Here is a 115,343-nt window from a genome sequence, read left to right on the forward strand (position 1 = left end):
GATTGGCTTATGACCTCGAGCCCCTAGGAGCCGCAGCTAGATTGGGCAGTTTGACCCCCACTTATCCTCCTTTGATTTCTCTGAGTCTTGAAGTGGGGGTCTTACTGCCCGATAGACTGCGATAAAGAAAACGGGCTGATTTTTTCAGCCCGTTTTATAATATTGGCGAAAGCAGCCTTGAGATGGATTCTTTCAACTTTATCTTCAAGGGCCTATTTCTGTAATCTCCTGCAGACAGGTTTGCTGAAAGCCGGACATCTTCCTTAAAGCTCTCAGTCAGTTCTTTTGAAACATCCTGATCGTAAATAAAAGCATTTACCTCAAAATTGAGCCTGAAGCTTCTCACGTCTATATTCGCAGTTCCTACCGATGATACTTTTTCATCCACAATCAGGGTTTTTGCATGGATAAAGCCATTTTCGTATATATAGATATTTGCATTTACTTTTAGCATTTCCCCAATATAGGAGTAAGTGGCCCAATAAACAAACATGTGGTCAGGTTTATTCGGAATCATAATGTTTACTTCCACACCTGACAATGCAGCTATTTTCAAGGCATCCAGAAGACTTGCATCAGGAATGAAATATGGGGTTTGGATATATATGGACTTACGTGCAGATGAAATCATTTTTATATAACCATTTTTAATTTGTTCCCATTCAGAATCCGGACCGCTGGTAACAATCTGCATCCCTACGCTATCCTGAGACTCGCACAGCGGAAAAAACTCAGGAGCATAGAAAATATCATGGCGGTGGGAAGCCTGGTTCCAGTCCAGGATAAAGCGGGTCTGCAGAGAATGGACAGCACTTCCTCTGATTCTTAGATGGGTATCACGCCAATACCCGAACTTTGGATTCAGCCCGAGATATTCATCCCCGACATTGAAACCGCCAACATACCCAATCCGTCCGTCAATGATGGCAATTTTCCGGTGGTTCCGGTAATTGATTCTTAGATTGATAAAATGCAGCCGCGAAGGGAAAAAGGCCTCAATTTCTCCTCCTGCAGCAATCAGCTCTTTAAATGCCCTTTTATGCAGGCTCCTTGAGCCAAGTTCATCATAGAGAAGCCTGACTTTAACGCCTTCCCTGGCTTTTTCCGTTAAGAGAGTAATTAAGCTTTTTCCAAGATTGTCTCTCTTGAAGATATAATATTGCAGGTGAATATGATCGGTTGCTCTTTTTATATCCTCTACAAGTGAATTGAATTTTTCTTTCCCGTCTGTAAAAATTCTGACCTCGTTATCCTGGGTCAATACTGCATCATTGTTTACAAGATGCATGTAAATAAGGTCTTTGGATTTTTCAATGATCTCATTGCGAAAATGGAAATCCTTTTCCTTAATTCCTCTGATTTGGTTGTTCAGCAGTTCATCAATTCCAATTTTTTTGCGGTCTTCCCATTGGAACATCTTTCTTCGGGTTAAATTCTGTCCAAAGAAGAGGTACATGAAAAAACCAAGAAGAGGAAGAAAGAATAAAACCATGAGCCATGCCCATGTGGCGCCTGCGTCCCTTCGCTCCAGAAAGATAACAAATACAGCCAGGATAATATTTAATACTAAAAATACTGTAAGCATCATGGAGTATATATCCATCTTAATGTCCTCTCCACATGTATTTTTCCGTCCTTTTAAAAAGAAAACCTCCGGCTGTACGGAGGCTGTTTATATGATAGCGTATGCTTATGAACGGTTTTGGTTATCTTCTTGCTCCTCTTTAGCCTCTTTGTGTTCCTTGTTGCTGTCAGGAAGCGGATCAATCGGGTCTACCGTATGCTTGAATTGGTAAGCCTTTGAAGTAGTTATGACGCTCAGCAGCAGAACCACAATCACGATAATGATCGATATGACTAATACCGTATACATATTTCTCCCCCTTTTCACTCAATATTCTACCATGAAAGCAGCTCAATAATGAAAAATTTCGCCATGGCCTTGTACAGGTTTTAATTCTCTCAATGTGGGTATTCTATTGTTGGGAGGATGATTATTATGAGTAAAGAATTAGTACAAGCTGTTAACCAGCAAGTAGCAAACTGGACAGTTCTATATGTAAAGCTTCACAATTATCATTGGTATATTAAAGGGAAAAACTTTTTTACCCTTCATGCAAAATTTGAAGAGCTGTATAATGAAGCTAACGTACATGTAGATGAATTGGCTGAGAGAATCCTTGCTCTTGAGGCTAAACCGGTTGCAACGATGAAGGAAGTTCTGGAGACCAGTTCCCTTAAAGAAGCGACAGGTAAAGAAAATGAAGAACAAATGGTTCAATCTGTCGTTGACGACTTTGAAAAAATGGTGGACGAGCTTCAGGAAGCAATCGAGCTTGCAGAAGAAGCCAAAGATGAAGGAACAGGCGACATGCTGATTGCTGTAAAGCAAAGCTTGAAAAAACATATCTGGATGCTTAAAGCATACCTTGGATAATAAACAAAGACTGGCTGGACAGCTGGTCTTTTTATTTTTGAAAAATAAGGGCTTTTTTCGCAAAGTTTGATGCTATTTGTATTATATTTACTGAGTTGATTGTAGCGGAAGGTGCGAGATCCTCGAAAATGCTATCGCATTTTCTTCGTGCGGTGTCTACTCAAGGAAGCTTATTCAAAGTCCTGCGGGAGTAGCGGGACAGGTGAGACCCCGCAGACGCACAGCGTCGAAGAGGCTCACCGCTCGCCCCGCGGTTCGCTGAGCAGCCTGGAGCGGAAATCAACGGACAATATTGATAAACGCAAAGCAATAAATTAAACGCAAAGCCAAATAAAAAAGCGGCTTCACGCCGCCTTCGAGTATATGGATCGTTATTCTAAATTCGGATATGTATAGTTTAGTGTATGTTCCTGTGGTGAATGATCGGGCTTCTGCGCTGGCCGTAATTTTCACTGGCAAATTTCCCTTTTAAGCTCTCAATTAAATAAAGCCCCATTAAATCATATAATTCCTGATTATCAAGGTCCTTGATAATATTCAGCAGGTCTTCCCTGTCCATTTCTTCTAAGAAGGCAAAAGCGAGCATATCGATATCTTCTTCATCACCAGTCAGCTTATTCCTGTAAAGTTCATATAGCTCATCAATCAGTTTCATGGTAACACCTCCTTAAAAAAATCTCCGGTTTTCTATAGTATACTTAATTTAATACCCCTGATGCAGAAAAATATTCACCCCATGTAAATTGGAAAAGCTGACTTCCAATTTGTTTAACTTAGTATATGTCAGCTTAACAAGAATGATCGTAATTTTGTATAATTTTATCATAAATGTGGGATACGATAACTACAGAAATGAAAAATATTGTGCTATGTAAAGAAAAATTGACCGGTGTTGAATCTGCGTCACAGGAATGAACAAAAAAGGGGCTGACAGGATTGGAAGGAAATAAAAAGACGTATTATATAACGCTTGGTTCGGGTGAGATTTCTCAAAGTGCTACTGACTCCACCTGGAATTATAAAATTGAGGCAAATGATGATGAAATTATTGCCTTAAGAGAATATTTTGACCAGAACTATTCAACAGAATGGCAAAATTTTTTCAGAGCCCATGTTCCTTATGTTCAATACCACTATGACCGTGAAAATGATGCCTATGATGACACAATGAAAAAAATATATGGGATGATTTATGATCTTGGAGATGATGAAGCAAGAAAGCATATTGAAAGCATGGGAATCCTGACAGAAGAGGAACATAAATAGAAAAGCGGAAGCGCCTTGCTCACGTATGAACGCAGACTAAAAGCGCCACATCCTGTGGAAACGCCTTATGACTCCGAGTCCCTAGGAGCCGCAACAAGACAAACCGAAATGTGGAGGCGACTGCCCTTTTAAGGAATGCAGACTAAGAGCGCCACGTCCTGTGGCAACGTCTGCATGACCCGCATCCTGCGGGCCTCAAGCATAAGACGAGCCCTGCAAGAAGGTGTTCTTTCCTTCTGGAAGGATTGGCTTATGTCTCGAGTCCCTAGGAGCCGCAACAAGACAAGCTTGTGACCTCGAGGGGGTAGGCGCTGAAGCTAGACAGCTCTCGAAGTACTAAAATAAATAATAGTAGAAATAAAAAGCTGAGGCCGCACCTCAGCTTTTCTACATTTCCATTTCCACAGCTGTATCAAGAACTTCCTGTGGAACGGCAATAGCCTCAACTTTATTATAGTTTGAGTATTGGCCGTTCATGTTCTGCTTCATGGAGATTTTTTGGCCCTCAGCCGTGATTTCCATGTCCATAATCATATTCAGCGCGCTTGGGTAAAAAGTTTCTTTATCAATCACAATTTCATATTCCACGCCTTTGATGTTCATGTTATCAAGCATTTCACCATTGGCGGCCAATTCAGGCGGGAGCGTTTCTGCTGCCGTTTCCTTCACGAAATCATTGAATTTTTCTCCATCGGCTTTCAACTTCAGGATATAGCTTTTGGAGTCCTGTTCAAAGGTGAAATCGTCCACAAATTCCTGCAGTTTCTTCAATTCCTCACCAGGATTCGTTTGCTGGCTGGACATTTGTAGCAAATCATCAGACATTTCTTTAGGGAACTTCATCCATTGCTGATCGGCTGCATATAGAAACATGCCTTCTTCCGTAAAATAGCTTTCAATATCATAGGATTCTTCTGCGCCTGCCATTGACATAGTCATTTTCTGATAAAAAGCCATTGGATCTGTTGTGACATCCATGTCAATGACAGAATCGATATTCATATTTTCCCCTTCAGCACCCGAGCTCATTTCCTGGCTCATATCCATTTTTACTGAGAAGCTTTTTAGCTCTTCCGAAGCCTCCGTTGATTTCTTTAAAACTTCCTCCAAGGTCATTTCAGAAGATTCTTCTGTTTTTGCTTCTTTCTTTTCTGTGCCGGCTGCTGATTCATTAACTGGTTTGGCTGTTTCATTACATGCAGTCAACATTAAAATCATGAAGAAGCCGGTAAGGATTGCGAGAGACTTTTTCAAGATATACACTCCTCTATTTATGTTAGTCACCTAATTTTACGGGCAAAAAAGGAGAAAAGTTTCAAAAATATGTAATTTAATACTTTAGCCCCAGAAGTTTTTAAAAACGTGATTAACCTTTATAATGGAAACATCAAAATTTACTTATCGAGTGAGGGAAAAGCATGGAAACCTTTTTGGATGAAAACGGCGGGAAAGTGCGCATGTCTTTTAATAAAAGAGCATTCGAAACAGAGCCTGAACACGTTTTGGTCATTTGCCGCTATGGTGATCAATGGCTGCTGACGAATCATAAAAAAAGGGGCTGGGAATTTCCTGGCGGTAAAAGAGAACAGGGTGAGTCTCTTGAAGAGGCAGCCAGAAGAGAAGTATATGAAGAAACCGGAGCAGACTTAAATAGTCTGCATTTTATTGGTGAATATGAAGTTAACTTGGACAATGAGCGTTTTGTCAAAGCTATTTTTTTCGCAGAAGTGGAGAACCTCAATAATACAAATCAATACTTTGAAACAAACGGTCCCATCCTGACAGGGGAAAACCTGCTTGAAGACAGGTGGAACAGTCAATACAGCTTCATCATGAAGGATAAGGTAGTTGAAAAGAGCCTAAAAAAAATTTTGAAGGAAAAATAAAAAACGGCATGCGGTTTGCCGTTTTTTTTTATGAACCATTCTTAATTAGTTTTCTCTCCAGGAGTTCAACCAGCTGATACATCACTGTTGCAAAAACAGCAATTACAAGCAATGAAAGCATTACAAGGGTGAAGTTGAATACTTGGAAGCCGTAAATAATCATGTATCCAAGACCTTTTGAGGATACAAGGAATTCGCCGACGATCACCCCTACCCAGGATAACCCCACATTCACCTTTAATGTTGAAATGATGGTCGGAAATGAAGCAGGCAAAATGGCTTCCCTGAAGATTTGAAATCGATTTGCCCCAAAGGTCTGAAGCACTTTAATATAATTGGGGTCTACTTCTTTGAAAGATGTATACACGACAATGGTTGTGATGATGATCGAGATAATCGCACCCATGGCAACGATCGAAGTAAAGCTCGGGCCTAGAGCGACAATTAAAATAGGGCCAAGAGCAACTTTTGGCATTGAATTCAGGACAACCAGATAGGGATCCGCTATTTTTGAAAGCATTGGTGACCACCAGAGGATGGCTGCCAGGAATGTGCCTAAAAAAGTGCCCAAAATGAACCCAAATACCGTTTCTGACAAAGTGTAGCCTAAATCCACCATCAAGGTGCCATCCTGTAGTTTGGTTAAAAATAATCCCCATACTTTAGAAGGCGCACTGAAAATCAGCGGGTCAATCCATTGCTTTTGGCTTGCAAGCTCCCAGCCTGAAAAAAACACGATAAATATGACAGCCTGATAGAAGCGGACCCATTTCTTTTCACGGTTTAGCGACCGGATATATTTCTGGTGGAGGAATTTAACATTCTCCTGCGGGCTCAAGGGACTCCAGCTCCTTCCATATAGTTTGAAAAATAGCTGGATATGCTTCATGATTTCTTGCGTTAAAAGGAGTCTCATCTCGTAATTCTTTAGGTATTACAAATGTCTTATGAAGCTGTCCGGGCCTTGCGGAGAAGAGAAAAACACGATCACTCATGCTGATTGCCTCGCCAATATCATGGGTAACCAGTATGGCCGTCTTTCCGAAAGATTTAAGCGTGTCAGAGACCAGATCCTCAAGCTTTAGTTTGGTTTGATAATCCAATGCGGAAAAGGGTTCATCAAGCATAAGCAGCTTTGGCCCGGTTGCAAGTGTTCTTACAAGAGCAACCCGCTGGCGCATTCCCCCTGAAAGCTGTTTCGGAAACTGTGACTCTACACCTTTCAGTCCCATCTCCTGAAGGAGCTTCAGTGCATAAGCTTTTTTGTCAGGAGTGAGGCTATTCCCGATTTTCAGCCCCAGCAGTATATTTTCTTCAATGTTCTTCCAGGGAAAAAGATAATCCTGCTGAAGCATATAGCCAATTTCATTTTCTGCTGTTTCAACCCGCTTTCCTTCAAGTGTGACAGTGCCTTCTGTGGGTTCAAACAGGCCTGCTATGATGGAAAGCAATGTTGTCTTGCCGCATCCGCTTGGACCGAGGAAGGAAACAAATTCTCCTTCCTCCACATCAAGCGAAACATCGGAGAGGGCCGTGACAGCAGAGGTTTTTGTAAAATAAGTGTGGTGGACAGCATCAACTTTCAAAAAATCCATGTCGGCCTCCTCTTTCGTTTAGTTACTTCATTACCCCTTCAGCAATATCTGTGTTGACAAGTGTACCGTGCTCTATGCGCTTAGGGAGCTCTCCTGCTTCTTCCATGATGTTCTGCAGGTTATCCCATTCTTCAGTATCCAGAATAGGATCTGTTGCAAAAGATCCCTGACTCTTATAGCGGTCTACTACCATTTCAATGATTTCAAGCTCAGTGTTGTCAAAATATCCTTGAATGGCTTCTGCCGTTTCTTTCGCGCTGTGCTCCTCAACCCATTTCTGTGCTTTATAAATTGCTTTCGTAAATTTCTCGACTGTTTCCTTATTTTCATCAATATAGCTTTGTTTCGTCATGAATGTGGTATAAGGTATATGTCCGGATTCGGTTCCAAAGGAAGCAACAATATATCCTTTTCCTTCTTTTTCAAATACACTTGCAGTAGGTTCAAAAAGCTGGACAAATTCACCAGTGCCGGAAGCGAAAGCTGGAGCAATATTGGCATAATCAATATTTTGGATTAAATCCAAATCCTGGTGCGGGTCAATGCCATGCTTTTTCAATACAAACTCACCGGCCATCTGCGGCATGCCGCCTTTACGCTGACCTAAAAATGTTTTGCCTTCCAGCATATCCCATGAAAAGTTATCGATTTTATTGCGCGAAACCAGGAATGTTCCATCCGTTTGGGTAAGCTGTGCAAAGTTAATGACCGGATCATTGGAGCCCTGTGCCGAAACGTAAATGGAAGTTTCTGAACCTACTAGCGCAATATCAGCGCTATCCGACAGGAGCGCGGTCATTGTTTTATCTCCGCCGGCTGTTGTTGTAAGGTCTACTTTTAGTCCTTCTTCTTCGAAGAAACCTTTCTCAAGGGCTACATATTGTGGAGCATAGAAGATGGAACGTGTCACTTCAGCAATGCGGACGGTTTGCATTTCATCCTTTCCGCAGGCTGCCAATGGAACGATCAGTATCACTGCAAGCATAAGCAGCATGCTGGTTTTTATCCATTTTTTCATAAGCCATAAGACCTCCCTTATGCTAAAAAGTCAGATTAAAAAGCCTAGGATATCGTATGAAAATCGAAAAAATGTGTGAATGCCCATGGAAATATTTTTAGAGGAAGGTCTAAAAGCTCAAACTAAAAGGAAGCCTCAAGAGGGAGGATGAGAAAATGGAATTCAGGAACGGCCAAATCATCAATAAACAGAGATTCCCTTCGCCAAATCCGGCAATTGAATTATCTGTTGTTACTTATCAGGCAAATGGATTACATATAAAAGGCCTGCTGGCAGAGCCAAAGGGGGAGGAGCTATATGATGGATTCCTTTACCTAAGAGGGGGTATAAAAAATGTCGGGAAAGTACGGCCTTCCCGGATTGTCCAGTTTGCCTGTGAAGGTTTTATTGTATTCGCGCCTTTTTACAGAGGAAATCAAGGAGGAGATGGAAACGAAGACTTTGCAGGGGAGGACAGACAGGACGCGTTTGCTGCGTTTACCCTTCTTCAGGAGCATGCCCGGGTAAAAAGAGTTCATATATTTGGTTTTTCCCGAGGCGGCGTAATGGCATTGCTTACTGCAATCGAGTTTCCGCAAGCCGCCTCCATTGTAACATGGGGAGGGGTCAGTGATATGTTTCTCACCTATGTGGAGCGCAAGGACCTCCGGAGAATGATGAAACGGGTAATAGGCGGAACTCCGACAAAGTTTCCGGAACGGTATAAATACCGCACCCCGCTTTTTCAGCTGGAGCAGCTGCAGGCACCTGTCTTAATCATTCATGGAAAACAGGATCATAATGTCTCGGTGGAGCATTCCTATCGCCTCGAAAAAAGGCTGAAGGCTCTTAACAAAAAAGTGGATAGCTGGTATTTCCCTGACTATACCCACTACTTTCCGCCGGCCGTAAACCGGAAGACGGTAGAGGATTTAGGTGCGTGGATGAAAAGTCATGAATGACAAATGATTTTCGCTTAAAGGCTTTCAGAGCAGAAAAAGGTGGGGTAAAATAGAGGAAAGTATAAAGAATGAAGGAGAGATACCAATGGGTATGCCTTTAGAGCTGAACACAATGATCGTGACAAAGGGAAGGGAAAAAAGACTTGATGAGAATTACTTTTCACTTGTCAAAGAAGGGTACAGATTATATCCGCTCGATATCCCGGTCGAAGTAAAAAGAACAATTGACGGCGACCTGAACGGAATGGGAGTCATCCGAAAAGTGGAATGGGAAAACAGCCAGACACTCATTACTTATCAGCTTGTTTCCTTAAACTCAACAAACTAGAAGAGCGCGCCTGGACAGAGTCCGGCGTTTTTTTGTTCAATGTGTTTCTGCAAACTCAAAAAAAAAAGAATTGCCGCACAAACGGCAATTCTTTCTCTATTATGCGATTGGTCCGCCTTTTTCTTCAATGTCAGAAGAAACGCTTGTAAACTTCTTGAAGTTTTCACGGAATTTAGCAGCAAGCTCTTTTGCTTTCGCTTCATACGCAGCCTGATCTGCCCATGTTTTGTTTGGCTGAAGAACTTCATCAGGCACTCCTGTCACGTGCTGAGGAATTTCCAGACCGAAAATTTCATCCTTGATTGTTTCTACGTTGTTTAGTTCGCCTTCGAGTGCTGCTTCCACCATAGCACGGGTGTAGGCAAGCTTCATGCGTTCGCCGACTCCATACTCTCCGCCAGTCCATCCTGTGTTTACAAGGAAGACTTTTGCGTTATGCTCATCGATTTTCTCGCCAAGCATTTCAGCATAACGATTTGCAGGAAGCGGAAGGAAAGGTGATCCAAAGCATGTAGAGAACGTTGCCTGCGGTGATGTAATGCCGCGCTCAGTTCCTGCAAGCTTGGATGTATAGCCGCTTAAGAAATGGTACATTGCCTGCTCTTTTGACAGTTTAGAGATTGGAGGCAATACGCCAAATGCGTCAGCTGTTAAGAATACGATTGTATTAGGGTGTCCGGCAATGCTTGGGTCAACGATATTATCGATGGCCTGAAGCTGGTATGCCGCACGTGTATTTTCAGTTAAAGTGCTGTCATCGTAATCTGCAACCCGGGTTTCGCTGTTTACCACCACATTTTCCAGCACAGCTCCAAAGCGGATTGCATCAAAAATTTGCGGTTCTTTTTCACGGGATAAGTTGATGCATTTCGCGTAGCATCCGCCCTCAATATTGAAGACTCCATTCGCAGACCAGCCATGCTCGTCATCACCGATCAGCTTGCGGTTCGGATCTGCAGATAAAGTTGTTTTTCCAGTTCCGGATAAGCCAAAGAATAAAGCCACATCACCTTCACGTCCAACGTTTGCTGAACAGTGCATCGGAAGGATTCCGTTTTCAGGAAGCATATAGTTCATAACAGAGAAGATTGACTTTTTCATTTCTCCTGCATATTCTGTTCCGCCAATTAAAACAGTGCGGCGCTCGAATGAAATGATAATGAATGTTTCGGACTTTGTGCCGTCAACAGCAGGGTCTGCTTTGAAATTTGGAGCAGAAATGACTGTGAACTCTGCTTGATGATCCAATAGCTCGTCTTCTGCCGGGCGAATGAATAACTGGTGTGCAAAAAGGTTATGCCAGGCATATTCATTGATCACCTGGATAGGCATGCGGTGTTTTTTATCAGCACCTGCGAAGCCTTTGAAAACAAATACTTCTTCTTTTTCTTTTAAGTAATTGATTACTTTATTATAAAGATTAGAGAATGCTTCTTCAGAGATTGGCTGGTTTACGCTGCCCCAGTCCATTTTATCTTTATTTGATGCTTCTTCAACAATGTATTTATCTTTAGGGGAACGCCCTGTATACTTTCCTGTGGTAGCGCGTACAGCCCCAGTGGAAGTAAGGGACCCTTCATTGCGGTTTAAAACTTTTTCCACAAGCTGAGGAACGGATAATTGCACTTGAATGTTGCTGCCATTTAATAATTCACTCAATTCGTTTGATATGCTTACAGAGTTCATCTGATGAATACCTTCCTTTTTCCCGATTTTTTTATGAAAGTGATTACATCTCGAAATTAGTATAACACATTGAAATGATTAGTCTATACTATTACGAAACTTTTTTGTCTCTGTTATTAAATTGTCACAATTGGACAAGTAATCCACTTTAATCGCCTTATAACCGATATATGCTATTATAGAAGAAAGTGTTAATTTTACCATGGGACTGATCTAAAATGAAGACAATTGCCCTATATGATGGAACATGCTCTTTATGCAAGGAAACAAAGAGAATCCTTAAAAAACTCGATTGGCTGAATAAAGTGGAGTGGATTTCCCTGCAGGAATATGAAAAAGAGCCTGGGTCTATCTCATTTTCCAGACACGATTTGCGGAGGGAGCTTCATATTATTACCCCCTCCGGCAGCGTGATAAAGGGGTACTATGCGGTAAGGAGACTGCTGTTCCTCTTTCCTGCATCCTTTTTCATCAGCATCTTTTTATATGTACCATTCACTGCAATTCTCGGTGATCCGGTATACAAATGGATTGCGAAAAACAGGCAAAAATTTCTAAAGAAAAAGTGTGACGATGGAAGCTGTTCTCTGTAAGGGGGAAGCTTACATTTTTAAGCCGAAATTTAACGGTGAAAAATAATCAAAATCTGTTGACATGGTTCGATAAAATACGGTATGATTCAACCTTGAACGGATACTCTCTTATCCCGAGCTGGTGGAGGGACAGGCCCTATGAAACCCAGCAACCTGCTAAAGGCAATAATCAGCAAAGGTGCTAACCTGACGCAAGGACGTAATTCCTTGAACGATAAGAGTGAAAGGCGCGAATCGATTTGCTTTCAACCTTTTCACTAATGAGAAGGTTTTTTATTTTGCACAGGCAATGGGATGAACGGCTTTTGGAATGTACTATTTATGTGAGTTTTTGGCATGCTTATGAATCATGGATACCTGGCATTCTTGCCGGCGCTGTCTATTTTTCTAATAAAAACTCCATGTTTATTTCATACTACTAAGGGAATGAGTTCCGTATCAAACAGAGATCCATGAAATGACAGGGAAAAATTATTTTTCCGCTTCCCCATTTCTTATTTCTCGCTCAATTTTCTATTTATAAGGAGGAAGCCAGATGTCAACAAAACGTCGTTTGTTTACTTCTGAATCAGTTACTGAAGGTCATCCGGATAAAATCTGTGACCAAATTTCTGATGCAATCTTAGATGCGATTTTAGCTAAAGATGCGAATGCCCGTGTTGCTGCAGAGACTTCTGTAACAACTGGACTTGTATTAGTTGCAGGTGAAATCACAACATCTACATACGTAGATATTCCAAAAATCGTTCGTGAAACGGTAAAAGAAATCGGTTATACCCGTGCTAAATATGGTTTCGATTCAGAAACATGTGCAGTTTTAACTTCCATTGATGAGCAGTCTGCAGATATCGCAATGGGTGTTGACCAGGCACTTGAAGCACGCGAAGGGCAAATGAGCGATCAGGAAATCGAAGCAATCGGTGCAGGAGACCAGGGCTTAATGTTCGGTTTTGCCTGCAACGAAACGAAGGAGCTTATGCCTCTTCCGATTTCTTTGGCACATAAACTTTCCCGCCGCCTGACTGAAGTTCGTAAAGAAGAGATCCTTCCTTACCTTCGTCCGGATGGAAAAACTCAGGTAACGGTTGAGTATGATGAAAATGACAAGCCTGTCCGAATTGACACAATCGTTATTTCTACTCAGCATCACCCTGAAATCAGCCTGGAGCAAATCCAGCGCAACCTGAAGGAACATGTTATTAACCCGGTTGTTCCAAAAGAACTAATCGATGAGAATACAAAGTACTTCATCAACCCGACTGGACGTTTTGTTATCGGCGGACCTCAAGGGGATGCTGGTCTGACTGGACGCAAAATCATTGTTGATACCTACGGCGGATATGCACGCCATGGCGGCGGCGCTTTCTCCGGCAAGGATCCTACGAAGGTTGACCGCTCTGCTGCATATGCCGCACGTTATGTTGCGAAGAACATTGTAGCAGCCGGTTTGGCAGAAAAAGTGGAAGTTCAGCTTGCTTATGCAATCGGTGTGGCACAGCCTGTTTCAATTTCTGTTGATACATTTGGAACCGGTAAAGTGGATGAAGATGTATTAGTTGATTTAGTAAGAAAGCATTTTGATCTTCGCCCTGCAGGAATTATTAACATGCTTGGCCTTCGCCGCCCAATTTACAAGCAGACAGCTGCTTACGGACATTTCGGACGTACAGATGTTGACCTTCCTTGGGAGCGTACTGACAAGGCAGAAATTCTTCGTTCTGAAGCTGAATAATAAATTTAAAAGTGGGAGTTGCATTTACTATGTAACTCCCGCTTATTTTTTTGCGTCTTTATACATATAGGGTGATAATTCACTTTTCGGTCTTTATGCTCTTTAGTCGTTTATAATTATATGTTATCGTTTAAACTTCGGATAATGGCTTAATTTTCCGCACATATTTTTTTTATAATCCACGTGCTAATTATAAATGATTAGTGGTAGTATTATAGGGTATGTTTTCTAAGACAAAGAGCCGTTAAGGCTATATCTAAATATCGAGAATAGAATGGAGTAGGTGACGTACATAATGTGTGGTTTTATTGGTTGTGTACATGAAAAAGCACAAAATTACCGTGACGCAGATAAAGAACAATTTCAAAATATGAATGATATCATTACACACCGGGGTCCGGATGACTCAGGATACTATTTTGATGATCATATTCAATTTGGCTTCCGCCGGCTTAGCATTATCGATATTGAAAGCGGACACCAGCCGCTGACTTACGAGAATGAGCGTTATTGGATTATCTTTAATGGTGAAATCTACAACTATGTGGAACTACGTGAAGAACTTCTCAAAGCTGGCTTAAGGTTTGAAACAAGCTCAGATACAGAAGTCATCATTGCCCTTTACAGCCATATGAAAGAAAAAGCTGTTGAAAAATTGCGCGGTATGTTTGCGTTTGTCATATGGGATAAACAGGAGCAGTCTTTATATGGAGCCAGAGATCCATTTGGGATTAAACCTTTCTTTTATTACGATAAGGGAGACCGCACGTTCTTTGGATCAGAGAAGAAGAGCATTCTATTGGCACTTCAGAATGATGTATTAAACTATGACTCCCTGCAGCATTATCTGACCTATCAGTTTGTGCCTGAGCCAAACACAATGTCAGAGGGAATCCACAAGCTGGAGCCAGGCCATTATTTTACTAAAAAAATCGGTGCTCCGATGGATATTAAGCGCTATTGGAAAGCTGCTTTCCATCCAGTGCAGAAATCAGAAGCTGATTTTACAAAAGAAATCAGAGACGTGTTATTCGACTCGGTCAAAATGCATATGCGTGCCGATGTTCCTGTAGGTTCTTTCCTTTCAGGCGGAATCGATTCTTCCATCATTGCGTCGATTGCGAAGGAATTCCATCCTGCTATTAAAACATTTTCAGTCGGTTTTGAACGCAATGGCTTCAGCGAGGTGGATGTAGCGAAAGAAACAGCAGAGAAGCTGGGAGTCGAAAACATCAGCTATATCATTACTCCTGAGGAATACATGAATGAAATTCCAAGAATCATGTGGCACATGGACGATCCGCTTGCCGACCCGGCATGTGTGCCGCTTTATTTTGTGGCAAGAGAAGCCCGTAAGCACGTAACCGTCGTTCTTTCGGGTGAGGGAGCCGATGAACTGTTTGGCGGCTATAATATTTACCGTGAACCACAATCCCTTGAAGTCTTCAATAAAATTCCTGCCATCGGCAAAAAGCTTCTTCGTTTGATTGCAAGCATGATGCCTGAGGGTATGAAGGGAAAAAGCTTTATTGAACGCGGTGTTACGCCAATGGAAGAGCGCTACATCGGAAACGCAAAAATGTTTACAGAACAAGAGAAGCGCAGTCTGCTTCATGTATATAAAGACAATTTAAATTATACAGATATCACGAAACCTTTATATGAAGAAAGCCGCGGCTATGATCCGGTTGATCGCATGCAGTATATCGACATTCATACATGGATGCGAGGAGATATTTTATTAAAGGCGGACAAAATGACGATGGCTCATTCTCTCGAGCTTCGTGTTCCGTTTCTTGATAAAGAAGTTTTTGAAGTGGCTTCTAAAATACCGACCAGCCTGAAAACGGCAAATGGCACTACGAAGTATATTCTTCGCAAAGCTGCCGAAGGAGTCGTTCCGGATCATGTGCTGAACCGCAAAAAGCTTGGGTTCCCTGTGCCAATCCGCCACTGGCTGAAGGACGAAATGAATGAGTGGGCGAAGAATATCATCCGTGAAAGCAATACAGAGCATCTGATTAATAAAGACTATGTATTGCAGCTGCTTGAAGACCATTGTCAGGATAAAGCGGACAACAGCCGCAAAATCTGGACAGTTCTGATGTTCATGGTTTGGCATCAGGTATATGTGGAGAAAAAATACTCCTTTGAAAAAGAATACTTGTTAGATAAAGATTTGCAGCCTCTTAAAGGCTAATCAAAAGCGTCCATCAGGAATACCCTGGTGGACGCTTTTAGGTATAAGAATGTATAACTTTCTTAATTTAGATAATTGTCTAGCTCCAGCGCCTACCCCCTCGAGGTCACAAGCCACCCCTCCCAAAAAGGCAAAGGACGCCTTTCCGGAAGGTTCGTCTTGTGCTTGTCGGGGGTGGGCAAGGCGCTTCCGCTTTTCTTATGGGACATAGGTAATAGCCTGCTTTCCCATCTGCACCCATGCTTTTTCAAAATCGTGTATGGGTGCTTTTTTATTTTTTTCGCCTGTGAGCGGGTCGTTGAAGTACATGTATTTCTGGTCATAGCCCGTTATCAGGACTGAATGCTCTTTATAGGTAATCTGAATTTTTCCGCTCGGAGTATGCCAGGTCTGAAAAAAGTCATCAGACAGCTGTTTATAGGCTGTGTTGATAATTATCCATACAGGTCTGCCATCTGACAAATGAATCTTTAAGTCTTCAAAATCGGATCCGGTAAGGTCTTCAATGGAGCCAGGCATGTACTTTTCCGCAAGCTCTTTTACGGGTTTATGATAAACACCCAGACCAGGATTATCAAAGGAGTACATATCGCCTATGAAGCCTTCATTCGGGTGTCCGAAATAGATTTTTCCGTTTTCTATACGATAAGGCTCAGGGTTTTTCTTTATTTCTTTAGCAAGTGTCATTTTATCAGCCTTGATCCCTGCATGCTGCAGGAGCATGGATAAGCTCGTGACTTCGCATCCCCTGGGGAGCTCAGGAAACTGATTGATTGCGGGTGCATCAATAATTATTTTTTCCTTGATCTTAATTACTTCCGTGCTGTTTCCAAGAAAAGCAGTGGCTTTCTCAGCTGGTTCAGAAAGCCAGGATTTTATTTTGTTCACGGCAGATGGAGGCTTGCTTCCTGCAAGATTGTCATAAACAAATGCTGCAGAAACAAGGATGAAGACAATTAAAAACATGGGTGCCGTTTTTATTATGGTTTTTCTGAATATCACTATTAATAATAAGAATAGAACAATTGCCCCGATATAAATCTTCAATTCCTTCACCCGCCAATAGCTATTGCCTTATATTTAATATCGGCCTATTTCTCATTCTATTAAGGCTGGAGAGTTATTTCCGCTTTTTCTGCAAAGACTTATAGTATTGGCCTTTTTCAGCGTATTCCCTGCTGATCCGTTCCATATCTTTAATATCTTCCGGTGTCAGCTCACGGATCACTTTTGCAGGCCTGCCGAATGCAAGCGTATTGGGCGGAATTTTCTTTCCCTGCGGAACAAGGCTGCCTGCACCAATAAATGCTCCCTCCCCGATTTCTGCCTGATCTAAGACAATCGAGCCCATTCCAATTAGAGCTTTCTTGCGGATAATGCAGCTATGAAGGATTACCTGATGGCCTACTGTTACTTCGTCTTCCAGTATAAGCGGGTTATTCGGGCTCTGATGCAGGACGGAATTGTCCTGGATATTAACCTTCCTGCCGATGATAGTTGGTGCAACATCCCCGCGTATGACGGAGTTGAACCAGATACTGGAATCCTCCCCAATTTCAACATCTCCGGTAATGGTAGTGAAATCTGCAATAAATGCGGATTCTGCAATTTTAGGTTCTTTATCTTTATATGGATAGATCATCTGTAAACACTCCTGTATTAGTTGGATTATTTTGATTTTATCATATGAGGCATCATAAACGTTATTTTGGTTTTTAAGGGGCTGATTCATGAACAATTTTTGCATCTAGGCTATAATATATTACATAAGATCGTACGTAAAAAGGCAGGGAGGATTGACTATGTGGAAGTGGGAAACTGAAGGAGAGGCAAAAGGCGTTATTGTCATGGTTCATGGGGCAATGGAGCATCACCGCCGTTATGGCTGGCTGATTGAAATGTGGCGCTTGGCCGGTTTCCATGTCATTATGGGAGATCTTCCTGGCCAGGGAATGACTACAAGATCCAGAAGGGGCCATATTGATTCCTTCGATGAATATATCATTGAAGTTAAAGATTGGGTACAGGCTGCCTATGAATTTGAATTGCCGGTTTTTCTTTTGGGACACAGCATGGGCGGACTGATTGCCATTCGCCTGCTGCAGGAAGAAAGAATGAATCTCGCTGGAGTGATTTTGTCATCCCCATGTTTAGGTTTAGTTCAGCAGCCTTCGAAATTACTGAATTTTTTATCGCTTGGACTCAATTCAGTGATGCCCGGCCTGAAAATGGATGCAGGATTGTCAGTGGACATGGCGACGCGGAATCAGGATGTTCTTGATGCTGATATAAATGATTCACTGTATGTGACAAAAGTTTCGGTCAGATGGTACAGAGAACTTATTTATGCCATAAAGATTGCCTTTGAGAATCTTGATAATATCCAGGATGTACCCCTTCTCGTAGTTCAGGGCGGCGATGATAAAATCGTGAATAAAACAACTGTCAGAGAATGGTTTAACCTTGCGCCTTTCTCAGAAAAAAGGTTCAAAGAGTGGCCAAAGTGCTACCACGAAGTCTTCAATGAACCTGAACGTGAAGAGGTATTTGAATATGCGAAAGATTTCGTGAACAGCCAATTAAAGGCGCTGGGTTATGTGGTTTAGTGATTTCCTTAAGTTATTCACCAGACCTTATCAAAAGGAGGTATCTGCTGTCATGAGTGTCCCTTCCATGCCAATTAGCCTGATGTCACATGTCTATCGGAAGGTTCTGCCTGCTGTCCATAAGGAGCTTGCATATTGGAAGGGCCGGGCGGAAGCAATTCCTGATCCGGAGTTAAGAAAGCAGGCTCTTGCCAGCATTGAACATAAAACGTTTCACTGTGAAGGTGGAGCTATTATGTCATTGATGGCAAAGGAAAAATATGAACAAGCGATTAAGTTCATTGTCGCTTATCAGACAATCAGTGATTATTTGGACAATCTTTGCGACCGGAGCACCTCGCTTGATCCCGGAGATTTTGCCGCACTTCATGAGTCAATGGAGGATGCCCTGGATATTGACGCAGAAGGGAAAAATTATTATCGGCTGAGAAGTGAGCAGGATGATGGAAATTATCTTGCAGATTTAGCAGCATCCTGCAGGGAAGTGCTGTCGAGTCTCGATCAATATTCCCATATAAAAAGACATCTGCTTGAATTATGCCGTTACTATTGTGATCTGCAAATACATAAGCATGTCGCAGTCGAAGAACGAGTACCCCGGCTGCAAAACTGGTTCGACCACTATCGTTCAGATATACCCGAGATGGAATGGTATGAGTTTTCTGCCTGCTCGGGTTCGACACTCGGGATTTTCTGCCTTGTTTCCTACGCACTGAGAGATGATTTTAAAGCGGAGCATGCGGTTAATATAAGAAATGGATATTTTCCTTACATCCAGGGCCTCCACATTCTGCTTGATTATCTGATTGATCAGGAAGAGGACAAGGCCGGGGGAGACTTGAATTTCTGCTTTTACTATGAAAGCGAAGAGAGATTGTTTTCGAGATTGAAGCACTTTGTTGCAGAGGCAGACAAGCATACGGAAAAGCTGCCTCATAAACATTTTCATAAACTGATTAATCGCGGCCTGCTGGGGGTCTATCTCTCTGATGATAAGGTTCGGAAGCAGCGGAATGTCAGAAGATTAGCCAAAAGCATGATCAGGACAGGCGGAATGGTGAGCTATTTCTTTTATGTGAACGGAAGAGCTTACCGGACAGTGCAGAAGATGATGCCTTCTGTTTTGCAAAAGTCTTTGTGAAATAAGTAAAAGCCTGCAATTTTTTTGCAGGCTTTTACATCATATTAACGTTTTTCAATTGCAACGATAAACGGCGGGTTATTTTTTTGATTAATAAACTGATACTGCAAAACATGGACGAGGCTTTGATCCAGCTGCTTGACATATCGGAGCAGATAATCGCGCTCTACAGCACCTTCTATATGGCCGTGATAAATCACCAAAAGAATAATCCCTTCCGGAGCCATCAATTCTAAAAGCTGATCGATGGCAGAAATGGTTGTCTGCGGACGGGTGACAATATCTTTATCGCCCCCGGGCAAGTAGCCTAAATTAAATATGGCTGCTGTTATTTTTCCATGGTGGACAGGCGGTACATTCTCAAGAATGTGTTCATGACCTGTTTGGAAAAGGGTAGCCCTGTCTGACAGTTGGTGATCAGCCAGGCGTGTTTTTGTACTCATGACAGCCTCTTCCTGAATATCGAATCCATAAACTCTGCCGTTAGGTCCCACCAGATCAGCCAGAAATACTGTATCATGGCCGTTGCCCAGAGTGGCATCAATAACGATATCTCCAGGTGATATTGCTTTCTCAAGCAGCTGTCTTGCATATGGTAAGATTCTTTCAAGCTTCATGACAATGCCTCCACTTGACTTGGATTGTAAAATTTACCTTGCCAGCTGTTTCTTCGCTTTAATTCTGCATCAATGCCATTAAGGACTTCCCACTTATTAACACTCCACATTGGCCCGATCATCAAGTCGATGGGCCCATCACCGGTGATGCGGTGTACAATCATTTCCGGCGGTAAAATTTCCAGCTGATCACATACTAAATTTATATATTCATCAAGAGAAAGAAACTCAAGCATGCCTTTTTCAAATTGTTTAACCATCGGGGTTCCCTTTAATAAATGAAGGAGATGGATTTTAATTCCCTGTACATCCAGCTTCGCAACCTCCCGGGCGGTTTCCATCATCATTTCAGGTGTTTCAAGCGGAAGCCCATTAATAATGTGGGAACAGATGCGGATTCCATGTTTGCGGAGCTTGCTTACTCCCTCCACATAGCACTGATAATCATGTGCGCGGTTAATTAACAGGGCAGTTCTTTCATGTACAGTCTGCAGCCCGAGCTCTACCCAGAGGTAAGTCCGCTTGTTAAGCTCTGCCAGATAGTCAACTACATCATCAGGCAGGCAGTCAGGGCGGGTTGCAATAGACAGCCCGACAACCCCTTCCTGCTCAAGCACCCGCTCATACATATCACGAAGCACTTCAACAGGGGCATGTGTATTTGTAAAAGCCTGAAAATAGGCCATATATTTTCCGTCTTTCCATTTATGATGCATTTTTGTTTTGATTGCATTAAACTGTGTGTCCAAATCATCAGTGCGGTTCCCGGCAAAGTCTCCAGAACCGGCGGCGCTGCAGAACGTACACCCTCCGTGTGCGACCGTGCCATCACGATTTGGGCAATCAAAGCCGCCATCAAGTGCCACTTTAAAAACCTTATGGCCAAATTCACTGCGCAAATGATAATTCCATGTATGGTACCGTTTATTATCGGATGCATATGGAAAAGGATTTACTTTATCCACAATTATCCCTCCTTAATCAAAGAGTAATCTATATGGTGAAAATCATTATGAGTGCTTTCATAAAATTAATCTTATCATGACGTAAAACCTTATAAAAGGGGAATTGGCAGGAAATACAGTGGTAAGGATTACGGAAAAATGAACAAACTAATTCATGAAGCATGCAAGCTTCTATACCCATTCTTCAAGGAGGGGAACATACCATGGCAACCCGTGAATCAATGGATACACTTCTTCAGCAGTGTGAGGATGCAATCCGTTTTGCGCAGGAGCAGTTTGAATCGGGAAGAACACAGGAGCATTACAATGATTTTGAATACTCCAATGCGCTTCAGTCTTTGGAAGCTGCTTATAATGATATAACCCAGATGGCCCATAGCGCCAACTCCCAGCAGCGGGAACAGCTTCATCGTATGAGGCTCCAGCTGCAGCAGCTCCAAAATCAGATGATAATTCTTCCTCATTAAGGAGTGGTTCACAGATGGTAAAAAAGCGATCAAAACAAAACAATCCGGAACAAAAGACCCGCAATGGCGCCAATAACCAGGATGTTGAATTTGGCCGGAACTTCGACGCGGTAAAGCAGTCGAAAAAGAACTATGAAAAATCAGGCGGACAGCCTGTTAAATCGAAATTTCATCCAGAACCGGAACAATCGTCATAAATAATTATGGCAAAGCCCCGATCCACCGAGGATCGGGGCTTTACTTTTCTGAATCTTTAAGTGAAAAAGAAGAAGTATTCTGTCTATTAAAATCGATTAAAAACCTATTGCAAGGACAGGAAAAACCAACTAAAATTATTTTGGATTTCGAAATAGTGTCCGGGAGATAATGCACCGGCTAAACATAAAAAATACGAAAAAAGGGGCGTTATCTTATGCCACGGACCTTATGGCTTTTAATTATTGGGATGGCAGTGAATGTAACCGGATCTTCTTTTTTGTGGCCTCTTAATACAATCTACATTCATGATCACTTAGGCAAATCCTTATCGGTAGCCGGCCTGGTACTAATGGTGAATGCAGCTGCCAGTGTCGCAGGAAATTTAATAGGGGGGAGCCTTTATGATAAAGTTGGCGGCTATCGTTCGATTCTTCTTGGAATTGTCATCACAGTAATGGCGCTCCTCGGTTTGACCTTTTGGCATGGCTGGCCTGCATATGTGGTATTCCTTACCTTTGTCGGATTTGGATCCGGGATTGTTTTTCCTTCTATGTTTGCGATGGCCGGATCAGTCTGGAAAGAAGGAGGACGCAAAGCCTTCAATGCCATCTATGTAGCCCAGAACGCAGGTGTGGCCATTGGTGCTGCTCTTGGCGGTCTTGTGGCCTCGTACTCTTTTCAGTTAATTTTTCTGGCCAATACTGTTATGTATATCATTTTTTTATTGATCGCTGTTTTTGGCTACAGGGGAATAAGTACAGTTTCCGGTCAGCAGACCTCCATCCTTCAGGAAAATGGCATGGTTAAAAATCATACCAAGCTTTATGCGCTGCTCATATTATGTGCGGGCTATTTATTGTGCTGGGTAGGATATGTTCAATGGCAATCAACTATTGCCGCTTATACACAGGAGCTGAACATTTCGTTAAAGCAATACAGTTTGCTGTGGACTATTAATGGAGCCCTGATTGTCTTGGGGCAGCCGGTTATCAGTGCAATGGTAAAATGGTTTAAAACATTAAAGATTCAGATGGTCGCCGGAATGGTTATATTTATTGGCTCGTTTGCTGTTGCGGCGATCGCAGAACAGTTCTCCGCATTTGTCATCAGCATGGTTATTCTGACAGTAGGCGAAATGCTGATATGGCCAGCTGTTCCGACCATTGCCAACCAGCTTGCTCCTAAAGGGAGGGAAGGGTTTTACCAGGGAATCGTAAACAGCACAGCTACAGGCGGAAGGATGATCGGCCCTTTACTGGGGGGGATTCTGGTTGATCTTTATGGAATCTCCATGCTGTTTGCTGTATTAATGGTTCTATTTGTCTTTGCCATTCTGACGACTCTTGTATATGACCGGAAATTAAAGGAGTCTAAAGAATTGGCGCATGTTTCATAAGTATAAACGAAAGAATGAAACCTGCAGTTTGGAGCTGCAGGTTTTTTGTGACTTGTAATTGATTTAACCTGCGCCTTCAAGAGAGTTCTCTTTTTGGTTAGCGCAAAATACAACCTCATTGAAGAAGCTTTTCAGAATCAGCCATCTCGCCGGATAAGAATGGATAAAGTCTTCAAGGACCTCTTCAGAATAAAGAAGCAGGATATCCAGCTCTGCTTTCTTTTTCTTCAAATCATACAATAGGGCATGTGGAATGGTGTAGTAGTCGTTCAGCTGCCATTGATTTAGCTTCACTGTATAAATATTATGGTTCAAAATATAGGATTCCAGTGCCTGTTTTTGCAGCTGAATACATTCTTCTTTGGGCTTGTTTAAGTATTGCCAGTGGGGATTGATCAAATATATGCCTTTCAGCTGAAACACCTCCCATGTCTGCACGGATTACTAATGGTATGGACAGTAAACGCAAATGGAATACCTATTGAAATGAATTTGTTGTCAGAAAAATATGATAAAATGGTGTTTATAATAGTAGAATGTCCAAAATGAGGGGATCAAAAATGAAAAGTGCATTATTTGATTTGCCTGTTCAAATGGTTGAAACCATTGTAGAAAACGCCTTTGGATGGCTTGTCGTTGTAAATAAAGAAGGAACGATCATTTACATCAATAAAAATTATTGCGATTTCCTTGAGGTGGAGAGGGAACAGGTTCTGGGGAAGCATGTATCGGGGGTTATTGAAAATTCACGAATGCATATAGTGGCAGAATCAGGAAAGGAAGAAATTGCGGACTTGCAATTTATAAGAGGCAACTATATGATAGCAAACCGCATTCCCATTTTTTCTGATGGCGAGGTAATTGGCGCATTCGGGACGGTTTTCTTTAGGGATACAAAGGAATGGATGCAAATGAACAGCCATGTAAAGAGCATGCTCACAAAAATCCAGAGCTATATCCAGGGAATTGATCCAAGTGTAAAATACAGCCTCGATGATATATTAGGAAGCTCAAGCCAGATTCACAGCCTGAAAGAAAAGGTGAAAATGGTGGCAGCCAGTGATATTTCCGTTTTAATCCGCGGGGAAAGCGGGACCGGCAAAGAACTGTTTGCCCACAGCATTCATCAGCTCAGCAACAGGAGCCATCAGCCATTTGTAAAAATTAACTGCGGGGCCATTCCTGAACATCTGCTGGAGTCTGAACTGTTTGGCTATGAAGAGGGAGCTTTTACAGGGGCGAAAAAGGGCGGTAAAAAAGGAAAATTTCAGCTCGCAGATGGAGGGACCTTGTTTTTGGATGAAATCGGGGATATGCCGCTTAATATGCAAGTGAAGCTATTGCGTGCCCTGCAGGAAGGCGAGATTGAAAGTGTTGGGTCAACTTCTCCGGTTAAAGTGGATGTCCGGATTATTGCTGCAACTAACAGACCGCTCGAAAAAATGATGGAGGAAAAGCGTTTTAGGGAGGATTTATTTTATCGAATTAATGTAGTGCCGTTCATGGTTCCTTCTTTGCGCGACAGGATGGAGGACTTACCCCTTCTAATCGACAGCTTTATCAAGAAAATAACGAAAAAATCGGGAAAGAGAATAAGTGCAATTGAAGAGGAAGTCATAGAAAAGTTTCATCAATACAGCTGGCCCGGAAATATCAGGGAGCTTGAAAATGTAATCGAGGCATCCATTCACCTGACAAGCAATGAAACTATCACCACAGAATCATTGCCGGATTATATGAAAGAAACTGCTGTATATCCGGTTGGAAAAAAGAATTTGAAGGATATTCTTGAGGAAACAGAGAAGCGGATTCTGTCACAAAGCTTGAGCAAATATAATAATGACCGAATAGCAGCAGCAAATGCTCTTGGCATCAGTAAATCGTCCATGTACGAAAAGTTAAAGAAATATGGAATTGTATAGGTTTAAAAAGTCCAGAAATCCGGAATATATTCCAGAATTCTGGACTTATTTGATTCTAGGAATCTTTAATACTGATAACCCTTAGTTAGACGGAATTGTCAGAAAACTATTCTATTAAATTGGAGGACTTGCTCCCTGCCCGTTCCAGATTTCCGGAAAAATAATTCATTAAATGTTCACCATTCCCTTTACCAGAAGTATTTTTTTGTTGGCACACTTCTTGCAATAACATTTCACAAGAAGTTATTTTTTTATCTTTTTTTGAAAACGTTTGCAAAAGGAGGGGTGACTAGTTTATTTTCTTATATTTAAAACAAAGGGGGAAATGAAATGCTAAGTATGATTGGGTTAATAGGCGGGCTTGCCCTGCTGATATACCTGACGATGCGGGGAATGAACCTGCTGGTGGTCGGTCCATTATCTGCGCTGTTTGTAGCTCTTTTTAGCGGTATGCCTTTATTTCCGCAGCTGGCAGGAGAAGGAGAGGCCAACTTGGTCGGGAACTATATGTCCGGCTTTTCGGGATTTGTCACATCATGGTATCTGATGTTCCTATTAGGTGCTATTTTTGGAAAGGTAATGGAGGATAGCGGTGCGGCTGACAGTGTATCCAAAATGGTCGTGGATAAGCTTGGAATGAAATATGCCGTTCTTGCCATAGTCGCGTCCTGTGCCATTTTAACTTATGGCGGAGTCAGTTTATTCGTTGTCGCCTTCTCTGTATATCCAATGGCGTTGAGTTTATTTAAGCAGGCAAATCTGCCGAGAAGATTTATCCCTGCAGCACTGGCTTTTGGATCTGTAACATTTACGATGACTTCTGCAGGTTCACCTGAAATTCAAAACTGGATTCCGATTGAATTCCTAGGAACAACTCCATATGCGGGCTGGGAAGTCAGCTTAATTGTGGCTGTGTTCATGATGATCTTCGGCTACTGGTGGCTGAAGCGCATGATTACCAAGGCTGTAAACAAAGGAGAAACGTTTGAATCCCGCAAGCAGGATCCTGTAACAGAAAATAAGGATTTACCGCATCCAATTATGGGTGTTGTACCATTAGTTGTGGTTTTAATTATTTCCTTCGTTTTTCATGATTCACTTGCACAATCTGCACTTATTCTTGCCTTGCTGGGTGGAGTCATTGCCACATATCTATTGAACCGAAAGTATTTCACTAATTTCTGGAATGCTGTGTCTGATGGAACATTAGGTGCATTGATTGCTATAGGCAATACGGCTGCTGTCGTTGGGTTTGGCGGAGTAGCAAAAGCAGTGCCTGCATTTGCCACAGCAGTTGATTGGATGACGAGCATTCCTGGCAGTCCGCTGATTGGTGGTGCCATAGCCGTAAGTGTGATCGCCGGGATGACTGGGTCAGCTTCAGGAGGCCAGGCAATCGCACTGCCAATTCTGGCACCGCATTATATGGACATGGGCGTTAATGCAGAAGCCCTGCACAGGACGGTTGCCATTTCTTCCGGAGCTCTCGACTCTTTGCCGCATAATGGCTATGTTGTTACCACTGTACGGGCAATCTGTGGTGAAACCCACCAGGCAGCATATGGAGCAGTGGCTGCTGTTACGGTAATTGTCCCGCTGATTGGTTTAGCCATAGCGATTGTATTATTCTCATTCGGATTAGGAATTTAATTTCGGCAGGGGCTCATCAAACAGGGCCCCGGCTTTGTTTTTGAAAGGAGCTTATTCATGGTACAAAATAAAGTCGTTTTTATCACTGGTGCAGCGCAGGGAATTGGCTATGAAATTGGCAAGAGGTTTGCCGAACAGGGCTCGAGAATTGTTCTGACGGATATTCAGGAAGCTGCCGTGAAAAAAGCTGCAGAAAACCTGCAGAATGAAGGTTTTGAAGCGCTTGGGCTAAAATGTGATGTCACATCAGAGTCAGATATACAGGCGGCCATTAATGAAACTGTCAGCCGATTCGGTGCTTTGGATGTGCTGATAAATAATGCAGGGCTGCAGCATGTTTCATTTATAGACGAATTTCCAACTGAGAAGTTTGAATTCATGATCAAAGTAATGCTGACTGCTCCATTCGTGGCTATAAAGCACGCGATGCCAATCATGAAAAAACAAAAATCTGGCCGGATACTTAACATGGCTTCCATCAATGGGCTTGTGGGGTTTGCAGGCAAGGCTGCATATAACAGTGCAAAGCATGGTGTTATAGGCTTAACTAAAGTCGCGGCGTTGGAGGCTGCTGAACATGGCATTACGGTTAATGCCATCTGTCCGGGCTATGTAGACACACCACTCGTAAGAAATCAGCTGAATGACCTTGCTAAAACAAGAAATGTTCCTATTGAAAAAGCACTGGAGGAAGTCATTTATCCGTTAGTACCGCAAAAGAGGCTTCTTACGGTGGAAGAGATTGCAGATTATGCGATTTTTTTGGCCGGTGATGCGGCAAAAGGAATTACGGGCCAGGCGGCAGTTATTGATGGAGGCTATACAGTTCAATAAAGTGAAACTTCAATCAGTGGGGTTATCCCCCGCTGATTGTTAGTTGAGGCCCACAGGACAAGGAAGGCTTCGTCAGCATGAGCATCGCACGACCAAATGCGACAGCTTTTGGGAGGAAGTGGGTCACAAAGACGTTGCCACAGGACAAGGAAAGCAACGGCAGCGATACATCGCACGACCGAAAGCGTTAGCTTTTGGGAGGATGTGGCGTTCTTAGTCTTTGTCCTTTTTTCGGGCCTTTACATTATAAAGCGAGGCGACTTGCCCAGGGGTGACAAGCATAAGTCGAGCAGATGGTGGGAAGTGCTTTTCTTCCCAACAGCTGATCGGCTTATGACCTCGAGCCCCTAGGAGCCGCAGCTAGATTGGGCAGTTTGACCCCCGCCTATCCTCCTTTGTGATTCCTCTGAGTCTTGAAGTGGGGGTCTTACTGCCCGTTAGACTGCGATAAGAATGCGCATAGCATTTCTTTAGAGAGGGCAGAGAATGGCCCTCTTTTTCTCTTGTCCAGTAATGCGAATAAAACCTCTGAAACTATGGGTATATTGTTGATACTGAATTGATGGCAGATAATTGGTGGAGATATTGTGTATTTATTATTGGTTGTACTTGTCTATATTTTTTTTGCCTGGAAATTCGTCGATTGGAAAAGATGGAAAGAATACTATCCAACTGTCCAATTTTATATCATTGCCAACTTTCTATATAATTTTTTATTTTATAATCATACCCTATGGGCCTATAGAGCAGTTACGCTGGATTGGCTGAATCACACGTTTATTGAAATCACCTTCACTTTGTTGATTATTCCAGTCGTCGTCATGATTTACCTTCGCTATTTTCCGGAAAAAAATCTAAAGAAAAAGATTTTTTATACTGGCGTGTGGATCGTTTATTTCTCAGTGCTGGAGTATTTGTTTTCTAAAAAGGGATTGTTTGTTTATGATAATGGGTGGAATTTCTGGTGGTCTGTGCTGTTTAATCTCATCATGTTCATCATGCTGCGAATGCATTATAAAAAACCGGGAATTGCTATGGCAGTTTCGCTTCCTATCATTGCGATTCTATTATGGCTCTTTCATCCGCATCTGATCGATTTGAAATAATGATTGAATGGTTTCGTAAACATTTTGCCCTAAAGAAAATGAAACATGGTGCACAATTTTAAAAGCCTTGCATATTCTAAGTATTAAATTCCTGTCAGGATAAGCCTACTTGCATCCTGGCGGGAAATTTATTACAATAGTCATATTCTTATACTAAAATGCTTAGATAAGGAGCAGTAGTGGTGCAGCGCCCGTTTTAAGAGAGTTGACGGCAGGTGCAAGTCAGCCGGGCACATCATGAACTCGCCTTTGAGCAGCAAGTGTGAAATACCAGTAATGCTTGCCGTTTTCCGCGTTAAGGATGAATGAAGCGAGTGACATGTTCACTAATGTGGGTGGTACCGCGGGAGATTTATACATAATCCTCTCGTCCCTTTTTGGGATGAGAGGTTTTTTTATTTTATTTTCATTAATAGGAGGAAACAAAAATGAGTTTCAATCACCAGGAGATTGAAAAAAAGTGGCAGGGCCACTGGGAAGAAAATAAAACATTCAAAACAACTGAAGATAAAGGCAAGCGCAAATTTTATGCGCTTGATATGTTTCCATATCCTTCAGGCGCTGGTCTTCACGTTGGCCACCCGGAAGGATATACGGCAACAGATATCCTTTCCCGCATGAAGCGCATGCAGGGCTATAATGTCCTTCATCCGATGGGCTGGGATGCATTTGGTCTGCCTGCAGAGCAATATGCACTTGATACAGGGAATGACCCAGCAGAATTCACAGAACAGAATATCAACACCTTCCGCCGCCAGATCAAGGCGTTAGGCTTCTCCTATGACTGGGATCGTGAAGTAAACACAACAGATCCTGAATACTATAAATGGACTCAATGGATCTTCTTAAAGCTTTATGAAAAAGGGCTTGCTTATATCGATGAAGTAGCTGTTAACTGGTGTCCTGCACTTGGAACAGTACTTGCAAATGAAGAGGTTATCGACGGAAAAAGCGAGCGCGGAGGCCATCCGGTAGAACGCCGCCCAATGAGACAGTGGATGCTGAAAATTACGGCTTATGCGGATCGCCTGCTTGAAGATCTTGATTTATTGGATTGGCCAGAGAGCCTTAAGGATATGCAGCGCAACTGGATCGGCCGCTCTGAAGGAGCTGAAGTGACATTCAATATTGAAGGAAATGATGGCACATTCACCGTATTCACAACACGTCCTGATACATTATATGGTGCAACATATGCTGTACTTGCTCCAGAGCACGCGCTTGTTGATAAGATCACAACAGAGGAGCAGCAAGAAGCAGTTCAGGCTTACATTGACAAAGTAAAGAGCAAGAGCGATCTTGAGCGGACAGATCTTGCTAAAGAGAAAACGGGTGTCTTCACTGGTGCGTACGCGATCAACCCGGCCAACGGCGAAAAAATGCCAATCTGGATTGCCGATTATGTTTTAGTCAGCTATGGAACAGGTGCCATCATGGCGGTTCCGGCACATGACGAGCGCGACTATGAGTTCGCCAAGCAATTTGATCTGCCTATTAAAGAAGTCGTTGCCGGCGGAGATGTTGATAAAGAAGCATACACTGGCGATGGCGAGCATGTGAACTCAGGTTTCCTTGATGGATTAAACAAAGAGGACGCTATTGAGAAAATGATTGCCTGGCTTGAAGAAAAAGGTATCGGCACCAAGAAGGTTACTTACCGTCTTCGTGACTGGTTATTCAGCCGCCAGCGCTATTGGGGCGAGCCGATTCCAGTCATCCACTGGGAAGATGGCACAATGACTGCCGTGCCAGAAGATCAGCTTCCATTAGTGCTTCCAAAAACAACGGAGATCAAGCCATCCGGTACTGGTGAGTCACCATTAGCCAACATCGATGATTGGGTTAATGTTGTGGATCCGGAAACTGGCAAAAAAGGCCGCAGGGAAACTAACACAATGCCGCAATGGGCAGGCAGCTGCTGGTACTACCTTCGCTATATTGATCCGAAAAATAGTGAAGCTCTTGCAGATCCCGAGAAATTAAAAGAATGGCTTCCGGTTGATATATATATCGGAGGAGCTGAACATGCGGTTCTTCACCTTCTATATGCCCGCTTCTGGCACAAGGTCCTTTACGATGTGGGAGTTGTCCATACGAAGGAACCGTTCCAAAAGCTATTCAACCAGGGTATGATTCTTGGGGAAAACAATGAGAAAATGAGTAAATCAAAAGGCAATGTCGTTAACCCGGATGAAATCGTAGAGAGCCATGGTGCAGATACTCTTCGTTTATACGAAATGTTCATGGGGCCGCTTGAAGCTTCCATCGCCTGGTCTACAAATGGATTGGATGGCTCAAGAAGATTCCTTGACCGCATCTGGCGATTGTTTGTGGAAGAGACTGGTGAATTAAGCCCGAGAATTCAGGACATTGAAGAAGGCAGCAGTCTTGAAAAGGTTTACCACCAAACGGTGAAAAAAGTAACTGAGGACTACGAAGGACTTCGTTTTAACACAGCTATTTCTCAAATGATGGTATTCATCAACGAAGCTTATAAAGCAGATGTACTGCCAAAAACTTTTGCAGAAGGTTTTGTTAAAATGCTTTCACCAATCGCTCCTCATATTTCAGAAGAGCTTTGGTCAAAATTTGGCCATGATGAGTCCATTGCTTATGAAGCCTGGCCAGCATTTGATGAAGCCAAAATGGTAGATGACGAGGTCGAAATCGTTATTCAAATCAACGGCAAAGTAAAAGCAAAGCTAATGGTTCCGGCCGATGCCAAAAAAGACCTGTTGGAGCAAATCGCAATGGGTGATGAAAAAGTAAAAGAGCAAATTGACGGAAAAACTGTCCGTAAGGTCATTGCAGTACCGGGCAAGCTTGTAAACATCGTTGCAAATTAAGTTATATTGAGATGAAACCACCTTTGTTTGATCAAGGGTGGTTTTTTTGTATATGTGTTAAAGAAACTTCTCATTTTTTTTTTTCGTGCCATATAGGGTATTATAGGAGTGGCAGCATTAGTAAATGCAAAGTGCTATTTAAAAAGTTTTCAGGAAAGGGTGTTAGGATTGGACCGTATTGAGGAGATTACCACTGATGAATTGCAGAAAAAGCTGGAGGCTGGAGAGAAGCTTAAGCTTGTAGATGTTAGAGAAGATGAAGAGGTGGCATCCGGAATGATTCCTGGAGCCAGACATATCCGCATGGGCACGATCCCCGAGAACCTGGATAAATTTGATAAAGACACTGAGTATATCATTATCTGCCGCTCTGGCGGCCGCAGCGGAAATGTTTGTCATTACTTGCAGGAACAAGGATATAAGGTTCGCAATATGGCTGGCGGCATGCTGAACTGGCAGGGGAAAACAGAATAAATTACAAACGGGGCCAATTAGGCTTCGTTTTTTTTTAGTTTGTTATTTTAAAAATTCCGAAAATTGTCCAAACTATTAAAAAAACTGGGAGGAACAACTCTATGATTAAGGTAAAGTTATTCGATCATGAGCATGAAAAAGACCTTGAAAAGGATATGAATCATTTTCTGGAGAAAATTGAGGAGAAAAAACTTCTGGATATCAAATATAATGTGGCAGCTGTGCATGAGGATGAAGACGAACAGATTTATTGTTTTACTGCCATGGTAATATATAGAGCCTGATGTCTCTAAAGCATCAGGCTCTATTTTTATTACACTGTATGTGCAGATGCAGCTGCGTTTAATCCGGCTAACCGGCCTGTTACAAGTGCCGAAGTGATATTGTAACCGCCTGTGTAGCCATGGATGTCCAAAATTTCTCCGCAGAAGAAAAGTCCTTCCATCATTTTTGATGCCATTGTCTGTGGTTCAATTTCTTTGACGGAAACTCCTCCGCCGGTAACAAAGGCTTTATCCAGAGGCAGAGTCCCATTTATTTTAAACTGAAAAGATTTGCAGCCTTTAACAAAGCTTCTGATTTTTTCATTGGAAATAGCAGCCCCTTGTGCAGATGGATCAATGTCATTCTGCTCAAGGAGGAAAAGAAGATACCTTTCCGGAAGCATTCCTTTTAAGAGGTTTTTAATAATTTTCTTTGGTTCTTCTTTTATCTTTTTGGAAACTTCCTGAAATAGAGGTTCTTCCTTTGTATCAGGCAAAACATCCAGGTTCATGGTTACTTCTTTTATATTCCATTTCTTCATCGCTTTCACCGCATACTGGCTGCAGCGCAGAACGGCCGGACCGCTAATGCCGAAATGAGTGAAGATCATATCCATCCGATGGGTGATGAGCGCTTTTCCTTTAGGGTTTAACACACTAAGTGCCACACTCCGCAGCGACAAGCCCTGCAGAGTTTTTTCTTTAATAAAGCTTTCAGAAGAAGTAAGCGGCACTTCAGTTGGAAAAAGCTCTGTAATTGTATGGCCTGCTTTTTCTGCCCATGCATAGCCGTCACCGGTTGAGCCGGTGTGGGGAACTGACTTTCCACCGACGGCTATCACAACAGAGTGTGCTTCATAAACAACGCCTGTTTTTAATTCTACCGATTTCACCCTGCCATTTTCATAGTGAACATCCTGGATCGGGCTGTCTGTTTTGATATCGACCTTCAGTTCCTTCAGCCTTGAAATTAAGGCATCAACAACCGATTGCGCTTTGTCGGTAACGGGAAACATTCGCCCATGATCTTCCTCTTTCAGTTCAATTCCCAAATTCTCAAAGAAGCGGATAATATCTTCATTGCTGAAGATGGAAAATGCACTATACAAAAATCTCCCATTGCCGGGGATATGCTTAATGATTTCATCTACTGGGAGCCTGTTTGTGACATTGCACCGGCCTCCACCGGAAATGGCAAGCTTCCTTCCAAGCTTGTTTCCTTTGTCAATGAGAAGGACCTTTGCCTTCTTTTCCGCAGCACCGATTGCTGCCATCAATCCCGAAGGACCTCCGCCTATCACTATTACATCATATTTCATGGTTTCACCAACTTATCTAAATTCGCTAAGTAAACAATAGATTCATTATAAATCAAATATCCTATTTCTAAAAATAATCCCTCATTATACGGTATTGCAAGTGGAATTTCCCCGGCAAGAAGAGTACACTACAAATAGTGTGTCTAAAAAGATAGAAAAATGACGAACTTAGCTTTGGCATTCATATACTTTTATAGTTTGTATGCTGCAGTTTTTTAAGGAAGGGATTATATGTCATCTAAGCTTATAAAGGGAACCTTCATCCTTACGCTTGGCACCATTATCTCGAAGGTTCTTGGTTTGTTTTATGTTATTCCTTTTTATCAAATAGTCGGGAAGGAAGGGACAGCCCTTTATTCCTTTTCGTATACACCTTATACAATCTTTATTAGTATCGCAACTGCAGGGGTTCCGCTGGCAGTTTCAAAGTTTATCTCTAAATATAATGCAATAGAGGAGTATGCTGTCGGCAGAAAGCTGTTCAAGTCAGGTTTGGTGATCATGACGGCAAGCGGAGTCATCTCCTTCCTGATCCTGTTCTTCCTTGCTCCGGCTGTTGCCGAAATGACCCTGGCAGGGAAAGATGTGGAGGTAAGTGTTGAAGATGTAACAACCGTAATCAGAGCGGTATCATTTGCCCTGATTATTATTCCCTTCATGAGTCTGATAAGAGGATTTTTCCAGGGGCATCAGTCAATGGGGCCTACAGCGGTTTCACAGGTGGTGGAGCAGATTGTCCGCATCCTGTTTGTGCTTGCAGGTGCATATGTGGTCTTAAATGTGATGGAAGGCTCGCTCACTGCAGCAATCAGTGTCGCCACTTTCGCAGCTTTTATTGGCGGACTCGGAAGTCTCGGGGTCTTATTCTGGTATTGGTATAAGCGCAAGCCGCATTTGGATAAAATGCTTGAAGAAGATAAAGGAACAGTGGACATCTCTCTCAAGGAGATATATAAAGAAATCATTCTTTATGCTGCACCTTTTGTGTTTGTAGGTCTTGCAAATCCGCTCTTTCAGTTTATTGATCAGATTACATTTACAAGAGCGATGGATGCTATTGGCGAAGCAGGCAATGCTGTAGCAGCATTTTCTGTCCTGAACTTTGAGACCCATAAGCTGGTCATCATTCCTGTCTCACTTGCCACAGCCTTCTCGCTGACGCTTGTGCCGAGTGTGACGAAAGCATTTATGGAAGAAGATCGGGCAGACCTAAACCGCCAGCTGAACCAGACGTTCCAGGTGCTTTTATTTCTGACTCTTCCTGCCGTGGCAGGTTTGTCCCTGCTTGCAGAGCCCGTTTTTACCCTATTCTATGAGCATAAAGATTTGGGTACTGAAGTGTTGAGAACTTATGCACCGGTGGCGATTCTCTTTGCTTATTTTTCGGTAACAGCAGCCATTCTGCAGGGAATCAATGAACAGCGCTTCACAATTTTGAGTTTGCTGACAGGCCTGCTTGTAAAGCTGTCATTGAATATTCCGCTCATAAAACTGTTCGAAACACAGGGAGCCGTTTTTGCAACAGCGCTTGGCTATATTGCGGCGATCTTAATTAACCTTTATGTCATAAAAACATATGCCAAATATCCATTTAAGCTTGTTTTAAGACGCGGTATGCTGATTGTATTATTTACTGCATGCATGTACATTGCTGCAGGCTTGGTTTATCAAATAACCACCAGCTTCTTATCGCCTGCATCCAGTGTCGGGGCAGTAATTATTGTCATCATCTGCGCAGCAGCAGGAGCCGGAGTTTATTTCTACCTAAGCTTCAGAACAAAACTAATCTATCTCCTGTTCGGATCAAGGGTTGATAGAATGCTGAAGAAATTAAGACTGAAAGCATAAAAAATAAAAGGTCTCCATGATGGGGGCCTTTTCTAAAGAATTCCTAGGGTTTATTTTAGTTGCTTTTTACCAAAGCACTGAGTTGATCTTCGCTGTGGGTACTTGATCCTCGAAAATGCTTGCGCATTTTCTTCCTGCGATGTTCAGTCGAGGAAGTTTATTCAATGTCCTGCGGGAGCAGCGGGACAGGTGAGACCCCGCAGGCGCCAAGCGACGAGGCGGCTCACCGCCTGCCCCGCGGAAAGCAAGTGACCCGTGCTGAAATCAACGGGCAGAATATTTAAGGTATTTTACTAATGGACTTAAAACAAAATTGGGGTAAATTTGATTAATATGGAGGGTCATTATGAGAATAGACAAAATGCTCGCCAATCTCGGCTACGGCAGCCGCAAGGATGTTAAAAAGCTATTAAAAGATGGAGCAGTAACCGTTAATGATGAGAAAGTAAAGGATCCAAAACACCATGTGGATCCTGAACAGGATGCCGTTGTCATCAACGGCGAAAAAGTTGAATACAAGGAATTCATTTATTTAATGATGAACAAACCGCCTGGCGTCATTTCCGCAACCGAGGACTCACAATCTGAGACCGTGGTGGACCTGCTCGAAATGGAAGACCTTGTGTTTTCTCCTTTTCCGGTAGGGCGTCTCGATAAGGATACAGAAGGGCTTTTGCTTCTGACGAATGATGGCCAGCTGTCCCATCGCCTGCTTTCACCCAAAAAACATGTCCCCAAAACCTATTTTGCAGTCATAGACAGTGAAGTTACAGCAGAGGATATAGCCGCATTTCAAAAAGGGGTTATATTGGATGATGGCTATGAAACTAAGCCTGGGACATTAAAAATTCTTAAGTCCGGCATCACCTCTGATATAGAATTAACAATAACAGAAGGCAAGTTCCATCAAGTGAAAAGGATGTTCGAAGCTGTAGGAAAAAGAGTCATTTACTTAAAGAGACTTTCCATGGGCCCGCTCGAGCTGGATGAGACATTGGAATTGGGAGAATATCGGGAATTGACGGAAGAAGAGCTTGATAAGCTGATGAATTATGAAGTGGGATAAGACAGAAAAATCGCCCTGAGAGCAGGGCGATTTTTTATTTATTATGCTGTTTTTGCTTTGAGTATTAAGATGACATCTTTACTTTCTTTTGAGTAATAGTCCATTTGCCTCTGCTCGGACTCTTAACCAAGTCATTGTAGGCGAGGACATTTAAATCTCTTTGAATGGTGCGAGGAGTGATGCCAAATTCCTCTACAAGCTCCTGAGTTGTTACAGTTCCGCGCTTACTTATAAACATGTAGACGGATTTTACACGGTTTAACATCCGGTTAGTCGAAGGTTTCAAAAAACCACTCCCTATCCTTTTTTCAAACCCCATGGCAATTTTCTGCAACCGACAGCTACATTGAAGGTTAACCTTCAATCGTATGTAGTTTTCTTTTCCCCAGACAACCCCTTTATACTCTGGTTTTTAGTCAAGATGTCATACCTCTGACTATATTGTAACGCTATTATCTGATTATTTCTACTTCAAGGCTATAATTTTACAAAATATTTATAATGGTGCTTCTTTTTTAGTCTTTGCGTTCCCCCCTTTTTTAATGTATGTTTAATTCCCTAAATTTCTGTAATTAAACTTCGATGCGAAAAGACATTATTACTATACCTTATGGCAGAAGGGGCTTGTAATATGTACAGAAAATTCTAAAATATGCTCTACAATTTCCCTATATCCTAAAATTTGTTTTTTGATTATAATCAATTGGTATATTTATCGCAGTCTAACGGGCAGTAAGACCCCCACTTCAAACTCAGCGGAATTAATGGAGGATAAGTGGGGTTAAACTGCCCGTAAAGGCCCGATTGGTTCAACTAACAATCAGTGGGGGATAAAGCCCCTCCCACTGATTGAAGTTTCACTTTATCGCAGTCTAACGGGCAATAAGACCCCCACTTCAAAATCAGCGGAATTAATGGAGGATAAGTGGGGTCAAACTGCCCGTAAAGGCCCGATTGGTTCAACTAACAATCAGTGGGGGATAAAGCCCCCCACTGATTGAAGTTTCACTTTATCGCAGTCTAACGGGCAGTAAGACCCCCACTTCAAACTCAGCGGAATCAAAGGAGGGTAAGTGGTGGTCAAACTGCCCAATCCAGCTGCGGCTCCTAGGGGCTCGCTTGTCACCCCTGGGCAAGTCGCCTCGCTTTATAATGTAAAGGCCCGAAGAAGGACAAAGACTAAGAACGCCACATCCTCCCAAAAGCTAACGCTTTCGGTCGTGCGAAGTATCGCTGCCGTTGCTCTTGTCCTGTGGCAACGTCTTTGTGACCCACTTCCTATGGGCCCCAACTAACAATCAGTGGGGATAAGGAACCCCCCGCTGATTGAAGTTTCACTTTATCGCAGTCTAACGGGCAGTAAGACCCCCACTTCAGACTCAGCGGAATCAATGGAGGATAAGTGGGGGTCAAACTGCCCGTAAAGGCCCGATTGGTTCAACTAACAATCAGTGGGGGATAAAGCCCCCCACTGATTGAAGTTTCACTTTATAAGATTGAAAGGAAGAAAAGTTATGGAAGCTCACACTCTGAGAGATCGCCTGGTATACCCGAAGGAAAGCATTTATTTTGCATTTGTTGCCTTATTTAGTATTGTGTCTTATATTTTTCTCGCATTTTCTATTATTGGGATTGTTATTATTTCAACTTTGATCCTTGTATCTCTCTTGTTCCATGGGATTATGATGGGCGGCATCAGAAGAAACGGGGTAAGAATAAGTGAGAAACAGTTTCCGGAGATTTATGAAAAAGCAGTAATGACTGCGAAGGAAATGGGTTTACAGGATTTGCCGGATATTTACGTAATTGAGTCTGAAGGGGTTCTAAATGCCTTTGCCACCAGATTTTTCAGAAGAAATATGGTTGTCTTATATTCTGGTATTTTTGAGCTGGTTGAGCGGGGAGCTGAAAAGGAAGTGCTGTTCGTCCTGGCCCATGAGTTCGCTCATTTAAAAAGAAAACATGTTATCATAAGTCTCCTGCTCCTTCCTGCTATGTGGGTTCCATTCCTGGGGAATGCGTACCTGAGAGCATGCGAGTATACATGTGATCGTTATGCTGCCTTTTATATAAAATCTTTTGAAGCATCAAGGGATGCTTTAACCATGCTTGCCATTGGAAAAGACCTTTATCCTAAGGTCAATAAACAGGCATATATGGAGCAGCTTCAAACAGAAACCGGATTTTTTGTCTGGCTGAATGAAAAACTATCCACGCATCCGCACTTGCCAAAAAGAATATATGCCCTATCGAAAATTTTTGCCAATGAAACTACAGTTGAATTAAAAGAACCGAAGGGCAGAGTTTGGATTGGAGCAGCAGTGTCAGTCCTGTCTTTGACGATTTTATCCGGAGGACTCTGGTTTGGTTTTAAAACACTTGAAAAAATGGATTTATGGACTGAAACGGTTATGGGGATTGAAGGTGCCACTGCACTAATGAACGCAGCGAGCGAAAATGATACTGACATGGTTCACACATTATTGACTGATGGCGCGGATATGGAGGAAACGGATGCAGACGGCACTACTGCATTACATTGGGCTGTTTCTTATGGCCAGTATGACAGCGCTGTTCTTCTGCTCGAAAGTGGGGCTAACCCTAATGTGATCGATAACTATCAAACCTCTCCTTTAATGAGTGCGGTGTTCAATGAGGATATTGAAATGGCTGCGCTGCTTCTGGAGTATGGTGCTGATCCCGCTGTGAAAGATGCCGAGGGCTATACAGCCTATGATTACGCAAAGGACTTTGAAAATATAGAATTAATGGAAATCCTCCAGCCATAAAAAAACTGCCTCTTTGAAGGGCAGTTTTTTTATGGCTTAAAATATATTAAATTAGTGCAAACTTTTTCCAGTGATATTCGTATGTATAGTCAGGAGGAGAGAAAATGAAGCTATTAAACGTTGAAATTGCATCAGCAGGCTATGAAAATGAAAAACCGATCATACATAATATTCAATTTGATTTACAGGATGGGGAATTAATCGGCCTTATTGGACCAAACGGTGCTGGAAAAAGTACAACGATAAAAACGATTCTGGGATTAATGGAGCATAAAAAGGGAGCAGTGGAATTTAAGCAGGGAGTGAAATATTCCTATATCCCGGAACGGCCTATTTTTTACGATGAGCTGACACTGTGGGAACACCTGGATTTTACAGCGGCAGTGGAAGGATTGCAGGAATTACATTATAAGAAGAACGCAGAGGAGCTCTTAAAAGAGTATAACCTGTCTGAACATGCTCACAAGTTTCCCGGGACTTATTCAAAAGGAATGCAGCAAAAGGCTATGCTGATTCTTGCGATGATTGCCAATCCGGATGTCTATATCATTGATGAACCGTTTATTGGGCTGGATCCTAATGCAATGAAACTGTTTCTGGAATCAATTGATCGGGAAAGGCAAAGAGGCGCAGGCATTCTCATGTCCACGCATGTTCTGGATACGGCAGAGAAAGTATGCAGCCGCTTCTTAATTGTGCATGAGGGGCAGTTGAAGGCTTCAGGCACATTATCTGATATCAGGCGGCAATGCGGTCTTCCTGCTGGGTCACTTTATGAATGTTTTCATCAGATCGCAGAGGGGAACCGCAATGAAAAGTAACTCTCTCTTTCTCAGAAGGCTAATAAACAGCTGGAGTTATCAGTTTGGTATTTTCCGTTCCATTGCAGATTGGACCATCATGGTCTATCTCATTGTTCCGGGAACTGTCATCTTTGGAATGATCTATCGCTCCTGGTGGCTGGAAACTCCGGAGTGGATGGCTGGCCTGCCATTGTTTCTCCTATTCTTTCTGTTCTATATTTTTTCATGGATGGGAAATTTCCGTCCATTTGTATTAGAGGCAGATAAGGTATTTCTGGTAAAAAATAAGACCCTCTTTATGGGAATGAGAAAATGGGGATTTGTTTACTCACTATTTTTTCAAGCAATGGGTACAGCAGCAATGATTGCTGTTTTTCTTCCCTTTTTAAAGAATAGATATCTTTTGGAATGGAGCCAAATTGCTGTCTTCCTGCTCTTTTTCATCTCACTGAAATGGTCTATTATGATAGTTTCTTATTTTTTGAAAAGGATTGAAGGGAAATTAAAAAGATATGTGATCACCTTTGTGCTGTTTGTACTCTTAAGCTGGTTCTGCCAGCTTGTATATTCACTCTGGTCTATCGGTGCAGAATTTCCGGTTATAATTGCATCAGCATTGCTGCTTTTAGGTGCACTAATAAGAGCTTCCCGGCTGCTGAAAAAAATCTCAGCCTTAGAATTTGAGGTTATGCTTGAACAAGAAGAAAAAACAAAGTATATAAAATGGATATTTATGATGGCTCCTGATCTGGAAAAGCCAGTTGTTTCAATGCGGACAAAACCGCTATTATTCAGAAACTCCAGAAGAATCTTTAATAAGAGAACACCTATAACGGGACTGGCGGAATTATTTTTAAAGATTTTTATTCGAAACCCCTCGTATATTTTCAGTTATTTTCAAATTATTTCCGTGAGCGCTGCCGGCATTCTTCTTATACCGCCTCTATGGATAAAGGTGATTGTATCAGGTGTCTTTCTTTTCCTGATGTATTCCTGGCTCTCCCTTACTTGGGATAAAGCCATTATGACTCACCCCTTTACTAAAAAATACAGTGAAAAGGATTTTTACTTTACTGCGAGAAATAGGACTGTCTTAGCCCTTTTCCTCATCGCCATTTTACTCTTAGGGCTGTTTTTAAGCGCCTCAACGCTCATCTTGGCGAGGTTCAGCTTTCCTGATGCATAATAAATGTATGTTTCATTAAACTATCCCATAAGCAAAAGGCGGACAAAATGGGTTATAATGGGGAAATCATAAATGTTCAAGTTAAGGAGGCAACTGTATGAACGTATTGGATTGGCAAAAAGAGGTTAATAAGAGAAAAGATGAATTAATAAAGGATACTCAAAACCTTTTGAGAATCAGAAGTCTGCTGGACGAAGAGAATGCAACAGATGATGCTCCCCTTGGTGAAGGTGTAAAAGAAGCGCTCGATTTCATGCTTGCACTTGGTGAAAAGGATGGATTCACTGCAAAAAATGTCGGCAGCCTGGCTGGTCATCTGGAATTCGGCGAAGGCGAAGAAATTGTTGGAGTACTTTGTCACGTTGACGTGGTTCCGGAAGGAGATGGATGGACAAGCGACCCGTTTGGTGCAGAGATTCGCGATGGAAAGATCTTTGCCAGAGGGGCGATTGACGACAAAGGCCCAACGATGGCTGCTTATTACGCCATGAAAATTGTGAAGGAATTAGAGCTGCCTTTAAGCAAACGGGTCCGAATGATTATCGGAACAGATGAAGAAAGCGATTGGCGCTGTGTGGAGCATTATTTCAAACACGAAGAAATGCCTTCAATTGGATTTGCTCCGGATGCAGATTTCCCAATTATTTATGCTGAAAAAGGCATCTCTGATTTTGATCTTGTCCAAACTGGATACAACGAAGAAGCAGACAGAGAAGTATTGGCAGAGGTTGTCTATTTCCAGGCAGGAAGAAGATATAACATGGTTCCTGATTTTGCAAAAGCCAGTCTTGTGGTTCACCTTGAACATACTGAAGTGGTGCAAAGGTATATTAATTTCCTGAAAAAGACAGAGCTTGAAGGCAAGTATTACATAGATAATGGCGAGCTGATACTCGAACTCCAGGGAATCTCAGCACATGGGATGGAGCCTGATAATGGGAAAAATGCCGGTATACTGATGGCATCATTCCTGGCTTCTCTTCAGCTGGATGAGAAGGCATGCCAATATTTTCAGTTTGTATCACAATACTTATGTGATGATTCCAGAGGAAGAAAGCTTGGCATCGCCTGCACGGATGATATTACAGGCGACTTAACCATCAATGTAGGCAAACTTTCATATACGAAGGAAAATGGCGGCCGCTTAGGCTTTAATGTACGCTATCCCGTTACAAATGATATGGGAGAAACGAAAAACAAGCTTGAGTCTCTAATCGAAAACGAACATTTCAGATTGGAGAATTTCTCAGATGCCAAGCCTCATCATGTGGAAGAAGATGATGTTTTGATTCAAACACTGAAAAAAGTATATGAACAGCAGACTGGCGAAAAGGCAGAGCTTTTATCCATTGGCGGGGGGACATATGCACGCTCATTGAAATCAGGAGTTGCATTTGGCCCGCTCTTCCCAGGCAGGGAAGATGTCGCACATCAAAAAGATGAATATATGTTTATTGAGGATTTGTTAAAGGCTGCAGCCATTTATGCACAGGCGATTTATGAACTTGCGAAATAACCTTGAAACCTGATAGGATGGCTGAAAGGTTTTAAATACAGCTGACAGATAGACATACAAATCATATACAGGGAGTGTCGGGAAATGGAATATGTCATTTTGAATGGTAATTTGATCGAACGTTCAAAAGCGAAAGTCGATATTGAGGATCGCGGTTATCAATTTGGTGATGGCGTCTATGAAGTAATCCGCGTCTATAACGGAAAAATGTTTACAGCAGATGAGCATCTTGAAAGGCTTCTTGAAAGCGGCAATAAAATAGAGCTGAACATTCCTTATTCCAAGGATCAGCTTAAACAGATGCTTATAGAAATGATTGATAGAAATAATCTTGAACTGGGTATTGTTTATATGCAATTTTCCAGGGGGACGTCTCCTAGAAATCATGCATATCCTGGTGCAGATGTTGCACCGGTGCTTACCGCCTATACCCGTGAAACCACTAGGCCGGTTGAATCAATGAGAAATGGAGTTAAAGCTATTCTGATTGAAGACATCCGCTGGCTGCGATGTGATATAAAGAGCCTGAATTTGCTGGGCAACATCATGGCGAAGCAAAAAGCAGCCCAATCCGGCTGTTTTGAAGCCATTCAGCATCGCGGAGATACGGTGACTGAGGGAAGTTCTTCTAATATAGCCATTGTAAAGGATGGAACACTTTATACACACCCTGCAACAAATTTGATCTTAAATGGCATTACCCGCCGCAAGATCAATGAGATCTGCAGGGAAAATGGAATAGCACTTAAAGAATCAGCTTTTATTAAGGAAGATTTGCTGGCAGCAGATGAAGTCTTTATGTCCAGCACCTCAGCTGAAGTTACTCCGATTATCGAGATTGAAGGAAAGCCGGTTGGTAATGGAAGTCCTGGTCCCATCACAAATAAATTACAGAACTTTTTTGAAGAGGCTATTGAAAAACAGTGCGGCAGCTTGACGGTTAAAATTAGATAATTCTTAAACGAAAGTCCCCAGGAATATTTCCTGGGGTCTTTTACCTTAGCTTATTCAAACTGAAACAGATCGCTTGAAAGGTATCTTTCTCCGGTATCGCAGACGATGAATACGACAACATCATCCGGCTTTAGCCTTTTTGCAACCTGGATGGCGGCATAGCAGGCAGCTCCTGAGGATGGACCGACTAATATCCCTTCTTCTCTTGCCATTCTGCGTGTGGTATCATATGCTTCTTCATCTTTGATTTGATGGATTTCATCATAAACATCCGTATTGAGAATTTCCGGAACAAATCCGGGACTTGTGCCGACAAGCTTGTGCCTGCCAGGCTTTCCGCCTGATAGGACGGGCGAGCCTTTTGGCTCCACTACATGCACTTCCACCCCCGTATAATGCTCTTTCAGAACTTCACCTGTGCCGGTAATCGTGCCGCCCGTACCTGCCGTGGCAACGAAGGCAGACAGTGGTTTGCCGATTTCCTTCATAGCCTCAATAATTTCGATGGCAGTTGAGTGGCGGTGCGCATCAGGGTTAGCGTTATTTTCAAATTGCATTGGCACAAAGCTGTTTGGAATTTCCTTAGCCAGTTCATTTGCTTTATTAATAGCACCGGGCATTTTGTCATCTCCAGGAGTCAGGACAACTTCTGCTCCATATGCTTTTAAAAGGTTGATGCGCTCTGCCGTCATAGTATCAGGCATAACCAGAATGGCCTTATAGCCGCGTGCTGCTGCATTCATTGCCAGCCCGATGCCGGTGTTTCCGCTTGTTGGTTCAATGATGGTTGAACCAGGTTTTAATTTGCCTGCTTTCTCCGCTTCGATAATCATATTATATGCCGCGCGGTCTTTTACACTGCGGCTTGGATTGTAGAATTCAAGCTTTGCATAAATGCTTGCGCCATTTTCAGGTGCCAGCTTATTTAATTTCACAAGTGGTGTATCTCCAATTAAGTCCGAAAGATTGTTGACAACTTTCATCTGACTCTCCCTTTCAAATATGACTTTATTTATGGCTGTTTTCTAAAGGTGTTGCTTTTTGTATCTTATTTACTGAGTTGATTGCAGCGGAAGGTGCGAGACTCCTGCGGGAGTAGCGGGGCAGGTGAGACCCCGCAGACGCGCAGCGTCGAGGAGGCTCACCGCCCGCCCCGCGGAAAGCGAGCAGCCTGGAGCGGAAATCAACGGACAACATTGATAGGCCAAAAACAACAATATATACGAAAAGAGCCTTATTTAATAACAAGGAAGTTTAATATATAGAACTATTATCTTTGTTATTTTATGTCCATTTGTTTATTTTCATCCTGATAAAGGAAATCTAAATCTATCCGTAATATATCCATCATACTAAAACAGACTATTCCAATCAAATCAAAAGGAATTGGATGGATGACAAAAATAAGAGGACAAACAGAAACTATCTGCCAATTTCAACAGATGTTTGTTAAAATAAGTGGAAATATGGAGGAATATCAAGTGTCCAAACAAATGAATGCTCATTTTTTCTTTGCGGTGAAATTGCCTGATGAAACAAAGGAAAAGTTAAAGGAATATATGGAATGTGTAAGTCTCAAACTGCCTTTTAGCCGCTGGGTTCACCATGAAGATTATCATATTACTTTAGCATTCCTTGGATCGGCCCCCGAAGAAAAACTGCAGAAAGCATCCGGGCTTATCGCTGATTCCATCAGAAACGAAAAGACTTTTCCGCTGTACATCAGCAAACTTGGCGTATTCGGAAAACAAGAAGCGCCAAGAATTTTCTGGTGTGGAACACAGCAGGACAAACATCTTCAAGACTTAAGATTGAAAGTATATTCAGCCTGTCAGGAAGCTGGCTTTAAGTTGGAGACAAGACCGTTTAAGCCTCATATAACCATGGCAAGAAAATGGGCCGGTACAGGTCCATTTCAGCAAAGTCTGCTCGATGCTAACAGTCCTTTTAAAGACGGGCACCTCGAGTTTGAAGCTTCAGAAGTTGTTCTATATCAAACTCATCTGGATAAATCGCCGAAATATGAAAGTATTGCCATCTTTCCGCTTTTGGCGGAATAAAATAATTACATACTTAAACAGTAAATGATAGATAGAAAGTTATTTACGAAAGCAGGGCTAGGAGAATGGGACAGTTAATTAAATTGCAGGATTATGTATCACGTTACCAGCAGGACATTTTTGTATATCCTTCCCGTTTTGTCAGGCTGAAAAAACAGCAGTGGGATAAATGGCATAAAACGTGGGAATCAAATGAATCCTTTACCCCTCGACCCGCGCAGCATGATACTTCGGGCACAGCGGACTGGTCCGATGTAGAAAAAGAGCCGCTGATGGAAAAAATAAAGGGGTTATTAAAAAGGGGCAGGAATGAAGAATTTGAGCAATATGATCCTGTCGAAAATAAAGTGAAAAAGGAGGAAGATGTGCTTGAATTTGAAGCCTGGTTTGCTGTACGTCCAGAAACAATAGAGAATCTAAAACACCAGTTTCTGGACCAGCTTTACCGGTTCCAGATGAAATGGGCAACCTCCACACTAACGGAAAAATCCTTTCCCGAGAAGCACTACTATTATGATGAAAAGCTAAAATATTTTCTGCAGAGATATCCGGATACGTATCTTGTCATGTATAATCCGATCTTTTTATTGAAAAGGGCTCCTGTTGAAACAGAAATTATTGTCATAGGACCGACAGAGGTATGGTGCATCAGCTTTTTGGAGCAGGAAGATTCAGCGGTATTCACAGGTTCAAGGGATAGATTCTGGACAAAAAAGGGAAAAGGGGAAGAAAAAAAAGTCCTGAATCCGCTGCTTGCATTAAATAGAACAGAAAAAATTATCCGGAAAATATTTGAAATTCATTCTATTGAATTGCCGGTTAAAAAAGCTGTACTTACGCGAAATGGCTATATTGATTATCCTGCAGCACCGGCAGATGTACAGCTGGTCGAGAAAAGGACCTATGATCAATGGTTTCAGGCAATGAGAAGTCAGCGTTCTCCCCTCAAGCATGCTCAATTAAAAGGAGCACAGGCACTGCTTCAATATTGCCAGACTGCATCAGTCAAAAGACTGGAGTGGGAGAATCGGAATGAATCCTGAAACGTTCCACGGGGATAATCCACTTATGTTCATTATTAATCCGCAGGCGAAAAATGGTTATTGCCTGAAAGTCTGGGGAAAGGTTGAGCAGAAGCTGCAAGAGGAAAATATCTCTTACTCTGCCGTCAGGACAGAATACCGCGGCCATGCCAGGGAATTGGCAAAGATTTATATAGAACAGGCAGGCGGACAAAGGTTGTATCTTGTTGCTGTGGGCGGAGACGGAACGGTTCATGAAGTGATGAATGGCGCGGCGGGTCATCAGAATGTGACTGTCGGGTTTATTCCGGGAGGGTCCGGGAACGACTTCTCGCGGGGCTTTGATATCCCTAAAGACCCGGAGGAATCTTTAACCGCAATACTTAAGGGAATTAGTCATGCTGTGAAGGGCGATATCGGAATGATTAGACACACAGATGGGAAAACAACATATTTTATTAATAATATGGGTGCAGGATTTGATGCACTGATTTCCCGGAAAGTAAACAGTTCAAAGATCAAGGGTATCTTGAATCAGCTTTCTCTGGGCAAATTTGTATACGCTCTCTTTCTTATAAAAGAGCTGTTTTTCTATAAATGCTCTGATCTTGAAATCATCATTGACGGAAAAAAACATCAAATAAGGTCAGCCTGGTTTATCACTATTTCCAATCAGCCATTCTACGGAGGCGGTATGAAGATTTCTCCGGATGCAAACCCCTTTGATGGAATTCTAAATGTTACGGTAGTCCACAATATATCCAGGATTAAACTTTTGTTTGTATTTGCCTCTGTCTTCAAGGGGAGACATATAGGATTTAAAGAAGTCGCAATCCTGCAGGGCAGAAATATCAGCATTCGTTCTTCACATCCCATCCCTGCCCACGCAGATGGCGAGATTCTGGGCAGCACACCGATTTCAACATCTGTTTGCCCGGAATTCATTTCAATAATTAAAGGATATGTTAAAGAAGGGTGATGACTTTTAGGAGAGAGCTGCTCTTAAATTACCGTCCTACTAAGCAAAGGAGCTGAGTTCGGAATGATAACGATTGAACGGACTTTTAATGCATACCTGGATGAAATGCACATCATTACGATTCTACTTCCTTTCAGCTATCATCAGGGACGTTCTTCCGGGTTCTCTCTCCTTTCAGACGTGGAGGAAGAGTTTCCTGTAGACATATTGCAAAGCAACCCGATTGAGGACGCCGTTAAATATACATGCAAAATAGACCATGATGTGGAATTCGGGAAACAATATTGGATAGTGGATGAATATGGCGGAAAAACAGACCTGCAAATCGGAGCGGTCATTCGAACAAGTGATTTTGATAAGAAGTTCTATTATGACGGACCTCTAGGTATATCATACAGCAAAGAAAAGACGTGCTTCAGGCTCTGGGCTCCGACAGCCGCAATGGTAAAGCTGAAGTTAAAAGGAGCATTGGAGGGGGAAGCGGAGCTTTTTCCAATGACAAGAGGCGAGAGGGGAGTCTGGAGCTGTGAAGCAGCCGGTGACCTCGATCGTTTTCTTTATTCTTTCCTGGTATGCATTAACCTGGAGTGGAAAGAAGCTGTAGATCCATATGCTGTGTCCTCGGCTATGAATGGTGAATATGGGGCTGTCGTCAATCTGGAAAGTACAAAAATAAAGAAGCCTGAGCTTCCAACGCTCCATCAGCCGACAGATGCTATCATATATGAAACACATATTAGGGATTTTACCATTCATCCAGGGAGCGGGGCACAACAGAAAGGCCTTTATCTGGGAGCGGGCGAGAAAAACACTGTTGGCAGTGACGGGGAGCCGACATGCCTGTCATATGTCAAACAGCTCGGTGTAACTCACATTGAGTTTCTGCCTGTCCATGACTTTGAAGGTGTAAATGAAAAAAGTCCAAAAGAAGAATACAACTGGGGTTATAATCCGCTCCATTTTAATGTCCCGGAAGGAAGCTATTCTTCCGATCCCCTGGATCCCTATTCACGGATTAGAGAATTGAAAGCTTTGGTTCAGGCTGTTCATTCCCAAGGGCTTAGAGTCATAATGGACGTAGTCTACAACCATGTATATATTCGTGAGCATTCTTCTTTTGAAAAAATCGTACCGGGCTATTTCTTCCGCCATGATCAATATGGAATGCCTTCAAATGGCACCGGAGTTGGAAATGACTTTGCTTCTGAGCGCCTGATGGCCAGGAAATTTATTGCTGATTCCGTATCATACTGGATGAAGGAATATCAAATTGATGGTTTCAGGTTTGATTTGATGGGTATCCTCGATATCGAAACGATGAATGAGGTTCGCAGAATTTCGGAATCAATTGACCCTGCTGTCATTATCATTGGAGAAGGCTGGGATTTGAATACCCCTATACCGGAAGACCGGAAAGCAAGCATCCGCAATCAGGAAAAGCTGCCGGGAATCGGCCAATTCAATGACTGGTTCAGAGATTCCATCAAAGGCAGCACCTTTAATTTATATGATAAAGGATACGCGTTAGGGAATGACCATTACTATGATGCGGCAAAGCAGGTATTGGCCGGAAGCATTGGCCTTGAAAAAAAGGAGAAAGGCATCTTCCTTTCCCCATCGCAATCAGTAAATTACGTGGAATCCCACGATAATCACACTCTATGGGATAAAATCCTGGTTTGTTCTGAAAATGCGGATTCGATTACACAGCAAAAAAAGCACCGATTGGCAACCGTAATGGTACTCCTGTCACAGGGAATTCCATTTCTGCATAGCGGGCAGGAATTTTATCGGACCAAAGGCGGGAATGGAAACAGCTACCGGGCTCCAGACTCCATCAATCAACTGGACTGGGAGAGAAAATCACGTTATTTCAATAATGTTGAATATATTAAAGGGATGATCAGCATTAGAAGGTCAATTCCTCTTTTCAGGCTTGCCGATGCAGAATTAATCCGGAATTCCATGCGGTTCATGGATATTAAAAAACCGCTAATTGGATATGTCTTAACCAGCTCTGATCAAAATGCCGGGTGCAGCCGCGCAGCAGTTATTATCAATCCTTCAGCGACGGAAGAAGAAATTCTGCTTCCGGACGGGGATTGGGACCTAATTGCAGATGAATATACAGCCGGCAATTCCACAATACGCAAGATAAGCACCAGATTGACAATTCCGCCAATAAGTTCATATGTGCTGGTTTGCAGAAAATAGAAATAGGCTGCTGCTTTTTTCTGCAAACATTACCCTCAATTAGAAAATACTGATATAAACACCTGAAAAAACATCATTTTTCCTGATGATATTCCGTAAACCTAAATAGATGCACTTGACGAAAAAAGCCAGTAAGAATAAAATTTATAAAGATGGCTATTGTGAGGAACTTACATCAATAGCTCTTTTTTTTATTTTTAGTTCCGTTACATTAGTGGTTTTATATTTGCTGATTACTTTTGTGCATTATTGGTGCTTTACTTAATTAACCTGATAAACAGCTATATTTGCAAAAATGCATTATAGTCGTATAGAACATAACATTACTAAGCAACGGCCCTTTTATCGGCCATGGCAAAATAAGTCTTGATGCAAAAAACAGGGCTTATTTTTCAACTCAAGCTATTTAACAACCAATGGCTTATTAAATTGCAGGTGAACAATTTTGGAACATTTATTTGGACATGACTGGGAGATTGTTCCCGCCGGAGGGGCGACAGGGGAAGCTTTTTATGCAAAGAACGATGAGCAGAGGCTTTTTCTTAAAAGAAACTCTTCTCCTTTCCTGGCGGTTCTATCTGCGGAAGGAATCGTCCCGAAACTTATCTGGACAAAAAGAATGGAAAATGGAGACGTTATAACTGCCCAGCAATGGCTTAATGGACGGGAGCTGAAAGCTTCTGACATGAACCGGGAAAGCGTGGCAAAGCTTTTGAGGAAGATCCACTCTTCAAAGCCGCTGCTTGGTATGCTGACAAGAATGGGGAAGTCTCCGCTGCAGCCTGAAACTCTTCTGCATTTGATAGAGGAAGAGCTGGACTGTGATTTGAAGGAGCAGGCTGCTGTTATTCAGTCGGTCGATTTCCTTAAAAAAGAAGTTTCGCATATCCGCTGTGAAGAAAATACGGTGTGCCACTGCGATGTGAATCATAACAACTGGCTGCTTGCGGAAAACAACCAGCTGTACTTGATTGATTGGGATGGAGCCATGATAGCAGATCCCGCCATCGACCTGGGCATGCTGCTATATTGGTACATTCCTAAAGAAGAATGGCCGAATTGGCTTGAGCGGTATGGCATTCAATTGACAGAGGATTTGCTGCTCCGCATGAAATGGTATGTGATTGCACAGACTTTGACATCTATCCAATGGCATAAAAATAAATTCAGATTCCAGGAAATGGACAAGTGGCTTTCTTACCTGGATGAGCTTCTATGAGATTTACGAAAATTGATCAATATCCTGTACCCATTGTGATAAATCATTCTGATGGGATTCAATGTGGGTATCCAATTGGGAAGAATTGATTCCATGCTGACTGTATTCATAAATTTCTTCTAATACTGTTTTTACGTTTTGATTAATGTTTCCGTTGATCATTAATGATTTAACCAGGCGTTCCAATTGTTCACATTCTGAAATAGAGCCACAGCAATCTGTCTGATGATTGCTTAAAATATCTTTTAATAAATTTAATTGATCCTGGTGTCCAAGCGGCATGAAAAACACCCTTTCTTTTGAATCTGAAAATAAGTGCAAAAGGAATTCACTTTTAGGTTGTGGATTCCTTTTTTATTTATTCATGCGGGGATGTAATTTAAGTGTTTAAATGCCATTAGGTTAAACTGCAGGCAAGGGATAAACCAAATTAAAAAATAAAGTTGCATCACAGTGATGGGCATGATATTGTTTGAACGATATTAATTTTTAGGAGTGTCAATATGCGACAGCGAAATAAACCCTGGGCAAAGGATAAATTAGCCGAATATCCTCAATACGTAATTTCAGAACCTGAAAAATATAAAGGAAAGTGGAAGGAAGCATTCGATAAAGATCAGCCCCTTCATATAGAAATTGGAACAGGAAAAGGCCGCTTCATAACTGGTATGGCAAAAGCAAACCCGGATATTAACTATATTGGAATTGAGCTGGCTGAAAGCGTAATTGTCACCGCACTGGATCGTATCATTGAGGAAGAGCTTCCAAATATAAAGCTTTTGAATGTAAACGCAAATGATCTTCGGGACTACTTTGAAAAAGGCGAAGTCAATCGTGTCTACCTCAATTTTTCAGATCCATGGCCGAAGAAGCGTCATGCAAAACGCAGGCTGACTTATAGAAGCTTCCTGGATATTTATGAAGATATTCTTGTGGATAAGGGAGAAATTCACTTCAAGACCGATAACCAGGGACTGTTTGAATCTTCTCTTATGAGTTTTTCCGATTATGGCATGCTGCTGACATTTGTCAGCCTCGATCTTCACAATAGTGACTTTGAAGGAAACATCATGACCGAATATGAAGAAAAGTTCTCATCAAGGGGAAGCCGTATATTCCGGTGTGAAGTGCAATACAGATAATTGAGTCTATCCATATGGATAGACTTTTTATTTTTTGTATTTGCGCATAAATAGTTTAAATATTTCTATAAGTAAGCGCTTAAATGTTATGATGTGGTAAAGGGAAAGTGAGCGCTTGCTCAGAAATCATAACTGGAGGGGATTTTCATGGAAACATTGAAGTTAAATAACTTAAAGCTGTCCTGGCTTCGCGGCGGTGTCACATATCTTGACGGCGGAGCCATGTTTGGAGTAGTTCCGAAGCCTTTGTGGTCAAAAAGATATCCATGCAATGAAAGAAATCAGATCGAGCTGAGAACAGATCCCATTCTTATTCAATTTGAAGGTAAGAATATTTTAGTCGAATCTGGTCTGGGAAATGGGAAACTGAATGAAAAACAGAAGAGGAATTTCGGAGCGCTTGAAGAGTCGTTTGTTGAACAGGATTTAGCGAAGCACGGTTTGTCTCCAAGGGATATCGATTATATCCTTATGACGCATCTTCATTTTGATCATGCCTGCGGACTGACGAAACCGGAAGAAGGAAAGTTCTCTTCAGTATATCCTAACGCCAGAATCATCGCATCACGGGTGGAATGGGAGGAAATGAGAAATCCTAATATTCGCTCAAGAAATACATATTGGAAGGAAAACTGGGAGTCCATTCAGGATCAGGTGGAAGTTTTTGATGGGGAGTGGACACTCGGCCCTATTAAAATGGTGCATACAGGCGGCCATAGTGACGGACATTCCATCCTGATTATAGAAGATGAAGACGATACCGTCATTCATATGGCTGATATCATGCCTACACATGCCCATGCAAATGTTTTATGGGTCCTCGCTTATGATGACTACCCGATGGATTCCATCAGCGCCAAGGAAAAATGGATGGAATACGGGATGAAGAAAAATGCATGGTTCACTTTTTACCACGATGCTTTCTACAGGGCAGTCAAGTGGGATGAAGCAGGAAATATTGCTGAAAAAGTGGAAAAGCAAAAAAGCTAAAAAATCCCCATCCGGGGATTTTTTAATACAACTCGGCTGCTGGCGATTAATGCAGCGGGAAGACGTCCAAAATGGTTCCAGTCTCTGCATCAGCAATGAACTCATACTGCTCGGCTTCCTCACCGGAAAATCTTGAAATGCCGCCCTTATAGACCTGATATTTTAAATGTCCCTTTTCATAAGGTTCAGCTTTCATTTGAATCCATGAACCACTAATCGGACCTTCCTGCTTAAAGGCATCCTTTGCATTAGCTAAAGCTTTTTCCGGGGAAACAGAAGTTTTCTGCGAAAGCAATTCCCTTGCTGCGTATCCGCTTGCCAAACCAACTCCTACACCTAACATAAAAGATTTCCAATTCATAATTGCACCTCCCCAGGCTGATGATATAAGCAATTCATTATTAAAATTTTCTGTTTTCCAAATCTATCTTACCAAAAATAGGCTGGAACTAAAATAAATATTGCATTTCGTCAGTCGAAATTTCCTGGCTGAAATGGTGGAAAGACGTATGAAAGTTCTGTAAAATAAGATCATCGCAGTCTAACGGGCAGTAAGACCCCCGCTTCAAATCTAAGATGAATTAAAGGAGGATAAGTGAGGGGCAAACTGCCCGTAAAGGCCCGAAAAACGAACAAAGACTAAGAACGCCACGTCCTGTGGCAACGTCTTTGTGACCCACTTCCTGTGGGCCGCAACTAACAATCAGCAGGGAGAAAAGCACTCCCCACTGATTGAAGTTTCACTTTATACATATCTGCATAGACAATCTATTGATTGAAAAAGGAGAAGAATAAATGAACGAAAAAACTTTGCAGCTTTTTAAAACATTGACAGAGTTGCCCGGGGCACCTGGAAACGAGCATTTAGTCCGGAAATTCATGCGCGAACAAATCAGCCAATATACAGATGAAGTTGTTCAGGATAAGCTGGGGGGCATCTTCGGAGTTAAAAGAGGGGATGAAAGCGGCCCGACTGTAATGGTAGCAGGACATATGGATGAAGTGGGATTCATGGTCACAAGCATTACAGATAATGGCATGATCCGTTTTCAGACACTTGGAGGCTGGTGGAGCCAGGTCTTACTGGCACAAAGAGTACAAATTATTACAGATCAGGGACCTGTGACAGGAGTTATCGGTTCCATTCCTCCGCATCTTTTAGACGAAGCAAAGCGCTCAAAGCCGATGGAAATAAAGAATATGCTGATTGACATTGGGGCGGATGACCGTGAAGATGCCAAAAGAATAGGCATTAAGCCAGGACAGCAAATTCTGCCTATCTGTCCATTCACACCAATGGCGAATGAAAAGAAAATACTGGCGAAAGCTTGGGATAACCGTTACGGATGCGGCTTGGCTGTGGAGCTTTTAGAGGAAGTCCAGAATGAAGCTCTTCCCAATATCCTTTATTCAGGAGCAACAGTTCAGGAAGAGGTTGGCTTAAGAGGTGCACAGACAGCAGCGAATATGATCACTCCTGATATTTTCTTTGCGCTGGATGCAAGCCCTGCCAACGATATGACAGGGGATAAAAACGAGTTCGGGCACTTAGGCAAGGGAGCTCTGCTGCGAATACTTGATCGTTCAATGGTAACGCACCGGGGCATGAGGGAGTTTGTACTGGATACAGCCGAAACGAATAACATCCCATATCAGTATTTCGTCTCACAGGGCGGAACAGACGCCGGAAAAGTTCATGTATCCAACGAAGGTGTTCCCAGTGCAGTAATCGGCATTTGCTCCCGCTATATCCACACACATGCATCCATCGTGCATGTCGACGATTATGCAGCGGCAAAAGAATTGCTTGTTAAACTTGTAAAGTCTTGTGACCGTTCAACAGTAGAGACAATTCGTCAAAACAGTTAATCAGATGAGACAGCAGGTGCTGTCTCTTTTTCCTGTCAAAAGAAAGGAGCATTTATGAAAATCATCATTGGTTCAAAAAATCCTGCAAAGATTTCGGCAGTACAGGCGGCCTTTAGTGATTATGAAGCAGACATTATGTCCGAAGATGTGCCCTCGGGAGTGAATGATCAGCCATTTTCTGATGAAGAAACCATTAAAGGGGCCATTAACAGAGCTTTTGGAGCACTTGAAATATCCGGAGGTCAAATCGGCATTGGGTTAGAGGGAGGTGTGCAAAAAACAGAATATGGGCTTTTTCTCTGTAACTGGGGGGCTCTGGCGGAAAAAGAAAAGCCTCCGATTATTGCAGGCGGAGCAAGGATTCCTCTTCCTGATGCTGTTGCAGAAAGGCTATCAGCTGGCGAAGAACTGGGTCCTGTCATGGATGATTATGCACAAATAGAAAACGTCCGTAAAAATGAAGGAGCAGTTGGAATTTTTACAAATGGGCAGATTGACCGTGCTGCCATGTTCTCGCATGTCATGAAGCTTCTTATCGGGCAATATGAATATAGAAAAAGGGGATAGCATAGCGCTACCCCCTTTTTTTATTCGGTTTCAAAGATGTACGACAAAACTTTCAATGCCTGGCTGACAGTTTCAACAGTAACATTTGCTTTGCTTGAAAGCTCTTTTAGAGGGTGGTGAAGTTCCTTTGGACGGATAAGGATCAGCGGCTTTCCAAGTGCGGCAGCTGCGCTTGCATCCATGGCGGTGTTCCATTGCTTGTACTTCTCACCAAATAATGCAATCACCAGATCTGATTTTTGCATTAGAAGCTGTGTTCTTAAGTTATTAATGCCTGAAGCAGCTTCATCTCGAAGTATTGCATCTGGCTGCGTCCCGAGAATTTCCTCTCCAATCATGTCAGAACGGTCATGATTTTCCATTGGACCTGTAAAATGAACAGGCAGCTGTAATAATTTTGCTTTTTCCTTTATTTCATTGCGCCAATTGGAATGTATTTCACCTGCTAAATAGACGGTTATTTCCATTCTTTTTCCTCCTTTATGCAATATTCTTATATTTTAACATTTCTTCTAGGAAGTAACGCAGTGAAAAGGCTGCCAATCCTGATATGAAGGGTTGTCAGACTATTGAGAAGAAATGTATGATAGGGAAGGATATGAGAATCCATGCAAGGAGGGGACAATAGAATGAGTAAAAGATTCACCGCAGCCTTGCTCTTATTTATTTCATTTATAATGCTCAGTGCCTGTTCAGCATCGTTGGAAGAAGAGCAAACCGCCGCAAAGAATGCTGCAGAGGAAGCATTTAACCAATCACCTGAAAAGACCAATCATAAGTTTGAAGATATAGAATATTATTTGCCTTTCGGCTATGAAGTAGAAGAGGCAAGCCCAAATAACATCATCTTAAAAAATGGTTCGAAACGATACATCCTTTTTTACAACCAGCATGAAGATTCGGACAGCAAGATTGTTTATGATGCTACCTTAAAGCAGAAAGATGAATTTGAAGTTAAAGAGACGTTTACAAAAGAGGGACATAATGGCTTCCTATTAATTAACAGCGGAAAGAAAGACGAACATGAATTGGTCGTTGGGATTGGAGGCGTAAAATTATCAACGCAGGCTAAAACCAGAAATTTATCCTCTGACGCCGCTGCGATGATGGAAATAGCCAATTCTGTTCAAATGAATAACTAAAACGAGGGGCGCTGCCCTTCGTTTTTTTGTTTTGTCTTAATAAGCAGCTGAATCTTTAATTTATATAATAGAAAGCCCCTGACAAAAGAACAATAAAAATACAGAAGATTTTATATTACAAGTGTCTTTACATATGTTATCTTATAAAGTGAAACTTCAATCAGTGGGGAATGCTTCTCTCCCCACTGATTGTTAGTTGAACCAATCGGGCCTTTACGGGCAGTTTGCCCCCACTTAACCTCCTTTGATTCCTCTGAGTCTTGAAGTGGGGGTCTTACTGCCCGTTAGACTGCGATAAATGCAGAACTTTTACATAGGGGGAAAATTATGAGAGCTTTTCTGAATCGAAAAGGGGTTACCCTTTCAGCTAAAGTTTATTTTATAGATGCACTGAGCAGCATGGCGCTGGGCTTGTTTGCTTCGCTGATCATCGGGCTGATTATTAAGACAATTGGGGAACAGACTGATATCAAATATTTGCAGGAAATGGGCCTTCTGGCAATGGGGCTGATGGGGCCTGCCATTGGAGTGGCAGTTGCATACGGACTGAATGCACCGCCGCTGGTTGTCTTTTCAGCCATCGCAAGCGGGGCTGCAGGCGCGGCTCTCGGGGGGCCGGCAGGGAGCTTCGCTGCAGCCCTTATTTCCACGGAACTTGGTAAATTGGTCAGTAAGGAAACAAAAGTGGATATCATTGTAACACCGCTTGTAACCATTGCATCGGGTTATGTCGTATCTACTCTTATTGGACCCGGAATTGACTTTGGGATGAAAAGCTTTGGCAGCCTGATCATGTGGGGAACCGAACAAAGGCCGATCCTCATGGGTATCATCGTCGCGGTATTAATGGGACTTGCCTTGACGGCTCCCATCTCTTCAGCTGCCATTGCACTTATGCTTGATTTGCACGGAGTTGCAGCAGGAGCTGCCACAATTGGCTGTGCAGCACAAATGGTCGGCTTCGCTGTGAGCAGCTACAGGGAAAATAAAATGGGCGGTTTAATTGCGATAGGAATTGGAACATCCATGCTTCAGGTTCCTAATATTATTAGGAACCCTCGCATCCTTATTCCGCCAACAATCGCAGGTGCGATCCTCGCACCGTTTGGCACGACCATCTGGCTGATGGAAAACAATGCTGCAGGGGCAGGGATGGGTACAAGCGGGCTTGTTGGCCAGATTATGACTTTTACCACGATGGGCTTTGGCCCGGACGTTTGGATGAAGGTCATCATCTTGCATATTATTGGACCCGCTCTCATCAGCCTGATATTATCTGAATATATGAGGAAAAAAGGCTGGATCCAATATGGAGACCTACATATCAGCACAGGGGGCGGAAGGAAATGAAAAAATTGGAATCAATAGAGCAATTTAACGAGATGCGCAGCAGCGGGAAACACATTTTCATGTTTTCAGCAGACTGGTGTCCTGATTGCCGGGTGATTGAACCGGTATTGCCTGAAATTGAAGCAAAATATAGGGACTATAATTTCGTTTATGTAGACCGCGATCAATTCATTGATCTTTGCATTGAGCTTGATGTCTTTGGCATTCCGAGCTTCATTGGATTCAGGGATGGTCAGGAGCTCGGCCGCTTTGTCAGCAAAGACCGCAAAACTCAGGAAGAAATCGAGAACTTTATTCAAACTCTGGAAAACTAGGCCTGGCAATTATTTGATAAAACAGCTTCAGCGCCTGCCCCCTCGATTTCAGTGGCGGGCAAGTCACTTCCGCTTTTATGCCCTCCTGCATCTTTTTTGAGCAGGAGGGTTTATTAGTGTAAAATGATAGTCGGAAATCAATCCCCAAAGGAGGGGCTTATATATGAAAATGGATAGCAGGAAAATGAAAAATGAATTGGAGCAGCGCTTAGCAAAAGAGAACCGAACTTTCTCTTTTGACAGGGAAAAAGATCAGCTTAGAATAGAAAATAAGAACACGGGAAAGGGGATTACCATCTCTCTGCCGGGCATTATAGCTAAATGGCAGGAGCAAAAGGAAAAAGCGATTGACGAAGTCGTTTATTATGTGGAAGAAGGTCTGGAAGCAATGGTGGAGGATGCTCATTTATCCGGACATGAAAAAAACATTTTTCCGGTCATTCGATCAACCTCTTTTCCGGGTGAATCACAGGAAGGCGTTCCTTTTATGACAGATGAACACACGGCTGAAACCCGGATCTATTATGCCCTTGACCTCGGTAAAACGTATCGACTTATTGATGCACAGCTAATGGAAAAAGAGGGCTGGAATCCGGAAAGAATTAAAGAAACGGCTCTATTTAATGTAAGATCTCTCTCGACAGATATGAAATCGGATACTGTAGCAGGCAACACTTTCTATTTCTTAAATAAAAATGATGGATATGATGCAAGCAGGATACTGAATGATTCGTTCATTAAAGAAATGAGCAGGAAAGCAGAAGGAACCATGGCAGTGGCAATTCCGCATCAGGATGTATTAATCATTGCTGATATTAAAAATGAAACAGGCTATGACGTTCTCGCCCAGATGACTATGAGTTTCTTTGCGAGCGGAAGAGTGCCCATTACTTCCCTATCATTTTTATACGAAAATGGAGAGTTTGAACCCATATTTATTTTGGGTAAGAATAAAAAGAAATAGCTTTTAAAGGCCACATCAATGTGGTCTTTTTTATTGGCTGTTTTCGCAAGGTTTGTTGCTAATTGTATATTATTTACTGAGTTGATTGTAGCGGAAGGGGCGAGATCCTCGAAAATGCCTTCGTATTTTCTTCGTGCGGTGTTTTACTCAAGAAAGTATATTCAAAGTCCTGAGGGAGTAGCGGGACAGGTGAGACCCCGCAGACGCGCAGCGTCGAGGATGCTCAGCGCCTGCCCACGGTTCGCTGAGCATCCTGGAGCGGAAATAAACGGGCAGCATTGATGGGTGAAAATACAACAATTCATACGAAAAGAGTCTTTTTGTTAACCGTGCTGATCCATTCTGAAAAAAGGGAAATAAACCCCCAGGAGTGATTATTTGTTTTCGAATTATATAACAATCAATTATTTCTATTAAAAAGTAAAACAGAATTGTGAAAAAAGTCAGATGTCTGTACAAATAAATCTTTTAACTGCTCTGAGTCGAAAGTATGTCTGCAGCTCTTCGTTTGTTTGTAAATTTACCCATTCTGCCTTTAAAAGGACTCATTCTCGGATTTCTTATTCAAAATCTGTGAATAACTGCTAAAATAATAGAGATAGTCTAACAAAGTTTTTGATAGAAAGAGTTGATATAAATGAGCTGGATTAAGAAGCTGTTCCATATGTTTAAAGATAATGATGAAGACTATGAGGAATTTGAAGACCATGCGGATGAGCAAAACCAAGAGAAAAAGCCTGCTTCTCAAAGTACAAAAGAAAGTTCAAGAGATGTAGACGCTAAAGTAGTTTATCAATATCCTAAAGGCCAATTCCGTTTTCCGGTCATACCTGACCATGAAGCAGCCCGGGATAATAAGAGGCAGCAAAAGCAGGAGTATACACGCGGGCAGACGGTTAAAGAAACACCTGAAAAACGGCAGCCAAGGATAAGGGAAACGGAGCGGCAGAGAAAACCGGCGGATTCTCCATTTCATGAAAAAAGGGTGCCCCGTTCCGCAGAAAGGGAGCGGCAAAAAAAGACTGCGCCATCACCTGCAAGTGAAGAAAAAATCCTGACCCGCAACGAAAGAGAGGCTGCCAATAAGAAAAGGCCTTTCCAGCCAACAGAAATTCCATCCCCGATATATGGTTTTAAGAGACCAGGTTCAAACACTCCTAAGGATCAATCAGGGAACGGGGAACAGGAAAATAACCGCAGGGAAATTACATACGATGAGGTTATGCGCAAAATTCAGCAGAAGCCTCAAAATAGGCCGAAGATGGCTGCTGCTGATTCGCCAAAAGAAAGAAAAACCGTCATTACTGATAAGCTGGAAGCTTTCCAGGGACAGGCTGCTGCATTGGAAAAAGAGGAACCGGTAGCAAAAAAATATAAAATAGGTGAAGCATCTGAATTAATGTTTGAAGTTCCAGAGGAAAACCAAGAAAAAGAACCCTGTGAAGTGGAAACACATGCAGCATTGGACGATGAGCTGGAACCTGTCATCCATCCTGATTCTTCCAAACCAGCAGGCAATGAGTTTTCAAACCATGAAGAGAGCATTGATCATGAAAAAAAATCTGAAGTCAGCAGATCGCTCGCAAATATGATTGAAGAGGCTCTTCATGAAGAAGAAACAGAAGAATACACAGAAGACACAGCAGAACTTTCCGGACAGGATGATTTAAATTCTAATGCGATCCCTGAACCAGAGGCTGAAGAGGTTCTAGAGGAAGGTCAATTAATCCAGGATATAAACATAGAATCAGAGAATGAAGATATGCCGAATCCAGTGCAGGAAAAAAATGTTCAAGAGGAAAAGCCTTCTTCCAGAGGGTCAATCCCATTCAACGTCATTATGCTGAACAATGACAGAAAAAAAATGAACCAGCAGGGGAAAATATCAAAGCCTGCAGATGAAAAAAAAAATAATATCACGGTGTTTCCATCTGAAAGCATCCAGCAGACTGCTGCTTCAGCGGAAAGAATGGAGGATTACCCGACTTCACCGGAATCGGACAGGATGAAGGAACAGCAGATATATCGGGCGGAAGATGACATTTCGTATTACCAATTCCCTTCGCGGACATTACTGACACCGCCGGTAATCATGGATGAAACATCTGATTGGCTTTACGAACAGGAACAGATGTTAAACTCCACCCTGCAGAATTTCAATGTCAGGGCCAGGGTAGTCAATGTTACGCAAGGACCTTCTGTAACAAGATTTGAAGTGCAGCCTGAACCGGGGGTCAAGGTGAATAAAATCACGAACCTCTCAGATGATATCAAGCTTAGTCTGGCAGCAAGGGATATTAGGATTGAGGCACCAATTCCAGGAAAGCATACAATCGGCATTGAGGTTCCAAACCAGAGCAGCCGTCCGGTATTTATCAGTGAGATCATAAACACCCCTGAGTTCCAGAATGGCAGCTCCCCATTGACTGCTGTGCTTGGCCTCGATATCTCAGGAAAGCCGATTGTGACGGATTTAAGGAAAATGCCCCACGGTTTAATTGCCGGTGCAACGGGATCAGGGAAAAGCGTCTGTATCAACACGATCCTTGTAAGCCTTTTGTATAAGGCAAGTCCGGATGAATTAAAGCTTCTCCTGATTGACCCGAAAATGGTCGAACTTGCACCATATAATCGAATCCCCCATTTAGTCAGCCCGGTTATTACCGATGTAAAAGCAGCAACAGCTGCCCTGAAGTGGGCTGTAGAGGAAATGGAGCGGAGATATGAATTATTTGCCCATGCCGGTGTGCGGGATATAAACCGTTTTAATGAGCTGGCTGAAGAGCATCAGCAATATTCAGAGAAGCTTCCATTTATGGTCATTGTGATTGATGAGCTGGCAGACCTGATGATGATGGCGCCGGCCGATGTGGAAGAAGCCATTTGCCGGATTGCACAGAAAGCCCGTGCATGCGGAATGCATCTGATTATCGCAACCCAGCGGCCTTCCGTAGATGTTATTACCGGCTTAATCAAAGCGAATGTCCCAACAAGGATTGCATTCTCTGTGTCATCTCAAATTGATTCAAGAACAATCATTGATATAAGCGGAGCGGAAAAGCTGCTGGGCCGGGGAGATATGCTTTTCCTTGAAAATGGATCCTCAAAGCCGGTCAGGCTCCAAGGGACATTTGTTTCAGACAAAGAAATTGATGATGTCGTAGCCCATGTACGCAGGGAACAAGAACCTGATTACTTATTTGAGCAGGAAGAGCTTCTGAAAAAAGCCCAAGCCATTGAAGAAGAGGATGAACTGTTTTTTGAAGCATGCGAGTTTGTTGTTGATCAGGGCTCTGCTTCCACTTCAAGTCTGCAAAGAAGATTTAAAATAGGCTATAATAGGGCAGCCAGGCTGATTGATATGATGGAAAAACAAGGATTCATTTCAGAAAATAGAGGCAGCAAACCAAGGGATGTCCTTATTACTGCGGCTGATCTTGAATCCATACAAGACACTAGTACATTAAATTAATCCATGGTATTCTTTACTTGCATGTTTAAAATAATATGAATAACTACTACGATAACGAAGAAAGCATTCATAAGCCGGCGTCCTGCCGGCTTAGGGGCCTGCTCCTTGCAACGCCAAGTCTGCAGGCAAGCCTGCTTTCTTTCATGTTTGTAAGGAGCTTGGGATGAAAGAGATTGAAATGAAGGTTAAGGGAGAAATAAAGCGTCTGACAAACCAGACTTTTAAATTTGATGAACGTGTAAGAGATGGCTGGTTTTCAGCGGTTTATTTCCTAAAGACCAGAGAAATTGTGAAGAAATATCACGTTGATAAAATTGTAACTATGCAGTTTTTTCAAAAGAGTCATGCCGTTCTATGCGGGACAGATGAAGTTATTGCGTTATTAAAAACATTTGCGGACCGTCCGGATGATCTGGAAATCCATTCATTAAAAGATGGTGACAAGATTTCACCCTTTGAAACAATAATGACCATAACAGGTAGATATCAGGATTTCGGCTATCTCGAAGGAATCATTGACGGCATATTGGCCAGAAGAACTTCGGTTGCCACAAATGTCTATAATGTGGTAAAAGCAGCAGGAGTTTCCGGTGTTCAAAAACAGGTCATATTCATGGGAGACCGGGATGATCATTACACCACCCAGGCTGGTGATGGATATGCAGCTTATATTGGGGGTGCAACAGCCCAGGCAACACATGCCATGAACGAATGGTGGGGCAAAAAGGGCATGGGAACAATGCCGCATGCGCTGATTCAAATGTTTAAGGGAGATATCGTTGCGGCTGCTGAAGCTTATCAGGAGACGTTTCCTGAAGACGATTTAGTTGCTCTTGTAGATTATAACAATGATGCAATCACTGACTCACTGAAAGTCGCAAGGGCTTTTGGCGATGAACTTAAAGGTGTCCGGGTTGACACCTCCAGAACGATGATTGATCAATATTTCTTAAGAAATCAGCATGTCCTGGGAACATTTGACCCGCGTGGAGTCAATGCTGAACTGATTTTTGCTCTAAGAAAAGCGCTGGATGACGAAGGCTTCGGCCATGTGAAGATTGTGGTGAGCGGAGGCTTCACCGAATCCCGAATCCGTGATTTTGAAGAAAAGGGTGTTCCAGTTGATACTTATGGTGTGGGAAGCAGCCTTCTTAAGATCACCATTGGGTTCACGGGAGATAATGTAATGATAGACGGCAAGCACGCTGCCAAGGCAGGACGCCGTTACCGCCCCAACCCCCGCCTTGAAAGAGTTGAATAACAGAGCAATACTTTTAAATGGATATGGTAGGCTCACTTCGGTTTTGCATTCTTCTCGTAAAGCTGAACAGCTCCAGGGCGGGAATAGAGAGCCTTCCTGATATCCAATGGTTTATATGTAATGTTTAGGGAATAAATAGCTGGCAATACGTTACATAGTTTTTAAAATCGATTAATGATATAATGTTTCAATACATTAAAGTGTAAGTTTATCGCAGTCTAACGGGCAGTAAGACCCCCACTTCAAGACTCAGAGGAATCAAAGGAGGATAAGTGGGGATCAAACTGCCCGTAAAGGCCCGATTGGTTCAACTAACAATCAGTGGGGGATAAGGAAAACCCCCACTGATTGAAGTTTCACTTTATATAAATAACATCGAAACAGCATAGCAGCACAGTCACGGAAGCATGTCTTCTCAAGGGATATGCGCAAAACTAGATATATGTCATATACTGTTTTACAGATATACGATGGTTGGAGGTTCTTTATATGACTATTTACCATTTCGTAGGTATTAAGGGGTCCGGAATGAGTGCATTGGCACAAGTTCTGCATGATATGAACTATCAGGTTCAAGGCTCCGATTTTGAGAAACACTTTTTTACACAGGTGGCACTTGAAAAATCTGGAATAAAGATCCTTCCCTTTCAAAAGGAAAATATACAGCCGGGCATGACGGTAATCGCCGGGAATGCATATCCGGACACGCATGAAGAGATTGAGGAAGCAATGAAGCTTGGCTTGCCTGTTGTGCGATATCACCGCTTCTTAGGTGATTTCATGAAGAATTTCACAAGCATTGCTGTTACAGGAGCACATGGAAAAACATCCACTACAGGCTTGCTTGCACATGTTATGAGAGGTGCAAAACCAACTTCATTCCTTATTGGAGACGGTACGGGAAAAGGGGACGAAGAAGCTGAGTATTTTGTTTTTGAAGCTTGTGAATACAGAAGACACTTCCTTTCTTACTACCCGGATTATGCGATAATGACGAACATCGATTTCGACCACCCTGACTACTTTGCCAATGTTGAAGATGTTTTCTCTGCTTTTCAGGAGATGTCTTGGCAAGTCAATAAGGGCATTTTTGCATGTGGTGATGACGAACAGCTGCAAAAAATACAGGCTAAGGTGCCTGTCGTATTTTACGGTTTCGGAGAAGAAAATGATTTCCAGGCACGCAATGTTGTTAAGACGACTGAAGGAACAACATTTGACGTTTTTGTCCGCAATACCTTCTATGAGACGTTTTCAATTGCCGCCTATGGAGATCATAACGTCCTGAACTCTTTAGCTGTCATCGCTTTATGTCATTATGAAGAGATTGATGCGAAGATTGTTCAGGAACAGCTTCTTTCCTTTGAAGGGGTGAAAAGAAGATTTTCCGAGAAGAAAGTGGGCTCTCAAGTAATTATTGATGATTATGCCCATCATCCGACAGAAATTAAGGCAACTGTAGAAGCTGCCAGACAAAAGTATCCTGAAAAGGAAGTTGTCGCCGTTTTCCAGCCTCATACTTTTACTAGGACTCAGGCATTTCTTGAGGATTTCGCATCAAGCCTCAATTTGGCTGACAAGGTTTATCTATGTGAAATCTTTGGCTCTGCCCGGGAAAACCATGGAAAGCTCACGATCAATGATCTAAAGGATAAAATTCCTAATGCACAAATTTTAAATGAGGAAGAAACAGCTATCCTAAGAAATCATGAGGAAAGTGTAATTATGTTTATGGGTGCCGGAGATATCCAAAAATTCCAGCAGGCATACGAAAACCAAATATAATTTATAAAAAGGATGCTCCTCTCAGGAAGCATCCTTTTTTACATAGACTCGTGACCCTACTTTAAGTTCTCTGGATTTAACGCTTCCAGTTCAGCAATGACGAATCGCCCGTCTTTACGGATTAATACATCATCAAAGTAGATCTCACCGCCGCCATAGTCAGGGCGCTGGATGTTGACCATATCCCAGTGGATATTTGATTTATTGCCATTATACGCTTCGTCATAGCACTGTCCGGGTGTAAAGTGGAAGCTTCCGTCGATTTTTTCATCGAACAGAATATCCTGCATCGGATGAAGAATGTATGGATTAACTCCGATGGCGAATTCACCAATATAGCGTGCACCTTCATCCGTATCAAAGATTTTATTGATGCGTTCACTGTCATTGGCTTCCGCTTCAACAATTTTACCGTCTTTAAATGTCAGTTTGACATTTTCGAATGTAAAACCATGGTATGGAGATGGTGTGTTGTAAGTGATAACGCCGTTCACAGACTCACGTACAGGGGCAGTATAAACCTCTCCATCAGGAATATTCATCTGACCGGAACATTTGATTGCAGGAATATCCTTAATCGAGAAGGACAGATCTGTACCAGGGCCGGTGATCCGGACTTTATCGGTCTTATTCATTAATTCTACAAGGCTGTCCATCGCTTTATCCATCTTGCCGTAATCCAAATTGCAGACATCAAAGTAGAAATCTTCAAATGCCTCTGTGCTCATTTTAGCAAGCTGAGCCATGGAAGCATTTGGATAGCGCAGGACTACCCACTTCGTTTTTGGCACGCGAATTTCTCTATGTACTTTTTGTCCAATTGTTGAACCATGGATTTTCATTTTATCATCCGGCACATCAGCCTGCTCGTTGATGTTATCTCCGGAGCGAAGTCCTATGTATGCATCCATTTTGCTCATAACATTTGCTTCAAATTCAGCCATCATATTGAATTGCTCTTCTTGTGCTCCTAAAAGCAGGGAACGATCCACCTGATGATCTTTTAAGGAAACAAATGGGTATCCTCCAGCATCGTATGTTTCCTTAACCAGAGCCGTCACCAATTCCTTCTGCAGTCCAAAATTTTCAATAAGGATTTTCTCGCCTTTCTGGAGACGGACTGAATAGTTAATCAAATTTTTGGCGAGCTTTTCAATACGGGGATCTTTCATGCATATATACCTCCATCAAAATTTATTTCTCCGACAACTCTTATTGTAACCGAAATGAATGGTTTTGTTTAACGTTTTCCAATTATGCTAATATTTACTTTAACTGATGAAAATACCCGAATGAGAAGGAATTTGGACTTTATAAGTTGAATCTATTAATGTACTCCTGGTTTAGAGGCAGTGCATCTGGGTAAAAAGTTAGTATACAGACAACCGGAGGTGTAGGAATTGGAAATAATTTTATACTTAAGTGTAGCAGTCATTGCTATTGCATTCCTTGTTTTGGTCATTTATTTGGCAAAAACATTAAAATCCTTGCAAGGTACATTAGATAACGTTTCACACACATTAGCAGGCCTTGAAAGGCAATTAGACGGTGTTACGAAGGAAACTACAGTCCTTCTGCACAAAACAAATTCACTGGCAACAGATATTCAGCAGAAGTCTGAGAATCTGAACAGTGTCGTAACTGCGGTAAAAGAAGTTGGTGACTCTGTCCGCAAATTTAATGGATCCATTCAGAAAATCACATCTTCTGTTAACACACAGCTTGAACAGAATAAAGATAAAATCTCACAGGTGGTTCAGTGGAGCAATGTTCTCCTTGAAATCAAGGATAAGTGGAAAATGAGAAAAGAAGACCCTTATCAGTACAATGTCGGCGAGAAACAAATGCTTCCGCCCGAACGCCAGAGAGAAAGAGCACGATACTAGAATAAGAGGAGGAAAAAGGAGAATGAATAGCCAAGACCGTACTCAATTTGATTCAAACCAGGTAAAAACTGAGGAAAATATCAATACGAAGGATTTTATGATTGGTGCTCTTATAGGAGGAATGGTTGGCGCAGCTACAGCTTTGTTCCTGGCTCCAAAATCAGGAAAAGAGCTTCAAAGTGATTTAAGCGAAAAAGCGGCCATCTTAAAAGAAAAATCAGGACAGTACCGCGAAACAGCTATGACAAAAGGAACTGAACTGGCTAATGCTGCTAAAGAGAAAACAAATGTGTTAACTCAAACAGTGACCAAGCAATCCAATGAGCTTGTAAATAAAGTGAAAAACTTAAAAGACTATCAAAATGGACAAGCTCCTTCAAACGGAACAGCTGAAGGAGAGGGAGCAGCTATCATTGACGAAACATTCCAGGCTGAAGGAAACGCGCCAGTCAATGATGCGGAAATCCAAATGAAGCTGGAAGAAACGAAAAAAGCTTTTGACGAAACCGAGCAAAAGTATAACTAAACTATTTGTTTAAACAACGGTGAAGTGGTACGATAACTTCACCGTTGTTTAATTTTAGGAGGAGAGAAAAATGAAAAAATTTGATAGTCATGAAGCATTCGATCAAGCGGCAGAGTCAGGAGAGCAGCTGCTGGTTTTAAAACATAGTTCCACATGCCCTGTGAGCGGTGCAGCTTATGAAGAATATGAAAGCTTTGTAAAAGAGCATAAAGATGTAAATGCTTATTACCTGGTTGTTCAGGATGATCGCCCTTTGTCCAATCACATTGCAGAAGCTTTTCATATTAAACATGAGTCGCCACAGGCAATTCTGTTTAATAATGGAGATGTTGTATGGCATGCATCACATTGGAAGATTACATATGACTCCCTTTTGAATGCTGTAAAGGAAAACAGATAAAACCCATCCAATCGGATGGGTTTTTAATTTCTAGCTATATTTAATAGTTGAATGCTGTTTATTATTTATGGAAGGCCACACAATTTTAAGGTGATCACCAGGCTCTACAGATTCATGAAAGGATGTTTTTTTCCCATTTTTCAAAAGGATGAAGCCTCCGGAAGAGGAAGCAGGCATATCGACATTAACATGGCTGAATATATCCTGAAAAATAAAGGGGGATCTTGGTTTTTTCATAATTGTTATGGCATCTCCAGCAGAAATTACGTCATCTTCGGTGAGTACAGCTCCTTCTCTCTGAAATTCGAGTATTCCCCTGGACAGCTCTATTTTCTTGCTGTTAAAAATGACAGGGATACTCTCCTGAAGTGCCAGCTGCTTAATATCTGCTAATTCCTTTACGGTCAGAGTGTTTCCTTTTTCAATGCGAAGATTGTCACCATCCTCTACTATGCTGTGACAATTAACCTCCAGGCCGTTTTTATAAAGCTTTCCGGAATGGCGCGGCAGAAAAGTCTCTTTTTCGTTAATGCTGATTCGAAAAGGCTTAAGCTCGTTTAATAAATTATTTAGCCTTAAAATTGTTAAGATTTCTTCAGCTGTTTCCGATACCCTGCACTCCACTTTATCCCGATCAGCAAGAGTCTGCTCTAGCGGGACAACTTTTTCATTACAGGTAATGGCAGGGTGAATTGTATACTGTTTTCCGTTAATAGTGATAGACTTTTCCGGGACTTCATCTATTAAATCCTTTATGCAGACTTCAGCAGGCAATCCGTCACGCCCTTTAGAAACGGTTATGATATCCCCTGATTTGATTTCTTCATCTAAAGCACTTGGAAGGCTGTTGCGTGTAATGACAGGAGCTTCTCCATGGCTTCCCGGGATCGTAATGTTTTGCCCATTTAAATTGATAATCATAGCAAGTCCGGGCTTCCCGTAAAGCTTATTCATTTTAATGCCTGCTGCCAGCAGACAATCCCCGACTGTCAGGTTTTTAACCTCAAATAGCCGGATAGGCTGATCGTTGACGTAAACAGTACAATATTGGACCGGGGCTTTTTTAGCGGCAATTGCGATTCCTATTGGGGTGACTAACTCGGGGCCTCGGTCTGTGTTATCCGGTAAATTCAGGCCGCCGATAGCATCAATCCCCCTAATGGCAACTCTGTTTGCCGGAAGGCCTAATCTGTTCGCTATCCTTTTAGGAAGTCCGGGTGTTAAGCTCCCGCCGCCTGCCAGCATGACGGCTTTTGGCGGCCTGTTGTTCAGCCGCAATATTTCCTCGCAGATGGAATTTGTCAAACGTTCAAGTGCTGGAGAGATTTTTTCAATTGTCTCCTCCCTGCTGATTTCTGATTGGAAGCCGAGAATATCCGTGACAGTAATCGTATCGGATACGTGCAAGTCTCTTTTTGCCTTTTCGGCTAGAGGGAAGTCCAGCAGAAGCTGGTCACTGATGGCTTCGGTGATCTCGTCGCCTGCTACAGGCACCATTCCAAAAGCAGTAACTGTGCCCAGATCTGTTATGGCAATATCGGATGTTCCGGCACCAATATCAACAAGTGCCACATTCAGCCTTCTCATTGAAGGCGGGATAAGGACATTAATAGCTGCGATTGGCTCCAGTGTTAAAGCTTCCATTTCCAGGCCAGCTCTTTGAAGAGCTGAGATAAGTGACTCTACTACAACTTTGGGCAGGAAGGTAGCAATGATTTCGACAGATGCCTCATCCCCCTGCTGATCAATCAGGCTTCCGATTTCTTCACCATCAAGACGGTAGTATAAAACCGAATATCCAACACAATAGTAATAATAGCTTTTTTCAGCTGCCTGCTTTTCTGCAGCGATTGCCTGCGCCTGCTGAACCGCACTTAATTCAAGGTGAAGTATATCCTGCTTTTTCATCATGGGTTTTCCTTTAATGGTGATGGAGGTTTTAGATCTTTCCGTTTTTAAAGCCCTGCCTGCCGCTGCTACACAAACTTTATTTAATGGGCCGTGTTTCACTTCAAGATCATCCCTGATTTCTGCTATAATTTTTGAAACAGCCGGAACATCATGGATCTGGCCGTCGAGCATGGCCCTCTCTGCATGCTCCCTAATCATGATGTCTTTCACATGGTATTGGCCGCCTTCTTCTTCCAGAATAATTCCGACAACCGTGCGAGTGCCGATATCCAGTGCAAAAAGCTTTTTTTGTTCGTCCAAAGCAATACACCTTCTTTTTAATTGTCTTAGAATGCTTATTTATGCCTTTAGATCGCTTTACTACTTAAAAGCGTTTAATTAATAAAGAAATTTTTCGTGACATGTCTGAATAATTCATATATAATAACCCTAATTATAAAAAATGTATCACATATCCATGGGCCGTAAAAGAAAAAGATGGAAATGCTTAACTCGTTGCGCATTTAGTTGCGGGCTATGTACATGCATCCTGAAACCAGCACGGCTTAAATTGAGATTCGAAAGGAAGGGACAGGAAATGAGCAATAATGAACTAGATAAACTTCGTAATCGAGTGGATGAGCTGAATCTTCAGCTTTTATCTTTGATCAATGAAAGAGCTGAACTTGTTCAAGAAATCGGAAGAGTAAAGGAAACACAAGGGGTTTATCGTTATGATCCTGTCCGGGAACGCAAAATGCTGGATTTGATAAAAGAGCATAATGACGGTCCTTTTGAAAATTCAACAATTGAGCATATGTTCAAGGAAATATTTAAAGCAGGTCTTGAACTTCAAAAAGATGATCATAGAAAAGCGCTTCTTGTTTCACGCAAAAAGAAGCCTGAAAACACTATTGTGGACTTGAAAGGTGAAAAAGTAGGAGATGGCAATCCTCATCTTGTTTTTGGCCCATGTGCAGTTGAATCATATGAGCAGGTAGCAACTGTTGCTGAAGCTGTAAAAGCGAAAGGGCTTAAACTTCTTCGCGGAGGAGCATATAAACCAAGAACTTCGCCATATGATTTTCAGGGTCTTGGCCTTGAAGGCCTGAAAATTTTAAAAAGAGTGGCAGATGAATACGATCTGGCAGTTATTTCTGAAATTGTAAGCCCTAATGATATTGAAACAGCTGTAAATTATATTGATGTCATTCAAATCGGTGCAAGAAACATGCAAAACTTCGAGCTATTAAAAGCAGCGGGTGCTGTAAATAAGCCAGTTCTTTTAAAGCGCGGAATTGCAGCTACAATTGAAGAATTCATTAATGCTGCGGAATACATCATGTCCCAGGGAAATGGACAGATCATCCTGTGTGAGCGGGGAATCCGCACCTACGAACGGGCAACACGCAATACACTGGATATTTCAGCAGTGCCAATCCTTAAGCAGGAAACACATTTGCCTGTACTAGTTGACGTTACACATTCAACAGGCCGCAGAGATTTGCTTCTTCCGGCAGCAAAAGCAGCGCTGGCAATCGGCGCAGATGGCGTAATGGCAGAAGTTCATCCTGACCCGGCTGTTGCCCTTTCAGATTCAGCACAGCAAATGGACTTAAATCAATTTGACCATTTTATGTCTGAACTGCAATCTTCAGCATTGCTGAAAGTGTGATCATCGAATAAGAGCCGTTCGCGCATTCTGATTCGGCATCAACGGAACTATTCAATATACGGAGAGCCTTCTGCTCATTGCAGAGGGCTCTTTTTTTCGCTTGTAAAGTGAAGTTTTAAGTTTTTTTCAGAAATATAAGCCTTGACATTGCGGCAATTCCTGGACTGTCGTATGATTAAATACATAATTGTTCATGTGTAACTGCTCACAAATTAGGATAAAAAATGAGTAGGTTATGTCGTGTTGCTGTAAAATATAAAGTAATAGAAGTGACCGCTATTCAAAAAAGGAGTGTCAGTAATGAATGTAACAATATATGATGTGGCGAGAGAAGCGAATGTGTCAATGGCAACGGTTTCTCGTGTTGTAAATGGCAACCCGAATGTTAAACCCGCAACAAGAAAAAAAGTAATGGAAGTAATTGACCGGCTTGGATACCGCCCGAACGCGGTTGCAAGAGGATTGGCAAGCAAAAAAACCACTACAGTCGGTGTGATCATTCCCGACATTTCCAGCACCTTTTTTGCAGAACTGGCAAGGGGCATAGAAGATATTGCGACAATGTATAAATACAACATCATTCTCAGCAACTCCGACCAGAATATCGAAAAAGAACTGCATTTGCTTAATACTATGCTCGGGAAACAAGTGGATGGAATAGTCTTCATGGGCGGCAACATTACGTCCGAGCTTGTTGAAGAGTTTGAAAAGTCACCGGTTCCGATCGTGCTGGCCGGCTCTATTGAAGAAACGGGCAAAATTCCATCTGTGAATATTAACTATGAACAGGCAGCATTTGATGTCACAAAGTCATTTATTGAAAAAGGACATAAAGATGTTGCTCTTGTGGTAGGACCCCTCCGCGAGCCGATTAATCAGGAAAAGAAGCTTGCTGGCTATAAGCGTGCACTGGAAGAATCTGAAGTTTCCTTCCGCGAGGAATTGGTGGTTGAAGGAGATTATACGTATGATTCAGGTATAGAAGCCTTTGAGAGACTGCTTGATGCCGACCCTCGCCCAACTGCTATTTTTGCGGGATCTGATGAGATGGCTTTGGGTATCGTCCATGGGGCCGAGGATAAAGGCTATGATGTCCCGAAAGACTTTGAGGTCATCAGCTCAGACAATACCAGATTGACCTTAATGGTTCGTCCCCAGCTGACGTCAGTTGTACAGCCATTGTATGATATCGGTGCAGTTGCCATGAGATTGCTTACGAAACTTATGAATAAAGAATCTGTCGATGAGCAAATTGTTGTACTCCCACATCGAATTGAAGAACGAAGCTCAACAAAATAAGAAACATGCCGATATAAAAGAAAAGCGGAAGCGCCTCGACCAGCCCCGACAAGCGCTGGAGGGCCAGAAGTTGAAGTCGTTCTTTGCCTTCAGCAGCTGGACAAGGGAAGAAAGAGAAACGCCTTAATATGAAAGGCGTTTCTTTCTGTCAAAATTTATCGCAGTCTAACGGGCAGTAAGATCCCCCTTTCAAGACTCAGTGGATTTAAAGGAGATAAGTGGCGATTAAACTGCCCAATCTAGCTGCGGCTCCTAGGGGCTCGCTTGTCACCCCTGGGCAAGTCGCCTCGCTTTATAATGTAAAGGCCCGAAAAGAGGAACAAAGACTAAAAACGCCACATCCTCCCAAAAGCTGCCGCTTTCGGTCGTGCGATGTATCGCTGCCGTTGCCTTCCTTGTCCTGTGGCAACGTCTTTGTGACCCGCTTCCTGTGGGCCTCAACTAACAACCAGCGGGGAGAAAAGCACCCCGACTGATTGAGTTTCACTTTATACTAAAACTTTTAGATAATGCAGTGGATCAGGGAGAGAGAGTATGAGAAAGTTCGATATGTTAACACCTGCTGGGTTACTGGCGGGCCTGGCTATGCTCATTTTTGGGATTATGTGGAATGGTGGAGCAGATGGGTTTTTATCATTTATTGATCCTTCATCAATCCTTATTGTTTTAGGCGGATTAATAGCCGGGCTGCTTGTTAGTTTTCCATTAAAAGATATCAGGCATATGCCCACAGTTTTTAAGCAGGTTTTTTCCAGTGAAGAACAAAGCGTTGGCGACCTGATTGGGATTTTTGTCAAACTCTCTGAGCGTGCCCGGCGTGAAGGGCTATTGTCGCTTGAGGCTGAAGTCGGGGAAGTTGAAGATTCTTTTATTAGGAAAGGCATTTATCTGGCTGTGGATGGCATAGAGCCGGATGTCATTACTGACATTATGAATGCCGAAATAATGGCGATGGAAGAGAGGCACAGAAAAGGCAGAAGTATTCTTGAAAGAGCGGGTGAGTACGCTCCGGCATGGGGGATGATAGGAACTCTGATCGGCCTGGTTCTGATGCTGAAAAATTTAAATGATCCCTCCACTCTTGGGCCAAATATGGCCATTGCCTTATTGACTACATTATATGGCTCACTTCTGGCCAATCTTATTTTTCTGCCGATGGCAGCAAAGCTGGCTTTGAAGACAGAGAAGGAAGTATTTTTAAAGGAGATCATTATTGAAGGGGTCATCGGTGTTCAATCCGGTCAAAACCCAAAAATTCTGGAGGAGAAGCTGAGCGCCTTTTTATCCTCTGAGGAACGGAGAGAGCTTGAGAGGGCAGTAAACGCGAGGGAGGCTTTGAATCATGAGGCGTAGGCGAAGATCTCCTGAGCCTCCTAAAGGTGCCCCAATCTGGATGGTAACTTTCTCAGATCTCGTTACATTAATATTGGTTTTCTTTATCCTGCTATTTTCAATGTCACAGATTGATTTAATGAAATTTCAGGCGATTTCTGACTCTTTCCGGGACAAACAGGTGCTTGATTTCCAGCCGTCCATCATTCCAGCGGAGAATCAGGGAGAAATGGAAGAAAATACGGAAAAAGAAGGCAGCGGTCAATTTGATTCGCTTGATGAGCTCCAGATGGAAATACAGTCCTTTCTGGATGTGAATGGTTTAGAAGAGGTTATAGTGGCAAACAGAACGGAGCGTGGTGTCGTTCTCGTCCTGCAGGAACAGGTTTTATTCGAATCCGGGGATGCCAGTCTTATAGAGAGCTCCTACCCTTTCCTGGATAAAGTAGGAACCCTGTTAGCAAACATGCCTAACCTGGTGAAGGTGGAAGGACATACTGATGACCGGCCCATAACTACATATAGATATCCGTCCAATTGGGAGTTATCTGCTGCCAGGGCCAGTACAGTAATCAGATATTTAACAGAAGGGCATAACCTTGAGAGCCACAGATTTATGGCTATCGGCTACGGGGAAACCCGTCCCATCGTTCCCAATTCCGGACCGGAAAATTGGGAGAAAAACAGGCGTGTTGAAATCATTATTTCTGATCCGAAATTTAATGAAGAAAACAATCAATAAACAGGTCTGGCTAAAGCCAGGCCTGTTTATTTGACTGTGAAGAAATGGCAGCCGGATGTTTCCGGCCAGTCACTTTCTTATTTAGACTCTGTCATTGATTTGTTCCGGATGGGATATAGAACCTTGTCCAATGTCCGGGCATTTTTTTCAGTTATTTCACTTTTACGGGGGATAGGGTAATATAAATCAGCCGGATCTTCCCATTCAGAGGGAAGAGGCACAGGTGCGTGTTCTTTCCACTTATTTATCCATTCCTCCGGGATATTGCCGTAACAATTAGAGTTTTCAGTCATTTCGAGCCAAATCATGGCCCATGCCCGGGGAACAACTCTCCAAATATCATAGCCGCCGCCGCCGACTGCAATCCATTTCCCTCCGCAATATTCATGGGCAATTTCATGAGCCAGTTTCGGAATTTCCCTATAGATTTTTATAGTAGATGATAAATGGGTAAGAGGGTCAAGGTAATGTGCATCAGCCCCATTTTGCGTCAAAATTACATCAGGCTTGAAAAATTCCGCAACCTCCCGAAAAGCTGTACGGTATGCATGCAGCCAGGAGTCGTCTTCAGTAAAAGCGTCCACGGGAATATTAAAAGAGAAACCATATCCTTTCCCTTGTCCCCGTTCATTGATATTTCCGGTACCGGGAAAAAGGTATCGGCCTGTTTCATGAATTGATAGGGTGCATACATCCGGGTCATCATAAAATGACCATTGGACACCGTCACCATGATGAGCATCAGTATCTACATACAAAACACGGGCTTTATACTTTTCCTGCATGTACTTTATGGCTACTGAGCTATCGTTGTAAATGCAAAATCCGGAGGCTTTTCCCCTAAAACCGTGGTGAAGGCCTCCGCCAAGGTGCAGTGCATGCTTAGCACGTCCGCTCATAACGGCATCAACGGCTGCCAGGGTGCCTCCTACCAAAAGAGAGCTCGCTTCGTGCATATTGGAAAATATAGGTGTGTCCTCTGTTCCAAGACCATAGTTTTCACATGATTCCTCAGGAAGCTGTCCACGGCTGGCAAGCTTGACAGCATTCACATAATTTGGATCATGAATCAGGTGAAGCTCTTCATCCGAAGCCTGGCGCGGCGGGATAATATGACAGTCATCGATGGCATTTATATTTTTGAGCAAATCGAGTGTCAGCTTCAGCCTTATCTGATTAAAAGGATGATTTTTGCCGAATTTGTAATTCAGCAGGTCTTCCGAATAAACAAATACTGAATCATGTGTCATAGTGAAATCCCCGGCATATTTGGCCATAAAACGTGGTGGCCTGCTTTTTTCAAGTCTTCTACTACAAGTGTAGGATTCATTGTCTGTACCCTTATCACCAATATTTTAAATTTATCATCTGTTTTGTCGGGGTACACAAGGACACTCTGGATATTTGCCTTCCTTTTGCAAATGACTTCAGCGATTTCAAACAGCATGCCCGCCTTGTTCGGCACCTTCACTTCAATCTGCGAGCCTGGCTGATGAGCTCCCGTCAATTGAACTAATGTATGAAGCAAATCGGTTTCTGTGACAATCCCAACCAGCTTATTATCGTTTAATATGGGAAGGCAGCCAATCCGCTGCTCATAAAAAACCGCAGCAATTTCTTCAGCAAAATCAAGCGGATGACCAGTAATGATATCTGTCTTCATAATCATTTTTAACGGTCTCTGCAGATCTTCCTTAAACAGTTCTGTATGAAAAATAGAAGGTGTGGCGTCCCGGATATCCCTATCTGTTACAAGTCCCTGGAGTCTGCCACCTGCATCTGTTATTGGCAAATGCCGGATTCTTTTTTCACTCATAATTCTTATGGCATCGGCAATAGTGTCTTCTTTTGACAAAGCCGTGACATCCGTTTTCATAATTTCTTCTACAATCACTTTAAATGCCTCCTTATAAAATATATGGAGATACACTCATGCAGGAAATAGTCATAGCATGAACTATGTATTTACACTTCTATTAATACATAAAGCGATTCATAAAGCGCAAGCGGTCAAATTGCTGGACAGAATCCTGGTCTACTCTTTTTCCGATTCGGGCCATCAGGCAGTTTGCAGGGTGAGAACTGATTTCCGGGTCATCTGTGGCGTACCATTCAAGACCGCCTGCATTCATCATCTTTTCCATGATTTTTCGATATTCCCATACATTCAGGCCAGTTCCTTTTAAATCCCAATGCCAATAATACTCTGTCGTTATAACAATATAATCCTCCATAGCATCATCCATCATAGATACTTTCAGCAGGTTCTTGCCTGTTCCAGAACCCCGGAAAGCAGGAATCACTTCTATGGCACCCAATTCAATTAAATTATCCATCTTACCTTCAGACCAGCGTTCAAGAGGATCCGGATACAAGTAAGTAACATAGCCGACAATGGTATGTCTGTCACGGGCAACTATAATTCTGCCCTCAGGCAATCCCGCAATCTCAACCAGGGCTTTATGCTGCTGAGCCGGCGGCCTGAAAGCGACAAGATCTTTATGAAACTCATAATCTGCCAATTTTTCGGGTGTAATTGGCCCCTCAATGATTAATTTTCCATTGGCTGTTTTTAATTCCTTTGCATTATACGTTTTGTTATGTTCCATGTATTCACCACCCAGGTAGCATGATCAATGTATCTTCTATTATACATAAAAACGCGGATGATAAAGCGCTTTCACATAATTTTCTGTGTAATTTAAAAAGTTTTGTGACAATTTACGAGTCTGGTCATAACTACTTTTTTCACCTTTAAAATTTTAAAAATTGAGAAAATATAATGTTTATACTATAATAATATCAAATCTAAATAAGGGGGAGAAGGATTTATGAAAGTGGAAGCGCTGCCAGTAACACAAGGGGACTTCAATTTAAAAAATTATGATGAACTTTATGCAAATTTCAACTGGGCTGATGTAGAAAAAGAATTTTCCTGGAAAGAGACCGGCCGCATGAATATGGCCTATGAGGCTATTGACCGACATGCGGAATCTTTCAGAAAAAATAAGGTTGCCCTTTATTATCGCGATGGGGAGAGAAATGAGAAGTATACTTTTAAAGAAATGAAGGAACTATCCAATAAAGCGGGAAATGCATTAAAAGCATATGGCGATGTTGAAAAAGGCGACCGGGTGTTCATCTTTATGCCGCGTTCTCCTGAGCTCTATTTTGCCGTATTGGGGGCTGTTAAACTGGGGGCTATAGTGGGTCCTCTATTTGAAGCTTTCATGGAAGGTGCGGTCCGTGACAGACTTGCTGATAGTGAAGCAAAAGTCCTGATTACAACACCTGAGCTTTTGGAACGGGTGCCTGTTGACCAGCTGCCTGCTTTAAAGCATGTATTCCTTGTTGGGGAAAATATAGAGGAAACCGGGCCATATGTTAATTTTAATAAAAGAATGGCTGAAGCCAGCAGGAAGCTCCCAATTGAATGGGTTGACGGAAACGATGGGCTTATTTTGCATTATACATCCGGTTCAACAGGAAAGCCAAAAGGGGTGCTGCATGTACATAATGCAATGATTCAGCATTACCAGACAGCTAAATGGGTGCTGGACTTAAAAGAAGAAGATGTATATTGGTGCACTGCTGATCCAGGATGGGTAACCGGTACTTCATATGGTATTTTCGGCCCGTGGCTGACAGGGACTTCAAACCTTGTGGTCGGGGGCAGGTTCAATCCGGAGACTTGGTATAAAATGATTGAGGAGTATGCCGTTACAGTTTGGTATAGTGCTCCGACTGCATTCCGCATGCTGATGGGAGCGGGCGATGAAGTGGTGAAAAAATTTGATTTAAGCTCCCTTCGCCATGTCCTCAGTGTGGGTGAACCGCTAAATCCTGAAGTTGTCAGATGGGGTACAAAAGTCTTTAACATGCGCATTCATGATACATGGTGGATGACTGAAACAGGTGCACAGCTCATCTGCAATTATCCTTGCATGGAAATAAAGCCGGGATCCATGGGTAAGCCGATTCCGGGTGTAAAAGCAGCCATTGTCGATGATCAGGGAAATGAACTGCCGCCTAACCGTATGGGCAACCTTGCGATTAAAAAGGGCTGGCCTTCCATGATGCATGCCATCTGGAATAACGAGCAAAAATATGAATCTTATTTTATGCCTGGTGATTGGTATGTTTCCGGAGATTCCGCTTATATGGATGAAGATGGATACTTCTGGTTCCAGGGCCGTGTAGATGATGTTATCATGACATCTGGCGAACGTGTAGGGCCGTTTGAAGTAGAGAGTAAACTGATCGAACATCCTGCGGTTGCAGAAGCTGGGGTTATCGGCAAGCCGGATCCTGTCCGCGGAGAAATTATTAAAGCGTTTGTTGCTTTACGGGATGGGCATGAACCAACTGAGGAATTAGTGGAAGAAATTCGCCAATTCGTTAAGAAGGGCCTTGCTGCCCACGCTGCTCCGCGTGAAATCGAATTCCGCGACAAGCTTCCAAAAACCCGCAGCGGCAAAATCATGCGCCGTGTGCTTAAGGCATGGGAACTGGATCTCCCAACCGGTGATCTGTCTACAATGGAGGATTAAGAAAGTTCAAGGCCGCTGTTCAAAAACAGCGGCCTTCACGTGCTTTTAAAAGTATAAAACGAGAAAAGCAGAAATCCAATCAATGGATTTCTGCTTTTCATTTTAACCATTTTCAGCTGATGTCTCTCCATCTTCACCGGATTCTGATGGTTTTTCTTCCTTGGGCTTTTCTTCGGCTGGCGGATCTTTCGGTTTATCTTCCTTAGGCTTATCTTCCTTAGGCTTTTCTTCTTTAGGTTTCACTTCTTTCGGCTTTTTGCCGATTTCCACTGCATTGGATGGAGCGGACTCTCTGCCGGCAATGTCAACGGCTGTTACATGGATTGAGCCGCTTCCAGCTTTAAAGCTAAGGGAGGAGCCGGCTTTTATGGTACCGACTTTTTTGCCTCCGTTATAAACACGGTAACCTATCACATCTTTTTCAGGGTGTGCGCCCCATGTAATGGTTTCACCCGAGGCCTTTATGCCTGGAGCTGCCGGGGCTTTACCGTTGTCTTTGAGCTGGTCAGCGCTAGTCAGTATGCTCTTCCAGCGTTCTTTATTCGGAATAAGAGTACTTAGATTTGATTTAATGCCGAATAGCTTTTGAATATATTCCGGATTGACTACCATTCCAGGTTCAGTAAACTCTTCTGGTGTTGAATCAAGTGCCATATATTTTTTATCGCCAATTCTTACAAGTTTTCCATTGCCGAGGCTGTCATCCACTTTTGTAGGAACAAATTTGGCATTGAATAAATCAGTCTCGACCAGGCCAGCCTTTGAACATGCCTCTGAAGGGAGCAGGCCGGAAATAGCACAGAATGAACGTCTTACGATTCCGCCCGGCATTTTAAAGCTTTCGCTCGGGTCCACAAGGTCAGGGGCAACATCATATGCTGCATTCATCAGGTCAGCCCACAGATAATTATTTCGCAGGCTATAGCTTAATGGGCCAGGAGCCTTCAATGATTTAGGCGTATCATAACCAGACCAGATGCCGAAGGTGACATTCGGGTTGGTTGCCACAAACCAGGCATCTATGAATTCAGTACCAGTACCTGTTTTCCCCGCCCAATCAGAACCGAACTTCAATCTGCTCTTAATCGATGTGGCAGTTCCGCTGTTAATAACGTCTCTCATCATATCGATTGTAAGGTACGCTGTCTGCGGGCTAAATACATCAACAGGCTCGGACTTATGCTGGAATATGACGTTCCCGTCTTTATCTGTAATTTTTTCAATCATATAGGCGTCAATAAATTTCCCGCCATTAGCAAATGTAGTAAATGCGTTTGTATTTTCTTCTACAGTTACACCGTATTCCAGTGATCCGATGGATGTAGACAAGTTTGTATAGTCAGGGCCGATAAGAGAAGTAAAGCCCATTTTTTCCAGGTAAGAAGCAGGCCGCTGTCCGACTATATCTTTATAGAGCTTTACAGCAGGGACATTGTATGAATGCTTAAGTGCATGTCTGGCCGAAACGAGCCCGCTATAGGTATTTGTATAGTTCTTTGGCCAAGGTCTGTTTAGTCCCGGAGCAAGGTGCAGCGGCACATCAGGAAGAATAGTGCCCGGCGCTGCCTTTCCCAGTTCTATTGCCGGAGCATAGACTAAAAGTGGCTTCATGGTTGAACCATTTTGCCTTAGAGCGCTTGTAGCATGGTTCAGCTGCTCTCGTTTGTGATCGCGTCCGCCGACAAAGCTGATAATTTTCCCGGTTTTATTTTCAATTAAGATCGCACCAACTTCTACGGGCTCCATGATTTGCTTGTTTTCTCCAGTTTCCGGATCCTTCACTGTCTCAGGTTTATCAGGGCCGTAATAAGGGTAGTTATCTTTGACCTGCTGCATCTTATCATAAATATCCTTGTTAATGGTCGTATGAATTTGGAAGCCATTCTGGCGGATTGTCCGGTCTGCAAGGGTTCTGTATTCCTCGCGGAGCTCGTCATCTTCTTTTAAGTCCTGTTCTTCATATCCGTCATTTTTTGCGAGAATTTTAGTCATGATTTTTACTGCACGTTCTTCTATTTCATACGTTAAATATGGATACTTTTCCAAAGGGCTCTCAGAAGCTGTAGTGAAATCCTTTGTCAAGTCATATGCCAAAGCTTCCTCGTATTGCTTCTGGTCAATCTTTCCGTCATCATACATTCTTTTCAGAACGGTTTTCATCCTTGAGAAACCCGGTTCCAGATTCTCTTTGACCGTTCCCTCCCTTGTAAAGGGAGTGTAGCCGAATGGACTCTGAGGAAGCCCTGCTATGAAAGCGGCCTGAGGCAATGTTAATTCTTTTGCACTCACCCCAAATATACCTTTGGCAGCTGCTTCAACTCCGGCAATATTACGTCCGGTTGCATTTCTTCCAAAAGTGGAAACATTGAGGTAGGCTTCCAATATTTCTTTTTTATCAAAGAATTTTTCCAGCCGCAAAGCAAGCAGAATTTCTTTTGCTTTCCGCTCGAAAGAAACTTCATTCGTTAAGATTTGGTTCTTTATCAGCTGCTGTGTCAGTGTACTTCCGCCGGATTGAACAGATGAATTTGTTACTTCCTGGAACAGTGCGCGCATTATCGCTTTTGGCACCACACCGTCATGTTCGTAGAAATACTCATCTTCAGTAGCTACTACTGCGTTAATTAAGTGTTCCGAAACATCATCAAGCTTAACTTCCTCACGTTCAAGGTCTGTTCTGAGCTTTCCGAGATACACATTATTTGCAAAGTATAGTTCTGATGTTTCTTCATAGTCATAAATATCCTTTTTCATGCTGGCATAGGATCTGATGGGCTCATCCTTTACAAGCGAAGCGAAATAACCAGCTCCGAGTCCCCCAGCGAATGCACCGCCAATCACAGCCAGGATGATAAAAAGCAAAGTAAGATTCCAGATGACCTGGTATGTTATACTTGCGCCTTTAGCGGCTTTCTTATTACCAAAAAGGCCCGGAGTCTGCCTCAATTTATCCATTAACATTTGAAACTTTTCTTTCATCGTATCAATCCCCCTAAAATCACATATATTATAGCACAATGTGACAGCCCAATATGACATGGTTCGCCATTTATCTGAAATTTCCTTTTTTGCACAGGAATTTGACATTTGGTTCAATTTTATGATAAAAATATTCTATCTTAGACTTTTAATATTTTACAGGCATTGATGGGAATCCAGTAATGCTTCTATCCCTGTTTCAGAAAGCCGGCGTTTGCTGCGAGCCGGTACAAATAGAAGGATGAATTACCTCCCTGAGCTTTCACTGTCAACCTGCACAGCAGTTATAGCAGTGGACGGATTATCCGTTATTCTGAAAGAGTGGAGGACATTTGTCCTCAATCTGGGTGGTACCGCGCAAAATGATCATGCGTCCCTGCATAATTGCAGGGGCGCTTTTTGTATGGTTAAAACCGTAAATGCCTTGAAAATAACCGTTGATAAGGAGGATATAAGATGAGCTTAATTGAAGATCTGCAATGGAGAGGAATTGTTTATCAGCAGACAGATGAAGAGGGTATTCAAAATACTCTCGGGAAAGAGAAGATTTCTTTGTACTGCGGTGTTGACCCTACTGCTGACAGCATGCATATCGGACACCTGCTTCCATTTTTAACGTTAAGACGTTTTCAAAAAGAAGGCCACCGTCCAATTGTTCTTGTTGGCGGAGCTACTGGACTTATTGGTGATCCAAGCGGCAAAAGCGAGGAAAGGAAGCTGCAGACTCTTGAAACAGTACAGCATAATGTGGACTGCATAAAGGGCCAGCTGAAAAGAATTTTTGATTTTGAAAGTGAAAACGGTGCAATTATGGTTAACAATTACGATTGGGCAGGCTCCATGGATATCGTTACGTTCCTGCGTGATTTTGGAAAACATGTCGGAGTCAATTACATGCTCGCTAAAGACACCATTTCTTCCAGGCTGGAAACAGGGATATCCTTTACGGAATTCACTTATACCATCCTGCAGGCAATGGATTTCCTTCATTTATTTGAAAACCATAATTGTAAGATGCAAATTGGCGGAAGCGATCAGTGGGGAAATATTACAACCGGGCTTGAGCTTATCCGCAAAATGGCGCCTGAAGGTTCCAAGGCTTACGGCCTGACAATTCCTCTTGTAACGAAAGCGGATGGAACAAAGTTCGGCAAAACGGAAAGTGGCGCAATCTGGCTTGATCCTGAGAAAACATCTCCTTATGAGTTTTACCAATTCTGGATTAACACAGCAGATGCGGATGTAATCAAATACCTTAAATTCTTTACCTTCTTATCCCGTGAAGAAATTGAAAATCTTGAAAAAGCTGTTCAGGAAGAACCGCATCTCCGCAAAGCCCAAAAAGCACTTGCTGAAGAAATGACGCGTCTGATTCATGGAAATGAAGCATTAGAACAGGCTATCAAAATTACAGCTGCCCTATTTAGCGGAGATATAAAAAATCTTTCGGCTTCAGAGATTAAACAAGGCTTTAAAGATGTTCCATCTTATGAGCATTCTGAAGGAGAGGAATTGGGCATAGTTGACTTGCTTGTGGCTGCCAAAATCTCTCCATCCAAACGCCAGGCGCGTGAAGATGTGACGAATGGCGCTGTTTCTGTAAACGGAGAACGCGTAACAGAGCTTGATTACACTCTAACTGATAAAGACAAGATCGAAGGTCAATTTACTGTCATTCGCCGCGGAAAGAAGAAATATTTCCTGATTAAATACTAATAAGCGAAAGCCCTCCTGTGACGGAGGGCTTTATTTATATATAATTGAATCAAAAATGGGTGGACAGATAGCTGATCCTGTTGATTAACGACGAAAGTAGGAGTCGAGGTTGTAAAGTGGGAGTTAATCCAGTAGATATAACAAAAAAACTGCCGAAATGCTTCGGCAGTTTAAATATTATTAACGAGAGTAGAATTCAACGATTAGAGATTCGTTGATTTCAGCTGGAAGTTCAGAACGCTCAGGCATACGAGTGAAAGTTCCTTCTAGCTTGTCTGCATCGAAAGATACGAAGTCAGGTACGAAGTTGTTAACTTCGATTGCTTCTTTAACGATGTCAAGGTTGCGAGATTTTTCGCGAAGTGTAATTGTTTGACCAGGTGCTACGCGGTATGATGGGATATCAACACGAGATCCATCAACCATGATGTGACCGTGGTTAACAAGCTGGCGAGCTTGACGGCGAGTGCGTGCAAGACCTAAACGGTAAACAACGTTGTCAAGGCGTGATTCAAGAAGAATCATGAAGTTTTCACCGTGCTTACCAGGCATTTTGCCGGCTTTATCGAATAAATTGCGGAATTGACGCTCATTTACTCCGTACATGTGACGAAGCTTTTGCTTCTCCTGCAATTGTAATCCGTATTCAGAGATTTTCTTGCGCTGGTTTGGACCATGTTGTCCAGGAGCGTAAGGACGCTTTTCTAATTCTTTTCCAGTACCGCTTAGAGAGATTCCAAGACGACGGGATAATTTCCAGCTTGGACCAGTATAACGAGCCATTTAAGACTCCTCCTTTTGTGTTTTTATTTGGGTAAAATAAAAACAGAAACAGATGCGCACAACAATCATGTTCATTTTGTTTTCATGTACCTTCGCCCTAGCAGCAGAGGGTTACACAGTACCCCATCCCCAGAAACATATAAGTCGCCAAAGGCGGCTGAAGCTGGTTGAGGAACAAAATGAGTACATCAAGGTGCTCACATAGGCTGCAATATTTTACACAAGGAGTATTATATAATTTTCAGAGGGTAAAAGTCAAGGTGATCTTTATTTTTTACTTCTTTTGATTTAAAGCATGTATTCATTATAAGGCAAAGTTTTTTTCTAAACCATATTTCACAGTAAATTAGAAAACTAGCAGGAGTCTCTTTGAAACTGTGATATAATAAAGAAAAATTTGGCAGAAGACTATCCTGCTGAAAACCGGAATTGAAACGAAATAGCCACATCTTTACCGGGATTATTAATTTTTGTCCGTTATAATATACCTTATTGGTTAAAAGATTCATGATCTGAGACATTTGATGGGTGATAAGAAGATGGATACACTTGAACACCAAATCATACTTAATTTAAAAAGCCGATTTTTTGATATTATCGATACGGAGAACGGTTTCTTTCATTATGAAAAATTACTGAATGAAATGCTTTCTGCCATTCAAGCCCTTACCGAAGCGGATGAAATAACTCTCTGCGTTTTTAATGAATGGAAGCAGGAGTTTTTTGCAGAAGCTTCCACAAATCCGGAGGCTTTAGATTCACGTGTTTTTTCGGGTGACTTAAATAGATGGGCTAAAACAACCAGAGAGTTCCAGAGGTTAGGCACGGAGATTACGGAAAAACAAATCATGATTCCTCTTTTAAAAGGAAACCAGCTGCTGGGCTGCATGATTCTAACAGGGGCATCTGGCTGTTTTCACACTTATCCAGAAAAAGTTTTTCAGGAACTTAGCGAAGAATGCGGGCAATTTCTTGATAAAGCTCAGGGTATGGCCAAAATTGCTTCTGAAGAGAAACGCTACAAACAGCTGTACCGCGTTACTGAGAAATTCCATTCTTCAATGGATATGGACATGGTACTGGGGGAAATTATCTTTACTCTCCAGGAAATGTACCCCACTTTTACCTATTATCTTCTGCTGTCGCAGGATAATAATAATCATGGTGATCTGCCTATTAGAGATCTTGAATATGACAGCGAAAACATCGCGGCCATGCAGGCTTATGTCACGGGGGCTGTTCAATTTGAAGATTCCCTGCAGGAAGTTCGCTCTATTCTGTATGCTCCCTTAAAAGGGAAACAGGGGGTTTATGGCGTGCTTCAGGTTATTGCACCTAATACCATCATATTCCCTAAAAATGAAATTGAATTTATAACGCTTCTGGCCAATACTGCAGGCAGTGCCCTGGAGAATGCACAGCTTTACCAGCAATCCAAGCGGCTTATAGCGGATCTTCAATTAATTAATGAAACATCCCATCGCCTGAACTCGAATTTGCGCCTTACAGAAACGATGAACTTTATGTCAGATCAGATTCTGCAGTCCTTTGATGCTGAAGAAGCCGGTTTCATCCTGATATCTGCTGATGCTTCTGATGTGAATATAATTCAGGGCAGTACTGAATTTTTTCATACCAAAGAGGCAGAAAGCTATATCCAGTATATGAAGGAAAAGATCATCAGGGAGAAAGAGTCTCTTTTTATTGGGGATTTTTCTTTACAGTCCAAGGGAGCGGCGGACTGCTATAAATCCATTATGGCGGTTCCGATGACCCAGTCTGGAGTATTAAAGGGATTTGCGCTTGTCTTGCACAGTTCTCCTTATCATTTTTCATTTGAAACATTCAAGCTGCTGCAATCATTGATTCATCATTCCACCCTTGCCTTTACCAATTCAATGCTGAGAGAAGAGCTCGAAAAGATGGTTGTAACGGATCACTTAACAAAGCTTTATTCACGAAGCTATCTGGATGATCGCATACATCAGTCCATGAATGAAGATCATGAAGGAACCTTTATGCTGGTTGATATAGATGATTTTAAATTGATCAATGATACATACGGACATCAGGTAGGCGATGAAATCATTATTCAAGTCGCCAATTTAATTAACAGCAATATTCGCGGCACTGATATAGGAGCAAGATGGGGCGGTGAGGAGCTGGCTCTTTACCTGCCCGGTGTATCATTGTCAGTGGGTGCTCTTATTGCTGAGCGGCTTGTCAGAAAGGTATGCCAGATTACAGATCCCAAAGTAACCATTTCTTGCGGAGTTTCGCATTGGAGCAGGGGAAATATAGATTCATATGCTGCGCTTTTTAAGCGGGCTGACAGGGCTTTATATACTGCCAAGAATACAGGTAAAAATAAAGTGGTACTTGAGTCGGCAGCAGATACATTTATATAGGGGACTGCCTTATAAAGAGGCAGTCTTTATTAATATTTTTCCAAAACAAATTACTTTCAAAAAATATGCTATTATCATATGCTGAAAGAGGAGCTTATTATAGTAAATAATGTAAGCGTTTTCAACGAAGGGGAGAGTTATAATGGATAGAAATCATCGGTTTAACTTCGAGACGCAGGTCATCCATGAAGGATACGATGCAGAAAGCTTCAAGGGAAGCCTGGCGCCGCCTATTTTCCAGACGTCAACTTTTACTTTTGAGACTGCACAGCAGGGGGAAAAGCGTTTTGCCGGTGAAGAAGAAGGCTATATTTATTCCCGTCTGGGCAATCCAACAGTAAAGATGCTGGAAGAAAGAATGGCCGCCCTTGAAAAGGGAGAAGCTGCCCTTGCTTTTGGTTCGGGCATGGCCGCGGTTTCAGCTGTTCTGTTTGCTTTAACCAAAACAGGTGATCATATCTTATGTTCACAGGGAGTGTATGGTTGTACATTTGGACTCCTGGAGATGATGGAGGAAAAATATAAAATCAGCCATGATTATTCAGCTATGGAATCAAAGCAGCAGCTGCTTGATCAAATAAAGCCTGAGACTGTCTGTATATATGTTGAAACTCCAATAAATCCAACAATGAAATTGGTGGATTTGAAGATGGTTGCAGAAGTAGGGAGGGAGAAAGGAATTCCAGTTGTGGTTGATAATACTTTCTGTTCTCCATATTTACAGAACCCGATTGAGCTGGGATGCGATATTGTCATTCATAGTGCGACAAAATACATCGGGGGTCATGGTGACGTAATTGCCGGCCTTGTTGTAGGCAGCAAAGAATTTTTGGATGAAGTAAGGATGACTACTCAAAAAGACATTGGGGGTATTATTTCACCTTTTGATGCCTGGCTGCTGCTGCGCGGCTTGAAAACACTTGCAGTCAGACTTGACAGGCACTGTGATAATGCTGAACAGCTTGCATCATACTTATTGGCGCATCCAAAAGTGGAAAAAGTTTATTTTCCCGGAGACAGCAGTAATACAGATTTTGATATTGCGCAAAAACAAATGAGAAAGCCGGGCGGGTTGATTTCCTTTACTCTAAAAGGAGATAAAGAGACTGCTCAGGAATTTATGAACAGGCTTAATCTAATAAAAATTGCCGTGAGTCTTGGAGATGCGGAGACATTAATTCAGCACCCTGCAACTATGACTCATGCAGTGGTTCCAAAGGAATACCGTGAAAAAATGGGCATTGAAGATACATTGCTGAGGCTTTCAGTCGGCCTTGAATCATGGGAAGATGTCAGGGAGGATCTTTCCCGGGCTCTTGAAGAAGTCTGATAAAAAAGAGATGGCCGTTTTTAAATGGCCATCTCTTTTTTGAAATCATTTACAGGAAGGATACAAGCACCTCTGAGAAGTCTTCCAGGTATTTCTGGTCAAGTGCATCAAACCGGTTTTTTTCTGGAGAATCAATATCCAGCACACCAAGAAGCTTGCCCTCTTTGACAAGCGGAATGACGATTTCGGACTGTGAAGCAGCGTCACAGGCGATATGTCCTGGGAATTGATGGACATCCTCAACACGGACAGTTTCCATTTGCTCTGCAGCTGTTCCGCACACGCCCTTGCCAAGGGGAATTCTTACACATGCAGGCAGGCCCTGAAATGGCCCGAGAACAAGCTCGCCTTCTTCCATCAGGTAAAACCCTACCCAGTTGGTACGTTCCAGGAATTGATTAAGAAGTGCCGATGCATTGCTTAAATTGGCAATGCTGTTCGTTTCTCCTTCAAGAAGAGCAGAGAGCTGTTTAATCAATAATTGATAATTTTCTTCACGGGTTCCCTTGTATGATTCGACACTAAACATCACAAATCACCTAGCTTTCTCAAAGATATATAAATTTCCTGGCAGATGAACAGGAAATTAGAAGGACATTGTCGAGAACTTTATAAAGGATAAGACGATTTTAGCAAGAATGTTTAATTATCACAACAAATCCGTTTATGAATTCGCGTGTTTGGACAGAAACTTTACAAAAGAAAGTGAGGCGGGAACTTTGAAGAAAAATTCAAAAGAGGCAATTGTGTCTGCCGCTATCTCCTTATTTAATACGAAGGGTTTTTCTGGGACTTCCATCCGTGATATTGCAGGCAAAGCTCATACGAATCCAGCGAATATCGCATACTATTTCGATAACAAACACGGGCTGCTTGAATATTGCTTTACTGCTTTTTTCGAAGGGTATATTCAGGAGATAGAGAAGGGGTTTTCATTTCTTGAGCAGGGGGCGGCTCTGAGCCTGAAAAAAATGGCGCAAAACATCATGGTTTATCAATTTGAGCATAGCCATTTAACAAGATTGATACTCAGGGAAATTTCAATAGATTCACAGGTGGTAAGAGAAATCATGTCCACTTATTTAGCAAAAGAAAAGTTTTATTTTGGCAGGGTGCTCGAAAGGGGCATGAAAACAAAAGAGTTCCGTAACCATTCAGCCAATTATATGATTATCCAACTGAAGGGACTCCTGTCCATGCCATTTCTGAACACGCATTATATGTCTGAAGTTCTGCATGTATTTCCTCATGAAAAATATTTCGCGGACAAATATACGAAAGAGATCTTCAACTGGGTTGATGGAGTCCTGTGCAATCATGCCGGAAAATCATATGCTGCTGTACTCTAAAGGTGTTTCATTCTATCAAGGCCCTGACCCATTTCCTTTGCCTGATGAGAATCGGATCCATATACCAGTGTAATGCCTTTTTGGGCCGCTGCTGCAGCAGCCCAGTCCGGAGGATAGGAATCCTTGCATAAAGGCTTGGCGAAACCGGCTCCATTATAGTCGAGTTCATAGCCATGAGTATGAACCTCATCAAGTATTTGGTTTATTTCCTCTCTAAATTCCCGATCAGCGGGATATTTTTTTTGGAATTTTTTTACCAGGGTGATATGCCCAATTCTTTTTGGTTTAAACGGTCCCAAATCTGCTTTTATAGATAAAAGCAGGGTGCGGAAATAATTCATATAAACTGCATCAATAGAACCATATTCTTCGATCATCTTTGCAAAAACATCCGGGCTGTAGTCCACGCATTCGTAGCGGCTGCCATGTTTTAGAAAATGTACAGATAAAATAGAATCATCCATGTATTTTCCATTTTTATCGAGGAATTCTGTAATCTCCCGTTCAAAGCCTTCAATGTAATCCACTTCAAGCCCCGCATTAATCCTGATTTTTCCGTGATAATCTGCTTTTATTCTTGAAATATCAGTAAAATAATTTTCAAGATTCTCCTTGCGCATCGCACTGTCCCGGGCAGGTGCCGGGTCCTCAAAGCCATCAGGGAGCGGAGCATGTTCGGTAAAAGAAATCTCCTTAAAACCCAGACTTATTGCTTTTTCAACATAATCTTCCAATGAATCTTTTGTCCCGTGCGGGCAATAGGGTGTGTGGATATGGCCGTCTTTTAACATATAAAGACCTTCCTTTCTGCAATGGTTTAATTGATGCAGTACTCAAGTCTCTTTTTTATATATCTCCTAAATAAAGAAGGAAATCATTTATAAAAAGCGAATTGTTTGTATTTGAACAGTTCATATAGTTCAATTAAAAAGGCGGTTTTCTGTTGCATATTATATATTAATTACTGAGTTGATTGCAGCGGAAGGTGCGAGATCCTCGAAAATGCATTCGCATTTTCTTCGTGCGGTGTTTACTCAAGGAAGCTTATTCAATGTCCTGCGGGAGTAGCGGGACAGGTGAGACCCCGCAGACGCGGAGCGTTGAGGAGGCTCACCGCCCGCCCCGCTGTTCGCTGAGCAGCCTGGAGCGGAAATCAACGGATAACATTGAAAGGCAAAAATAACAATTTATACGAAAAGAGCCTTGAAAGAAACATTAAAAAATTATAGATGCTATAGTTATTTTTCGAAAATAACATTTTAGAAGAGATATAAAAGAAGAAATTCATAAAAAAATGAAATAAATAGTCAAAAAATGTCGTTTACATGGTATCATAAAAGCATTGAAAATAACATGTGAAATAAAGAAACGCCTCACACTATTAAATAAAAACTTTATATATACATGCTGGCTCGGGAACAGAACAGGGGGCTTTAAAATGGAATACATAATTGGAGCTATAGCCATTCTTTTATGCCTATATCTCACCGGATATTTTTTTAAGAAAAAACATTACAAAGAAATTGACAGGCTGGAAACATGGAAGATGGACATAACGGACCGCCCAGTTTTAGATGAAATGTCTAGAGTGAAAAAGCTGAATATGACGGGGCAGACAGAGGAATTATTCGAACGCTGGAGAAATGAATGGGATGAAATAGTTACATCTCAGCTTCCAGATGTGGAAGAATTGTTATTTGATGCTGAAGAGAGCATAGATAAATACCGTTTTAAAAATTCCAAGGAAATTCAGCAGAGAATAGAAAAAAGGTTAACTGAGATAGAAGAAAACATCAAAAACCTGCTTGCTGAATTGAATGAACTGGTAGGCAGTGAAGAGAAAAATAGAGCGGAAATTGAAGAATTGAAAGAAATGTACCGCCAATGCAAAAAGTCTCTCCTTGCACACCGCCATACATTCGGCAAATCTGAAAAAATTCTTGAAGAACAGCTGGATGAAGCATTGGCCAAATTTGAAGAATTCGATGACAAAACCGAAAAGGGCAATTACCTTGAAGCACGTGAAATCCTTCTTATAATCAAAGCGCTGATTGAGGATTCTCAAGCCAAAATGGAAGCTATACCAAGTTTGATGGTTGACTGTCAATCCAAGATCCCTTCCGAGCTGGAAGAGCTGAGAGACGGATACAAGGAAATGCTGGAGCAGGGATATCTGCTTGATCACCTGCAAATAGATAAAGAAATTGAAAGGCTTGAAGAACAAGTAAATGTATATGCAGGCTCCATTGATCAGGCACAAATTGAAGAAGTTCAAACAGGAGTCGAAGAGATTAAAGATAATATTGAACATCTGTACGATCTGCTCGAAAAGGAAGTACATGCCAGACATTACTTAAGCCAGCAGGATGAGGCAACAAGAACCATGCTTTATAATAACCGTGATATGAACAATAAGCTAAAGACAGAGATAGCGGCTGTCCGGAATAGCTATCATGTTCCAGAAAAGGATCTTGAAATTCAAATCCACCTGGAGAAAAAAATAAGCCAGCTGTTCAAAAAATTCGAAGTGCTGGAGCATAAGATTAACAGCCAAAATACTCCCCATACACTTCTGAGAGAAGAGCTGGCGGAAGTCAAGGAACACATTGAGGAGATTTCAGATGAGCAGACAGCCTTTGCCGAAAAGCTTCAGGCCTTACGAAAAGACGAAATGTCTGCAAGGGAAAAAGTAAAAGAATTAAGCAAGAAAGTGGCAGAAACAATAAGGCTTATCTCTAAAAACAACGTGCCTGGAGTTTCACAGGAATATAAATATTTGATCCAGGATGCGAAAGAAAGCATAGATAATGTGCTGGCTAAGCTCGATGAAAAACCATTGAATATTCCTTCGGTCCAGCAATATCTTGAAGTTGCGGTGCTGACTGTTGATAAGGCTGCTGATTCTGTGGGTGATATGATTGAGACGATTCTTCTAGCTGAGAAAGTCATCCAATATGGCAACCGATACAGAAGCAGATATCCATCTATTGATAATGGATTAAGGGAAGCAGAGGCTTCATTCAGAAGTTATGAATATAAAAAAGCATTGGAGCAGGCTGCCTCTTCAATTGAAGAAGTCGAGCCGGGTGCGATCAAGAGAATTGAAGAATTAATAACTGAACAATAAAAAAACAGATCCGATTATCGGATCTGTTTTTTTAAAAAGGAATCTATCCGGCTCCATGCGCCGATAAGCGTGCGCATGGAGCTTCTTGATCGCAGTCTAACGGGCAGTAAGGCCCCCACTTCAAGAGTCAGCGGAATCAATCGAGAATAAGTGGGGATCAAACTGCCCGTAAAGGCCCGAAATAAGGTCAAAGACTAAGAACGCCACGTCCTGTGGCAACGTCTTTGTGACCCACCTCCTGTGGGCCTCAACTAACAATCAGCAGGGAGAGAAGCGCTCCCTGCTGATTGAAGTTTCACTTTATCGCAGTCTAACGGGCAGTAAGACCCCCCACTTCGAGACTCAGCGGAATCAGAGGAGGAAAAGTGGTGTCAAACTGCCCGTAAAGGCCCGATTGGTTCAACTAACAATCAGCAGGGAGAAAAGCGCCTGCTGATTGAAGTTTCACTTTATTATTCGTTCCCAGCAATTGTTTTTTTCGACTCCCCAACAGCAATTGCCAGGAAGTAGCCTATAACAGCTCCAGCAATGGCAGGCACAATCCAGCCGATACCCTCAGCAAAGAATGGGAGGAATTGAAGTGAGTCTGTGATAAAGGATACGTCCATTCCAGCTGTTTTCAAGCCATCCACAAAACTGATTAATCCTGTTGGAATTAATGCCCCGATATATACCACTGAGTAGCCATTAAAGGCATTGTGCATAAACGATAGAAGTATCAGCACGATGGCCAGAGGATAAATGATGATCAAAATTGGCAATGAAAGCTGAATCAACTGAGTTAAACCAATATTTGCAACCACCATACTGAACAGTGAAAGGATGATTACAATGGTTTTATATGATATTTTGGGGAGCAGTTTATGAAAGTATTGCGCACAAGCGGAAACGAGTCCGATTGAGGTTGTCAGGCATGCTACCGTTATGGCGAGCCCAAGGATCACTGCTCCCGCTGATCCAAATAGAAAATGAGAAGCGGCAGATAGGATAGCGCCGCCATTATCGAATTCACCTATAGCTTCCGCACTTGTTGCCCCGATATATGCAAGAGATAAATATACTGCCGCAAGACCGGCAGCCGCTATCAGTCCGGCAGTAATGCAAATTTTCATAAGTGAATGTTTATTTGTCACACCCATACCCTGTATTGAACTGATAACGATAATACCGAATACCAGAGCTGCAATTGTATCCATCGTCAAGTAGCCTTCAATGAAGCCTTTAAAGAACGGCCCCTCTGCATATGCTCCCACTGGAGCCTGCAATTCGCCCATAGGAGTAATGATGCTTTTTATAACCAGAACAGCAAGGATAATGAGCAAGGCAGGTGTGAAAATATTGCCAATTCTATCCACTAATTTCGATGGATTGAGAGAAAGCCATGCTGTGATGCCAAAAAAGGCTATGGTATAAACCAATAACGGGAAAGCACTATTGGAAGCGGTTTCAGGCAAGAACGGAGTAACCCCAATTTCATAAGCAACTGTCCCTGTACGCGGGATTCCGAAAAATGGTCCAATGGCTAAGTACATAATAATAGTAAAAATCATTCCGTATAAAGGGTGTACACGGCTTGCAATTGTCTGTAAATCACCATTTTTGGCAATGGCGATAATACCTAGCAACGGCAATCCAACCCCTGTGATTAGAAATCCAATAATAGCAGTCCATACACTTGTGCCGGCAGCTTGTCCCAGGAAGGGAGGAAAAATCATATTTCCTGCCCCAAAGAATAGGGCAAATAACATGAGTCCGACGGCGAGAATTTGTTTTGGTGCTAATGTTTTATTCTCCATATATATCCTCCTGAAATAGTTCCATATCATAATGTTTAGAACATTTTCATATTAGCACAGGAACTAAAAAAAATGTCGAAAAAATTCGAAGTCTTAATATTTAGTATTTTATAATAATGAAGTTGAAATGTACGGTGCTCAAATTACAATAATATCAGCTTTCCACGTGAAAATTAATCCATTCATTTGGTTAAACTGTTCAAATTTGCTTAATTTAAATAGTAAAGAATTTATTTGGTTCAAAGGCTTCAATTACATTTCCAATCTTCGCTAGTTATGATATGATTTAAAGTTGGCTAAAGGGTTATCGGAACGGAAAGGAGAAGACCGTGATTTATTTAGATAACAGTGCAACAACTAAACCATATAAAGAAGTGCTTGATTCTTTTATAAAGGTTTCTGCAGAATATTTTGGGAATCCCTCTTCCCTGCACGAATTTGGAGGTAAGGCAGAGAGGCTGCTGATGCAAGCGCGTGAGCAAATTGCCCAATTGCTGAATGTTAAGAACAACGAAGTGTATTTCACATCCGGAGGAACAGAAAGCAATAACCTTGCTATAAAAGGAACTGCATTAATGCATAGAAAAAGAGGCAGCCATATTATCACCACCGGACTGGAACATGCTTCTGTAAGGGAGACTGCAGATCAGCTGAAGGAATTGGGCTATCGAATTAGCGTAATTGAACCGGACAGTAAAGGTATTGTCCATGCTGAAGACATTGAAAACGAAATTACACAGGAAACTGTCTTAGTCTCTGTTATGCACGTAAATAATGAAATTGGTTCCATTCAGCCTATAAATGAAATAGGTGAGATGCTGAAGAAACATGCGAGGGTCATATTCCATGTAGACCATGTCCAGGGAATCGGCAAGGTGCCCCTTGACCTTTATCAGGCCCACGTGGATCTGTGTACGATTTCGGCTCATAAATTCCACGGTTTGAAGGGGAATGGGGTTTTGTACATTCGTGATGGACTTCGTCTTTCGCCGCTGCTCTCCGGGGGCAATCAGGAATGGAAAATGAGAAGCGGCACAGAAAATGTAGCTGGCATTGTAGCAATGGCAAAGGCCCTAAGGCTTACGATGAATAATATGGAAAGTCACTTAAGCCGGCTTACATCCATTAAAACCTATATTATGGAGGAGGTGGGAAGTATTGAGGGTGTTACAGTTCATACCCCTGAAAATAATTCTGCTCCCCACATCGTCAATTTCTCCATAAAAGGATTCAAAGCGGAGGTATTTGTCCACGCTTTAGAAGAGCGCGGAATTTTTATTTCAACTACAAGTGCCTGCTCTTCGAAGAAATCTGCTGCCAGCAGTACCCTGATGGCTATGGGAATTCCTGAAAAGGATGCGAAAAGTGCAGTCAGGGTCAGTTTGTCTTATGATAATACGAAGGAAGAGGCAGAGACTTTTATACAGGCGGTAAAAGAGACCGTTATTAGGCTAAGAGAGGTTATGAAATCATGATAAATTATGACCGTATACTTATACGATATGGAGAAATCTCCACAAAAGGCAGAAACCGTAATAAATTTGTCGATAAACTAAGAAAAAGTATATACGATGTGCTGAATGAATTTCCCGGCATCAAGATAGAATCTACAAGAGACCGAATGTACGTTGTGTTGAATGGTGCTGATGGCAGGGAGGTTGCTGATCGCCTTAAAGGCATCTTTGGCATTCAGTCATTTAGTCCTGCTGTGAAAATCAATAAAGATATCGAAGAAATGAAAGCAGCAGCATTGGCATTGTTTTTAAAACACTTTGATGAAGGAAAGACCTTCAAGATTACAGCTAAAAGAGCCGATAAAAGCTTCCCTTTAAATACTGACGAACTTAATCATGAATTTGGCGGACACCTCCTGAAGAATGTGCCGGGTCTAAAAGTGAACGTAAAAAAACCGGATATTAATCTGCAGATTGAAGTTCGCGAAGAAGCGGCTTACTTATCATGCGAAACCATTGAGGGGGCTGGCGGACTTCCTGCAGGTTCGAGCGGTAAAGCCATGCTTATGCTCTCGGGAGGAATTGACAGCCCGGTAGCAGGTTACTTATCCATGAAGAGAGGATTGGAAATTGAAGCTGTCCATTTTCACAGCCCGCCTTTCACCAGTGAGCGTGCAAAGCAAAAAGTAATTGATTTGACAGAAAAACTTTCGAATATTGCTGGAACCGTTGTTCTCCATATTGTCCCATTTACAGAAATCCAGCAGTTGATCCATCAGCAGGTTCCGTCGAATTATACTATGACAGCAACAAGACGATTAATGCTCCGAATCACTGATGAAATCCGCGATAAAAACGATGGCCTGGCCATTATAACCGGGGAAAGCCTTGGACAGGTAGCAAGCCAGACACTAGAGAGCATGTTTGCCATTAACGATGTTACGACAACACCTATCCTGCGGCCGCTGATCACAACGGATAAATCAGAAATCATCGACATTGCCCAAACCATCGATACACACGATATATCGATCAGGCCTTTTGAAGATTGCTGTACCGTTTTTGTTCCTTCATCACCCAAAACAAAACCAAAACGCGACAAAGTCCGCCGCTTTGAAAGCTTTGTTGATTTTGAACCTCTAATCGCAAAAGCAGTCGAAGGGACCGAAAAGCTGGTTATTAAACCTCAATCGCGCAATGAAGAATCTTTTGGGGAATTATTTTAATTTTACATTCGGGATAATGTTTAAAGTGCTATATGGAACAGGTTTTATTTTGATGAGTTGATTGTAGCGGAGAGCGCTTGATCCTCGAAAATGCTGAAGCATTTTCTTCGTGCGGTGTTCATTCGGGGAAGCATATTCAATGTCCTGCGGGAGGCTCCCGTTCCTCCCCGCGAAAAGCAAGTGGCCCATGCTGAAATCAACGGGCCTCATCTAAATGCTAAAACAGCAATTGTTAATTTAACTTCAAAAAAATAATACAACAATTACCAATTAATTAGTGTATATGGCCATGTGATTCTACACATTCTATACTCACAAGGAGGTGAAAATCACATGGCAAACAACAACAGCTCAAACCAACTTCTAGTTCCTGGAGTACAACAAGCTCTTGACCAAATGAAGTACGAAATCGCTACTGAATTCGGTGTAAACCTTGGTGCTGAAACTACTTCTCGCGCTAACGGTTCTGTAGGTGGAGAAATCACTAAGCGTTTAGTTCAAATGGCTGAACAGCAATTAGGCGGTTTCCAAAGATAATTAAATAATATGGCTACAAGGAGCAGGAATTATTCCTGCTCCTTATTTTTGTGCAAAAATTATTTTTCAAAAAATAAATAATTTTAAATTTTATAATAATTTAGTATAATAATTTCTATAGATTACGCATCAGGATCAGACACCAGCAAATGAAATTGTCAGGGGGAGATTTGATGAAACGGGAAGACTTAATTGCACCGGAGAAATACAATCTCGTATCAGAAATGGAGCGGTTTGCCGGAAATAAGGACAAACTTGCAATAAAGTGGGAAAATGAGCAGGGAGAAAAGAAAGAGATTACATACAGTGAACTGATCCTTAATGCAAATAAAATTGGAAACGTTTTCTTGGAAAATGGTCTTAATAAAGGAGATGTTATTCTGATCATTGTTCCAAGACTGATTGAAGCATATCAGGTTTACATTGCATCATTGAAAGCAGGAATTGTCGTCATACCAAGTTCAGAAATGCTTCGATCGAAAGATCTGCAATACCGCATTAATCATGGCGATGTTAAAGCGATCGTAAGTTATTATCCATATGTTGACCAATTTAAAGATATTAAGGAAGCAGAAGTCCTGCCGAAATTTGTGATAGGCGGAAATTCAGATGGCTGGATCAGTCTGGACGAGGAAATGAAACAGTCTTCACCGGAACTTTCATTGGCTGACACGTCCCGGGATGACATGGCATTTCTTTCATATACATCTGGAACAACCGGAAACCCTAAAGGTGTCGTACATACACATGGCTGGGCATTTGCACACCTAAAAACAGCAGCACCGAACTGGTTATGTATTAATGAAGGTGATACAGTATGGGCAACTGCTGGCCCTGGCTGGCAAAAGTGGATCTGGAGCCCGTTCCTTTCCGTTCTTGGTTCTGGTGCCACCGGAGTTGTCTACAATGGAAAGTTTGAGCCGAAAAAATACTTGCAGCTATTAGAAGATTATCAGGTAAATGTCCTTTGCTGCACACCGACTGAATACAGGCTGATGGCAAAGGCTGACAATATACATGAATACAAGCTGCCAACCCTTCATAGTGCTGTTTCGGCGGGTGAACCGCTCAACAGGGAAGTGATTGATACATTTAAGAAGCATTTTAACGTGAATGTCCGTGATGGGTATGGACAGACTGAAAATACCCTGCTTGTCGGCATTACAAAGGATATGGAGCTAAAAGCTGGATCAATGGGCAAACCGACTCCTGGCAACAGAGTCGACATTATAAATGAAGACGGTGAAATATGTGCTGTGGGTGAGACAGGAGATATCGCTGTCCATATAGAAACTCCTGCACTCTTTAAAAATTATTATAAAGACCCGGAAAGAACTGCTATGCAATTCCGCGGTGATTACTATATTACCGGAGATAAAGCTAAGAAAGATGAAGATGGCTATTTCTGGTTTGAAGGACGCGGTGATGATATTATTATCAGCTCAGGCTATACGATCGGACCATTCGAGGTGGAAGACGCACTTGTAAAGCATCCGTATGTAGCAGAATGTGCAGTTGTAGGAAGTCCTGATGAAGTGCGCGGATCGATCGTTAAAGCATTTGTTGTATTAAGGGAGGGTGTCGACCAAAAAGATCCTAACCTTGTTTCCCAGCTCCAGGAGCATGTAAAAGAGCTGACAGCTCCTTATAAATATCCTCGGAAAATTGAGTTTTTATCTGAGCTGCCAAAAACGACTTCTGGAAAAATCATGCGTGTGGAATTGCGTAAAAAAGAAGCGGAAACTGCTTCAGCGCAAAACTGAATGCTTTGAAAAATACAGGCGGAATTCCGCCTGTATTTTTGTTATACTATGGTAAATGTGAACTTTTATCGCAGTCTAACGGGCAGTAAGACCCCCACTTCAAGACTCAGCGTAATCAAAGGAAGAATAAGTGGGGGTCAAACTGCCCGTAAAGGCCCGATTGGTTCAACTAACAATCAGTTGGGATAAAGAACCCCCCACTGATTGAAGTTTCACTTTACTTATTAAAGGAGAAAAGATTATATGGGAACGCTATGGCACGGGGGGCCGATATATACCCTTCAGCAGGAAGGCCATCAAATAGAGGCCGTTTTTACAGAAGGCAGCCAAATTATTGAAATTGGCGCTTTAGGAGATTTAAGGGGTAAGTATAAAGAAGAGATTCAAAAGGAAATCGATCTGCAGGGAAGCACCATGCTGCCGGGATTTGTGGATAGCCATATGCATCTCATCGGGCATGGCGAAAGGCTGATAAGGCTCGACTTATCTGAGCACACATCAAAGCAGGAAGTTCTTCAGGCTGTTAAGCAATTTTCTGAGACAATAGAAGAAGGAGAGTGGGTCATTGGGGAAGGCTGGAATGAAAATTTATGGGATCAGCCGGAGCCTATATATGCTTCAGAGCTGGACCAATATGTTCCCAATCACCCTGTTATGCTGAAACGTGTGTGCAGACATGCTCTTGCAGTCAATTCTCTTGGATTATCCAAAGCAAATATTACTGAAAATACTGAATGTCCTCCAGGAGGAGTAATTGAAAAAGATGAACTTGGAAAACTCAATGGACTTTTGAAGGATCAGGCCCAAGATCTTTTATACAATGTGATGCCTTCTGTCTCAGAAGGCTATTTAAGGAAGGCGCTTCACGCTGCCATTCATGATGCCTATAAGCTTGGATTGACAGGAGGACATACTGAGGATCTCAATTATTACGGAGGGTTCTCCCAGACCTATCAGGCCTTCAGGCAGGTAATTGAGGAGGAAGGTCTTTCTTTCCGGGCACATCTGCTGGTTCATCATGAAGTTGCTGATGAAATGAAGGAATCAGGCGGAGGATTTTTAGCGGGAAGTAAACATATAGAGTTTGGTGCTATGAAGATATTTGCCGATGGGGCTTTAGGGGGAAGGACGGCTTTACTAAGTCATCCCTATGCAGATGATCCATCCACTTCGGGAGTTGCTATTTTTTCACAGGAGCAGCTTGATGCCTTAGTGGAGAAAGCCCGCAACCATGAAATGCCGGTTGCCATCCATACGATTGGAGATTTGGCATTTGAAATGGCATTAAATGCAATAGAAAAGCATCCATTGGAAGGTCTGGGGCGAGACAGACTGATTCATGCACAAATATTGCGCAAGGAGCTTATTGAAAGGGCTAAAAAACTGCCTTTAATCCTTGATATCCAGCCGAGATTTACAGCCTCCGACTTTCCTTGGGTGATCGACCGAATTGGTGAAGAAAATATGGAGTATTGCTACGCATGGAAGACACTGCTGAAAGAAGGAGTACATTGTGCAGGAGGCTCTGACGCACCAATTGAGCCAGCCAATCCATTTCTTGGTATTCATGCAGCTGTAACGAGAACAAACATAGATGATCCGCATAACACAGTCTATTATCCAAGTGAGGCATTATCTGTGTATGAAGCAGTATGCTTATTCACAAAAGGCAGTGCATATGCTGCCTCCCATGAAAATGATAGAGGCGTCATACAAGAAGGGTATCTGGCAGATTTCACTATTTTAAATGAAGATATTTTTAAAATGCCAATAGGGCAAATTGCAGCCGTTACCGTTAACAAAACCGTTATTGATGGAAAAATAGTATACGAAAGATAAATGAAAATGTCAGGTGCCTATCCAATAGGTGCCTGACATTCTTTTTGGCAGGAAAAAATGATTGCAAACATTTTCAAGGCGGGCTTATAATATAAATATTTCGATACTAGAAAGAATTGAGGAAATGCAATGAAAAATAATGAAGTGCAAATGGGAGCTCTATACGCAGGGTTTGCGTACTTTTTATGGGGCATTTTACCTATTTATTGGAAGTTAGTGGACCACGTGCAGGCAGATGAAATTTTGGCTAACCGGATTTTTTGGTCATTCTTCTTTATGCTGATTATTCTGCTGGCCTCAAAAAAGTGGAATGCTTTTGCTGCAACACTTAAAGGATTTAAAACAAACAAAAAGCAGCTTTTCGCCCTTGTGATTGCCTCCATTCTAATCAGCACTAACTGGTTTTTATATATTTGGGCGGTCAATACCGATCAGATGATTGAGGCCAGTCTCGGCTATTATATTAATCCTCTCGTAAGTGTGATTCTGGGCATGCTGGTTTTTAAAGAGAAACTATCACCTGCGCAATATGTATCTTTTGGGTTTGCGTTTGCCGGAGTTATGATTTTGACTGTCAGCTATGGGCGGTTCCCCTGGATAGCCATTGTTCTCGCATTATCCTTTGGCCTTTACGGGCTGGCCAAAAAGCTTATAAAAGTGGATTCGGCTATTGGCTTAACGCTGGAAACGTTAGTAGTGACTCCGCTCGCATTTATTTATATGGTGATGCTTTTTATGAATGATAAGCAGGCTTTTCTGCATGTTTCGATAAGCACAGACTTCCTTCTTATTGGGGCAGGCGCAGCCACAGCAGTGCCGCTCTTGTACTTTGCCAAAGGTGCTCAAAAGATACCGATGTCCATGCTTGGCTTTCTGCAGTATATTGCGCCGACAATTACGCTGATTCTGGGAATTTTCGTTTATCATGAGCACTTTACAAAACTTCACATGCTTTCCTTTATGTTTATCTGGCTGGCTTTAACGATTTACTCTGTTTCGAGGACAAAGCTTTTTGCCCATCGGGAAACAAAACTAAAGCGCGGAAAAGGTATTGGCATATAGAAAAAAGAGTTTCGCACGGACATGCTGGTATTATCCCCTTCAGGTAGACTGTAAAAAAAGAGAACATGATATGATGTTCTTACTAGTCTACTTGGAGGGGTTTTTTTCTATGGCCAAAAAAGGACAAACCTTTAAAACCTATACAGAGGGGCTTAAGCGAGAAGTTGTTCGTTTGAAGTTGGAGGAGAACTGGTCTTATAAACAGATTCGTGAACATTTTGGAATTAAAAGTGATGCCCAAATTGCAAATTGGGTTCAAAAAGTACGAAACGGAGAATCATTTGATGACCAGCGTGGGCATTGGAATAAAAAAAACTTTAATAGCCTGGAAGAAGAGAATGCCTTTCTGAAAGCGCAGGTGGAATACTTAAAAAAGCGCAATCCAAATCTACATGGGAAGGACTGGTCCTAAAAGCAGATCGATTTCAAATTATTGATAACTTAAGGGAAAAGTATCCCCTTACGTGGCTACTGAAAATTGGGGAGGTTTCAAAAGCAGGATATTACAAGTGGCGCAGCACAAATCCTATACGAAGAATCCGTTTTGAGGAGAATATGTTATTAAAAGAGCATATCCTAGCCATCCACAAAATGCATCCTTACTATGGATATAAACGAATGACAAGGGCTCTTTCCCGGGAGGGAATTGTAGCTAATCATAAACGCGTCAGAAGATTGATGAGGGAATTAGGTATTCGTTCTGTCATTCGCAAGAAACGTCCATTCTATGGACGGAAAGGATCCGTTTTATTTCCCAATGTCTTAAATCGGGAGTTCTTTGCTGAAAAACCGTATGAAAAACTCGTCACAGATATTACTTACATTCGAGTTGGGGATGGGTCTGTCTATCTGTCAGCTGTTTTAGACTTATATAACAACGAAATCGTTTCATGGCAGTTATCTGAAAGGAACGATCTTAAGTTAGTCCTAGACACTATAAAACAGCTAGGAGGCAAGCAGTTCGAAAAAAATGCTTTACTCCACTCGGATCAGGGGTTTCAATATACAACCAAAGCATACGAAAAACAAGTGAAGGAAGACCTTCAAATTATAGGCAGCCATTCAAGAAGAGGAAACTGTCATGATAATGCTTGTATAGAGTGTTTCTTTTCTCATTTAAAGACGGAGAAAGTTTATTTAGTACGCCCTAAAACAATGGAAGAAGCTTATGTAGCAATCCAGGAATATATACATTATTACAATCAAGACCGTTTTCAAAGTAAATTAAACGACCTTTCCCCGATTGAATATCGTGAAAAGGCCGCAGCTTAGTATACTCTTTTTTCAATGTCTACTTGACAGGGTTATGTGCATGCGAAACTCTTTTTTTATAAGGCTCTTTTTGTATAAATTGTTGTTTTTCACCTATTAATGTTGCCCGTTGATTTCCGCTACAGGATGCTCGCTTTCCGCGGGGCAGGCGGTGAGCCTCCTCGACGCTGCGCGTCTGCGGGGTCTCACCTGTCCCGCTACTCCCGCAGGACGTTGAATAAGCTTCCTTGAGTAAACACCGCACGAAGAAAATGCATAGCATTTTCGAGGATCTCGCACCTTCCGCTCCAATCAACTCAGTAAATAATATACAAATAGCAACAAACCTTGCTAAAGCAGCCTTTTATAAAAATGTCCTCTTCACTTTTTGCCAGAAGGAGTTGTCCTTCAGTTTAACAGTCTTAATGATATTGCTGCTTAGTTTTATATCAATCTTTTCAACATGCTGAATGCTTAGGGCTTCATTGTCCATTCCCATTGTCGGATGGTCATTGCCATCTTGAACCACTTTGAGGGTCAGCTGCCGGTCTCCGCTCAGAATAAAGGACGATCCAAGTGTACGATAGCGGTTGTTATTCAGTGAAGCTAGTTCGCTCACCTGCATGCATGGCAGCAGCGGGTCAACAACTGCTCCATTTACTGATTTATTATAAGCTGTGCTTCCGGTTGGAGTGGCAACAATCATTCCGTCCCCGCGGAAAGTTTCAAAATGAAAGTCATCGATAAAGACATCGATTACAAATGTTTTAATTATGGCAGAACGGATGCTGAATTCATTCAAGCACTGAAAGGATGTCTGGTCATCAACTGTAACATCGATAGTGGGATAGCGCCTTACCTCTACTTGTTCATTTGTCATTGCCTCCACCATCTTGTCTGTATCATCAAGATGGAAATCACAATACAGGCTAAGGCTTCCGGTCGTCGAAATTCCGGCATACAAACAGTCATCTCTATAGCCGGTTTTCCGGACAGCCTGCAAAAACGTACCGTCTCCCCCTATGCTTACAATGATATTGGCTTTTCTGAAGTCATTGACGATCGTAAAGGCATGCTCCTCAGCCAGGCTGTAAAGAGGAGCTACTTTTTCCATCGTTGCTTCATCTTTTTTGTGATAGAAGTATATATTGCGTCTTTCAGGCATATTCATTCCTCCAAGCAGTAAGAAAGTCTTTCCCAAATAATTCAAATTTTGCTATGATTATGGTTGTTGAATTCAGTTTACCTTTTTTTGAAACATTTTTAAAGTTTTATACGTATGAAGAATATGTGGCGAATAGGTTTTCTGGGAATCATAATCTGTCTAACAAGGCGGCTGATTTTGTTAGGAGAGGGCATTTTAAAAGGAGGATTTCTTAATGAATGGAAAACGTTGGGCTGCACTGGGAATAGCAGCAGGTTTGTTTGTATTTTCCGTTGTGCTGAATTTCGTGACTGCATTTGCATTTACAGATTTTGAAAGCTCGGTAAATGAACTCTTTGCAGGAGGCAATGAAGCATTTTTGGAAGAAGTCATTGAAGAGGGAAATGCACAGAAAAAGATTGCTGTGCTGGACGTGAATGGAGTGATCCAGGATACGGGTGATGCAGCTTCTTTATTTGCAAGTCCGGGATATAATCACAAAGGGTTTATGGATAATCTTGACTATGTAAAAGAAGACAGTGCAGTAAAGGCGATAGTCATTAAGGTTAATTCCCCAGGCGGAGGGGTAGTGGAAAGCGCCGAAATACATGATAAGATTATTGAAATCCAAAAAGAAACAAAGAAGCCGGTATACATATCAATGGGATCAATGGCTGCATCAGGAGGCTATTATATTTCTGCTCCAGCTGACAAGATTTTTGCCAGCCCCGAGACATTGACCGGTTCTCTTGGTGTTATCATGCAGGGCTATAATTATGCGGGGCTTGCTGAAAAATATGGTGTCGAGTTCGTTACGATTAAGAGCGGTCCATATAAAGATATTATGAGCCCTACCAGGGAGATGACGGATGAGGAAAGAAAAATTCTTCAATCCATGATTAATAATTCCTATGAGGGATTTGTTAAAGTTATTTCGGAAGGCCGCGGATTAACTGAGGCACAGGTGAAGGAAGTTGCGGACGGCCGAATTTATGACGGGCGGCAGGCGAAAGAACTGAATCTGATTGATGGTTTTGGCTATGACGATGATGTTATTGAACAATTAAAGAAAGATCATAAATTAAATGGTGCGCAGGTAGTAAAGTATTCTGAGAATTTCGGGTTCGGCTCCATGTTCAGCATGGGTGCGCGAAAAATTATGGGTGATGACCTGGAAATGGCAGGAGTGATGAAGTTATTATCACAGCCAAACTCACCGCGTTTAATGTATCTTTATGCTGAATAGGAAGGGGGAGAAAAGATGACTTCAAATGATCCGAATGAAAGAGAGCTTGCCCATCCTGAGTTAAACCAGGATGAAGGCGGGATCGAGTCAGCCTTTGATGAAGCAGATCCGGCTCGTAAGGAAACGGCCATACAGGCAGAAACCCTCCCCATTCAAAAAGCTTCGGCACCCATCAGGTTTGCTGGTTTCTGGATGAGATTTTGGGCTTATCTTCTAGATTTGGCTGTGGTTGGCAGTGTGGACCGGATATTGATCAATCCAATTTTTAGAGCATTGGATATTCCTTTGCATGAAAGCAATTTGTTTGCACCGATTTCCATAGCAACTGCCATTACGTTCTACGCTTATTTTGTGCTGATGACAAAGTTTTTTGGCCAGACGCTCGGGAAAATGGTATTTGGTTTAAAAGTAGTAGATCTTAAAGGGGAAAAGCTGACATGGGGCACAATTTTGTTCCGTGAATGGATCGGCCGTTTTATATCAGTGAGCATTTTTATCGGCTATGTCATTGTAGCCTTCCTGCCTAAGAAACAGGGACTGCATGATCTTTTTGCAGATACCTCTGTTGTTCATGAAAGGCAAAATGAACAAGTTATTTAAATGAGAAATGGAAGCCTGTCACCGCCTGGTGGCAGGTTTATTTTTGTTCAGTTGGGCATAATACAAAGCTGAAAGGGTGTGTAAAAAAGTGAAGTGGCTCCTGATTGCCGTAATTGCCCTCATACTTCTTTTAATTCTAGTTATGATAACAAAACTAAAAATATATTTTCATTTTTACCATGGAAACGATAATGATCATTTGAAAATCCAAATGAAAGCCTGGTTCGGGCTGATCAGGTACAAAATTGAAGTCCCGCTGATAAAGGTTGATGATAACTCGCCAACGATTGTCGTAAAGGAACAGACGGCTGCAGGGCCACAGGAAAATACTTCTGATAAAGATACTAAGCAATTCTCCGCGACGGATCTTATTAATAGTTTGCATGACACGAAAGCAATGCTTAATCATATCGTGTCTCTCCACAAAATTATACGGAAATTTCTAAAGCATGTAACCATCCGGAATCTTGAATGGCATACTTTTGCAGGCCTTGGGGATGCAGCCCATACGGGGATGATCACCGGGGCTCTCTGGGCAATAAAAGGGAGCATTTTAGGAATAATAAGTCATTATATGAAACTGAAAACGCCTCCCAGAATCACAGTTACTCCCCATTTTCAATTTTCCGTTTCACAAACTGCCATTTCATGTATGATTCATTTTCGGGTCGGGCATGCTATGTTTGCAGGAATTAAACTGATCAAATATTGGAAAGGCGGCCGGGCGGACTTCAGGACAAAGCCGCTTTCTGCCTTATCTGATGATGGGACTAAAACTGTCTAGAAAGAGGAGGAGCAATGAATGTCTGACCATCCTATTCAAGGGCTTATGACAACTGCCATGGAAAATCTGAAAGAGATGATTGATGTTAACACGATTATTGGGGATCCAGTGGAAACCCCCGATGGCAGTGTAATTTTAACCGTTTCAAAAGTTGGCTTTGGGTTTGCAGCAGGAGGAAGCGAATTTATGCTTGATGGACAATCAGGCGAGGAAAAGGGCCACCCGTTTGGCGGGGGGAGCGGAGGCGGTGTCTCCATCACACCAATCGCCTTTTTGATTGTAAATTCTCACGGGGTAAAAATGGTTCATCTTGATGAAAGCACTCATTTGTATGAGAAAATTCTTGACCTTGCCCCGCAGGCAGTCGATAAAATTCAGCAGATGTTTAATAAGAAAGAAACCGGCTCCGGCAGCCAGCAAGGCCAGAACCAGCAGGAAAACAGTGATGAGTACAACGGACCTAAACAGGATCTTGATATCTAAGAGGCGAAGGAAGTTAACTTTCCTATGGAGAGTTAACTTTTTTCTTGGAATTTATCCTTAATAATTGCAAAAAAGATTCTGAAAAGATATGATTTACACTGTACATAAGTGATTAAGGAGGACGATTTAAATGGCATCTATTACGTTCAAAGGAAATCCTGTAACATTGCTGGGCAATGAAGTAAAAGTAGGAGATAAAGCTCCTGAATTCAAGGTTCTGGCAAATGACCTTTCTGAAGTTACACTTGCTGATTCAAAAGGACAGGTACGTCTTATCAGTGTAGTTCCTTCTATTGACACGGGCGTTTGTGATGCACAGACACGCCGTTTTAACGAAGAAGCTTCCAAGCTTGATAATGTTAAAATTCTTACTGTAAGCGTAGATCTTCCGTTTGCTCAAAAGCGCTGGTGTGCAGCAGCAGGAATTGAAAATGTTCAAACTGTTTCCGATCACCGCGACCTGTCTTTCGGAGAAGCTTTTGGGGTAGCCATCCAGGAACTTCGTCTATTGGCCCGTGCGGTTTTTGTTGTTGATTCGAACGACACTGTGACATATGCGGAATATGTCAGTGAGGCAACAGATCATCCAAACTATGAAGCAGCAGTGGAAGCAGCTAAACAAGCGAAATAATATAGATAATTGGAAGCTCCGGATTCGTTCCGGGGCTTTAATTTTTTTTTGTTCCTCAGCACGAAACTTGTGAATGAACCAAAAGCCCGTTAAAATAGGAAAAAGAATAAGGACGGGAGGAATATGCTGTGAAAATAACTCCGGTTGAGGATTTATTTACGATTTTAAACGAAACGGCTGTAATTATGCAGGAAGAACTGCATTGTACATACTTAGAAGCTCTTGCTGAAACAGGAGAGAATTTATTTCATGAAAGTATTCTTCAGGATGAGCTCAGTGAATTAACAGTTAAAAGGCTCAGGAAGAGTTATGAAGCCATTGACTTAAGCAGCTGCACAAAAGAAGAAATCAGAAAGTCCTTTCAGCTTGCTATATTAAAAGGCATGAAAGAAAATGTGCAGCCCAATCATCAAATGACTCCTGATGCAGTGGGAATGCTGATGGGGTATCTTGTGGAAAAGTTCATTCAGGATAAAAGCTTCCGCCTGCTTGATCCTGCGGTAGGAACAGGAAATTTATTGACCACTGTTATGAATCACCAAAGCGGTAAAGTAATTGAGGCAAACGGGATTGAAATTGATGACTTATTGATTAAGCTTGCTTATATCAATGCCAATTTACAGGAGCACCCCATTCAATTCTTCAATCAGGATAGTCTTGAACCGCTGTTTATCGAATCTGCTGATGCCGTAGTAAGTGATCTTCCTGTCGGGTATTATCCGAATGATGTCCGTTCGGCCGAGTATAAGCTAAAAGCGGATGAGGGGCATTCCTATTCTCATCACTTATTTATTGAGCAGAGTATGAATCATGTTAGATCTGGCGGCTATTTATTTTTTATCATTCCAAATGGGATGTTCGAAAGTGATCAGGCTCCCAAGCTTCATGAATTCATCAAGGAAAATGCCTACATTCAAGGATTGATACAGCTGCCGCTCACTATGTTCAAAAATGAAAAAGCGGCCAAAAGCATATTCATCCTTCAGAAGAAAGGGGAAGGAGTCACTCCCCCAAAGCAGGCGCTCCTAGTCAACTTGCCAAGCTTATCTAAAACAGCAGAAGCAGAAAAAATTCTCAAGAAAATTGATGTCTGGTTTAAAGAAAGTAAATAAAGTAAACGAAAAGAAGCTGTGCATTTGCCGGCTTCTTTTTAAATGAAAAAATATAAGGAAGTATCAGAAAATATTTAATTTAACATGAAAACGATATCATTGCAAGGTGATTCTTGAAATGTTTTGCATACAGTGTTTAAATGGAAAATTGAGAGATATTAATTGTGGCCGATGCACAAAATAAAGTTGTATTACTTTATATCGCCGTATCACACATTGTTATATAAAAGTATGGGTTTAAAGTGACAGATCAGTCTCTTTGAACATTCTAAAGGAGCGGTAGCTTTATGGCAAAAATCATTGCAATTAACGCCGGCAGTTCTTCATTAAAATTTCAATTATTTGACATGCCGAGTGAAGATGTTATTACGAAGGGCTTAATCGAGCGTATTGGGCTGGATAACGCAGTCTTCAATATTTCTGTAAATGGCGAAAAAATCAAGGAAGTAACAGATATTCCAGATCATGCAGTAGCAGTTAAAATCCTTCTGGACAAATTAACTAATCTGGGGATCATTAAATCGCTTGATGAAATCGAAGGCATTGGCCATCGTGTTGTTCACGGCGGTGAAGCTTTCAATGATTCTGTAGTTATTACGGATGATGTGCTTGCAAAAATAGATGAACTATCTGAGCTTGCACCTCTTCACAACCCGGCTAATATTACAGGAATCAAGGCGTTCCAGCAGGTACTTCCAAATGTCCCTGCAGTGGCAGTATTCGATACTGCGTTCCATCAGACGATGCCTGAAAGCTCTTTCCTATATAGCTTGCCATATGAGTATTATGAGAAATATGGCATTCGCAAGTATGGCTTCCATGGAACCTCACATAAATATGTTTCAGAGCGTGCAGCAGAAATGCTGGGCCGTCCGCTTGACCAGCTTCGCCTCATCTCCTGTCACTTAGGAAATGGAGCAAGCATTACAGCTATTGAAGGCGGAAAGTCAATCGATACATCAATGGGATTCACTCCTTTAGCGGGTGTTACAATGGGTACACGATCAGGCAACCTTGACCCTGCTCTTATTCCATTCATTATGGAAAAGACAGGCTTGAACGCTGATGAAGTACTTGATGTTCTTAATAAAAAGAGCGGTATGCTTGGTGTTTCCGGCTTCTCCAGTGATCTTCGCGACATTGAAATTCAAGCAGTTGAAGGAAATGAAAGAGCAGAATTGGCTCTTGAAGTATTCGCAAACAGAATCCATAAATACATCGGATCCTATGCTTCCCGCATGTATGGCGTAGATGCTATCATTTTCACAGCCGGAATCGGTGAAAACAGTGATGTCATCCGTGAACGCGTTCTTCAGGGACTGGAATTCATGGGCGTTTACTGGGATCCTGCATTAAACAAAGTGCGCGGTGAAGAAGCATTTATCAACTATCCTCATTCACCAGTTAAAGTCATGATTATCCCGACAAATGAGGAAGTTATGATAGCGCGTGATGTTGTGAGATTGGCAAAATAGAATTCATAACAAGGCAAGGGCTTAACGCTCTTGTCTTTTTTTATCGCAGTCTAACGGGCAGTAAGACCCCACTTCTAGACTCAGAGGAATCAAAGGAGGCTAAGCGGGGGTCTAACTGCCCGTAAAGGCCCGATTGGTGAGATACAGTGAAACTTGCCGACGCGCAGGCAGAGGCTTAGTTGAACCAATCGGGTTCGTAGTGTCGATTGATCGAAGCGCTAGCGGAGATCTTAGCGACACTAGAACGCGACTAACAATCAGTGGGGGATAAGGAAAACCCCCACTGATTGAAGTTTCACTTTATCGGATTTATTGCCCATCAGCCGGGAGGAGAATTCCCCATCTTACTTATGCTATACTGAGTCCAAGAAAAAATGTTTTGGGAGGAATTGCGATGCCATTGAACGAACGGGAAGAAAGCGTTTTGGCAGGTATTCAGGAGTGGGAAAACAAGCTGTTGAGTTATGAGCCCAATGATTTGGAAATGGTTTATGATAAATCATTGGAGGGGTCTTTTTCACTGTTGCCAGAAGAAGTTCAGCAGCAATTTTTTTCGGCAATGGATAGCTGGCTGTTTCATCTTCATGCGCTTATTCAGGGTTCACAGCTTCAAATGGATGCGAAAGAGCGAATTTTGACGGCAGGACGTGTATTTCACTCTGATATCGAGACGATCGAAGATCTAAAGCAATTAAATATCGACCAGCTTCAATACATAGCTCAGCAGCAAATTGCCCGGCATCGTCTTTATTCTTTTGCACAGGGCGGCATTGCAGGGTCAGGCAGCTCTCTCATGCTGGGGGCAGATATTCCCGCAATGGCGGTTATTAATCTTCGTGCCGTACAGCTGATTGCCATGACCTATGGTTTTGAGGTTAATACTCCATTCGAAATGATGAGCTCTCTTAAGGTTTTTCACGCAGCCACACTGCCGCCGCGCATGCAGGGCAGTGCTTGGGAAGAATTAATGAACGAGCTGAAGAATCAGGAAGAATTCTATTTTTATGAAGGAAAAGAAGAGTTGACTGATATCACCTGGATTGAGCAGCCAATGAAGCAGCTTTTTAAAGGAATGGCTATTTTCTTTTTCCGCAGAAAATCGATTCAGGGTATTCCTTTTATCAGCATGGCTATTGGAGCAGGGACCAATTACCAGCTGACAAGAAAAGTAACAGAATTTGCCCATAAATATTACCAGATGAGATATCTGCATAGAAAGAATGATCAGCAGTGAAATCAAGGATAGATAGGATCTTTAAGTAAAGGTGGTGCCAAGTGAGTACAGTAGAGCATAAAAAAGAAGCGCCAAAAGAAGTTAGATGCAAAGTGATCACCGTGAGTGATACGAGAGATGAAGAAACGGATAAAAGCGGAAAGCTGATGATTCAGCTGCTTGAAGAGGCAGGGCATATCATAGCTGACTATGAAATCGTCAAGGATGAAAAAACTCTAATTCGACAGGCCGTATTAAAAGGCTGTGAAAACCCCTGGGTTGACGCTGTGCTAACGAATGGAGGCACAGGTATAGCCCTCAGGGACGTAACGATCGAGACGGTTAGAGAATTATTTGATAAAGAAATTGACGGATTCGGCGAATTGTTCAGGATGCTGAGCTACACTGAAGATATCGGGTCTGCGGCCATTCTTTCACGGGCTGCTGCAGGCACAGTGCAAAATAAAGCAGTTTTCTCAACACCAGGGTCATCAGGGGCAGTCCGCCTTGCAATGAATAAGCTGATCCTGCCTGAACTCGGGCATATCGTCAGGGAACTAAGAAAAGATTTATAAGAGGCCAAAAACCTTTCCGCTGCGGAAAGGTTTTTTTATGAATGCATCTTCCCTGAAATATCCTGATTCGTTCGATACCATAGCCACAAATCATTTATAACGGATGCCAGTTCTGAAATTTCACTGTTGAGTCTGCATGATCTTTCAAAATTGCCCTCATCTGACAGCTCAGCCTGTTTCCTGTTAATATCCGCTTCAAGCTCGGCAATGCGGTCAGGAATCCTGCCTCTTATTTTTTCCCATTGAAACAAAATCATCTGCTGTGTTTTTGGTGAATATTCATCCCATTCCCGGTCAAAAGCGGGTATAGGAATGCCAAGACGGCCATTATGTGAAAAATGCTCCTCCATTATGAATCCCCCAAACAATAATCTTGTTTTTATTTTACTATAAAGATGTTTTCGGTGCATGGTTGTTTTAGTATTCAAACGTTTTCTGCAGATACTACTATGGAACCAATTTGCAGATAGATGAACTTGGTTCACAAGTACTGATTTAATAGAAAGGCTAAGGTATTGGTTTACACCTTTAATAGATATCGATAGTATATTGACTATTAAGAATATTAAAACAAATAATTGGGGGAGAATATGAAAAGATTTATAGCGCACTTAACAGTATTAGGCCTGGTGGTGGGTTTGCTTTTGCCTTATCCTGCTGCAGCCCTGGGAGAAGAATTGGGCAGAACAGGAAACAGCCCAATAGAGCAAGTATTTAAGCATAAAAAAGCTTTAGAATATCCAACTTTGTCAGTATCAAAGCGCCCCGAGGATGCAGGCTTTTCTTCCAAAAAGCTCAAAGAGGTTGATAAGCTGGTCGAGGAGGAAATCGAAAATGGTTTTCCAGGAGCGGCTTTAGTCGTTATTAAAGATGGCAAGATTGTTAAAAATTCTGCATATGGTTCAGCCAAAGTCTATGATGAATCTGATCCTTTAAATCACCCGCAGAAAATGAAAACAAAAACCATGTTTGATTTAGCATCAAATACGAAAATGTATGCCGTTAATTTTTCACTGCAGCATCTTCTCAGTGAAGGAAAGATCAATCTTGAAGAAAAAATTCAGCATTATTTACCTGAATTTAAAGATTCAGCTGCCGATGAGATAAAAGGGAAAGGTGAACTCCGGATCATCGATTTGCTTCATCATACAGCCGGATTTCC

104 protein-coding genes, 1 riboswitch and 2 other annotated features (1 of these 107 running past the window's edge) are annotated in these 115,343 nt (G+C 42.2%); of the genes, 73 read left to right on the forward strand and 31 right to left on the reverse strand.

Going from position 1 to position 115,343, the window contains the following annotated elements:
* Window positions 1-154: 154 nt before the first annotated feature.
* Together cls and ytzI are read right to left on the reverse strand one after the other, a co-directional pair.
* On the reverse strand, window positions 155-1,603 hold the full coding sequence (cls, locus tag AC3WTL_RS10520) for a cardiolipin synthase (protein WP_492369393.1): 1,449 nt from the start codon (window positions 1,601-1,603) through the stop codon (window positions 155-157).
* An 87-nt stretch (window positions 1,604-1,690) separates the two neighbouring features.
* On the reverse strand, window positions 1,691-1,873 hold the full coding sequence (gene ytzI / locus AC3WTL_RS10525; protein ID WP_492369394.1) for a YtzI protein: 183 nt from the start codon (window positions 1,871-1,873) through the stop codon (window positions 1,691-1,693).
* Between the two features lie 126 nt (window positions 1,874-1,999).
* Here ytzI and AC3WTL_RS10530 point away from each other — a divergent pair, with 126 nt between their 5' ends.
* Window positions 2,000-2,437: a Dps family protein gene (locus tag AC3WTL_RS10530; RefSeq protein ID WP_048007838.1), complete on the forward strand. Its 438-nt coding sequence runs from the start codon at window positions 2,000-2,002 to the stop codon at window positions 2,435-2,437.
* A 397-nt stretch (window positions 2,438-2,834) separates the two neighbouring features.
* Here the strand turns inward: AC3WTL_RS10530 and AC3WTL_RS10535 are convergent, their stop codons facing one another.
* Window positions 2,835-3,092, reverse strand: a complete 258-nt coding sequence (locus AC3WTL_RS10535; protein WP_035330414.1) for a DUF6154 family protein — start codon at window positions 3,090-3,092, stop codon at window positions 2,835-2,837.
* A 281-nt stretch (window positions 3,093-3,373) separates the two neighbouring features.
* Here AC3WTL_RS10535 and AC3WTL_RS10540 point away from each other — a divergent pair, with 281 nt between their 5' ends.
* Complete coding sequence (locus AC3WTL_RS10540) at window positions 3,374-3,703, forward strand: hydrolase (RefSeq protein WP_492369395.1); 330 nt, start codon at window positions 3,374-3,376, stop codon at window positions 3,701-3,703.
* A gap of 387 nt (window positions 3,704-4,090) precedes the next feature.
* Here AC3WTL_RS10540 and AC3WTL_RS10545 read toward each other — a convergent pair whose 3' ends face one another.
* Window positions 4,091-4,957, reverse strand: coding sequence for a DUF6612 family protein (locus tag AC3WTL_RS10545; protein ID WP_492369396.1), 867 nt, complete (start codon window positions 4,955-4,957; stop codon window positions 4,091-4,093).
* Between the two features lie 164 nt (window positions 4,958-5,121).
* Between AC3WTL_RS10545 and ytkD the strand changes: the two genes are divergently transcribed.
* Window positions 5,122-5,589, forward strand: a complete 468-nt coding sequence (ytkD, locus tag AC3WTL_RS10550; RefSeq protein WP_492369397.1) for an RNA deprotection pyrophosphohydrolase — start codon at window positions 5,122-5,124, stop codon at window positions 5,587-5,589.
* A gap of 28 nt (window positions 5,590-5,617) precedes the next feature.
* Here ytkD and AC3WTL_RS10555 read toward each other — a convergent pair whose 3' ends face one another.
* The 3 genes from AC3WTL_RS10555 to AC3WTL_RS10565 are packed head-to-tail and all read right to left on the reverse strand — an operon-like array spanning window position 5,618 to window position 8,202.
* Window positions 5,618-6,427: an ABC transporter permease gene (locus tag AC3WTL_RS10555; protein WP_135147777.1), complete on the reverse strand. Its 810-nt coding sequence runs from the start codon at window positions 6,425-6,427 to the stop codon at window positions 5,618-5,620.
* A complete protein-coding gene (locus AC3WTL_RS10560; protein ID WP_492369398.1) occupies window positions 6,405-7,184 on the reverse strand; it encodes an ABC transporter ATP-binding protein in 780 nt (259 codons plus the stop codon). Before AC3WTL_RS10560 ends, AC3WTL_RS10555 begins: the two co-directional genes overlap by 23 nt.
* A 22-nt stretch (window positions 7,185-7,206) precedes the next feature.
* The gene (locus AC3WTL_RS10565; RefSeq protein ID WP_492369399.1) at window positions 7,207-8,202 is read right to left on the reverse strand and encodes an ABC transporter substrate-binding protein; all 996 of its coding nucleotides are present in this window, start codon (window positions 8,200-8,202) and stop codon (window positions 7,207-7,209) included.
* A gap of 155 nt (window positions 8,203-8,357) precedes the next feature.
* Here AC3WTL_RS10565 and AC3WTL_RS10570 point away from each other — a divergent pair, with 155 nt between their 5' ends.
* A complete protein-coding gene (locus AC3WTL_RS10570) occupies window positions 8,358-9,143 on the forward strand; it encodes an alpha/beta hydrolase family protein (protein ID WP_048007831.1) in 786 nt (261 codons plus the stop codon).
* Window positions 9,144-9,228: 85 nt separating this feature from the next.
* Window positions 9,229-9,471, forward strand: coding sequence for a DUF2584 domain-containing protein (locus tag AC3WTL_RS10575; protein ID WP_048007830.1), 243 nt, complete (start codon window positions 9,229-9,231; stop codon window positions 9,469-9,471).
* 99 nt (window positions 9,472-9,570) lie between these two features.
* On the opposite strand, the gene pckA is transcribed toward AC3WTL_RS10575, so the two are convergent.
* Window positions 9,571-11,157, reverse strand: coding sequence for a phosphoenolpyruvate carboxykinase (ATP) (gene pckA, locus AC3WTL_RS10580; protein ID WP_076261850.1), 1,587 nt, complete (start codon window positions 11,155-11,157; stop codon window positions 9,571-9,573).
* 218 nt (window positions 11,158-11,375) lie between these two features.
* Between pckA and AC3WTL_RS10585 the strand changes: the two genes are divergently transcribed.
* From AC3WTL_RS10585 to asnB, 3 genes are all read left to right on the forward strand, one after another.
* On the forward strand, window positions 11,376-11,750 hold the full coding sequence (locus AC3WTL_RS10585) for a thiol-disulfide oxidoreductase DCC family protein (protein ID WP_492369400.1): 375 nt from the start codon (window positions 11,376-11,378) through the stop codon (window positions 11,748-11,750).
* A 105-nt stretch (window positions 11,751-11,855) separates the two neighbouring features.
* Window positions 11,856-11,971: riboswitch (SAM riboswitch) on the forward strand.
* 314 nt (window positions 11,972-12,285) lie between these two features.
* Window positions 12,286-13,482 carry a methionine adenosyltransferase gene (metK, locus tag AC3WTL_RS10590; protein ID WP_048007827.1) on the forward strand — a complete coding sequence of 399 codons (1,197 nt, stop codon included), beginning with the start codon at window positions 12,286-12,288 and terminating at the stop codon, window positions 13,480-13,482.
* A 295-nt stretch (window positions 13,483-13,777) separates the two neighbouring features.
* A complete protein-coding gene (gene asnB / locus AC3WTL_RS10595) occupies window positions 13,778-15,682 on the forward strand; it encodes an asparagine synthase (glutamine-hydrolyzing) (protein WP_492369401.1) in 1,905 nt (634 codons plus the stop codon).
* Between the two features lie 198 nt (window positions 15,683-15,880).
* Here asnB and AC3WTL_RS10600 read toward each other — a convergent pair whose 3' ends face one another.
* Both AC3WTL_RS10600 and AC3WTL_RS10605 read right to left on the reverse strand, forming a co-directional pair.
* Window positions 15,881-16,729: a C39 family peptidase gene (locus AC3WTL_RS10600; RefSeq protein ID WP_492369402.1), complete on the reverse strand. Its 849-nt coding sequence runs from the start codon at window positions 16,727-16,729 to the stop codon at window positions 15,881-15,883.
* 73 nt (window positions 16,730-16,802) lie between these two features.
* The gene (locus tag AC3WTL_RS10605; RefSeq protein WP_048007824.1) at window positions 16,803-17,324 is read right to left on the reverse strand and encodes a gamma carbonic anhydrase; all 522 of its coding nucleotides are present in this window, start codon (window positions 17,322-17,324) and stop codon (window positions 16,803-16,805) included.
* Window positions 17,325-17,484: 160 nt separating this feature from the next.
* On the opposite strand from AC3WTL_RS10605, the gene AC3WTL_RS10610 reads away from it, so the two are divergent.
* Complete coding sequence (locus AC3WTL_RS10610) at window positions 17,485-18,288, forward strand: alpha/beta hydrolase (protein ID WP_492369403.1); 804 nt, start codon at window positions 17,485-17,487, stop codon at window positions 18,286-18,288.
* 52 nt (window positions 18,289-18,340) lie between these two features.
* Window positions 18,341-19,429 (forward strand): tetraprenyl-beta-curcumene synthase family protein, encoded by a 1,089-nt coding sequence (locus AC3WTL_RS10615; protein ID WP_492369404.1) that lies wholly within the window; start codon window positions 18,341-18,343, stop codon window positions 19,427-19,429.
* 44 nt (window positions 19,430-19,473) lie between these two features.
* Here AC3WTL_RS10615 and mnmM read toward each other — a convergent pair whose 3' ends face one another.
* Both mnmM and mnmL read right to left on the reverse strand, forming a co-directional pair.
* A complete protein-coding gene (gene mnmM / locus AC3WTL_RS10620) occupies window positions 19,474-20,046 on the reverse strand; it encodes a tRNA 5-(aminomethyl)-2-thiouridylate-methyltransferase MnmM (RefSeq protein WP_492369405.1) in 573 nt (190 codons plus the stop codon).
* Window positions 20,043-21,011, reverse strand: coding sequence for a tRNA modification radical SAM protein MnmL/YtqA (gene mnmL, locus AC3WTL_RS10625; protein ID WP_197213006.1), 969 nt, complete (start codon window positions 21,009-21,011; stop codon window positions 20,043-20,045). Before mnmL ends, mnmM begins: the two co-directional genes overlap by 4 nt.
* A 203-nt stretch (window positions 21,012-21,214) precedes the next feature.
* On the opposite strand from mnmL, the gene AC3WTL_RS10630 reads away from it, so the two are divergent.
* The 3 genes from AC3WTL_RS10630 (at window position 21,215) to AC3WTL_RS10640 (ending at window position 23,072) form a co-directional block, all read left to right on the forward strand.
* A complete protein-coding gene (locus AC3WTL_RS10630) occupies window positions 21,215-21,478 on the forward strand; it encodes a YtzC family protein (RefSeq protein ID WP_048007820.1) in 264 nt (87 codons plus the stop codon).
* Window positions 21,479-21,492: 14 nt separating this feature from the next.
* Complete coding sequence (locus tag AC3WTL_RS10635; protein ID WP_492369406.1) at window positions 21,493-21,675, forward strand: glycogen biosynthesis protein GlgD; 183 nt, start codon at window positions 21,493-21,495, stop codon at window positions 21,673-21,675.
* Window positions 21,676-21,890: 215 nt separating this feature from the next.
* Complete coding sequence (locus AC3WTL_RS10640) at window positions 21,891-23,072, forward strand: MDR family MFS transporter (RefSeq protein ID WP_492369407.1); 1,182 nt, start codon at window positions 21,891-21,893, stop codon at window positions 23,070-23,072.
* A 63-nt stretch (window positions 23,073-23,135) separates the two neighbouring features.
* On the opposite strand, the gene AC3WTL_RS10645 is transcribed toward AC3WTL_RS10640, so the two are convergent.
* Window positions 23,136-23,495 carry a hypothetical protein gene (locus tag AC3WTL_RS10645; RefSeq protein WP_227888101.1) on the reverse strand — a complete coding sequence of 120 codons (360 nt, stop codon included), beginning with the start codon at window positions 23,493-23,495 and terminating at the stop codon, window positions 23,136-23,138.
* A 137-nt stretch (window positions 23,496-23,632) separates the two neighbouring features.
* Here AC3WTL_RS10645 and AC3WTL_RS10650 point away from each other — a divergent pair, with 137 nt between their 5' ends.
* The 7 genes from AC3WTL_RS10650 (at window position 23,633) to AC3WTL_RS10680 (ending at window position 32,188) form a co-directional block, all read left to right on the forward strand.
* Window positions 23,633-24,994 (forward strand): sigma-54 interaction domain-containing protein, encoded by a 1,362-nt coding sequence (locus AC3WTL_RS10650; protein WP_048007817.1) that lies wholly within the window; start codon window positions 23,633-23,635, stop codon window positions 24,992-24,994.
* A gap of 330 nt (window positions 24,995-25,324) precedes the next feature.
* Window positions 25,325-26,644, forward strand: coding sequence for a GntP family permease (locus AC3WTL_RS10655; RefSeq protein ID WP_048007816.1), 1,320 nt, complete (start codon window positions 25,325-25,327; stop codon window positions 26,642-26,644).
* A gap of 57 nt (window positions 26,645-26,701) precedes the next feature.
* Window positions 26,702-27,478, forward strand: coding sequence for a 3-hydroxybutyrate dehydrogenase (locus AC3WTL_RS10660; RefSeq protein WP_048007815.1), 777 nt, complete (start codon window positions 26,702-26,704; stop codon window positions 27,476-27,478).
* Between the two features lie 587 nt (window positions 27,479-28,065).
* Window positions 28,066-28,584, forward strand: coding sequence for a CBO0543 family protein (locus tag AC3WTL_RS10665; protein ID WP_048007809.1), 519 nt, complete (start codon window positions 28,066-28,068; stop codon window positions 28,582-28,584).
* Between the two features lie 154 nt (window positions 28,585-28,738).
* Window positions 28,739-28,962: a binding site (T-box leader), on the forward strand.
* Window positions 28,963-29,012: 50 nt separating this feature from the next.
* On the forward strand, window positions 29,013-31,430 hold the full coding sequence (gene leuS / locus AC3WTL_RS10670) for a leucine--tRNA ligase (RefSeq protein ID WP_252219601.1): 2,418 nt from the start codon (window positions 29,013-29,015) through the stop codon (window positions 31,428-31,430).
* A 168-nt stretch (window positions 31,431-31,598) separates the two neighbouring features.
* Window positions 31,599-31,904: a rhodanese-like domain-containing protein gene (locus AC3WTL_RS10675; RefSeq protein ID WP_248348683.1), complete on the forward strand. Its 306-nt coding sequence runs from the start codon at window positions 31,599-31,601 to the stop codon at window positions 31,902-31,904.
* A gap of 101 nt (window positions 31,905-32,005) precedes the next feature.
* The gene (locus AC3WTL_RS10680) at window positions 32,006-32,188 is read left to right on the forward strand and encodes a sporulation protein Cse60 (protein WP_076261883.1); all 183 of its coding nucleotides are present in this window, start codon (window positions 32,006-32,008) and stop codon (window positions 32,186-32,188) included.
* A gap of 29 nt (window positions 32,189-32,217) precedes the next feature.
* Here AC3WTL_RS10680 and AC3WTL_RS10685 read toward each other — a convergent pair whose 3' ends face one another.
* Complete coding sequence (locus AC3WTL_RS10685; protein WP_252219599.1) at window positions 32,218-33,486, reverse strand: BaiN/RdsA family NAD(P)/FAD-dependent oxidoreductase; 1,269 nt, start codon at window positions 33,484-33,486, stop codon at window positions 32,218-32,220.
* A gap of 231 nt (window positions 33,487-33,717) precedes the next feature.
* Here AC3WTL_RS10685 and AC3WTL_RS10690 point away from each other — a divergent pair, with 231 nt between their 5' ends.
* Together AC3WTL_RS10690 and AC3WTL_RS10695 are read left to right on the forward strand one after the other, a co-directional pair.
* The gene (locus AC3WTL_RS10690) at window positions 33,718-35,334 is read left to right on the forward strand and encodes a putative polysaccharide biosynthesis protein (protein ID WP_197213034.1); all 1,617 of its coding nucleotides are present in this window, start codon (window positions 33,718-33,720) and stop codon (window positions 35,332-35,334) included.
* Between the two features lie 346 nt (window positions 35,335-35,680).
* Window positions 35,681-36,400: a pseudouridine synthase gene (locus AC3WTL_RS10695; protein ID WP_076261890.1), complete on the forward strand. Its 720-nt coding sequence runs from the start codon at window positions 35,681-35,683 to the stop codon at window positions 36,398-36,400.
* 64 nt (window positions 36,401-36,464) lie between these two features.
* Here the strand turns inward: AC3WTL_RS10695 and AC3WTL_RS10700 are convergent, their stop codons facing one another.
* The gene (locus AC3WTL_RS10700; protein WP_026041817.1) at window positions 36,465-36,686 is read right to left on the reverse strand and encodes a DeoR family transcriptional regulator; all 222 of its coding nucleotides are present in this window, start codon (window positions 36,684-36,686) and stop codon (window positions 36,465-36,467) included.
* Between the two features lie 1,228 nt (window positions 36,687-37,914).
* Here AC3WTL_RS10700 and AC3WTL_RS10705 point away from each other — a divergent pair.
* From AC3WTL_RS10705 to dat, 5 genes are all read left to right on the forward strand, one after another.
* Window positions 37,915-39,189 (forward strand): M48 family metallopeptidase, encoded by a 1,275-nt coding sequence (locus AC3WTL_RS10705; protein WP_492369408.1) that lies wholly within the window; start codon window positions 37,915-37,917, stop codon window positions 39,187-39,189.
* Between the two features lie 104 nt (window positions 39,190-39,293).
* Window positions 39,294-40,010 carry an ABC transporter ATP-binding protein gene (locus tag AC3WTL_RS10710; protein ID WP_492369409.1) on the forward strand — a complete coding sequence of 239 codons (717 nt, stop codon included), beginning with the start codon at window positions 39,294-39,296 and terminating at the stop codon, window positions 40,008-40,010.
* On the forward strand, window positions 40,000-41,178 hold the full coding sequence (locus tag AC3WTL_RS10715) for an ABC transporter permease (protein ID WP_492369410.1): 1,179 nt from the start codon (window positions 40,000-40,002) through the stop codon (window positions 41,176-41,178). Before AC3WTL_RS10710 ends, AC3WTL_RS10715 begins: the two co-directional genes overlap by 11 nt.
* Window positions 41,179-41,275: 97 nt before the next feature.
* The gene (pepV, locus tag AC3WTL_RS10720) at window positions 41,276-42,694 is read left to right on the forward strand and encodes a dipeptidase PepV (protein ID WP_163142304.1); all 1,419 of its coding nucleotides are present in this window, start codon (window positions 41,276-41,278) and stop codon (window positions 42,692-42,694) included.
* Window positions 42,695-42,778: 84 nt separating this feature from the next.
* Entirely contained in the window at window positions 42,779-43,648 is an 870-nt protein-coding gene (gene dat / locus AC3WTL_RS10725) for a D-amino-acid transaminase (RefSeq protein ID WP_492369411.1), read from the forward strand.
* A 50-nt stretch (window positions 43,649-43,698) separates the two neighbouring features.
* On the opposite strand, the gene cysK is transcribed toward dat, so the two are convergent.
* Entirely contained in the window at window positions 43,699-44,631 is a 933-nt protein-coding gene (gene cysK, locus AC3WTL_RS10730; protein WP_222500174.1) for a cysteine synthase A, read from the reverse strand.
* Window positions 44,632-45,129: 498 nt separating this feature from the next.
* Between cysK and thpR the strand changes: the two genes are divergently transcribed.
* The 5 genes from thpR (at window position 45,130) to AC3WTL_RS10755 (ending at window position 51,142) form a co-directional block, all read left to right on the forward strand.
* Window positions 45,130-45,708, forward strand: coding sequence for an RNA 2',3'-cyclic phosphodiesterase (gene thpR, locus AC3WTL_RS10735; RefSeq protein WP_222500176.1), 579 nt, complete (start codon window positions 45,130-45,132; stop codon window positions 45,706-45,708).
* Window positions 45,709-45,773: 65 nt separating this feature from the next.
* Window positions 45,774-46,751: a nuclease-related domain-containing protein gene (locus tag AC3WTL_RS10740; RefSeq protein ID WP_222500178.1), complete on the forward strand. Its 978-nt coding sequence runs from the start codon at window positions 45,774-45,776 to the stop codon at window positions 46,749-46,751.
* Complete coding sequence (locus tag AC3WTL_RS10745) at window positions 46,741-47,709, forward strand: diacylglycerol/lipid kinase family protein (RefSeq protein WP_252219588.1); 969 nt, start codon at window positions 46,741-46,743, stop codon at window positions 47,707-47,709. The genes AC3WTL_RS10740 and AC3WTL_RS10745 overlap by 11 nt, the downstream gene beginning before the upstream one ends.
* A 63-nt stretch (window positions 47,710-47,772) precedes the next feature.
* Entirely contained in the window at window positions 47,773-49,923 is a 2,151-nt protein-coding gene (gene pulA, locus AC3WTL_RS10750) for a type I pullulanase (protein ID WP_252219586.1), read from the forward strand.
* A gap of 445 nt (window positions 49,924-50,368) precedes the next feature.
* Window positions 50,369-51,142 (forward strand): phosphotransferase family protein, encoded by a 774-nt coding sequence (locus AC3WTL_RS10755; RefSeq protein WP_197213056.1) that lies wholly within the window; start codon window positions 50,369-50,371, stop codon window positions 51,140-51,142.
* A gap of 3 nt (window positions 51,143-51,145) precedes the next feature.
* On the opposite strand, the gene AC3WTL_RS10760 is transcribed toward AC3WTL_RS10755, so the two are convergent.
* Window positions 51,146-51,424, reverse strand: coding sequence for a YtzH-like family protein (locus AC3WTL_RS10760; RefSeq protein WP_035330369.1), 279 nt, complete (start codon window positions 51,422-51,424; stop codon window positions 51,146-51,148).
* A gap of 221 nt (window positions 51,425-51,645) precedes the next feature.
* Between AC3WTL_RS10760 and trmB the strand changes: the two genes are divergently transcribed.
* Both trmB and AC3WTL_RS10770 read left to right on the forward strand, forming a co-directional pair.
* Window positions 51,646-52,284: a tRNA (guanosine(46)-N7)-methyltransferase TrmB gene (gene trmB / locus AC3WTL_RS10765; protein ID WP_197213058.1), complete on the forward strand. Its 639-nt coding sequence runs from the start codon at window positions 51,646-51,648 to the stop codon at window positions 52,282-52,284.
* A 147-nt stretch (window positions 52,285-52,431) separates the two neighbouring features.
* On the forward strand, window positions 52,432-53,274 hold the full coding sequence (locus AC3WTL_RS10770; protein WP_222500185.1) for a YtnP family quorum-quenching lactonase: 843 nt from the start codon (window positions 52,432-52,434) through the stop codon (window positions 53,272-53,274).
* Window positions 53,275-53,320: 46 nt separating this feature from the next.
* Here the strand turns inward: AC3WTL_RS10770 and AC3WTL_RS10775 are convergent, their stop codons facing one another.
* Window positions 53,321-53,635, reverse strand: coding sequence for a PepSY domain-containing protein (locus AC3WTL_RS10775; RefSeq protein ID WP_048010824.1), 315 nt, complete (start codon window positions 53,633-53,635; stop codon window positions 53,321-53,323).
* Window positions 53,636-54,069: 434 nt separating this feature from the next.
* Here AC3WTL_RS10775 and AC3WTL_RS10780 point away from each other — a divergent pair, with 434 nt between their 5' ends.
* Window positions 54,070-55,143: a M42 family metallopeptidase gene (locus tag AC3WTL_RS10780; RefSeq protein WP_197213060.1), complete on the forward strand. Its 1,074-nt coding sequence runs from the start codon at window positions 54,070-54,072 to the stop codon at window positions 55,141-55,143.
* Between the two features lie 54 nt (window positions 55,144-55,197).
* Entirely contained in the window at window positions 55,198-55,710 is a 513-nt protein-coding gene (locus tag AC3WTL_RS10785) for a DUF84 family protein (RefSeq protein WP_048010826.1), read from the forward strand.
* Between the two features lie 20 nt (window positions 55,711-55,730).
* Here the strand turns inward: AC3WTL_RS10785 and AC3WTL_RS10790 are convergent, their stop codons facing one another.
* Window positions 55,731-56,177, reverse strand: a complete 447-nt coding sequence (locus AC3WTL_RS10790) for a YtoQ family protein (protein ID WP_163142289.1) — start codon at window positions 56,175-56,177, stop codon at window positions 55,731-55,733.
* Between the two features lie 162 nt (window positions 56,178-56,339).
* On the opposite strand from AC3WTL_RS10790, the gene AC3WTL_RS10795 reads away from it, so the two are divergent.
* The 7 genes from AC3WTL_RS10795 (at window position 56,340) to murC (ending at window position 65,998) form a co-directional block, all read left to right on the forward strand.
* Window positions 56,340-56,852: an outer membrane protein assembly factor BamD gene (locus AC3WTL_RS10795; protein ID WP_248348241.1), complete on the forward strand. Its 513-nt coding sequence runs from the start codon at window positions 56,340-56,342 to the stop codon at window positions 56,850-56,852.
* A gap of 327 nt (window positions 56,853-57,179) precedes the next feature.
* The gene (locus tag AC3WTL_RS10800) at window positions 57,180-58,202 is read left to right on the forward strand and encodes a PTS sugar transporter subunit IIC (RefSeq protein ID WP_197213067.1); all 1,023 of its coding nucleotides are present in this window, start codon (window positions 57,180-57,182) and stop codon (window positions 58,200-58,202) included.
* A complete protein-coding gene (locus AC3WTL_RS10805; protein WP_197213069.1) occupies window positions 58,199-58,516 on the forward strand; it encodes a thioredoxin family protein in 318 nt (105 codons plus the stop codon). The genes AC3WTL_RS10800 and AC3WTL_RS10805 overlap by 4 nt, the downstream gene beginning before the upstream one ends.
* Window positions 58,517-58,679: 163 nt before the next feature.
* Window positions 58,680-59,480 carry a DUF1444 domain-containing protein gene (locus AC3WTL_RS10810; RefSeq protein ID WP_492369412.1) on the forward strand — a complete coding sequence of 267 codons (801 nt, stop codon included), beginning with the start codon at window positions 58,680-58,682 and terminating at the stop codon, window positions 59,478-59,480.
* Window positions 59,481-60,117: 637 nt separating this feature from the next.
* A complete protein-coding gene (locus AC3WTL_RS10815; RefSeq protein ID WP_252219575.1) occupies window positions 60,118-62,952 on the forward strand; it encodes a DNA translocase FtsK in 2,835 nt (944 codons plus the stop codon).
* A 163-nt stretch (window positions 62,953-63,115) separates the two neighbouring features.
* Complete coding sequence (locus AC3WTL_RS10820; protein WP_197213075.1) at window positions 63,116-64,213, forward strand: nicotinate phosphoribosyltransferase; 1,098 nt, start codon at window positions 63,116-63,118, stop codon at window positions 64,211-64,213.
* A gap of 489 nt (window positions 64,214-64,702) precedes the next feature.
* Window positions 64,703-65,998, forward strand: coding sequence for a UDP-N-acetylmuramate--L-alanine ligase (gene murC / locus AC3WTL_RS10825; protein ID WP_048010834.1), 1,296 nt, complete (start codon window positions 64,703-64,705; stop codon window positions 65,996-65,998).
* 56 nt (window positions 65,999-66,054) lie between these two features.
* On the opposite strand, the gene AC3WTL_RS10830 is transcribed toward murC, so the two are convergent.
* A complete protein-coding gene (locus AC3WTL_RS10830; RefSeq protein WP_048010835.1) occupies window positions 66,055-67,170 on the reverse strand; it encodes an aminopeptidase in 1,116 nt (371 codons plus the stop codon).
* Window positions 67,171-67,398: 228 nt separating this feature from the next.
* On the opposite strand from AC3WTL_RS10830, the gene AC3WTL_RS10835 reads away from it, so the two are divergent.
* From AC3WTL_RS10835 to ytxJ, 3 genes are all read left to right on the forward strand, one after another.
* The gene (locus AC3WTL_RS10835; RefSeq protein ID WP_035330351.1) at window positions 67,399-67,884 is read left to right on the forward strand and encodes a DUF948 domain-containing protein; all 486 of its coding nucleotides are present in this window, start codon (window positions 67,399-67,401) and stop codon (window positions 67,882-67,884) included.
* Between the two features lie 22 nt (window positions 67,885-67,906).
* Entirely contained in the window at window positions 67,907-68,410 is a 504-nt protein-coding gene (locus tag AC3WTL_RS10840) for a YtxH domain-containing protein (protein ID WP_492369413.1), read from the forward strand.
* 70 nt (window positions 68,411-68,480) lie between these two features.
* The gene (gene ytxJ, locus AC3WTL_RS10845) at window positions 68,481-68,810 is read left to right on the forward strand and encodes a bacillithiol system redox-active protein YtxJ (protein ID WP_492369414.1); all 330 of its coding nucleotides are present in this window, start codon (window positions 68,481-68,483) and stop codon (window positions 68,808-68,810) included.
* A gap of 30 nt (window positions 68,811-68,840) precedes the next feature.
* Here the strand turns inward: ytxJ and pilM are convergent, their stop codons facing one another.
* Window positions 68,841-71,021 (reverse strand): pilus assembly protein PilM, encoded by a 2,181-nt coding sequence (pilM, locus tag AC3WTL_RS10850; RefSeq protein WP_492369415.1) that lies wholly within the window; start codon window positions 71,019-71,021, stop codon window positions 68,841-68,843.
* Window positions 71,022-71,298: 277 nt separating this feature from the next.
* On the opposite strand from pilM, the gene AC3WTL_RS10855 reads away from it, so the two are divergent.
* The 4 genes from AC3WTL_RS10855 to motS all read left to right on the forward strand — a co-directional run bounded on the left by AC3WTL_RS10855 (window position 71,299) and on the right by motS (window position 75,748).
* Window positions 71,299-72,375: a bifunctional 3-deoxy-7-phosphoheptulonate synthase/chorismate mutase gene (locus AC3WTL_RS10855; protein ID WP_048010839.1), complete on the forward strand. Its 1,077-nt coding sequence runs from the start codon at window positions 71,299-71,301 to the stop codon at window positions 72,373-72,375.
* A 300-nt stretch (window positions 72,376-72,675) separates the two neighbouring features.
* A complete protein-coding gene (gene ccpA, locus AC3WTL_RS10860) occupies window positions 72,676-73,674 on the forward strand; it encodes a catabolite control protein A (protein ID WP_048010840.1) in 999 nt (332 codons plus the stop codon).
* Window positions 73,675-74,208: 534 nt separating this feature from the next.
* Window positions 74,209-75,027, forward strand: a complete 819-nt coding sequence (gene motP, locus AC3WTL_RS10865; RefSeq protein ID WP_492369416.1) for a flagellar motor protein MotP — start codon at window positions 74,209-74,211, stop codon at window positions 75,025-75,027.
* Window positions 75,017-75,748, forward strand: a complete 732-nt coding sequence (gene motS / locus AC3WTL_RS10870) for a flagellar motor protein MotS (RefSeq protein WP_227888112.1) — start codon at window positions 75,017-75,019, stop codon at window positions 75,746-75,748. Before motP ends, motS begins: the two co-directional genes overlap by 11 nt.
* A gap of 77 nt (window positions 75,749-75,825) precedes the next feature.
* Here motS and AC3WTL_RS10875 read toward each other — a convergent pair whose 3' ends face one another.
* The 3 genes from AC3WTL_RS10875 to AC3WTL_RS10885 all read right to left on the reverse strand — a co-directional run bounded on the left by AC3WTL_RS10875 (window position 75,826) and on the right by AC3WTL_RS10885 (window position 78,357).
* On the reverse strand, window positions 75,826-76,998 hold the full coding sequence (locus AC3WTL_RS10875; protein ID WP_492369417.1) for an acetoin utilization protein AcuC: 1,173 nt from the start codon (window positions 76,996-76,998) through the stop codon (window positions 75,826-75,828).
* Entirely contained in the window at window positions 76,995-77,642 is a 648-nt protein-coding gene (locus tag AC3WTL_RS10880) for an acetoin utilization AcuB family protein (RefSeq protein WP_197248388.1), read from the reverse strand. The genes AC3WTL_RS10875 and AC3WTL_RS10880 overlap by 4 nt, the downstream gene beginning before the upstream one ends.
* An 82-nt stretch (window positions 77,643-77,724) precedes the next feature.
* Window positions 77,725-78,357, reverse strand: coding sequence for a GNAT family N-acetyltransferase (locus tag AC3WTL_RS10885; RefSeq protein WP_048010845.1), 633 nt, complete (start codon window positions 78,355-78,357; stop codon window positions 77,725-77,727).
* Between the two features lie 222 nt (window positions 78,358-78,579).
* Between AC3WTL_RS10885 and acsA the strand changes: the two genes are divergently transcribed.
* The gene (gene acsA, locus AC3WTL_RS10890; protein WP_492369418.1) at window positions 78,580-80,298 is read left to right on the forward strand and encodes an acetate--CoA ligase; all 1,719 of its coding nucleotides are present in this window, start codon (window positions 78,580-78,582) and stop codon (window positions 80,296-80,298) included.
* A 102-nt stretch (window positions 80,299-80,400) separates the two neighbouring features.
* Here acsA and AC3WTL_RS10895 read toward each other — a convergent pair whose 3' ends face one another.
* Complete coding sequence (locus AC3WTL_RS10895) at window positions 80,401-83,277, reverse strand: transglycosylase domain-containing protein (RefSeq protein WP_492369419.1); 2,877 nt, start codon at window positions 83,275-83,277, stop codon at window positions 80,401-80,403.
* Window positions 83,278-83,433: 156 nt separating this feature from the next.
* Window positions 83,434-83,658, forward strand: a binding site (T-box leader).
* A gap of 75 nt (window positions 83,659-83,733) precedes the next feature.
* Between AC3WTL_RS10895 and tyrS the strand changes: the two genes are divergently transcribed.
* Window positions 83,734-84,993 (forward strand): tyrosine--tRNA ligase, encoded by a 1,260-nt coding sequence (tyrS, locus tag AC3WTL_RS10900; RefSeq protein ID WP_197208004.1) that lies wholly within the window; start codon window positions 83,734-83,736, stop codon window positions 84,991-84,993.
* A gap of 180 nt (window positions 84,994-85,173) precedes the next feature.
* On the opposite strand, the gene rpsD is transcribed toward tyrS, so the two are convergent.
* A complete protein-coding gene (gene rpsD / locus AC3WTL_RS10905; protein WP_048010849.1) occupies window positions 85,174-85,776 on the reverse strand; it encodes a 30S ribosomal protein S4 in 603 nt (200 codons plus the stop codon).
* 539 nt (window positions 85,777-86,315) lie between these two features.
* On the opposite strand from rpsD, the gene AC3WTL_RS10910 reads away from it, so the two are divergent.
* Both AC3WTL_RS10910 and megL read left to right on the forward strand, forming a co-directional pair.
* On the forward strand, window positions 86,316-88,184 hold the full coding sequence (locus AC3WTL_RS10910; protein WP_492369420.1) for a sensor domain-containing diguanylate cyclase: 1,869 nt from the start codon (window positions 86,316-86,318) through the stop codon (window positions 88,182-88,184).
* A gap of 142 nt (window positions 88,185-88,326) precedes the next feature.
* The gene (gene megL / locus AC3WTL_RS10915) at window positions 88,327-89,514 is read left to right on the forward strand and encodes a methionine gamma-lyase (RefSeq protein ID WP_492369421.1); all 1,188 of its coding nucleotides are present in this window, start codon (window positions 88,327-88,329) and stop codon (window positions 89,512-89,514) included.
* Between the two features lie 49 nt (window positions 89,515-89,563).
* On the opposite strand, the gene AC3WTL_RS10920 is transcribed toward megL, so the two are convergent.
* Window positions 89,564-90,043, reverse strand: coding sequence for a GAF domain-containing protein (locus AC3WTL_RS10920; RefSeq protein ID WP_048010852.1), 480 nt, complete (start codon window positions 90,041-90,043; stop codon window positions 89,564-89,566).
* A gap of 190 nt (window positions 90,044-90,233) precedes the next feature.
* Between AC3WTL_RS10920 and refZ the strand changes: the two genes are divergently transcribed.
* The gene (gene refZ, locus AC3WTL_RS10925) at window positions 90,234-90,863 is read left to right on the forward strand and encodes a forespore capture DNA-binding protein RefZ (RefSeq protein WP_492369422.1); all 630 of its coding nucleotides are present in this window, start codon (window positions 90,234-90,236) and stop codon (window positions 90,861-90,863) included.
* On the opposite strand, the gene hisJ is transcribed toward refZ, so the two are convergent.
* A complete protein-coding gene (gene hisJ, locus AC3WTL_RS10930) occupies window positions 90,860-91,654 on the reverse strand; it encodes a histidinol-phosphatase HisJ (RefSeq protein WP_226618236.1) in 795 nt (264 codons plus the stop codon). The two genes, refZ and hisJ, sit on opposite strands and share 4 nt — an antisense overlap.
* A 647-nt stretch (window positions 91,655-92,301) precedes the next feature.
* Here hisJ and ezrA point away from each other — a divergent pair.
* Window positions 92,302-93,990 carry a septation ring formation regulator EzrA gene (gene ezrA, locus AC3WTL_RS10935; RefSeq protein WP_163142262.1) on the forward strand — a complete coding sequence of 563 codons (1,689 nt, stop codon included), beginning with the start codon at window positions 92,302-92,304 and terminating at the stop codon, window positions 93,988-93,990.
* Between the two features lie 452 nt (window positions 93,991-94,442).
* Here ezrA and brnQ read toward each other — a convergent pair whose 3' ends face one another.
* The gene (brnQ, locus tag AC3WTL_RS10940) at window positions 94,443-95,786 is read right to left on the reverse strand and encodes a branched-chain amino acid transport system II carrier protein (protein ID WP_492369423.1); all 1,344 of its coding nucleotides are present in this window, start codon (window positions 95,784-95,786) and stop codon (window positions 94,443-94,445) included.
* A 329-nt stretch (window positions 95,787-96,115) separates the two neighbouring features.
* On the opposite strand from brnQ, the gene AC3WTL_RS10945 reads away from it, so the two are divergent.
* The 7 genes from AC3WTL_RS10945 to AC3WTL_RS10975 all read left to right on the forward strand — a co-directional run bounded on the left by AC3WTL_RS10945 (window position 96,116) and on the right by AC3WTL_RS10975 (window position 104,939).
* On the forward strand, window positions 96,116-97,261 hold the full coding sequence (locus AC3WTL_RS10945) for a cysteine desulfurase family protein (protein WP_492369424.1): 1,146 nt from the start codon (window positions 96,116-96,118) through the stop codon (window positions 97,259-97,261).
* Complete coding sequence (gene thiI, locus AC3WTL_RS10950) at window positions 97,258-98,466, forward strand: tRNA uracil 4-sulfurtransferase ThiI (RefSeq protein WP_492369425.1); 1,209 nt, start codon at window positions 97,258-97,260, stop codon at window positions 98,464-98,466. Before AC3WTL_RS10945 ends, thiI begins: the two co-directional genes overlap by 4 nt.
* Before the next feature lie 333 nt (window positions 98,467-98,799).
* Window positions 98,800-99,003, forward strand: coding sequence for an alpha/beta-type small acid-soluble spore protein (locus AC3WTL_RS10955; protein WP_035330326.1), 204 nt, complete (start codon window positions 98,800-98,802; stop codon window positions 99,001-99,003).
* 173 nt (window positions 99,004-99,176) lie between these two features.
* Window positions 99,177-100,766 carry an acyl-CoA synthetase MbcS gene (gene mbcS, locus AC3WTL_RS10960; protein WP_048009305.1) on the forward strand — a complete coding sequence of 530 codons (1,590 nt, stop codon included), beginning with the start codon at window positions 99,177-99,179 and terminating at the stop codon, window positions 100,764-100,766.
* A 243-nt stretch (window positions 100,767-101,009) separates the two neighbouring features.
* Window positions 101,010-102,605 (forward strand): amidohydrolase, encoded by a 1,596-nt coding sequence (locus AC3WTL_RS10965; RefSeq protein ID WP_492369426.1) that lies wholly within the window; start codon window positions 101,010-101,012, stop codon window positions 102,603-102,605.
* Window positions 102,606-102,734: 129 nt separating this feature from the next.
* Window positions 102,735-103,667: an EamA family transporter RarD gene (gene rarD, locus AC3WTL_RS10970; RefSeq protein ID WP_492369427.1), complete on the forward strand. Its 933-nt coding sequence runs from the start codon at window positions 102,735-102,737 to the stop codon at window positions 103,665-103,667.
* Window positions 103,668-103,776: 109 nt separating this feature from the next.
* A protein-coding gene (locus tag AC3WTL_RS10975; RefSeq protein WP_492369428.1) for an IS3 family transposase occupies window positions 103,777-104,939 on the forward strand; the annotation gives its coding sequence in 2 pieces (ribosomal slippage) (window positions 103,777-104,035 and window positions 104,035-104,939; 1,164 coding nt in all).
* 343 nt (window positions 104,940-105,282) lie between these two features.
* Here AC3WTL_RS10975 and AC3WTL_RS10980 read toward each other — a convergent pair.
* On the reverse strand, window positions 105,283-106,083 hold the full coding sequence (locus tag AC3WTL_RS10980) for an NAD kinase (RefSeq protein ID WP_048009302.1): 801 nt from the start codon (window positions 106,081-106,083) through the stop codon (window positions 105,283-105,285).
* Between the two features lie 214 nt (window positions 106,084-106,297).
* Here AC3WTL_RS10980 and sppA point away from each other — a divergent pair, with 214 nt between their 5' ends.
* From sppA to AC3WTL_RS11025, 9 genes are all read left to right on the forward strand, one after another.
* Window positions 106,298-107,308: a signal peptide peptidase SppA gene (gene sppA, locus AC3WTL_RS10985; protein WP_048009301.1), complete on the forward strand. Its 1,011-nt coding sequence runs from the start codon at window positions 106,298-106,300 to the stop codon at window positions 107,306-107,308.
* A 15-nt stretch (window positions 107,309-107,323) separates the two neighbouring features.
* On the forward strand, window positions 107,324-107,908 hold the full coding sequence (locus AC3WTL_RS10990) for an RDD family protein (protein ID WP_048009300.1): 585 nt from the start codon (window positions 107,324-107,326) through the stop codon (window positions 107,906-107,908).
* Between the two features lie 88 nt (window positions 107,909-107,996).
* A complete protein-coding gene (locus AC3WTL_RS10995; RefSeq protein WP_163142254.1) occupies window positions 107,997-108,692 on the forward strand; it encodes a DUF2953 domain-containing protein in 696 nt (231 codons plus the stop codon).
* Window positions 108,693-108,710: 18 nt separating this feature from the next.
* Complete coding sequence (gene ytfJ / locus AC3WTL_RS11000; RefSeq protein ID WP_048009298.1) at window positions 108,711-109,175, forward strand: GerW family sporulation protein; 465 nt, start codon at window positions 108,711-108,713, stop codon at window positions 109,173-109,175.
* 130 nt (window positions 109,176-109,305) lie between these two features.
* Complete coding sequence (tpx, locus tag AC3WTL_RS11005) at window positions 109,306-109,806, forward strand: thiol peroxidase (RefSeq protein ID WP_048009297.1); 501 nt, start codon at window positions 109,306-109,308, stop codon at window positions 109,804-109,806.
* A 128-nt stretch (window positions 109,807-109,934) separates the two neighbouring features.
* Window positions 109,935-110,918, forward strand: a complete 984-nt coding sequence (locus AC3WTL_RS11010; RefSeq protein WP_048009296.1) for a class I SAM-dependent methyltransferase — start codon at window positions 109,935-109,937, stop codon at window positions 110,916-110,918.
* A gap of 287 nt (window positions 110,919-111,205) precedes the next feature.
* Window positions 111,206-112,393: an acetate kinase gene (locus tag AC3WTL_RS11015; protein ID WP_048009295.1), complete on the forward strand. Its 1,188-nt coding sequence runs from the start codon at window positions 111,206-111,208 to the stop codon at window positions 112,391-112,393.
* A gap of 394 nt (window positions 112,394-112,787) precedes the next feature.
* Window positions 112,788-113,627 (forward strand): EcsC family protein, encoded by an 840-nt coding sequence (locus tag AC3WTL_RS11020; protein WP_048008345.1) that lies wholly within the window; start codon window positions 112,788-112,790, stop codon window positions 113,625-113,627.
* 41 nt (window positions 113,628-113,668) lie between these two features.
* Complete coding sequence (locus AC3WTL_RS11025) at window positions 113,669-114,181, forward strand: MogA/MoaB family molybdenum cofactor biosynthesis protein (protein WP_197213126.1); 513 nt, start codon at window positions 113,669-113,671, stop codon at window positions 114,179-114,181.
* A 35-nt stretch (window positions 114,182-114,216) separates the two neighbouring features.
* Here AC3WTL_RS11025 and AC3WTL_RS11030 read toward each other — a convergent pair whose 3' ends face one another.
* Window positions 114,217-114,531, reverse strand: coding sequence for a hypothetical protein (locus AC3WTL_RS11030; RefSeq protein WP_048008347.1), 315 nt, complete (start codon window positions 114,529-114,531; stop codon window positions 114,217-114,219).
* A gap of 240 nt (window positions 114,532-114,771) precedes the next feature.
* Between AC3WTL_RS11030 and pbp4b the strand changes: the two genes are divergently transcribed.
* Window positions 114,772-115,343, forward strand: the start of a protein-coding gene (pbp4b, locus tag AC3WTL_RS11035; protein ID WP_492369429.1) for a penicillin binding protein PBP4B. Its footprint extends 817 nt past the window's final position; the window shows 572 of its 1,389 coding nt (coding positions 1-572); the start codon lies at window positions 114,772-114,774; its stop codon lies off the right edge, out of view.

Source organism: Cytobacillus sp. EB106-05-05-XG126, assembly GCF_058791715.1.

Coding starts and splice junctions, on each gene's coding strand:
- tpx (WP_048009297.1), top strand. CDS start 109,306: ATGGCATCTATTACGTTCAAAGGAAATCCTGTAACATTGCTGGGCAAT.
- AC3WTL_RS10840 (WP_492369413.1), top strand. CDS start 67,907: ATGAATAGCCAAGACCGTACTCAATTTGATTCAAACCAGGTAAAAACT.
- ezrA (WP_163142262.1), top strand. CDS start 92,302: ATGGAATACATAATTGGAGCTATAGCCATTCTTTTATGCCTATATCTC.
- AC3WTL_RS10655 (WP_048007816.1), top strand. CDS start 25,325: ATGCTAAGTATGATTGGGTTAATAGGCGGGCTTGCCCTGCTGATATAC.
- AC3WTL_RS10815 (WP_252219575.1), top strand. CDS start 60,118: ATGAGCTGGATTAAGAAGCTGTTCCATATGTTTAAAGATAATGATGAA.
- AC3WTL_RS10800 (WP_197213067.1), top strand. CDS start 57,180: ATGAGAGCTTTTCTGAATCGAAAAGGGGTTACCCTTTCAGCTAAAGTT.
- megL (WP_492369421.1), top strand. CDS start 88,327: ATGGATAGAAATCATCGGTTTAACTTCGAGACGCAGGTCATCCATGAA.
- AC3WTL_RS10795 (WP_248348241.1), top strand. CDS start 56,340: ATGAGTAAAAGATTCACCGCAGCCTTGCTCTTATTTATTTCATTTATA.
- AC3WTL_RS10710 (WP_492369409.1), top strand. CDS start 39,294: ATGAAGCTATTAAACGTTGAAATTGCATCAGCAGGCTATGAAAATGAA.
- AC3WTL_RS10615 (WP_492369404.1), top strand. CDS start 18,341: ATGAGTGTCCCTTCCATGCCAATTAGCCTGATGTCACATGTCTATCGG.
- AC3WTL_RS10575 (WP_048007830.1), top strand. CDS start 9,229: ATGGGTATGCCTTTAGAGCTGAACACAATGATCGTGACAAAGGGAAGG.
- AC3WTL_RS10745 (WP_252219588.1), top strand. CDS start 46,741: ATGAATCCTGAAACGTTCCACGGGGATAATCCACTTATGTTCATTATT.
- rarD (WP_492369427.1), top strand. CDS start 102,735: ATGAAAAATAATGAAGTGCAAATGGGAGCTCTATACGCAGGGTTTGCG.
- brnQ (WP_492369423.1), bottom strand. CDS start 95,786: ATGGAGAATAAAACATTAGCACCAAAACAAATTCTCGCCGTCGGACTC.
- AC3WTL_RS10680 (WP_076261883.1), top strand. CDS start 32,006: ATGATTAAGGTAAAGTTATTCGATCATGAGCATGAAAAAGACCTTGAA.
- AC3WTL_RS10895 (WP_492369419.1), bottom strand. CDS start 83,277: ATGAAAGAAAAGTTTCAAATGTTAATGGATAAATTGAGGCAGACTCCG.
- AC3WTL_RS10530 (WP_048007838.1), top strand. CDS start 2,000: ATGAGTAAAGAATTAGTACAAGCTGTTAACCAGCAAGTAGCAAACTGG.
- AC3WTL_RS11020 (WP_048008345.1), top strand. CDS start 112,788: ATGCCATTGAACGAACGGGAAGAAAGCGTTTTGGCAGGTATTCAGGAG.
- AC3WTL_RS10885 (WP_048010845.1), bottom strand. CDS start 78,357: ATGGAACATAACAAAACGTATAATGCAAAGGAATTAAAAACAGCCAAT.
- mbcS (WP_048009305.1), top strand. CDS start 99,177: ATGAAACGGGAAGACTTAATTGCACCGGAGAAATACAATCTCGTATCA.
- cls (WP_492369393.1), bottom strand. CDS start 1,603: ATGGATATATACTCCATGATGCTTACAGTATTTTTAGTATTAAATATT.
- ytxJ (WP_492369414.1), top strand. CDS start 68,481: ATGAAAAAATTTGATAGTCATGAAGCATTCGATCAAGCGGCAGAGTCA.
- AC3WTL_RS10980 (WP_048009302.1), bottom strand. CDS start 106,083: ATGCCTGAAAGACGCAATATATACTTCTATCACAAAAAAGATGAAGCA.
- AC3WTL_RS10920 (WP_048010852.1), bottom strand. CDS start 90,043: ATGTTTAGTGTCGAATCATACAAGGGAACCCGTGAAGAAAATTATCAA.
- AC3WTL_RS10810 (WP_492369412.1), top strand. CDS start 58,680: ATGAAAATGGATAGCAGGAAAATGAAAAATGAATTGGAGCAGCGCTTA.
- pepV (WP_163142304.1), top strand. CDS start 41,276: ATGAACGTATTGGATTGGCAAAAAGAGGTTAATAAGAGAAAAGATGAA.
- cysK (WP_222500174.1), bottom strand. CDS start 44,631: ATGAAAGTTGTCAACAATCTTTCGGACTTAATTGGAGATACACCACTT.
- sppA (WP_048009301.1), top strand. CDS start 106,298: ATGAATGGAAAACGTTGGGCTGCACTGGGAATAGCAGCAGGTTTGTTT.
- ytfJ (WP_048009298.1), top strand. CDS start 108,711: ATGTCTGACCATCCTATTCAAGGGCTTATGACAACTGCCATGGAAAAT.
- AC3WTL_RS10715 (WP_492369410.1), top strand. CDS start 40,000: ATGAAAAGTAACTCTCTCTTTCTCAGAAGGCTAATAAACAGCTGGAGT.
- AC3WTL_RS11015 (WP_048009295.1), top strand. CDS start 111,206: ATGGCAAAAATCATTGCAATTAACGCCGGCAGTTCTTCATTAAAATTT.
- dat (WP_492369411.1), top strand. CDS start 42,779: ATGGAATATGTCATTTTGAATGGTAATTTGATCGAACGTTCAAAAGCG.
- AC3WTL_RS10740 (WP_222500178.1), top strand. CDS start 45,774: ATGGGACAGTTAATTAAATTGCAGGATTATGTATCACGTTACCAGCAG.
- AC3WTL_RS10770 (WP_222500185.1), top strand. CDS start 52,432: ATGGAAACATTGAAGTTAAATAACTTAAAGCTGTCCTGGCTTCGCGGC.
- AC3WTL_RS10820 (WP_197213075.1), top strand. CDS start 63,116: ATGAAAGAGATTGAAATGAAGGTTAAGGGAGAAATAAAGCGTCTGACA.
- AC3WTL_RS10570 (WP_048007831.1), top strand. CDS start 8,358: ATGGAATTCAGGAACGGCCAAATCATCAATAAACAGAGATTCCCTTCG.
- AC3WTL_RS10785 (WP_048010826.1), top strand. CDS start 55,198: ATGAAAATCATCATTGGTTCAAAAAATCCTGCAAAGATTTCGGCAGTA.
- leuS (WP_252219601.1), top strand. CDS start 29,013: ATGAGTTTCAATCACCAGGAGATTGAAAAAAAGTGGCAGGGCCACTGG.
- mnmM (WP_492369405.1), bottom strand. CDS start 20,046: ATGAAGCTTGAAAGAATCTTACCATATGCAAGACAGCTGCTTGAGAAA.
- hisJ (WP_226618236.1), bottom strand. CDS start 91,654: ATGTTAAAAGACGGCCATATCCACACACCCTATTGCCCGCACGGGACA.
- ytzI (WP_492369394.1), bottom strand. CDS start 1,873: ATGTATACGGTATTAGTCATATCGATCATTATCGTGATTGTGGTTCTG.
- AC3WTL_RS10875 (WP_492369417.1), bottom strand. CDS start 76,998: ATGACACATGATTCAGTATTTGTTTATTCGGAAGACCTGCTGAATTAC.
- AC3WTL_RS10780 (WP_197213060.1), top strand. CDS start 54,070: ATGAACGAAAAAACTTTGCAGCTTTTTAAAACATTGACAGAGTTGCCC.
- AC3WTL_RS10775 (WP_048010824.1), bottom strand. CDS start 53,635: ATGAATTGGAAATCTTTTATGTTAGGTGTAGGAGTTGGTTTGGCAAGC.
- AC3WTL_RS10855 (WP_048010839.1), top strand. CDS start 71,299: ATGAGCAATAATGAACTAGATAAACTTCGTAATCGAGTGGATGAGCTG.
- pckA (WP_076261850.1), bottom strand. CDS start 11,157: ATGAACTCTGTAAGCATATCAAACGAATTGAGTGAATTATTAAATGGC.
- AC3WTL_RS10990 (WP_048009300.1), top strand. CDS start 107,324: ATGACTTCAAATGATCCGAATGAAAGAGAGCTTGCCCATCCTGAGTTA.
- motP (WP_492369416.1), top strand. CDS start 74,209: ATGAGAAAGTTCGATATGTTAACACCTGCTGGGTTACTGGCGGGCCTG.
- AC3WTL_RS10565 (WP_492369399.1), bottom strand. CDS start 8,202: ATGAAAAAATGGATAAAAACCAGCATGCTGCTTATGCTTGCAGTGATA.
- AC3WTL_RS10650 (WP_048007817.1), top strand. CDS start 23,633: ATGAAAAGTGCATTATTTGATTTGCCTGTTCAAATGGTTGAAACCATT.
- AC3WTL_RS10955 (WP_035330326.1), top strand. CDS start 98,800: ATGGCAAACAACAACAGCTCAAACCAACTTCTAGTTCCTGGAGTACAA.
- AC3WTL_RS10605 (WP_048007824.1), bottom strand. CDS start 17,324: ATGATCTATCCATATAAAGATAAAGAACCTAAAATTGCAGAATCCGCA.
- tyrS (WP_197208004.1), top strand. CDS start 83,734: ATGAGCTTAATTGAAGATCTGCAATGGAGAGGAATTGTTTATCAGCAG.
- AC3WTL_RS10635 (WP_492369406.1), top strand. CDS start 21,493: ATGGTAAAAAAGCGATCAAAACAAAACAATCCGGAACAAAAGACCCGC.
- AC3WTL_RS10560 (WP_492369398.1), bottom strand. CDS start 7,184: ATGGATTTTTTGAAAGTTGATGCTGTCCACCACACTTATTTTACAAAA.
- AC3WTL_RS10690 (WP_197213034.1), top strand. CDS start 33,718: ATGTCATCTAAGCTTATAAAGGGAACCTTCATCCTTACGCTTGGCACC.
- AC3WTL_RS10705 (WP_492369408.1), top strand. CDS start 37,915: ATGGAAGCTCACACTCTGAGAGATCGCCTGGTATACCCGAAGGAAAGC.
- AC3WTL_RS10640 (WP_492369407.1), top strand. CDS start 21,891: ATGCCACGGACCTTATGGCTTTTAATTATTGGGATGGCAGTGAATGTA.
- AC3WTL_RS10790 (WP_163142289.1), bottom strand. CDS start 56,177: ATGGAAATAACCGTCTATTTAGCAGGTGAAATACATTCCAATTGGCGC.
- AC3WTL_RS10685 (WP_252219599.1), bottom strand. CDS start 33,486: ATGAAATATGATGTAATAGTGATAGGCGGAGGTCCTTCGGGATTGATG.
- acsA (WP_492369418.1), top strand. CDS start 78,580: ATGAAAGTGGAAGCGCTGCCAGTAACACAAGGGGACTTCAATTTAAAA.
- AC3WTL_RS10910 (WP_492369420.1), top strand. CDS start 86,316: ATGGATACACTTGAACACCAAATCATACTTAATTTAAAAAGCCGATTT.
- AC3WTL_RS10630 (WP_048007820.1), top strand. CDS start 21,215: ATGGCAACCCGTGAATCAATGGATACACTTCTTCAGCAGTGTGAGGAT.
- AC3WTL_RS10585 (WP_492369400.1), top strand. CDS start 11,376: ATGAAGACAATTGCCCTATATGATGGAACATGCTCTTTATGCAAGGAA.
- rpsD (WP_048010849.1), bottom strand. CDS start 85,776: ATGGCTCGTTATACTGGTCCAAGCTGGAAATTATCCCGTCGTCTTGGA.
- AC3WTL_RS10610 (WP_492369403.1), top strand. CDS start 17,485: ATGTGGAAGTGGGAAACTGAAGGAGAGGCAAAAGGCGTTATTGTCATG.
- AC3WTL_RS10695 (WP_076261890.1), top strand. CDS start 35,681: ATGAGAATAGACAAAATGCTCGCCAATCTCGGCTACGGCAGCCGCAAG.
- murC (WP_048010834.1), top strand. CDS start 64,703: ATGACTATTTACCATTTCGTAGGTATTAAGGGGTCCGGAATGAGTGCA.
- AC3WTL_RS11030 (WP_048008347.1), bottom strand. CDS start 114,531: ATGGAGGAGCATTTTTCACATAATGGCCGTCTTGGCATTCCTATACCC.
- AC3WTL_RS10805 (WP_197213069.1), top strand. CDS start 58,199: ATGAAAAAATTGGAATCAATAGAGCAATTTAACGAGATGCGCAGCAGC.
- motS (WP_227888112.1), top strand. CDS start 75,017: ATGAGGCGTAGGCGAAGATCTCCTGAGCCTCCTAAAGGTGCCCCAATC.
- AC3WTL_RS10760 (WP_035330369.1), bottom strand. CDS start 51,424: ATGCCGCTTGGACACCAGGATCAATTAAATTTATTAAAAGATATTTTA.
- pulA (WP_252219586.1), top strand. CDS start 47,773: ATGATAACGATTGAACGGACTTTTAATGCATACCTGGATGAAATGCAC.
- AC3WTL_RS10535 (WP_035330414.1), bottom strand. CDS start 3,092: ATGAAACTGATTGATGAGCTATATGAACTTTACAGGAATAAGCTGACT.
- AC3WTL_RS10830 (WP_048010835.1), bottom strand. CDS start 67,170: ATGAAAGATCCCCGTATTGAAAAGCTCGCCAAAAATTTGATTAACTAT.
- AC3WTL_RS10965 (WP_492369426.1), top strand. CDS start 101,010: ATGGGAACGCTATGGCACGGGGGGCCGATATATACCCTTCAGCAGGAA.
- thiI (WP_492369425.1), top strand. CDS start 97,258: ATGATAAATTATGACCGTATACTTATACGATATGGAGAAATCTCCACA.
- metK (WP_048007827.1), top strand. CDS start 12,286: ATGTCAACAAAACGTCGTTTGTTTACTTCTGAATCAGTTACTGAAGGT.
- ytkD (WP_492369397.1), top strand. CDS start 5,122: ATGGAAACCTTTTTGGATGAAAACGGCGGGAAAGTGCGCATGTCTTTT.
- asnB (WP_492369401.1), top strand. CDS start 13,778: ATGTGTGGTTTTATTGGTTGTGTACATGAAAAAGCACAAAATTACCGT.
- AC3WTL_RS10660 (WP_048007815.1), top strand. CDS start 26,702: ATGGTACAAAATAAAGTCGTTTTTATCACTGGTGCAGCGCAGGGAATT.
- trmB (WP_197213058.1), top strand. CDS start 51,646: ATGCGACAGCGAAATAAACCCTGGGCAAAGGATAAATTAGCCGAATAT.
- ccpA (WP_048010840.1), top strand. CDS start 72,676: ATGAATGTAACAATATATGATGTGGCGAGAGAAGCGAATGTGTCAATG.